Consider the following 115,343-nt stretch of genomic DNA (forward strand, 5'->3'; position numbering starts at 1 on the left):
GCCGGTAGAGCTCAGGTCCATATCCATCAGCGGCAGGCCAACCCGGAGATACTGCACGATCATGCTGATCAGCCGGCGTGGGTTTTCCTGGCCCAGCACGGCGAAGCCCAGCAGCCCATGAGCGGGAAGATCCAGTTGCTGGCCGAACTGAAATGCGGCCCGCTCATCACCCATTAACCATTCCGCTTTGCCCAGCAACTGGAGAACCTGGCCCATGGACAGGCAGGCATCCGGGTTCTCCAGCATCTCGCTGGTGACATTGGTGTCGCCCAGAATGGCGTGGCGCCTGACACCCCTGCGTTCCATAAAACGTATAAACTGCCGGGCATACCGCGCGGAGATAATGGGGACTTCAAGAGCCATTCGACTGGAAGTTTCCACCATTCGTTCCATGACAGGGAGCCTTCTGTTAATGGGATTGCCGCTTTCGGCGTACAGTGGTTCACTATGGTCAGGCCAGTATAGGCGGGGTTTCGGGCGCTGATTTTGCTCATCGTTCACGGTTCTGGTTTCATGGCCGGAAATGACAATGAAACATTGGTTAGGTTTTGCAGGAGATGCATCCATTGACAGCCCGTTGCCCGGTTTGCGAGACGCCCGCACTGGTGCCGTTCCAGACAATCAACGACATCCGCTATCACCGCTGTGAAACCTGTGAGGCAACGGTCATGGATGACTCTGGCTGGCTGGGCGAGCGCGAGGAGAAGGCAATCTATGATCTTCACGATAACGACCTGCAGGACGAAGGCTACCGAGGTTTCCTCTCGAAGCTGACCAACCCGCTACTTGAACGACTGGCACCCGGCGCCCGTGGCCTGGATTTCGGCTGCGGTCCCGGGCCGGCACTGGCGGCTATGCTGCGGGAGGCGGGGATGGAGATGACGGTCTATGATCCGTTTTTCTACCCGGAGAAGTCCGTGCTAAAGCAGCAGTACGATTTTATTACCTGCACAGAAGTGGTGGAGCATCTGCATCGTCCGGCTGAGGTCTTTCGTCAGCTGGACGGGCTGCTGGTCTCCGGTGGCTGGCTGGGTGTGATGACCTGTTTCCAGACCGATGATGAGCGCTTTGCCAACTGGCACTACCGGCGCGACCCGACGCATATTGTGTTTTACCGCCGGGCGACCATGGACTGGTTGGCCAGTGCTCAGGGCTGGGCGCTGGAGATTCCGGCCAAGGACGTGGCACTGTTCCAGAAGGGTTAGTCGGGGGAGGGACATTCCAGCACCGGGCATGTGCCGGGGCTGTCCTGATCCACTATCTCCGGGATTGCGCCGTCAAAGCGTTCCGGGTTGATCGTCGCAGCACAGCGGGCGGCAGTTTCAGCAGCGGTGGCGCAGCCCTGGGCTGCCAGTGAGTGGGCCAGGTTGTTCCAGCCCGCGGCCACCCCGGGGAATTTCCGGGTCAGGCGCAGGTAATGGTGCGTGGCCCGCTTTTGTTTTCCCTGCGCCCAGGCGATATTTCCCTGCCCCATAATGGCAGCGGGCTGATCGGGCCAGGCCTGTTCCGCGGTCTCATAGGCCGTTGTTGCAGCCAGGGTCCGGCCAGTGCTTTCCAGATCGTTGGCCGACATCAGGTAGCGCAACGGTTCGGCGGTTGCCGGCAGCTGGTGGGGTGGCAGCATGACCGCCGCCCAGTTTTCAGCGCGAGTCCAGGTGGCCATGAACACTTCCAGGGTTTCCTCGTGGTGCTCACGGGTATCGGTATGAAGAATGATGTTCCGTTCCTCGGCATCGAACCCCATTACCACGGCAAAATGCCACTGTGGCCACCAGCCAAACCTCAGGTTTTGCATCACCAGCACAGGATGACCTGCAGCCACTTCTTCCAGCAGGCTTTCCAGTGAGCCATCCAGTGGGTATACCAGCAGTCCATGGGCACGGGCGGCCGCTACCAGTTCCACTTTCAGGCTGCCCTGGCGTTCCGGTAGGTAGACCAGTTCCTTGAGCACGTCCGGATGGGTGTTCAGGCCCTGACTGTTCAGCATCATGGCGAGGGAAGCGGGGCCACATTGATAGCGTTCCTGGGCGTAGAAGGGAACATGTTCCAGCACTCGACGTTGATCCATGTCGGAGGCGATGGTGAGGGTGTCTGTTTCCGGCCACTGGGGGCGGCTGGCGCAGCCCGCCAGAATCATTACCAGAACAGTACTGGTAACGATTCGAAGCAGGTGCGAATGGGCGGCGATAGTCACGAAGTCAGCGCGCTACCGGATGCAGTTGATGAACGGGTAGATGTTGGTGGCACACAGCATGTCGGTGATGACAAACACCAACAGGAACAGAACGATGATGCCTACGACGTCTTCACCTACCGGCGCTTCTGCCAGCTGTTGCTCGAAGGCCGACAGCTCCGCCGGTGTCAGGTTCTGGATGCGTTCTTCAACCTGGTCCTGGCTGACACCCATTTGCGCGAGCTTGTCTTTCACTTCATCGCGCTCGAGCATGTCCAGCAGCGACTGGCGGTCAAGGTCGGCGCTTTGTTCAGTCAGCAGCTCGCCGGTGCCAACCATACCTGCCGTTGCAGACGTTGCCCAGACGGTGCTGAATGCCACCATGAGCGCCATGAAAAACGATACGTATCGCAGGTGCTTTCTTATAGTCTGCATTCCACTCTCCTTGCTTTCGTTTAAGAAACTCGATTCCCGGGTTCCGGCTCCGGTTTGGCAGGCTGTATTTCGAGGCGTCTTTCCGGCCAGTTCAGAATACCTGATCGGGTGACCATACGCTCTGCCAATTCGGGAAAATCCTGTTTAACAACATTGGCCGCAAATTCCGATAGAAAAGCGGACTTGAGAGTAGCACGTGCTTTCTGGGTTCCAGGTTCCAGATAAGGGGCGGACGAGAGCAAAAGAAATCCGTCGTCCGGTACCCGGCCGCTCTCCATATTGGCTCTGATGATACCGGCGGCCTGGCGGATGGGGTGCGACAGGTCCGGGCTGTAGGGGCCGATGATCAAAGCCACATTGGGCACATGCAGAAAATCGAATCCCCGTCCGATGCAAATAACCCACTCCCGGTGCTCAATGTTCAGTTCCCGGTCGCTTTTCCTGATTTCAGTAATGTGCTGAATGTTGCCGTGGACCAGCGGTAGCAGGTCCCGCTGGACCGGTATCGGCATATCGGGATACAGGGCTGCTATTCGTGAACCGACCTTGTCGGCCTCGGTGGGAGCAATGGTGGACAGGTCCAGGCTGAGGTCGTCGCGACCGTGCAGAACCAGGGCGTCCTCATCGGTTTCGAAGCCACAGACCAGGGGGTAGACCGTCTGGTGCCCGCTGCCAAACAACGCTTCAACCTGACGGCGGATACTGAAGGCATGTGCCCGGGCGGCATCACGGTCGCAGTTGAAGCCGGCGCATCCCCGTTCCGTGGCGCCTTTGGAATAGTGGTAGGTGATGACAATGAGCACCCGCCTGCCGGCGCTGACGGCCTCCTGCACTGTGTCGGCAAGCATGTCTCCGAGATACGGCCAGCCGAGGTCAAAAATACCGCCAAGGTTGCGAAAGGGGTGGATGATGCCCAGCGGTGTCTGGGTCACATAGGGCAGATGGATGCGGCCATCCATGCACTTCATGGCAATGATCAGCGTGTTGTGTTCCGCCAGGTAACGTTGGCGCGCCAGGTGGTTCTCGGGGCTGCAGAAGCTTGCCGAGTGCTTTCGGCTCAGCTCCATCAGCCAGTCAATCCGCTCGTTAATGGGCCGGGAATGGACGGGTGTGTTCATTGAAATCACCTCTTCAAATTTAAAACGTAGACAGTCCCGTCGCCTCCATCAACCTGTATTGCCAGTATCGTAACCTGGATTCGTCCGCCCAGGCTTCGTAAGGCAGGCTCATCACCGGTGTATCACCGGGACCAAGGTTCCACTGCTCGTCAAAGAAGCCTGACGCTTTGAGTACCATTACCGAATGCGTTGTCGACGTTAGGTGAACACTGGTCTCAAGATTCAGATCGTCCAGATTTCGGCGGGTGAAATTGGCAGAGCCTAACAGCAGTTGTGCGTTGCCATCATAATCGCGCCTCAGAAGAAGCTTGGTGTGGCATTGCTCACCCTCGGTGTGACACCAGCGTACTGTGACGCCGGCGTTGTTGAGTTCCATCGCGGTCTGGCGATTGGGGATGCCGCTCTTCTTGAGGCCGAAGGCGTCGTTATTGGCGTCCAGCAACACGCGCACCTGCACGCCTCGTTTATGGGCGTCTTTCAACGCCTCCACAAGGGCGCGATGGGACAGGTAGAAAATCGCCAGGTCCAGGCGGTCTCCGGGTGCCGCAGTGTCGATAATCTCCCTGGCGGACGCGAGGATGGCCGATTCGGTGACAATCCTGATGGTTTCCGGTGATTCAGGCTCAGTGGCGGGAAGGTTGCCCAGGGCAGTGTCCACAGCGGTTGTGTCCGCACCGGACAGGGCAAGAACAGCCCGCTCGGACCTGAGCAGGTCAGCAACCGCCGGGCCCTCGAATCGCAGGCCAATGTTGCTGTGGCGGCTACTGCCATCGTGGGGGTTGGCGGAGGTGACCAGCGCCGTGAAACCGTCAGCGCTGTCCACCACCAGTGTTTTGCGATGGTTGGCTTTGAAATTGGGTAGTGCCAGGTAGCTGCGAAGGGTGACCGGTTGTTCTCCCAGCGCATTGGGCAACCAGCCCCCAGAGGCAGAGTTGCCCATCCACTGACAGCAAATCCGCCATAATCCGGACCAGAGCGGATTGCTGTCACGCAGGGGTTCCAGGCGGGTTTCCACCACCGGTATGCCAGCCTGTCGGAGTTGCTCGAAGTGGGGGGAAGTTGTACCGCCATAGACCGTATTGATGGGATCGGAGATCACGATGATCTCCATATCGGGATGCGCCTGCTTGCGTGCAATCAGCGCATCGGTAAGCGTGCTGGCCAGCGGTATCTGGCGGCTGTCGTTGGCGCGGAAATCGTTAAACAGGAACATGTCCACCAACACAAACTGCTGTGCATCGGCAATCAGGCTGAAGATTTCTGTAAAGATCTCCTGATCCAGCCGTGGTTCTTCATTGCCGAAGTGCAGGGTTCTGTCGGTGAGCAGCCTGGGGTTGATAACCGGCTGTTCATCACCGTGGAAGCTGAGCCCCTGAGGGAGGGATTTGAATGAGTGGTAGAGGCTGGTTGTTGTGATGGCCAGAACAATCAGACCAATCAGTAACTTGAATGTCATTGTTATGCTTCCGGGCGGAGACGTCCATTTTGTGAACTATACGACAGAAGGGCGGTTGGCGTCCTTTAAACCCTCTTCATCACCGGTTAATTCCACTAGACGCGTGATGGTGCTCCCAGCTAAACAAACCTTTACAAAAAACAGCCCCTGGTAACCTATCGCTGCCCGCGTTCACTTTATAAACTTGATGAATCAACCATTTATAATAACGGTACCTGTGAACTCACTGGCTTTTGTTTTTTCCCGCATTTTCAGCCTGCGCCTGCTCATTATTGGTCTGGCGCTGGTCTTTGCCTTCACGGGTGAAGCACTCCCGATGCTGGGCTGGGCAGATCGTGTTCTGTTCGGTTCCCTTGGAAACCCTTCCGATATTGTTGACCCGGGCGCACTGGTGAGAATGTCGCCGGAGGTATTCAGTTCGGCCCTGGAAGCGAGAGGGCTTTACGAGCCTCCCTGGGCCGCAGTCGCCATTCGTACCGGGCTTATGGTATCCGCATTGTTTCTGGTGCTTGCGGTTCCCCGCATGGGTGCTGGTGTGGCCCTGCCTGTCATTCTGCTGGCGGCCGGATCACTGGTGGTATTGCAGGCTGCCTTCATGTTTTACGAGAATGCCTGGTTGCCACTCGGGGAAGTGGTCACCCTGTTGGTGACAGGGTACCTCATTATGCTTTTCTGGCTGCAACCCCGGCGGGATCTCGAGGCATTGTCCGAGAATGTGCAGGCGGCGCGGACCCGCCTGGGAAAGCTGTTACTGCAGCAGGGACAGCCGGACGAAGCGCTGGAAGTGTTGTCCGAGTGTCCACCCAGCGAGGACACTCTCGGCCTGCAGTACGATATCGCTATCCAGCAGGAGCGTAAACGCCAGTATGACAAGGCCCGCACCACCTATCGGCAGATTCTTGGTCAGAAGCGCAAGTACCGGGATGCCGACAAACGTCTGGCGGCCCTGGAAAACCTGAATGCGGAAGGTGCCACTACCGTGGCGGGAAGCTTCGACAGCACACGAACGCTGGTATTGCCGGAACAGAGCGTCAGCCGACCCACTCTGGGCCGTTATGAGATCGAACGGGAGATCGGGCGTGGCGCCATGGGCGTGGTCTATCTTGGCAAGGACCCTAAAATCGCCCGCACGGTGGCGATCAAGACGCTCAGTTACCAGGCCTTCGATGACAACGAATTGCGGGACCTGAAATCCCGGTTTTTCAGAGAAGCGGAAGCGGCAGGGCGCCTCAGTCACCCGGCCATTGTCACTGTCTATGATGTGGGCGAAGAGGCAGACCTGGCGTTTATTGCCATGGACTATGCCAGGGGGCGTCCGCTCAGCGAGTTCGGCAAGCCGGGCCGTCTGTTACCACTGGCAACGGTGCTCGATATTGTCGCCAGGGTGGCAGACGCACTGGATTACGCCCATCGCCAGAAGATCATTCACCGCGACATAAAGCCTGGCAACATTATTTTCAATCCGGACAGTGGTGAAATCAAAATCACCGACTTCGGGATTGCCAAGATCTCGGATGATTCCCGTACCCGCACAGGTAGCGTGATGGGAAGCCCGCTCTATATGTCGCCCGAGCAACTCAAGGGACAGAAGGTAACCGGTGCGTCAGACACCTATAGCCTGGGCATCACGCTGTACAAGCTGGTATCCGGAGAAACACCCTATCAGGGGGATACCCTGGCGAACCTGACCTACCAGATTCTGAACAAGCGTCCGAAGAGTGTCCGCGAGTTTAATCCGGAACTTCCCAATGGCGTGGTTCGTCTTATCAATAAAGCCATCCAGCGGGAGCCGGACAAGCGCTTCCTCAGTGCCGCCACCATGGCAGAAGCACTGCGGCGGCAGGCATCCCGCGAGGCGAAGGAGGAAGCATCGTGATGATTCCCCGGGTAGCCGGTCTCAGTGACGTCGGGGCTGTGCGCGCAACCAATCAGGACGCCATTGACTGGCGGGTCAGTGATGATAACCGGCAGGTGTTATTGGTCGTTGCTGATGGCATGGGGGGCTATCAGGGCGGAGAAATTGCCAGCCGGATTGCTGTAGATACGGTCATGGAGGCGCTGGGAGGGAACCTGGTGCCTGGAAAGGAGAGCGATTCAGAGGCACCCCCGGACGCCATGCAGGCGGCCATAAACCTTGCCAATGAACGCATACAGGAGCGCAGGGCAGAGGATGCGGACCTTGCCAGAATGGGCACGACCCTGGTGATCACCTGGATGATCGATGGTGAAGCTCACATTGCACATCTCGGAGATTCCCGCTGTTATCTTGTTCACGAAGGTAAACTGCGGTGTCTGACCCGGGACGATACCGTGGTTCAGAACATGCTGGAAGATGGCAGTATCCAGCCGGACGATGTGCCCCATGTACCCTTTCGAAACGTGCTGACCCGCGCTCTCGGCGCGTCATCTTCACTCGCCAGTTTCGGGAAGGTAGCGCTGCGCCCGGGCGATAGTCTGCTGCTGTGCTCCGATGGCCTCACCGGTGCCCTGCCGGAGGCTGACTGGTTACCCATACTGTCAGGCCAGGGATCTGTGGAAGACAAGGTCCGGGCACTGGTCGATACAAGCCTGGACAATGAAGCAGCGGATAACGTGTCCGTTGTTCTTTTGACAATCGATTAGCAAAGGAGCCCTGTATGGCGTCACTTTCACAACTGGTGGATAGCGTCGTGGTAACCACGTTTGAACTGGACCAGCCCGAGATTCGTGTCGGAAGGGGTGGAGACAACGATATCCGCATCGATGAAATTTCTGTCAGCGGTCATCATGCGGTCATTGAGGCGGTACCCAACGCCTACCTGGAAGGCACGATGGATTACTACATTACCGACAGCAACAGCACGAATGGCACGTTTGTGAACGACATCCGCATCAGCGGACGCCAGCGCCTGAACAGCAATGACCTGGTGCGGATTGGCTGGAATGAATTCCGGTTTGTGGACGAAGACGAGAATGCGATGGAAAAGACCGCCTACATTCTCGACTAGTGCCTACCGGTTCATGATTATCTTTGAGAAGCGGTCCAGCAGGGAGGAGGCTTCCGGCGCGTTGGTCACTTCTGCCAGCAGGGCTTCCGCATCAAGCCCTTCCTTCACAAGGTCAGGTGCCTGTACCTCAAGATAAGCCCGCATGACATCCGATGAAAATTCCGGATGGAACTGAACACCCCAGGCGCAGGGTCCCACCCGGAACGCCTGGTGGGCCTCGAACTCGTTGTGGCCCAGCAGAACAGCGTTGTCCGGCAGCCGCAGAACGGATTGTCGGTGAGTCAGCTGCGCCGGGAACTGGCGGGGAAGCCCCTTGAACAGGGGATCGTCCAGGGCCGTATCGAGCAGCGCCACCGGATGGGTGCCGGTTTCCCTGCCCCGGGGATGAAAGCCCACCTCGCCGCCCAGAGCGTGGGCCAGCAACTGATGGCCGTAGCAAACGCCCAGAACCGGGATTTCGGCCCTGACCGCGCCCGCAAGCCAGTGGCCGGTCTGTTCGCTCCAGGGTTCACGGTCGCTGACCATGGCCGGAGAGCCGGTGATGACGATGCCGTCCCAGTTTTCCGGTTGCCCCGGGAGGTCGTCTACCGTTACATCCACAACATGGATGTTGAGTTCCGGCGCCAGCCGGGCTGCAAACCAGCTGTCAAAATCCCCGAATGCCTCGCGTAAAGCAGGGTAGGTGTTGCCGGTTTTCAGTATGACGACCCTTGGCAAGTTACTGCTCCTGTTGGTCAGCGATTACGGCGTTATGGTAGACGTTCTGCACATCATCCAGATCGTTCAGCATGTCCATGAATTTTTCGAACAGCTCGATGTCGTCGCCTTCAATGGTTGTGGTAGTCTGCGGCAGGAACTGAATCTCGTCTACCTCGAATTCCAGGCCCTCGAACGCGTCCTGCAATGCCTGGCGGGCCTTGGCGTATTCTGTGTGGGGGGCAAACACGGTAATCATGCCGTCTTCATGTTCAATGTCGGTGACATCCACGTCGGCCATCATCAGTGCTTCCAGTGCGGCCTCTTCATCGTCGCCGCGGAATCCGAATATGGCGCAGTGGTCGAACATGTGGCTGACACTGCCCTGGGTTCCGATTTTGCACTTGGTTTTGGTAAAGGCCAGGCGAACGTCACCGAAGGTGCGGTTGGGGTTGTCAGTCAGGCAATCCACAATGGCCATGCAGTTACCCGGCCCGAAGCCCTCATAGCGGGCAGCGGAGAAGTCTTCACCGGTTCCCCCCTGGGCTTTCTCGATGGCCTTCTCGATAACGTGTGCCGGCACCTGGTCTTTCTTGGCGCGGTCGATCAGGCCACGCAGGGTCAGGTTGCTGTCCGGATCCGGGCCGCCGGACTTGGCGCACACGTAGATTTCTCGACCATATTTGCTGTAAACCTTGGTTTTGGCGGCGGCCGTTTTGGCCATGGAGTCTTTGCGGTTCTGATAGGCTCTGCCCATTACGCTGCCTCAATGTTGTCTCAAAAGTGCGGATTTTACTCGACAAAACAGACCGGTGACAGAGTTATTTCCCGGCCCTGTGCCCCACCCAAAGTTGTAAACCTTCGCCACTTTAGAGTCAAAGACGCTACTGATGGCGGGTGGTAGCGTGGAATCGTCCCTTGATCCCGGAGGTTTCCATGACACGCCGATACACCACCAGCCGGATAGCCATGGCCATGAGTTGTCTGATGTTGCTTTCGCCAGCGGTGCAGGGCGACGAGTCGGATCAGCAAATGGGCGTCGCCCGCGAGATGGTCAGGGTGCTTGAAGCCTATGCCGTTTACAAAATGGGCCAGTATGATCTGGCTTTCGAGCGTTACCAGGCGCTTGCCGAGGCGGGTAGCCATCAGGGGATGTACAACCTGGCGAATATGTACGCTGCTGGCCTTGGTGTGGAACAGAGTCACGCCAGAGCATTTGAGTGGTATCTGAAAGCGGCCGAAGCCGGCAATAAACTGAGCATGTCCGAAGTCGCAAGAGCTTATGCCGAAGGTATCGGTACCGAGGCAGACCCTGTTCAGGCTGACTACTGGCAAGCCATGGCTTCGGACTCATAACCCCCTGCGGAAAATGAATCCGGTAGCCGCTACGTTGAAAGGTAGTCGACCGGCCGCTGGTAATTTTCCTGGCTGACCAGATCGATCCCGCAGTCAACGCTGGATACCCAGTTCAGAAACTGACCCACCATGGCCGGGCCCTCAAAGCGCTTACCGTGTTGCGGCACGATGGCGCTGACCTCCATCTGCCGAACCATATTGGCCCACAGCTCACACACCTTCCTTGATGCAATGTAGCGCCGGTGGAAACCGATCATGTTGGGTATGTGCCTGTCGAAGTCTGTGACTGGCTTGTGGTCATCCTCACCACCCATGGACGCTCCCAGGTCCCCCGAGAACAGGATTCTGGATACCGGATCATAGAACTGCAGGTTGCCCACCGAGTGCATGAAGTGGGCGGGCAGGCACTGGATATAGGATTCCCCGAAAGGCACGTTAATGCCGCTGTCCGGCACACTGACAATGCGGTCGTAAACGCTTCCGCTGAGTTGCCCGGTTACATAGCCGGATACCAGGTGCGGCAGGAAACGGGCCCAGAGGCGGGAAGTGACAATTTTGGCACTGGTGTGAACAATCCAGCGGTCGATGGCGCCGATGATATCCGGGTCCTGGTGGGAGGCAAACACGTAGTCCATTTCGCGGATATTCAGGTATCGCGATGCCGCAACAGCCAGCGGGGTATAGGTCAGATCTCCGCCCGGATCAATCAGGGCCTCATGCTTGCCATCAACAATCAGGAACTGGTTGGACTGTACGCCCTCGCCAGTTACCAGTGAATCGAACATCAGGCATTTGTGTTGCCCGTTATCAAACAGAACGATGGGTTCCGCTGCCATTCTTGTCTCCCGGTAGGCTGACTATCCGGCCGGGATGGCCGGATACTGCAAAATTTCCGGGAGGGTACAAAATTGGTAAAAGCGACCTATTGCGTCAGGTCAATAAACTGATATCCATCAAGAAATGTTTTTCAATATCGCTCAGGCAAGCCTGGGAACGCGCCGAATACCCTTGCGTATGGCCTGGTCCAGTGCGGAGCTCACCAGTTTGCCGGTGTGGGGCACGATGTCTTCAAAGGATATGGTGTACTGGACACGAGTCCTGCCGTTAGCGGCATCCTCGAAGCGGATTCTGCCCAGATGGTTGCGGATAGGGCTCATGCTGGTAATGGTGTACTCGATCAGCGAGCCCGGCTCAAAGGTAATCACGGTTTCCTTGAGACCGATGGGGCCAATTCCGATTTTGCGGATGGACCCCACGCCATTGGGATCGGCCTGGTCGCTATCGCGAATTCGTTTTACTGGGGCACCCAGCAATTTGCCAAAACGTTCGTGGTCGGCAAACAGGGCGAACACCCGGTGCCGCGGAACCTCGAAGGTTTCATCAATTTCAATCGTGTAGGTAGCCATAACTGCACTCTTAAGAGACTGTTTCAGACAGAGTATCGGGTTATGTGCTACAACAAAAGTCGCAGAGCACCGATGACCGGGCTCTGGCCCGAAAGGGGCCATCACAAACCAATCCAGACAGCAAAGGCACTCTGATCTGCATGGACGACGAAAACCGGAAAAACCAACCAAATGACGAATCCGGCACCGAAACTCCGGTCCATTCCGACCTTGCGACGCCACTCAATGGCCTGTTTGCACTGGGCATACTCTATACCCTCTATCTTGCCCATCAGATTGTCCTGCCGATTGTACTGGCCGTGCTCACCAGCCTGTTGCTGTACCCGTTGGTCAGGAAAGCCTATGAAAAAGCCGGCATCCCGCGCGTGCTCAGTGCGCTGGTGCTGGTGCTTCTGGTGCTCGCCGGGCTTGTCGGTATTGGCGTTACCGTAGCTACGCCGGCCCTGGAGTGGGCACAACAGGCGCCGCAGGGCATCTCCCGCTTGCTGGTAGGGGAGAGCGGCATAAAGAGCCAGATAGACAAGGTCAACGAGTCCGCCAGGAAAGTGGAAGAGTCGATGGACGAACTTTCTGAAGATGAGGGGGAACAAGGCGCAACCAACACCGTCGTGCTGCAGACTGACTCCTGGCGCAACCAGTTAATGACCAAAGCCCGCAACGGCGCTGCCGGTCTGGCCCTGGCTTTGGCACTGACCTATTTTTTGCTGGTGGGTGGCGACCGCATTATCCAGAACTTCGTACGCCAGCTACCCCGGGGGCAGCGAAGGAACGTTCTCCATATCGCCCGTGATTCCCAGCACCAGATTGCCCAATACCTGGCCGTCCTCAGCCTCAGCAACCTGATTGTCGGCGTCACAACCGGTCTCATATGCTGGGCAGTCGGCTTGCCTGACCCTGCTGTCTGGGGCCTGGTCGCCGGGCTGGCCAGATTCATTCCCTATCTCGGCGTAATCCTCACCATTACGCTGCTGGCCGTGGTATCCGCCACCAGCCTGGACGTCCTCTGGATGATGGCCATCGCACCGGTTGGTTACCTCGCCCTGACATCCACCGTGGGCTTCTTCATCGAACCCTGGATTCACGGCTTCCGCATGGCCATCAACCCCGTCATTATCTTCGTATCCATTTTCTTCTGGGGCTGGCTATGGGGCCCCGTTGGCGTTCTGTTGGCCGTGCCGCTGATGACGGTTATCCAGGTTGTCCTCAAACAGATCCCGAAACTACGACCGATCTACAAGGTCATCGCGCGCTAGTGCTATCCTGATTCAATACCCAGCTAAAACAGGAGCAGAAAGCCCATGATCCCCAAGACCATGAAAGCCATGCTGCTCACCGGCCACGGTGGCATCGAAAAACTGGAATACACTGAAGACGTACCTACCCCCGAACCCGGCGCGGGGGAAGTGCTGGTCCAGGTTACCGCTACTGCCAAAAACAACACCGATCGCAAAGCCCGCGAAGGCCTTTACCCCACCAAGGAAAAGGGCGAAGTCACCTCTTTCCAGATGGGTGGCTCAGCGACACTGACGTTCCCCAGAATCCAGGGGGCGGACGTAGTAGGCCATGTGGTCGCCGTGGGTGAGGGAGTAGACGAGACACGGATAGGCCAGCGTGGCCTGCTGGATTTCAACCTGTACGCCGATGACCGCCGGGACATCAACCTCACCCCGGATTACTACGGTCATGGCGCCGATGGCGGTTTCGCCGAATACATTGCGGTGCCATCCGACCAGTTCCATCATGTCGAAAACACCGAACTGGCCGATGCCGAACTGGCATCCATGGGCATGTGTTCCTATCAGACAGCCCTGCACATGCTCACCTCGGCCAGGGTCAGGGCGGGCGAACACATACTCGTTACTGGTGCCAGCGGCGGTGTCGGCACCGCACTGATCCAGCTTTGCCGGATCATCGGTGCCATTCCCTATGCACTGAGCCAGCAGGACAAGGAAGAGGCACTGCTGAAACTGGGGGCAGCTGCAGTACTCGATCGCTCGGACATGGCCAACTTCACCGACAAGGTTCGTGCCGTGACCGGCGGCCGGCCTATCGATGCGGTGATGGACCTGGCCGGCGGCGAGATGACCTACCAGTTCATCGACACCATGATCTTCGACATGAACAGCCGCGACGACTACCCCCGCCTCAGCATTGCCGGCGCCAGCGCGGGCAATGTCAGCGAAATCATGTGGACCCGGATCTACCTCTACCAGGTACAGGTTTTCGGGGTGTCACACGGCACTCGTGAAGAAGCCGAGCAACTGGTGGCGTGGATCCGCAGCGGTCAGTTAAAGCCGGTGCTGCACGCTGCCTTCAAGCTTTCGGAACTGCACGAAGCCGAACGCTATTTCGTCAACCGTAACAGTAACTACCTTGGCAAAATCGTCATTGTTCCGGACGCCCAGTGGGCCGAACACGGCTCCCCTTTTGCCCTGGAGAAAAAATGATGCACCCTGAGCTTAACCTGCAATTGATGGATACCCACGCAGGCGGCGATGTGAGCCGGATTGTGACGGGCGGTATTATGCAGCTTCCGGGAGCAACCGTGCGTGCCCAGATGGAATACCTGCGGGACGAGGCAGACGGTTTGCGACGGCTTTTGCTTGAGGAACCCTATGGTATTCCCGAAATGTCCGTGGACCTGCTGGTGCCACCGACTGACCCGGAGGCGGCGGCTGGCTATATCATCATGGAGGTTATGGGGTACCCGATATATTCCGGTTCAAACACCATATGTACCGCAACGGCGGTACTTGAAGCGGGGATCGTGCCGAAGCGGGAGGGTTGGCAAAGCTTCGCGCTTGAAGCCCCTGCTGGGCTGGTTCATATTGACGCCCTTGTCCATGACGGTGTCGTGGAGGCCATTACCTGTGGGGGCCTGCCCAGTTATATTCATACCTACCGGACCAGCATCCATGTTCCTTCGATCGGTGATGTGACCTACAGCGTGGCCTATAGTGGCGGCTTCTATGCCCTCGTGGATGCGGCAAGCCTGGGGTTCTCCCTGCACCTGAATGAAGAGCGGAAGCTCGCCGAATGCGCCTACCATATTATTGAAGCGATTCAGGCGGAAAGAGGTTTCTCGCACTATACGCTGGGCGATGTGGGGCCGCTGCCCTTCCTCCATTTCATGGGGCCGCTGGAGCAGCTGTCTGATCACTTCTATCGCTCCCGGTCAGCCACCTACGTGCATCCAGGCGTGATCTGCCGTAGTACAACGGGCACCGGTACCTCGGCACGGCTTGCGCTGATGAACTACGAGGGCTTGATCAAGCCGGGGGACCGCCTGGAAACGGTTTCCCTCCGGGAAACCGGATTCATCGGCAAGTTTACCGGTGTGCGTCAGGAAGGGGATCACGAGGTGGTGGAAAATACCATCACCGGCAAGAGCTATGTGCTGAGCCGGGCCGACATCGTCGTGAACTGTGACGACCCAATGGTGGACTGCGGGGGGCTCACACACATTCTGACCAGTGCACATCCGGAATGACCGGAAAGCACGAATTCATTGAGGAATCCCGCAAATAGTGGAGTTCCGGGCCCGATGGCTAATGCTTTTCCGAAACATGGCATAGACCCTGCACCCAGAATCGGTGATTGGAATTGGCACTCGCCAACAGGCGCTAAGCGGCAACCGTGCGCCAAAAAGGTGCGACACGTACTGACTTTGGCCAATTTTGGGGAGAGCGAGTTTGTCACAAGAGGAAATGATCATGATGAACAAAGAACTGATGACCGCAAAAATCCTGGAAGCCAAAGTGGACAAAGGCATGACCTGGGAAGCCCTTGCCGAGTCCATCGGCATGTCGCCGGTGTTCACGACCTCCGTGTGTTTCGGTATGAACAGCTTTTCCGAAGACAAGGCCTTTGCCCTGTGTGAGACCCTCGGTCTCGACAAGGACGTAGCGCAGGCCCTGCAGGATTTCCCGAAGAAATCCTGGGATGGCGGCGTCCCCCAGGACCCGCTGATCTATCGTCTTTACGAGGTGGTCGGCGTATACGGCGACACCATGAAAGCGCTGATCCATGAAAAGTTCGGCGACGGCATCATGAGCGCCATAGACTTCACCATGGACATCGAAAAGGAAGAAAATCCCAAGGGCGACCGCGTCGTGGTAACCATGAACGGGAAGTTCCTGCCCTATAAGGCCTGGTGATCTTCGTTGGCTTGGGAGTTGCCTGCCTTCTGTAGCCTGCCGGTTGTGGGGCGGGCTTGCGGGGTGGCATCTGTATTTTTTTGGAAAAAGAACTCGCTTCGCTCAGACATCTTTTTCTGGCAAAAAATCCAGATACCACCCCGCGCCGAGCTGACCACGGCAGGATCGCGAGGAAAAGCCAAACGTTGTCGTGAAAGTCGTCCCAAATTGTCCGGCATTCGATGGCCCTGAAGGCCTACTCGACCCGGGTATCCCTGTGCTGCACGTCGATAGGGGGGTGGGGGTATTTTTTCTGGCAAGGAAAAAGATGTCTGAGCGCAGCGAGTTCTTTTTCCAGAAGAAAAAATACCCCCACCCCCCGTATCCGCCCGCAAACCCAACAGGCTACGAACAAGAGGGCAATTCCCAACGCATCAGGCAGTCTGAACCCGAACTCCAGAATCCTGACCAAGGGCGACCTCTGCCACAGTATGCAGCTTCTCCAGTTGGGACTGGAGCATGGTGATGGGGCGGGTGCCTTCCAGGGTCAGGGCGATATCCAGGTGTTCTCCGGCGGACTCCACCGCCATGGTGGCGATGCGGAAACCGCGGATGCGGACTACCTGGCACAGGCGCTCCAGGGCGGCGGCTTCCCGGGACATACGACAGTTGAGGGTGTAGCTCGGCATTGAGATGTCCGCTTGCGGGGTCATGCTGTTTGCTCCTTGTGGGCAGGGCTGGGGCGTCGGGTTTCGTCGATCATTTCGCGGTTGCTGGCGCCGGGTTTGACGATGGGCCAGACGTTTTCGCCACGGCTGATGGCTACGTGCAGCAGCATCGGGCCGTTGTAGGCCAGGATGGTTTCAATACCGCGACGGATCTGGTCGGTGCGTTCGATGTGCAGCGCCGGGATGTCGAAGGCGCGGGCCATAGCGACGAAATCCGGATTGTCGTCCAGGTTTATCTGGCTTTCCCGGTTGTTGTAGAACAGCTCCTGCTGTTGGCGCACCATGCCCAGGCATTGATTGTCCATCACGATCAGTTTCACCGGCAGGTTGTAGCGGCGGATGGTGGCCAGTTCCTGGGCGTTCATCATGAACGAGCCGTCACCGGTGACGTTGATCACCGTGCTGTTGCGGTCGGCAAACTGGGCGCCGATGGCGGCAGGCAGGCCGAAGCCCATGGTGCCCAGGCCGCCGCTGGTGAGGTGGTGGCGAGGATGATCGAATTCGTAGTGCTGGGCGACCCACATCTGGTGCTGGCCGACGTCACAGGCAATGATGGTGTCGTCCGAGGCAATAAGTGAGAGCTGGCGGATAAACGCCGGGCCGGTGATGGGGGCCAGGGGTTCTTCGTTGTCGGCCGCCTGAAAGCCGCCTGTGGTGTGCCAGGTGCGGCATTGTTTCTGCCATTCGGCAATAGACAGCGGCCTGTCCGCCATCGCCCCGCTCAGCGCCTCCAGAATGTCATTCAGCTCCCCGCGGATGGCCAGATCGGCCGGGCGCAGTTTGTTGATTTCGGCGGCGTCGGCATCGATCTGGATCGTCTTCGCCTTGGGGGCGAAGCCCTCCAGTTTGCCGGTGGCGCGGTCGTCCAGGCGGGCGCCGATGACCAGTAACAGATCGCACTCGTCCACCGCTCTGTTAGCGGCGCGGGAGCCGTGCATGCCCAGCATGCCCAGGTTCCAGGGGTTGTGCTTGCCGGGGTTGCCGATGCCCTTGAGGGTGACAACTGCGGGCAGGGCCGACTTCTCGGCGAACCTGCGGAAGCTTGTTTCGGCATGGGCCAGGCTGATGCCGCCGCCGCTGTAGAGCAGGGGCTTGCGGGCCGCTCGCAGCATCGCCAGGGCTTCGGTCAGATCCGGACAGCCAGTCTGCTGGCGCTCGTGCCGGGCGAAGGAGGCATCCGCAACGTCAGCGAGCAGCAGATCCTTGGGTATGTCTATCCACACGGGCCCCGGCCGGCCGCTTTGGGCCAGCTCCATGGCTTCTTCCATGATGGCCGGCAGGGTGTCGGCGTCGTCAACCAGGTAGCTGTGTTTGACGATGCCCAGGGTCATGCCCAATACGTCGGTTTCCTGGAAGGCATCGGTGCCGATCAGGCCGGAGGGCACCTGGCCGGTGATGACCAGCATGGGGATGGAATCCCTGTGGGCATTGGCAACGCCGGTGATCAGGTTGGTGGCGCCGGGGCCGGAGGTGGCAATGCACACTCCCAGTTTGCCGCTGGCGCGGGCATAACCGTCTGCAGCAAGTGCGCAGGCCTGCTCGTGGCGGCACAGCACGTGTTCCACGCCCACGTCATCCACCAGCGCGTCGTATAGCGGCATGATGCAGCCGCCCGGATACCCGAAAACCGTGCTGATGCTGTGGCGGTGGAACGCTTCAAGAATGTGCTGTGCGCCGTTCATGGTTGTTTTTCCCTTTTCCTTGCTGCAAAAAAAAGCCCCCGGGACCTTTCGGTGCCGGGGGCTTCTCGTGTCTTGTCAGGTTGTCGCTATCTCACCCGCTTGTCCACGCAAAAGCCCCCGGACGGTACCACGACCACCAGGACTAGCTTCACAAGGACAACCACTGCGTTGAGATTCATAAAATCAGTATTTACTCTGAATTTGTAAAAAATTTATGTGTAGAATTTACCCCACGAAAATAGCCGGGTGCAACCGTTTTCTATCGAAATCACCTGTTTCAACCTGTGAGCAATCAATGACGAAAGCAAAACTGGGATCCATCGGCCTGTCTTTTCTGGTACTGGCGCTACTGGTTGTCTGGATGGCAACGGGGAACGTCCGCGAGGCTCGCGATGAAGCGCCGGATGCGCAACCTGAGCAGGATAAAGGTGTACCGTCGGTACAGGTGGACATGCTGCGGGACCGGCCTTACCAGCCAGGGCTGATGGTGCAGGGACAACTGGCGCCGTGGCGAACGGTGATTATTGGTGCGCGGGTGGCCGGTACTGTGGATGAGCTTATGGTGGAGCAGGGCGCCCGGGTTGAGGAAGGGGATGTGCTGTTACGCCTGTCCGAGGATGGTCGTGGTGCAGCCGTCGTGCAGTGGCAGTCCCGCATCCGCAAGCTTGAGGCAGACCTCTCGGCCGCCCAGCAACTCCGTGCCCGTGATCTCACTTCCGAATCGGAAGTGCTGACACTGCAAAGTGAACTCTCGGCCGCAAAAGCTGAACTGGCCCGGGCGCGCCTTGTGATGGAAAACCTGACGCCCCGAGCGCCCTTCGACGGCACCGTCAATCGTCGCGACGTGGATCTGGGCGACCTGGTCCAGGTGGGCACGCCCTTGCTGGAACTGGTGCGGATCGACCGGTTGAAAGCCGCCGGCCAGATTCCACAGCAGTCCGTAGGCAGCGTGGAAGAAGGCCAGAAAGTGACGATCCGCACCCTGGACGGCGATACACTGGAAGGTCGTGTGAGCTTTGTGGCCAGTGCGGCAGACCGGGAAACCCGCAGCTTTGCTGTGGAAGTGACGGTGGAAAACCCGGAACGCAAGCGGGTTGCCGGTGGCAGCGCAACGCTGCGGATTGCATTGCCGGAGGTCAGGGCCATGTTTATTTCACCCGCCTACCTGAGTCTGGGCGACGATGGCCGACCTGGTGTCCGCTACGTGGGCGAGAACAATGAAGTGGTGTTTACCACCGTCAAACTGCTGAACGTTACAACGGATGGCGCCTGGGTAACCGGATTGCCGGAAGAGATCCGGTTGATCACCCGTGGTGCCGGGTTCGTGTCCATCGGGCAGCAGGTGCGCCCGGTGAACCGTGATTCGGACCGGGGCTGACCGGTATGCGAACCCTGATATTTGCGGCACTCGATCGCAGCCGTACAACACTTCTTACCCTGTTGTTCCTGATCCTGGGCGGCATTGCAGCCTTTCAGGCGATACCCAAGGAGGCGAATCCGGACGTCACCATTCCCATGATCTACGTGTCCATGACACTGGAAGGCATCAGCCCGGAAGACGCTGAACGGCTGCTTATCCGGCCCATGGAGCAGGAGGTGCGATCCCTTGAAGGGATCAAGGAAATGCGCGGCACCGCCTCGGAAGGCCACGCGTCGGTGATGCTGGAGTTTGATGCCGGCTTTGACCCGGATATGGCGCTTCAGGACGTGCGGGAGAAAGTGGACACCGCCCGTAGCAAGCTGCCCCAGGAAGCGGACGAGCCCAGAGTGAACGAGATCAATGTTGCACTCTTTCCGGTGATGTCTGTTGGTCTGTCCGGCCCGTTGTCCGAACGCGAACTGGTCACCATTGCCCGACGGTTACAGGACGCCATTGAAGGTATTCCGGAAGTACTGGAAGTCGATATCGGCGGTGACCGCGAGGATCTGCTGGAAATCGTCGTTGACCCCCAGGTGCTGGAAAGCTACGGCATCGACTTTGACCGGCTGGCATCACTGGTCACCCGCAACAACCAGCTGGTGGCCGCCGGCAGTCTGGATACCGGCGCCGGCCGCATGACCATGAAAGTGCCCGGTGTGATTGAATCGGTGGAGGACGTGATGTCCATGCCCATCAAGGTGGATGGCGACACCGTAGTCACCTTCGGCGACGTTGCCATGCTGCAGCGAACCTTCAAGGACCCCACCGGGTTTGCAAGGATCAATGGTGAGCCGGCGCTGGTGCTGGAAATTTCCAAACGCACCGGCGCCAACATTATCGAAACCGTTGGCCAGGTCAAAGCGTTGATCGAGGCGGCGGGGTCGGAATTACCGGAAGAGCTCGAAGTCCGTTACATCATGGATCAGTCCGGTGAAGTGCGGGACATCCTCAGTGACCTGCTCAACAACGTACTCACCGCCATTGTACTGGTGATTATCCTGATCATCGCCGCCATGGGCCCCCGCTCGGCCCTGTTAGTGGGCCTGACCATCCCCGGTGCCTTCCTCACCGGAATTCTGGTGATCTGGGGCATGGGTCTGACTCTCAATATTGTGGTTCTGTTCAGCCTGATTCTGGTGGCAGGCATGCTGGTGGACGGAGCAATCGTGGTGTCGGAACTGGCGGACAGAAATCTCTCAGAGGGGCAGAGTGTACGATCTGCATGGGGCGAGGCTGCCAGCCGCATGGCCTGGCCCATCATCGCCTCCACCGCGACCACGCTGGCCGTCTTTATCCCATTGCTGTTCTGGCCCGGTGTGGTGGGTGAATTCATGAAATTCCTGCCTATGACCGTCATCATCTGCCTGACCGCGTCCCTGGCAATGGCACTGGTGTTTCTGCCGGTTCTCGGCAGTATCAGCGGTGGCAGGCGCAAGCGCCAGGCACCGCCGGGCGGGCGAATGACGGGGTTGTACCGGAAGTTGCTTGGGCGCCTGTTGGCCGTGCCGGGGTTCACACTGTTGGGTGTGCTGGCGGTGGTTGTGGTGATCTACGTGGCGTACGGCAAATACAATTATGGCGTGGAATTTTTCCCCAGCGTTGAGCCTGACTCGGCCCAGGTGCAGGTGCGCGCGAGAGGCGATTTGTCGGTGGAAGAGCGGGATTCGATTGTGCGGGAGGTCGAGCAGAGGCTGCAGGGCATGCCGGAAGTGAAGGCACTGTATGCCCGCTCAATGGTCAGCCCCGGTAACCAGATGGCACCGGATGTTATCGGTGTGCTCCAGTTCCAGTTTACCGACTGGTTCGAGCGCCGATCCGCCACCAGGATTCTGGAGGATTTCCGCGAACGCACGGCAGACATTCCCGGCATAGAGCTGGAGTTTCGCAAACAGGAAGGCGGACCGGCAGGCGGCAAGCCTATCGAGCTGATGGTCAGCAGTCTCGACAGTCAGAAACTGGATCGGTACGTCGGTCTTATCCAGCAGCGTATGGGCGCCATTGACGGCTTTGTGGATATCGAGGACGACCGCAGCCTGCCGGGTATTGAGTGGCGCCTGAATGTGGACAGGGCATCGGCGGCCCGCTTTGGTTCCGACGTGCTGAGCGTGGGCAGCGCGGTGCGCCTGATCACCAACGGGCTGGTGCTGGCCACGTACCGCCCGGAGGATGTCCGTGATGAGGTGGATATCGCGGTGCGGGTGCCCAACAACTGGCGGGAGTTGGATCAGTTTCAGCGCCAGACCATTCATACCAATCGTGGGCAGGTACCGCTCTCCGAATTTGTCGAACTGGCGCCGGGGGACAAGACCGGAAGCATTGTGCGGGTGGATGGCCAGCGCACGGTGACGATCAAGTCCGACGTGAAGCCCGGGCGCAGGCCCGATGAGCTGTTGAAATCCCTGCAGGAGGAAATGCCTGAAACACCCGAAGGAGTGTCCGTCCGTTTCGCTGGTGAAAACGAAGATCAGCAGCAGGCGTCCAACTTTCTGGCCTCGGCCTTTATGGTGGCGATCGCCCTGATGCTGCTCATTCTGGTGACACAGTTCAATTCCCTGTACCAGACCCTGCTGATCCTGTCGGCCATTGTGCTTTCCACAGCAGGAGTGCTGCTCGGCCTGCTGCTTAATGGTCAGTCCTTCGGCATAGTGATGGTAGGAATGGGCATCATTGCCCTGGCAGGCATTGTGGTGAACAACAACATCATTCTGATCGACACCTACAACCTGATGCGGAAAAGCGGCAACGAAGCGTTTGAGGCGGCGCTGGAAACCGGGTGCCTGCGTCTTCGTCCGGTGCTGCTGACCGCCATTACCACCATTCTGGGGTTGATGCCGATGGTGCTGGGGGTGAATGTCGACCTGATAACACCGTCCCTGGGCCTTGGTGCACCCTCAACCCAGTGGTGGACTCAGCTGTCCAGCGCTATCGCCGGCGGGCTGGCGTTTGCGACCATACTGACCCTGTTACTGACACCTGCGCTGCTGGTTCTGGGGGACAAATCCGGACGAAAACTGAAGCAGGTATCCTATTTGTTGGCGAAAAAACGTTCGACCAGCTGATCGAAGGGTAGCGGTCTGCTGTATAGATAACCCTGAAGGTAGTCGCAACCCTGCTCACACAGCCACTCTTTGTGAGCTTCGGTTTCCACACCTTCGGCCACCACGGACAGCCCCAGGCCTTTCGCAAGTCCTAGAATGGACAGGATAATGGCGCAGTCATCCTCGTCATCGGGGATGTTGCTGATGAACGAGCGATCGATCTTGATGCGGGAAAACGGCAGGCCCTTGAGCCGTGACAGGGACGAATAACCGGTGCCGAAGTCGTCGATGGACAGTTGCGCACCGGCGGCAACCAGTTCTTCGAGAATGCGGGAAATGGTGCTGATATCACCCTGGAGGGCGTCCTCGGTGACTTCGAAATGCAGTGACTTGACGGGAACATCGTGTTCGGCACAGATCGTCCTTATCTGGCGGGGAAGCTCCGCAACCAGAACCTGCTCCGGAGCCAGGTTCACCGACACTTCCGGCAGCATGACCTGATGGTTCCTGGCCCATTGCCAGTGCTCACACACGCGGCGCAGCACGCACTCCCCAAGGGCATACATCAGGCCACCGCCCCTGGCGATGTCAAGAAACTCGATGGGGGATAGCCATCCCCGTTCAGGGTGCTGCCAACGCACCAGAGCTTCGACTGACTCCACTCTGGACCCGGCGGCGTTGGTTATCGGCTGATAGAACACATCGAGTTTCTGTTCGTTGATGGCAACGCGCAGGTCATTCTCCAGCTCAAAGCGGGAACGGGCGCTTACCTGGATACTGGAATCAAAGAAGCAGGACTGGCCCCGCCCTTGTTGCTTGGCGTTATACATGGCCGCTTCGGCCCCGCGAAGCAGACCTTCTGTGGTATTGCAGTCACCGGGCAGATGGCAGATGCCGAGACTGGCACCCACCGATATGATATGTCCGTTCAGACGGATTGGTTTACTGACTTCGTGCCGGATCTTTGAGGCGGTCTGCTCCAGGGTGTCCGGCTGGGTGCGATTGCGAATAATAAGGGCGTATTCATCGCCGCCAATCCGGGCGAGAAGGTCCTTGCCGGGAACGTTGACCTGCTTCAGTCGCTGCCCGATTTCTTCAATGACGCTGTCACCTACTTGTGAACCGAGCCCGTCATTGATGGACTTCAGCCTGTCCACATCCACCCATATCAACGCCAGGCTGCCGAGCCCCCGCCGTTCAAATTTATCCACCAGATAGCTGATGCGATCCCGCAGGGATTTGATGTTCAGAAGCCCTGTCAGAGAGTCATAGCGGGTGGCATATTCCAGAGCCTGTTTCGAATCGAGCCAGGCTTCATGGGTATTCATCAGGCTGATGGTATCGGCGATGGCAATGACGAAGGATATTTCCGGCAGGGTCCATTGGCGATACGTGGTCGATTCAAGGCATACCACGCCACTGAGCCGGGCACCGTCGAATACCGGTGCGTCCAGCATGGAACGTATCCCCTTGGGTGCCAGGTAGTCAGGGGTAAAATCACGGGTTCGCGGATCTTCCTGGGCGTGAGGGACGGACAGTACCCGCTCGCTTTCCAGCGCGGCGAAATAGGCCGGATTTCCTGACTGGTAGAGACTGATCGACTTTGCGGATGAACCATCCGGTGTGTGCAGCCATTCCGATTCAAGGTGCTCCCGCTGTTCCGGAAACTGCCAGACACTGACTCGTTCAACGTCGAGCATTTTTGCGCAAAGGGCGGTCAGTGCAGCGAGTTTATGTCTGCGTTCCCTGTTGATGAACGCCGGGCTGTGGCTCAGTTCCATCAGCGCCTTGTGAAAGTTCACAAAGGTATCCGTATCCTTCATAGGCTCTGGCTTTCAGTTGTGAGTGGTGGGTGCATTGTCCGGGTCTTCCGGACTCTATATTGGCATCGGCCAAAGGGCCTGTCCAACCGCAATCGGGCAGTGTCATTTGTGAACTTTTGTTGTCTGATTGCGTCATTTTATTGTGTTTACGAAGAAGTTCCCGTTTCTGATTCATAATGAAGTGACTCGATTGAAATCAGGTTTTATTCACGCCGGGGCCGCTCTTGAACAAAGCGATCATGCAGCTACTACTGATTCTGGTGACTGCGTTGCCTGTGCTGGCTTCAGCACAGTCGGCGGCCTGGGACAATCACGCCCGGCGTATGGAGCTATCACAGTTTGTGGATTATTGGGCGGAACCTGCCGGACCAGCCACCCTGGAGTCGGTGCGGAACCTTCCTGAAACCCGGTGGCAGCACAACGGCAAGGACAGCGTCAGCCTTGGATACGGTGATGATGTGTACTGGTTCCGGGTTAATATCGGCAATCAGGGTGAAGCCTCCGCCCCCCTGTTCCTGGAAATCGGTTACCCGGTTCTGGACCACATCGAGATCTACCTGGTTAATAATGGTGAAGTGACTGAGCGTCATGTGCTGGGTGATAAAAAGCCGTTTCACGATCGCCTTATTGATCACCGAAATTTTCTTGTTCCGCTTACGCTCCTGGCCGGCGAGGACCTTTCCGTTTACCTTCGCGTGGATACCAGCAGCTCAATGCAGGTGCCTCTCACGCTCTGGGATCAGGATGCCTATTACGTGGCTGAGCAATCCCGCAGCATGTTCGAAGGTATCTATTACGGCATCGTGCTGGTGATGATTCTCTATAACCTGTTTGTCTATATTGCCGTCGGTGAGCGAAGTTTCCTTTACTACGTGGGCTATATTTCAGCGATGCCGATGTTCCTGGCGAGCCTGCATGGCGTCAGCTTCCAGTACCTGTGGCCAGAGGCAACCCGCTGGAATGATCAGGCGATCATCGTCTTTCTCAACCTTGTGATCCTCTTCGGCGGCGCCTTCAGCATTCGTTTTCTCAGTGTGTCCCGCAGTAATCATCCGCTAATGAACCGGTTGACCTTGGGATTGATGATTGTTGCGGGCCTAATGGTAGTTCTCGGCGTCCTTGTTCCCTATCGGCTCATGGTTCTGCCAACTATTCTGGTGGCCTTTCTGGGTTGTACGGGCATGCTGATACTGAGCATTGTGCGCTGGCTGAAGAAAGACCCTGCCGCTCGGTATTACGCGCTGGCCTGGGTGTTCATGCTGTTTGGCGGGATTGTTCTCGCCCTCAGCAAATTCACCATGTTGCCCCGCAATCTGTTGACGGAAAATGCGACCCAGGTAGGGTCCGCGATTGGCGTTATTCTGCTGTCGGTCGCCCTGGCGGATCGACTCAACAAGGAGAAAAAACGCGCCTTTGAAGCACAGCAGCGGTTACTGCAGGAAGAGCGTAAAGCGAGAATGGCCCAGGACAGATCCCTTCGAATCCAGCAGGAGGCCAATGCCCTGTTGGAGCATCGGGTACAGGAACGAACCCGGGATCTGGAGTCCCTGAATGGCCAGTTGCGGGAACTCAGCTCTACCGATGCCCTGACCGGCCTCAAGAACCGGGGACATTTTGACCGGGCGTTTACCTCGGCTGTGGTGAAGGCGTACCGGTTTGGCCAGCCACTTTCACTGTTGCTGCTGGATATTGACCATTTCAAGAAGTTCAACGACACCTATGGCCACCTGGTAGGGGACGATTGCCTGCAGATGGTCGCCAACTGCATCCGCCAGTATGTCACTCGCCCGCAGGATCTGGCGGCCAGATACGGCGGCGAGGAATTTGTGGTGCTGTTGCCGGATACGCCGGAAGAGGGAGCCCTGCGGGTTGCTGAAAAAATTCGCCAGAAGATTGAGGAATCCGGATTCCGGATATCAGACGAAGTACTCCACCTGACGGTGAGCATTGGGGTATGCGCTGTCTGCCCCCATGAGGCCGATGCCACCAAGGCCATCTTCTGCTGGGCAGATGAGGCGCTCTATCAGGCCAAGGGACAAGGGCGGAACCAGGTCGTCGTCAGAGAGCCTCCGCCTGTTCAGGATGCGGAGGCTGTCATCCTCTGAAGGTTGTCGGCAATGTCGGGCCACTCCATTGCCTCCTCCAGGGCAAAAGCCAGTTCCAGCAGTGTCCGTTCCCCACCATGCCGCCCCATCAGCTGAATGGAAACGGGCAGGTTATGCTGGTCAAGAGTGGCCGGTAGCGACATCGCGGGGGCGCCACTGGCATTGGCCAATGGCGTAAAGCTGACATAGCGGGTCAGGCGGTCAAACAGGGTGTCAAAGTCCACTGTCGGGCTCAGGTAGCCGATTTCCGGTGTTGTATGGCCAAGCACCGGGGTGAGCACAGCATCGTAACCTGCCATGGCACGGGCGTAGTCATGATACGACCTGTGCAGGCGCCAGAGGGTGGCCGGCAGTTTGTAGAACTGTCTTCTGAAAGCCTTGTCCAGCCCCAGCGTCAGATCATCCAGCCGTGATTTATCAAAGCTTTTATGAATCAGCCGCTTGCCATTGGAGCGCACGCCAAAGGCCAGCATTCCCCAGTAGAGCGCAAAGTCTTCAGGAAAGGATGAGGCAACCGGAACGTCCATCGGCTCTATCCTGTGCCCGAGCTTTTCCAGGGCCCGTGCTGTGGCCTCGACCGCCTCGCGGGTAGTTGCGTCCGTCGGGTGGCCATTGATGGAGTCCATAACAAGGCCAATTCTGAGTGATCGGGTTGATGGTCCTCCCACGTTACCGATAGCTGGCAGTTTCGGGTTGCGGAAATAATGCTCCGCACCGGCATAGAAGTTTGCCGTGTCCCGGACGCTGCGGGTAACCACTCCGTCGCTGACAATATTGATGGGCAGCGATTTCGCGGCGTCGTTGTCGATCAGACGGCCCCGGCTGGGCTTCAGGCCCACCAGTCCACAGCAGGCGGCGGGTATGCGGATGGAACCACCGCCATCGTTTGCGTGGGCGATGGGGACAACGCCGGCGGCTACCAGGGCAGCGGAGCCACCCGAGGAGGCTCCGGTGGAGTAGTTCAGGTTCCAGGGGTTGCGGGTGGGCGTATCGTGGGCCGGTTCCGTGGTGGCGTTGAACCCGAACTCGGGCAGGGTGCTTTTGCCAATACAGACCAGCCCCTGCGCCAGCAATTGGCGGGCGAAAGGACTGGTTCTGTCCGCCGGTAGTGGGCGAATGGCAGCGGTGCCGTGGGTCGTGGGATACCGTTTCACATCGGTGTTGTCTTTGATCACCGTGGGGACACCGGTAAAAATGCCGGGACCTGCCTGCGCCGGAGGGACCTCCTTTACGGTGATACCGCCGGCCGGGTCCGGAATGGGCGTCACCAGGCCATGGATACAGGGCTCTGCCTGCCGCGCCCGGGCGAGGGTTGCCTGGAGCACCTCGTCTGCTGAGATCTCACCACTACGAATCAGGCTCGCCAGGGCTGTAGCGTCGTGTTTCCCGAGTAGATCGTCACTGAATGTATGCATCGATTGCGGACGTTGTTGTGCGGTCAAGGCAGATACTCCATGTCAATTCCGGGACTGCCTATACCTTAAAGGAGGTTTAAACGTGATGATATGTCATATCAGGAAATTGCATCGCCTGTCACAAAAAGTAAGAATCCGGTTTTCACCCGCCGTTGCAGGCTATAAGCTTGTTGTCAGGCACCGTCACCGCAAACAGTGAATTTAATGGTATTTCTCGATAGTTTCCACACAGTTGCCGAGCCACTGGTCCGTTATTTTCTCGGTATTTTCTTTCTGATGATCGGTCTTCAGTTCACCAGCCGCAGCCTGGGCCTTTACGCAAGGATGGGGTATTCGTTCATCAACTATGGCGCGCGAGCGTCTGCCGGCTGGTGGCACCGGAACATTTTCAATGTGTTCCGTGGCTTGATTCTGGCAGTGGTGGTGGCGCGTATTTTCGTGGATATCGACCCCTGGCTGGGGGTATTCGACTCGCTGTATTACGGACCGGTGCTGGTAACGGGGATGGTGTTCCTGATGATTTCTTTCAGCCTGGTCAACTATCTTCAGGCTTTCATGCATGACCAGTGGCGTTCGGGTGTGGACCCGAAACAGGATCGTCAATTGCTTACCGATGGGCCTTTCAGCCGCAGCCGCAACCCTGTGTTCATTACCGTGATGCTGGGCCAGTTGGGCTTTTTCCTGGCGTTACCTTCGGTGTTCTCCCTGGTGTGCCTGATTGCAGGCGTTACGGTACTGGTCCGGCAGGCGAGGGTGGAGGAGAGGGCGCTCTCGGAACTCTTCGGAGACACCTACGAGGCCTATCGCAGACGAGTGCCCCGCTGGTTCTGAACCACCCTTTTCTGCGCTCCGACTACTTACGTGCTTCCTTGATGACATCGTAGGCATGGCTGATCTCCCGGGTGCGCTCTTCCGCCATTTCCCGCATGCTCTCGGGCATGCCTCGGCCGGCCAGCTTGTCCGGATGGTTTTCACTCATCAGCTTGCGATAGGCCTTCTTGATTTCCGCATCACTGGCTGAGGGGGGCACCCCCAGCGCCTTGTAGGCATCGTCAATCTGGCTGGCGGATGAGGCCTGGCCCGTACCACCGGTCTGGCCGGCATGGGCTCCCCGCAACATGGCTTCCAGTTGGTCTACCTGGGCTTCGGGCAGCCCCAGGCCGCGTGCGATACGCACCAGCATTTCATGCTCGGCCGGATGTACCACGCCATCAGCGGCAACGGCAGATACCTGTACCTGCAGGAACATCTGTAGCAGCGAAGGCTGGCGGCCACTGACTCTCAGAAAATGCTGCAGTTCTGCGTCCAGATCAAAGTCATCCGCCTTGCCCCGGTTGAAGGCAGCTTTGGCGCGTTCCCGATGTTCGCCGGAGAGCCGGAAACGGTCGAACATGGCTTCTGCTACCCGGATTTCGTCGCGGGTAACCACGCCATCGGCCTTGCACAGGGCACCCATCACTGCAAACACCGACTCCAGAAAGTCCGTCTGCACATTGCGCAGTTTCTGAAACAGGCGGCTCTTGATATAACGTGTGAGGAGCGCACCCGCTACCGCACCAATCAGCATTCCGGGAAAGCGGCCAAACAGGTAGCCGATCAAACCGCCAATAAACAGGCCGAACATGACAGTGTCCTTTTCAAGTGTTTAAAACTGCGCAAAGTATACGGGGGTGAAAACGTCATGACCATGGACCTTTTCGAACACTCACCACCGGAACCCTGGGCCGAATCGCTCTGTGAGGGGGCGGTTGTCCTGCGTCGATTTGCCAGCGTCTCTGGCGCCGAACTGCTGGCGGGTATTGAGCGGGTGACAGCGCAGGCGCCGTTCCGGCAGATGCGGACGCCGGGCGGTCACATCATGTCTGTCGCCATGACCTGTTGCGGTGACTGGGGTTGGGTAACCGATGCGCGAGGGTATCGTTATCAACACCAGGACCCGGTTTCCGGGGACCCATGGCCAGCAATGCCGGAGGTGTTTCGTACCCTGGCGGTCGAAGCCGCCACGAAGGCAGGGTATGACGACTTTGAGCCCGACTCCTGCCTGATTAACCGTTATTCACCGGGCGCCAGAATGGGGCTTCACCAGGACAAGAACGAGGATGATTTTGGTCAGCCCATTGTCTCGGTGTCTCTGGGTGCACCGGCGATCTTTCAGTTCGGCGGCCTGCGACGCGGGGACCGGCCACAGCGCGTGCCTTTGGAGCACGGAGACGTCGTGGTCTGGGGCGGTCCGGCGCGGCTGCGGTATCACGGCGTATTAACCCTCAAAGTCGCTGACCACCCGTTAACGGGTGCCTGCCGTTACAACCTGACCTTCAGGCGCGCCCGGTAACGGGCCTTACTGCAGCCAGGCGACAGCGAGCCCCGCGACCAGAGACAGGATCATCGGGCCGGCAACCAGTGTTCCCAGCTCACGCCGGCCGATGGCACCGGCAATGCCCGATTTGACCAGGTTGTTGGTGGCCGCCGCAATCACAATGCCGATGACGGCCGTTTGCAGGGCGAGAGAGTCCTGGGACATTCGCGTCAGGGACAGGGTGATGGCGTCAACATCCGCAACGCCGGACGTAGCCGCCAGCACATAGATGCCCAGATCTCCCAGCCACTTCTGGAGAAATTCCCCAAGCAGCAGAATCGCCACCAGTAACAAGCCGAAGACCAGGGCGGACTTCAGGTCCAGAGGATTCTGGGTGAGTTCCGGGCGGCTTACCTCCAGGCGACCCTGATGCCGCTTCCAGATAATGAGCGCCGGCACATAAAGCAACAGGGTCATTACCACCACGGGCCACACCAGCCTTGGTAACAGTGCCGGGTTAATCAGGGCGCAATAGATCAGTATGCGGGGGAACATGGTGCCACAGGCAATCAGGATGCCGCTGGCAAATTGCGGGCTGACCTCCGGCGAGAAGTTGGACTGCCTCGCGTAGTGCAGGGTGAGTGCGGTTGAGGAGCTCAGCCCCGCAAACAGGCTGGTAAACAGGATGCCCTTGCCTGTGCCGGCCAACCGGATAGCAAAATATCCGACGAAGGAAACCGAGGCAATCAGCACCACCATCCACCAGATTTCCCGGGGATTGAGCACGCCGCCAGGGCCCAGGTCCTCGTTGGGCAGCAGGGGCAGCATAACCACTGAAATCACCAGCAGTTTCAGGGCCGCATCCAGTTCGTGCTCCTGCAGTTTGTCCACCAGCCCGTGGATTTCCTTTTTGTTGTCCAGAATCAGCGCAGTGACCACGGCAGCACCGGTGGCGATGGCAGGGTCCACAGCCACGGCTATGGCGCCGAAACAGAAGGTGAGCACCATGCCGATGGTGCCGGTGATGCTGAAGTTGCGGATATGGCTAAGGCGTTCTTTGAAGGCCACCAGGGCGATGGCCACCACGCTGATCAGTAGCACCGGAAATGCCCACTCAGAGACCTCTTGCGCCAGCAGCGCGGCCACGCCACCCAGCAGGCCGATCAGGGCAAAGGTACGGATGCCGGCGATGCGCTCGCCGGACGCCTGGGCCCTGGCGTCCCAACCACGCTCCAGACCGATGATGGCCCCCAGTAACAGGGCGATGGCCAGGTTCAGGGTGGTCTGGTTGTTGATGATAAACTGGTTGGTTACCTCATCCATGGAGTATTCCGTTGCCGGGTTTAATGGCCCCCTCAAGGGTTGTTGTCAGCCGTTGCAGCAGGGTTCCGCTGTGCCGCCAGAAATGCCAGTAGAGCGGAACCGACAGCTCATGGCCCGGCGCCAGGTTGATAAGGCTGCCATCCTCCAGCCATTTGCGGGCCTGGATACCGGGAATCATACCGTAGCCCATGCCGGCCCTGGCAAGCTGAACAAAGCCTTCAGAGGAAGGGCAGAGGTGATAGGGGAAACGGCCATGATAGCCGCAACCGGCCATGAACCGGTGCTGAAGCTGGTCATTGGGGCCGAACACAATGGCCGGTGAGGTGGCAAACGCAGCCGGTGTAATTCCGTCAGGGAAAAACCGGTGAACGTATTGCGGTGTCGCCAGCGGCATATAGATCATTTCCCCCAGTGCCACGCACCGTCCTCCGGCAACAGGCTGGCTGCTGCTGCACAGGCAGGCGGCAACGTCGCCATCACGCATGCGTTTCAGGCCCACATCCTGATCCTCAATCACCAGGTCCAGCAGCACACCTTCGCGGCTGCAGAAGTCGCCGACTACGGAAGCCCACCAGGTGGCGAGGCTGTCGGCGTTGACGGCAATCCGCAGGCGTGTGGTGTCCTCGGCCAGGGCGGGAATGGTTTTGCGGAGGTCCCTTTCCAGCAGCTGGACCTGCTGGAAGTGGTTGAGCAGCTTGTTGCCCGCCGGCGTTGCCCGGAGCTCCGGATGCCTGACCAGTACCGGCTGGCCCAGTCGCACCTCCAGCGACTTGATGCGTTGCGATACGGCGGATTGGGTAAGCCCGAGTATTTCGCCGGCACGTTCGAACCCACCGTTTTCGATAACAGCAGCCAGTGCCTGAAGCAGCTTGTAATCCAGCATAAGAATAATTCATGGGATATAAGGTTTATGATTTTTAAGTATAGCGTCGTCCCGGTAGGCTTCCAGCAAATCAGGAGGGAAGAATGCTGACCAGTTATCTGACAGGGCTGATCGTATGCGGTGGGATCATCATTGCCATCGGGGCGCAGAATGCCTATATCCTGGGCCAGGCGATCCGGCGGGAACACCACTGGTATTGCGCGGGCATCTGCATGACGGCCGATATACTGCTGTTCACCGCCGGAATGTTCGGGGTGAACGCGGCACTGATGGCAGTACCGGAGGCGCTGGATGTTCTGCGCTGGCTCGGGGTGGTGTTCCTGGGGTGGCTGGCGCTGGTGGCATTCTACAAAGTGGCAATGGGGCGGAAGGGCCTGGGTGCGGATGCGTCAGCGGCTACCAGTCTTCGGGTGGTGGTATTGACCACCCTGGCGGTCACGCTACTGAACCCGCAGGTCTATCTGGATACCCTGTTGCTGATTCCCGCCATTGGTGCCCAGCAGGAGAGCCCGGCCGTGTTTGTGGCCGGGGCCAGCAGCGCTTCGGTGCTGTGGTTCGGTTTGCTGGCGTTTGGCGGCGCGGCGTTGTCGCCCTGGCTGGCCAGCCCCATGGCCTGGCGGTTCATTGATGGGGCCATCGGTTCGATGATGGCGGTGATTGCTTTCCACCTTGCCAGTAACGGGTTGTCTGGCCCTGCCATGTAAAAGACCTGCGTCGGTTACTTTCCCGGCGCCGTTCTGGTAAGCTTCGCCGCCTTAATTTCACAGCCTACGAACTTACTCTGATGAACGTCTTCGCGACCTTCCCGACGATCACTCCACCATAGCGCTCTGCGTGCCCTCCAGGTTAATTCCTTGAGCCAATAGCCTGTATTCGCTTCCGGCGAGTACCAAGGACGTTATTGCCTCTGAGTTTTCGTCTCAAGTCGTTCGGTTCCCAATGCCCAAAACAGTGATTTCTGGTTTTACCCACAATTTTCTTGGCAACGCCCCTGTCTGGTACAAGCAGGTTATTCTCCTGTTTCTGATCGTCAATCCCCTGATCGTCTGGTTGCTTGGCCCGGCGACGGCTGGCTGGTTCCTGGTGGGGGAGTTCATCTTTACCCTGGCCATGGCGTTGAAATGCTACCCGCTGCTCCCGGGTGGCCTGTTGGCAGTAGAAGCATTGCTGATCGGGCTGGCGACGCCGGAGGCGGTCTACCACGAAGTACTGATCAACCTGCCGGTCATTTTGCTGCTGATGTTCATGGTCGCCGGTATCTACTTCATGAAGGAGCTGCTGCTGGTGACCTTCACCCAGATCCTGGTAGGGGTGCGATCAAAGTCGGCGCTTTCTCTGCTGTTCTGTGCCGCCGCCGCTCTGCTGTCAGCCTTTCTGGATGCATTAACCGTTACCGCCGTTATCATCAGCGTGGCGGTGGGCTTCTACTCGGTCTACCACAAAGTAGCTTCCGGCAAGGGGTATCAACACAGCGGTCATAATGCCAACAGTGACGAGCACGTAGTAGAACTGCACCGTGAAGACCTGGAGGAATTCCGCGCCTTTCTTCGCAGCCTGCTGATGCACGGTGCCATCGGCACTGCACTCGGTGGTGTTGCAACCATGGTGGGGGAGCCCCAGAACCTGCTGATCGCAAAGGTGGTGGGCTGGAACTTTGCCGAGTTTTTCCAGCGAATGGCGCCCATCAGCCTGCCGGTTCTGGGTGCGGGCCTGTTCACCTGCTGGTGCCTGGAGAAGTTGCGCTGGTTTGGCTACGGAGCTCGCCTGCCAAAACCCGTTCGCCAGGTGCTGGAAGACTTTGCGGACAACGAGCGCGAAAAGCGCACCAAGGCGGATCAGGCGGCCTTGTGGGTGCAGGCTATAGCGGCAGTGGTATTGGTCATCGGACTGGCGTTTCATATCGCTGAGGTGGGGCTGATCGGGCTGTTGGTTATCATCCTTATTACCTCATTCACCGGGGTGACTGATGAGCACCAGATTGGCAAGGCGTTCCAGGAATCCCTGCCTTTCACCTCGTTGCTGGTGGTTTTCTTCGCCGTGGTGGCGGTGATTCATGAGCAGCATCTGTTCAAGCCGGTGATCGATTTCGTGCTGGCCCAGCCGGAAGTGCACCAGCCGGCGTTGTTCTTCGTGGCAAACGGGCTGCTGTCGATGATCAGCGACAATGTCTTTGTCGCCACCGTTTACATCAGCGAAATCAAACAGGCACTGGATGCCGGCGTTATATCCCGGGAGCACTTCCAGGATCTCGCTGTTGCCATCAATACCGGCACCAACCTTCCCAGCGTTGCAACGCCCAACGGCCAGGCGGCATTCCTGTTCCTGCTGACATCCGCCATTGCGCCACTGGTTCGGCTGTCCTACGGCCGTATGGTGATTATGGCCTTCCCTTACACCGTCGTCCTCGGATCCGTTGGTCTGCTGGCGGTCATCAACTTTCTGTAGATTCTTTCCCTTGAATCAATTGACTGGACCTCAACTATGATTAACAAGCTCAAGGCGAACTGGCTCTCCAACATACGGGGCGATTTGCTCGCTGGTATTGTGGTGGCGCTGGCGCTGATTCCTGAAGCCATCGCCTTTTCCATTATTGCCGGCGTAGACCCGAAAGTGGGCCTTTACGCCTCTTTCTGTATTGCTGTTGTGATTGCCTTTGTGGGCGGTCGTCCCGGTATGATCTCTGCCGCCACCGGGGCCATGGCGCTACTGATGGTGACCCTGGTCAAGGAGCATGGTCTGGAATACCTGCTGGCGGCCACTCTGCTGACAGGCCTGTTGCAGATAGGCGCCGGCTATCTGAAGCTCGGTGGCCTGATGCGGTTTGTATCCCGATCGGTAGTGACCGGGTTTGTGAACGCCCTGGCGATCCTGATTTTCATGGCTCAGTTACCCGAACTGACCAATGTAACGTGGCATGTTTACGCCATGACCGCCGCAGGGCTGGGCATTATCTATCTGTTCCCGCTGATTCCGGTTGTCGGCCGCATCCTGCCGTCTCCGCTGATCTGCATCGTGGTACTGACGGCCATTGCGATGATCTACAACATCGACATCCGCACTGTTGGTGATATGGGGCAATTGCCGGATACGTTACCAATTTTCCTGTGGCCGGACGTGCCCCTGAACCTGGAAACACTAATGATTATCCTGCCCTATTCCGTGGGCCTCGCCATTGTTGGCTTACTGGAGTCGATGATGACAGCCACGATCGTCGATGATCTGACTGACACCACCAGTGACAGAAACCGGGAATGCAAGGGGCAGGGGATTGCCAACATCGGTTCCGGCCTGCTGGGTGGTATGGCGGGATGCGCGATGATTGGCCAGTCCATCATCAACATCAAGTCAGGAGGCCGGACCCGGCTGTCAACGCTGACGGCAGGTGTTTTCCTGTTGGTGCTCGTGCTGGTTCTGGATCAGTGGTTGGTGCAGATTCCCATGGCCGCGCTAGTGGCCGTGATGATCATGGTGTCTATTGGTACCTTCAGTTGGGCGTCTATCAAAAATCTCAAGGAGCATCCGTTGTCCACCAACATTGTGATGGTTGTGACCGTTGTTGTGGTTGTCGCAACCCACAACCTGGCGTTTGGTGTTCTGGCCGGTGTTCTGCTGGCAGCGCTGTTCTTCGCCAATAAGGTAGGCCATTACATGCTGGTGACCTCGGAGTTTGATGACGCAACCGACACCCGTACCTACAACGTGGTCGGGCAGGTGTTCTTCAGCTCTTCGGAAAAATTCACGGAATCCTTTGATTTCAAGGAAGCAGTGGATAATGTGGTCATTGATCTGACCCGGGCCCATTTCTGGGATATCACTGCGGTAGGTGCTCTGGACAAAGCAGTCATCAAGTTTCGCCGAGAGGGTGCCGAGGTCGAAATAATCGGATTGAACGAAGCCAGTGCCACCATCGTTGACCGTTTCGGCGTGCACGATAAACCTGACGCCGTTGACTCGCTGATGGGGCACTGATATGACACAAGCCAAGGAATTCAGCAACCATCCCGGTCACAATAACAACCATAACGATCACCAAGGCGAGGTTGAAATGCTACGAGTAGTTGCCTGTATCGACGGCTCCAGGGCTGCACCGGCGGTGTGTGATTACGCTGCCTGGGCCAGCAAGCATATGGAAACACCCATGACGCTGCTGCACGTGCTGGATGAAGAACGCTACCCGACGGAGCCGGACCTGGCCGGTAACATTGGACTGGGTAGCCGCGAACAGCTGATGGAAGAGTTGTCCGAGCTGGACCGGAGGCGCTCGAAGCTGGCCCTGGAGCACGGCCACCACATGCTGGATGAGGCTGAAGACCGTATCAAGGCCCTGGGTATCGATGACATTATCAAGCGTCAGCGCCATGGCGACTTCACCGAGTCCCTGCTGGCTCTGGAAAACCAGACCCGTTTGCTGGTAATGGGGCTTCACGGCGAGAGCAGCTCTGACCGGGACGTGCATGTAGGCAGCCAGCTGGAAACCGTGATCCGCAGCGTCCACCGCCCGATTCTCCTGGTGCCGGATGAATACCAGCAGCCAAAAAGCGCGATGCTGGCGTTTGATGGCAGTGCCACTGCCTTCAAGGGTGTGGAGTTGCTATCTGGAAGCCCGGTACTGAAAGGCATGCCGATTCATCTGGTGATGATCGGGGCTGACACCAGCGACCGCTGGGAGCAGCTCAAGAAAGCCGAGAAGATGCTTGGTGACCTTGGTTCCGAGGTTACACTGGCGATTCGTGCCGGTGATGTGGAGCCAACCCTCCACGCCTACCAAGAAGAACATGATATCGATATCCTGGTTATGGGGGCTTATGGGCATTCGCGGATTCGTCAGTTCCTGGTCGGAAGTACCACCACGACGATGCTCAAGACTGCCCGCAAACCCCTGGTGATTCTACGTTAATGCCCTCTACCCAGGGTTCTCTTGTCGCGTCGTTGGCGATGCCTGGTTGTTTCCTGGTGTTGATGACGTTGTTGACCGGTTGTGCCGGCGGCTTGCCGCCGGTAGCTCACTCCGGAGTTGAGGAAACCGTGCAGAACGAAGACAGCTTTCTGCTCACCCAGTCCCAACAGCGGTTGGCCGGTAACGACGGCCAATCGGGCTTTTACATGCTGGATTCCGGACAGGAAGCGTTTCTGTCCCGTGCCGCCCTGATTGCGGCGGCCGAACACAGCATCGACGCCCAGTATTACATCTGGAGCAATGATCCCTCCGGGCGCTACCTGGCCGGTCGGATGCTGCTGGCTGCGGATCGTGGTGTCCGGGTACGGCTGCTGCTGGATGACTTCAACGCCGGGGGCATTGGTGAACTCCTTGCGGCCCTGGATACCCACCCCGGTATTCAGGTCCGTATTTTCAATCCTGCCAGAAGCCGTGGTGGATGGGGTCGGTGGGTATCGTTCCTGATGGATTTCGACCGTATCAACCGGCGCATGCACAACAAGACCTTCGTGGTGGACGGTGCTGCCGGGATTGTCGGCGGACGCAATATTGGCGATGAGTATTTCGGGTTTGCCGCCGATCGCTATTTCCGGGACCGCGACGTACTTGCGCTGGGGCCCGTTGTTGATGGGATGACGGACAACTTCCACGTCTACTGGAATAACCGTTGGGCCTACCCGGTGTCAGCCCTGTACCCGGATGTTCCTGCAGAGGGGAATGTAGCTGCGACCCTTGACGGGCTTCGCCGCCAGGCCAGAACGCAAGCCGGTCTGCCGGTGCCTGCCCCGGCAGACACTGCACAAGGAAGGGCAGAGCTCACAGGGCTGTTGGACCAACTGACGGTTGCACCCGGCGAACTGGTGTTTGACTCCCCTTTCGAAACCATGGAAGAGCCGGCTGAGACACCCAAGCGAAGCGCTAAAGCGCTCCAGCAGTTGGCACAGTCCGCTACCCGGGAAATTCTGATCGAATCCGCTTACCTGATACTCACCGGGGAACAATTGACGCTATTGGACGTAGGGGATCGCCAGGGCCTGCAGGTTGCCGCATTGACCAATTCACTGGCGACCAATGACCTTGTCACCAACCACGCCGGTTACGCCCGCTGGCGCCCCTATATGCTGGGGCAGGGAATAGAGATCTATGAACTCAAACCCGATGCACAGGCCTGTCAGCAATGGCTGAACACAGATGGCTTCTGCTCGACAGGCCAGGTCAGCCTGCACTCCAAGTCCGTGGTGTTTGATCGCAGCGCCCTGGTGGTCGGTTCCTTCAACGTCAATCTTCGCTCCATTTACCTGAATGGCGAAACGGTGCTGATTATCCACAGTGCGGAGCTGGCCAAGGAGGTGGCGGAAGACATACGGTCAGTCATGCATCCCCGTAACAGCTGGGAAGTCTCCCTGGATGATAGCGGAGACCTGCAATGGCGCAGCGGCGAGGCATCCTATACCAGCGAGCCCACCGTTGGCTGGTGGCGCCGCGCCAAGTCCCGTTTCCTGTCATGGTTGCCCGTGGAGAAATACCTCTAGTTCTCTGCGTCGTCAGACATACTCTCCACTCCCTGCTTGAGGTTTTGCCAAGCGGAGGAGGTTGCCTGCTTGGTGTCCTCCCAGGCACTGCGGCTACTTTCCTTTGTGTTTTCCCAGGCTTGACTCAGAGAGTCACTGGTCTGGTTCCACCAGCTCTCATCGTATTCCGGCAACGCCTTGATCTCATCCTGGGTCGCTTCCATGTGGACCTCGTAATCCTGGTCATCAAACTCGTTGTCGCCCTCTTCTTCCAACCGCAGGGTAAAGGTGCCGCGCTCGGCTACGACATCACGGCCACCCATGCCCAGTACATCACCGGTCTTGATCACCAGCGAGTGGACCGACATGTTGTCGTCCATGAGGATGTTCGCCACCTCGCCGATCTCCTCACCGCTGCTGTCGTAGACGTCCGCATCCATCAAGTCGTCCGCTGAATAAAGTCCCTGGGCGGCATGGGCCGACAGGCTGAAAGCCATGGAGCCGGCCACCAGGGAAGTGCCCATTGCCCGAATCAAACGTGTGCGCATCATAGTGAACTCCTGTATTTGCTGAACTCCTGTTGGTTACCCCGCGCCTGGAACCCGGGGTATCTGTACGCGATGTAACAGCGATCACGTCACCAATAACGCTAGCAGGGCCTGGATAATTTATCGAATGACGGTATGGCAACAGGAAAAAGACACTCATCACGCGCTGCTGCCCGCTGCAACTCCTGATGCCCACGCCCACTGAAAGTTATGCCCACCGAGATGGCCCGTCACATCCACCACTTCGCCAATGAAATACAGGTCTGGTCGATCAAGAACGGCCATGGTTTTGGATGACAGCTGGCGGGTATCCACGCCTCCCAGGGTCACCTCAGCCGTCCGGTAGCCTTCGGTGCCGGCGGGTTTGATGGCCCATTGGCCCAGAGCTCGTGCCGCCTGTTCGATGTCACTGTTCTTGTACCCCTGCAGCGGTCCGGCCCAGCCGTGAAGGTCGTTCAGGGCCTGGGCGAAGCGTTTGGGCAGTTGCTGCATCAGATATTGGGCAACGGTGGATTGTGGTCTGGTTTCTCTTAGCTGGTACAGGTCCTGTTCAATGTTGGTCGCCGGGAGCATGTTGATGCTCAGACTGTCGCCTGGCTGCCAGAAACTGGAGATCTGCAGCATGGCCGGGCCGCTTAGCCCGCGATGGGTCACCAGCATGGGTTCGCGGAAGTGTTCGTTGTTGCAGTGGACGTCCACAGGGCAGCTTACGCCGGCCAGCGGGGCCAGTTGTGCCTTCAGTTCCGGATGCAGGGTAAAGGGCACCAGTCCTGCTCGGGTGGGTAGAACGGTAAGTCCGAACTGGCGCGCGATGTCGTAGCCGAACCCGGTGGCGCCCATGGTGGGGATGGACAGCCCGCCGCAGGCGATAACCAGGGATTCGCAGTCAAGGGTGCCGGCGCTGGTTTGCAGCTGGTAGCCGTTGTCGGTGCCGCTGATTGTTCTGGCGCTGGTATTCAGCCGCACTTCCGCGCCGGCCCATTCGCATTCGGTCAGCAGCATGTTGAGTATTTCTTTGCTGCTGTCTTTGCAAAAGAGTTGCCCGGCGGCTTTTTCTTCGTGCTCAATGCCGTGGCGCTCCACCAGGTCCAGAAAGTGCTGGGGGGTGTAGCGTTTCAGGGCGGAGATGCAGTAGTGGGGGTTGTCCGAGAGGAAGTTGGCCGGAGTGCTGTTCAGGTTGGTGAAGTTGCAGCGGCCGCCGCCGGACATGAGAATTTTCTTGCCGGGTTTGTTGGCGTGGTCGATCACCAGGACTTTGCGGCCACGGTAGCCGGCTGTTGCGGCGCACATCAGGCCTGCAGCGCCGGCGCCTATGATGATTACGTCGTAGTTCCGGGCGGTCATGGTCTGGAGGTCGCGCTTTCGGAGTTCCGGCACGGGTTGAGGGCAGTCAGGGATACGCGGTGAATACGTCCATGTACGCTCGACAAAAACATCCCTGTTTTTGACGATCCCTGACTGCCCTCAACCCATACCTTTCCAAACATCTGTGCTGCCCGCCGCTGCTCGTTAGTTGGGCGCAGTATACATTTTTGTTGAGGTTTCAGGGGAGCTGGACAGAGCCTTCCATATAGAACGCGGCCTGGCCGGCGATGGTTACGCGGTCGCCTTTCAGTTCGCAGCGAAGTACACCGCCCCTGGCGGACACTTGTTTTGCCAGCAGGGTATTCTTGCCGAGTTGTTCGGCCCAGTAGGGCACCAGAATACTGTGGATGGAGCCGGTGACAGGGTCTTCGTCGATGCCTCCGCCCGGGGCGAAGTAGCGGCTGACGAAGTCGCAGTCATTGCCCGGTGCAGTAATGATGACGCCCAGATTGCCCAGTTCCTTGAGTTTGCGGATGTCCGGTTGCGCGGCTTTTACCGCGGCTTCGTCTCTGAGGACGATGAGATAATTGGTGTCCTTGGGGACAAAAAACGACGTTTCGGGGGCGCCTTCCAGGGCTTCCAGGATCAGGCCGGGTGTCGGGCGTTCCTCGAAGCCGAGGTTGGGGAAGTCCAGCTCCAGCCAGCCATCGTCGGTCTGTTTCACTCCCAGGGGGCCGCTTTTGGATTGGAGCCTGATGTGCTGCTTTTCCCAGCCCAGTTTGTTGAACAGGACCCAGGCGCTGGCGAGGGTAGCGTGGCCGCAGAGCGGTACTTCTATGCCGGGTGTGAACCAGCGTATGTGAAAGTCTTGCTCTTCATCATCGGAAAGGGGAACCAGAAAGGCCGTTTCCGAGAGGTTATTCTCCAGTGCCAGTTTCTGCATGGTGTCGTCTGGCAGCCACTCTTCCAGTGGCATGACGGCAGCGGGGTTGCCGCCGAAAACCTGGCTGGTAAACGCGTCGACCTGGTAGATCGGTAATGTGTTCATGATTCCTCCCTTGTGAACGTGTCAGCGTAGCGGTGTGCCCGGTGGGCGGCAAATTGGCTCAGTTCCACGGCGCTGTAGAAGTGAAGCTCTGGCAGAGCTTTCGAGTGGGTAATGATCCAGTGTTCGGGTTTGACCAGGCGGATTTCAAAGCCGAGGTTCTCCAGCCACTTCCAGGCGGTGTGGATGGTCATCGGGGCCAGGTCGTGGTTGTGACCAACGCCCAGCAAGTCCTTGCGGCTGGCCGGTCGTGCGTCTGTCAGCGGGTGGGGCTGTAATCGGTTCAGTGCGGTCATGGTGAAACTCCTTCTTCTGGACGCTGATCACCATTCTCCGCCGGTGCAGACAACCATAACAGATTCAGATATTGTGGTTTTGAACCGGTACAGTTTCATCTATCCGACATCTGTGCTGGTCAGAATCTGGTTGATCTGTACTGCCTCTACTCTCGATTGATCTGGCAGGATTGGGCAATGGGCATTCTCTATAATCAGGTAGCAGACCAGTTGCACGCATTGATTCGTGATGGGGTATATCGCGAAGGAGAGCGGCTGCCTGGTGTTCGGGCGCTCAGTCGCCAGTTTGGCGTGAGCGTTTCGACGGTGCTTCAGGCCCACCAGACGCTGGAGGCCCGTGGCTATCTGGAGGCACGGGAGCGCAGAGGCTATTTTGTGCATTTGCCCCGGTGGGATACGCCCGAACCGGTGATGCAGAAGCATAGGGCCAGACCCGTGCCGGTCAGCGCCAGGGACATGGCCCTGGACCTGTGCGCCGACGAGCAAAAGCGCATGGTGCCATTGGCCGCTGCGGTGCCGCATCCGGATTTTCTGCCGGTTCGCCAGATTCAGCAGGCCACCTTATGGGCGGCGAGGCGCGGGCTTGAAACCCTGGATTACGCTTTCCCGGGAAAGATTGAGTACCGGCGCCAGCTGGCTCAGCGAATGGCTACGCTTGGCGTCATGGCGACGCCGGACGATATTATTGCCACCAACGGCGCCCAGGAGGCGATCATTCTCGCCCTGAAGGCAGTGACCCGGCCCGGTGATATCGTGGTGGTTGAGTCGCCTTCATTTCCTGGCATCCTGCAGGCCCTGGACGTTGTCGGGCTCCGAGTGATTGAAGTGCCGACGCACCCGTCCGAAGGAATGAGCCTGGAGGGGCTGGAACTGGCGCTGGGACAGTGGCCGGTGAAAGCGTGCGTGGTGGTCCCCAATCACAGCAACCCCATGGGTGCGCGGATGCCTGATGAGCGCAAGCAGCAGCTGGTGCAGATGCTTGAGCGGGCGGGCGTGCCGCTGATTGAGGACGATATCTACGGTGACCTGTTCCATAGCGGTGAACGCCCCAGGCCGGCCAAGGTGTTCGACCGCACTGGCAATGTTATCTATTGCAGCTCATTCTCCAAAACCATCTCGCCGGGGCTGCGCCTTGGCTGGATGATGCCCGGCAAATACCTGGCCGAGGCGCGTCAGCAGAAGTACTTCAGCAACCTGGGTACGGCAAGCGTGCCGCAGCTGGCGGTGGCTCATTTCCTGGAACAGGGGGGCTATGACCGCTACCTGCGGTCAGTGCGGCCGCGCTTTCGTGAGGTGACGGAGCGGATGCGGGCCGCCGTGGGGCGGTCGTTCCCGGAAGGCACCGCGGTCAGCCGGCCACAGGGTGGTTTCGTATTGTGGGTTCAGCTACCGGGTAATACCTCAGGCACCGAGGTCTACCGCCGGGCGCGGGAGGAAAATATCAATGTCGCTCCGGGGCTGATGTTCTCCACCACCGACAAATACGAAAACTGCCTGCGGCTCAATGGCGCCAACCCCTGGAGCGAACGGATTGAGCAGGCGATTGGTCGCCTGGGCGCCATCGCAACCGCAGTGGCCGCCGAATCCTGAGGTGGTTCGGGGTTATACCTCGGTTTCATGATGTTTTGACAATTTGTCATTTCGTGACAATTTGTCCAGTTTTTTCTGTTTCAGCCTTCCTTCGCAACCGAATTCAGGTTTAAACTGGCCCCTCTGATCAATTTTCGTACGTGGTTTCCCGCTGTACGGTGAATGCCGCTCCATAATCACAATAAACCGGAGGCAGTCATGACTATCAGTTCCACCCCTGAGGGTGTTTCCGTTTCCCCACGGCACCTGCGCTTCGATCTTGCCGAAGAACTCAAAACGCTCTGGCACGGTAACGACACCTTCCGCACCGCCTTCTTTAATGCACTTTCTCTTCAATTTCCGGAGGGAGAGCAGCAGTTCATCAATGCGGTCCGCCTGTATCGCGAGCAGGTGGATGATCCCAAGCTGAAAGAGGAAATACGCGGGTTTATCGGCCAGGAAGCGCTGCACAGCCGGGAGCACAAGCATTACAACGAAGCCCTGAAGGCGCGGGGCTATGATATCGATGCCATTGACCAGCGTTTTCGCAGGCACATGGAATGGGTGGGCAAGCTGCCACCCAGCCGTCAGCTTGCGGGAACCTGCGGTGCCGAGCATTATACGGCCGTGCTGGCCAATGCAATCCTCAGCCATCCGGAGTGGATGGAGGGTGCCACCCCCGGTATGGCCAGACTGTGGCGCTGGCATGCCATTGAAGAAACCGAGCACAAGTCCGTGGCTTTCGATGTCTACCGCCATTGCGTCGGCAACGAGCGGTTGCGGCGAATCGTGTTCCTGTTCGTGAGCTGGAATTTCTTCAAGTACACCTTCCTGAACACCTGCAGCCTGCTGAAAGCCGATGGCAAGTTATGGAGCCCGGGCACCTGGATTGGCGGGATCAACTTTCTGTGGGGAAAACCGGGCGTTTTACGTAAGTGTCTGCCGGACTTTCTGGCCTATTTCCGCGAGGGGTTTCACCCCTGGCAACAGGATAATCGTGAGCTGATCGATAAAAACCTCAACGAACTTGAGCTGGAGCAAACTGCTGGTTAGCAGGGTGCTGAAATTACCACGGCTTTGTGTAAGACTGGGCGCTGCTACGAACAACGACAATAAAGGGAAGTGTCCGGCAGGAACAACTTCCCGCAGCTGGAGGCCCCCATGCGCGTTGGTCTTATAGTGGATTCGGCTTGCGATTTACCCTACGAGTTCAGCCGAAAGCACGACCTGTTCGTTTTGCCCGTGACCGCCGTGATCGACGGCCAGACCTACATCGATGAGCACGATCCGGTGCGAACCCAGGAGTTCTATCAGGGCGGGTTGCTGCAAAAGGGCCACCATGCGGAGACACAGGCCTTCTCTCCCCAGCAGATCCATGACTTGTTCATGGAGAAGATTGTCACCCAGTTTGATGTGGCGATTTGCGAAACCGTTACCCGCTCCCGCAGCCTGATCTTCCAGAACGCCACCGAAGCCATGAATACGGTCATGTCGCACTACGAGGAGGCACGCAAAGCTGCCGGGCGTGATGGTAAGTTTTCCATGCGTGTCATCGACAGTAAGCAGATTTTTGCTGGCCAGGGCCTGTTGGCAGCTCATACGCTCAGGCTGATCGAGCAGAAACTGTCAAAGAATGCACTCCGTAATGAAGTCGAAACCTTCACTGACAAGATCTATACCTGCGTGATTCCCCGTGATCTGCATTACATTCGCGAGCGGGCCCGCAAGCGCGGTGACAAAAGCGTGTCGGCGCTGGTGGCTTTTCTGGGCAAGGCTCTGAACATCACCCCGGTGATATTCGGCCAGGGTGCCCAGGGCCAGCCTGCCGCCAAGACCCGAAGTTTTGACATGGCGGTTGAAAAGGTCATGAACTATGCCGCTGGCCGGGTGGAGGCGGGGTTGCTGACCCCCTATGTCAGCCTGTCCTGTGGGTTGACCTGGACCGAAATCGAGGACCTGCCGGGCCTGAACCGCCTGCGGGATGCGTGCGAGAGTAATGGTGTGGAGCTACTGCTTTCCCAGATGGGTATTACCAGCAGCATCTACGTTGGCCCGGGCAGCCTTTGCTTGGCCCTGGCAGCAGAGCCTCACGAATTTAGCGATTTCCAATAACCCTCATCTTATCCAGTCCCGGAGCGACATTGCCTCTTGGCCTGCCTGCACCCTACCGACTGTTTCTTCGGCAAACGCAGCTGACGTGGCTTCGTGTTAGCCTCTTCCTCTTCTGACTCTCGTCGCCCACTTTCAGACAGCACCGGACCGTGACTATGACCAAAGGCAAAACGGATCTCGCCAATGCCCTGCTTGAGCAGCATGTAAAACACGAACTCGCGTCCCTGAAAGGGGCAAAGCTGCGTCGGTTCCTGGCAACCGAGGTGGATGCCCTGTTCGATTACGCTGGCACCATCACGCTCAACCGTCTGATCTCGGTGGAGCAGGTGATGGGGGTGATCCAGCGCATAGTTATAGATATGGAGCTGGATGCCGGGATACCGGAGATGGCAGCTGAAATGGCCACCGAAGTACTGAATGCTCCGGTCCAGGGAACCTCACGGCTGCGGGACATCATCACCCGCGAGCAGGCGACAGGTTTCCTGGAAGAGGCACTTGAGCTTCGCCAGCAGCGTGAGAGGGTGATCAGCGAGATCATGGCGCACCCGGTTTACCAGGAACTGGTTTCAAACGTGGTCTACCAGGGTGTGGTGAATTACCTCTATGAAGACAACCTGATCACCAAGAGTGTTCCCGGTGTGGGCTCAATGATGAAGTTTGGCAAGCGCTGGGCCAACAAGGCTGTGCCCGGGCTGGATGAATCCTTCGAGCGCCGGTTCAAGACCTGGCTGTCGGACAGCCTGCCGGGACTGGTTGCCCGCAGCGAGCAATTCCTGCACCGGGCACTGACGGACGATGAACTGCGGGACAGCGTGATGGCGGCCTGGGTTGCGGTGGAAGACCGCACCATTGAAGAGCTCCACGAAGGCCTGGGCGACGTCCAGCTGCAGGAGTTTGTGGTGCTGGGGTACGAGTTCTGGCTGCAGTTCCGCAAGACCGCGTATTTCGAGGGCTGTACCAGGGCAGTGGTGGAGCGCCTTTTCGACATGTATGGCGACAGTCCGGTGATTGAGCTGCTGAGTGACGTAGGTGTTGACCATGATCTGGTGATGGCGGAAGTGGGTGCCCTGGCAGTTCCGCTGATAGACGTGCTGCGTGAGGAAGGGTATCTTGAAGCCCTGATTCGCCGTCGTCTCGAGCCCTTCTACAAGTCGGCGGCGACGAAAAAGCTTCTGCAGCAGGAGAGCTGATTACTCCTGCTTTCCGTGGGGGAATCTGGACGTGTGGATACCAACCGAGCTGTTCTGGGCCTATCTGGTGGCCATTTCACTGCTGACGGTGACACCAGGGGTGGATACCCTGCTGGTGATGCGAAATGCCGGGCGGGGTGGAGTGGAGCGTGGTTTGCAGGATGGTTGTGTGACCAGCGTGGGCATCTGTAGCGGACTGTTCATCCATGCCACCTTGTCAGCCCTGGGTATTTCCGTGTTGCTGGTGGAGACTGCCTGGGCATTTACCGCGCTCAAGTGGGCAGGTGCGTGTTATCTGATCTGGCTGGGGCTGAGCTCATTGCGACAGGCCCTGAGGCGTGCCCCTGAAGAGCGCTCAGAGCCGGAAGCCGCCGGTGTGAGGCCGTCACGGATGAAACCGCTAACGGCCTCAATGGCGTTCCGCGAGGGCCTGTTGTCCAACGTGCTGAACCCCAAAACCGCGCTGTTCTATATGGCGCTGTTGCCCCAGTTTATCGACCCGGCAGGAAATGCCTTCCAGCAATCGTTGTTCCTCGCGGGGGTTCACTTTGTGTTGGCGATGGTGTGGCAATGTGCGCTGGCAGTGCTGGTGGTCAAGTCGCGCCGGCTTGGGGTGGGGCAGGGCGTCAAGCGTACGCTCAACGCTCTGACCGGCGGCTTTTTTGTGGCTATCGGGGGAAAGCTGGCTACGCAGTAAGCGCCACCATTACTTTTCCAGGTACTGCAGCTTGTTCGGCTTGCCGTCCCACTCTTCAGCGTCCGGCAACGGATCTTTCTTTTCGGTGATATTCGGCCATTTGCCTGCCAGATCGGCATTGAGTTCAACAAACTGAACCTGATCTGCAGGCAGCTCGTCTTCCGAAAAGATGGCCTCTGCAGGACACTCCGGCTCACACAGCGCGCAATCGATGCACTCGTCCGGATCGATCACCAGAAAATTCGGGCCTTCGTAGAAGCAGTCAACCGGGCATACTTCCACGCAGTCCGTGTATTTGCACTTGATGCAGTTATCGGTAACGACAAACGTCATAGTCAGCTTCCTGGTCCAGTAGTCAATCTCATCGGTGTAATAATAATTGCGCGATATTGTATTGAGCGGCCTGCCCACTCGCAAGCGCCGAGGCGCACTATCGTTATTACATGGGTCAATTCTGCCGTATTTTCCAGTTATTTGTTCAGTAGTTCCTTCAATTCATACAAGCGGTTCAGCGCATCCCGCGGCGTCAGTCCGTCAACGTCCAGTTTTGCCAGGGTTTCTTCCACCTTGCTGGGTTCCAGGCTGGCGAACATATCTCCCTGCATCACCGGCTCGCTGATCCGGGCCGGGCGTGTCCGCTTGTCCGGTTCGCCCGGAGCCGTTGCGGCTTGAGCGGGCAGGGGGTTGGCCGGTGCTGCGCTCCCCTCAAGATGGGAGAGTTGCTCCCGCGCGTTACGGATAACCTCCTGGGGCACGCCCGCCAGTTTGGCTACCTGCAGCCCGTAACTCTGGCTGGCGGGGCCGTCGTGGACATTGTGCAGGAATACGATGGTGTCGTCGTGCTCCGTGGCTGTCAGATGAACGTTAACGGCGTGTTCCAGGTCATCGGCCAGTTGCGTGAGCTCGAAATAGTGAGTGGCAAACAGGGTGTAGCAACGAATATATCTGGCCAGGTGTTCCGCCGTCGCCCAGGCCAGTGAGAGGCCATCGAAGGTGCTGGTGCCGCGCCCGACTTCGTCCATCAGCACCAGGCTGTGTTCGGTGGCGTTATGGAGGATGTTGGCGGTTTCCGTCATCTCCACCATGAACGTGGAGCGCCCGCCGGCGATGTCATCGGAAGAGCCCATGCGGGTGAAAATACGGTCCACCGGGCCGATGACCACGCGGTTAGCCGGAACGAAGCTGCCGGTGTAGGCCAACAGGGCAATCAGGGCCGCCTGGCGCATGTAGGTGGACTTACCGCCCATGTTGGGACCAGTGATCACCAGCATGCGACGCTGCTGGTCCATCAGCAGGTCGTTGGGCACGTAGGGATCACTCAGCAGTTGTTCCACGACCGGGTGGCGGCCTTCTTCGATGTCGAAGCCAGGGGTGTTGCTGAATTCAGGCGCATTGAATCGCAGGCTGGTTGCCCGCTCGGCGAAGTTGCTAAGCACATCCAGCTCTGCCAGGGCCTGGGCGGCATCCTGCAAGGGTGCCAGTTCTGCGGCGACGGCTTCCAGGACTTCATCGTAGAGGGCCTTCTCCCGCGCCAGTGAACGGCTCTTGGCGCTGAGGGCCTTGTCTTCGAACTCTTTCAGCTCCGGGGTGATAAACCGCTCGGCGTTCTTCAGGGTCTGGCGGCGTATGTAATCCACTGGCGCTTGGCCGGACTGGGCGCGGGTGATCTCAATGTAATAACCATGCACCCGGTTATAGCCCACTTTCAGTGTGCTGATGCCGGTGCGTTCCCGTTCCCGTGTCTCCACGTCCAGCAGGAACTGGCCGGCGTTCTCGCTGATGTTGCGCAACTCGTCCAGCTCTTCGTCAAAGCCTTCCCGGATAACGCCGCCGTCGCGAATCACCACCGGCGGGTTATCGATGATGGCCCGCTCCAGCATGTCCGCCAGTTCCGGGTATTCGCTGATGATGGTGGCCAGTTTCACGATGTGGTGTGAGTTCACCGGTTTCAGAGCCTGCTGTAAATCCGGCAGGGCCTGGAAGGCATCCCGCAACCGCGCCAGATCCCTTGGGCGGGCCGAACGCAATGCCACCCGCGCCAGAACCCGCTCGATATCGCCAATGCTTTTGAGCAGGTCGTGGACCGGCTCGTAGTGAAACCCGTCCAGCAGCGCGGAAACCGCCTGCTGACGTTGCTCAACCACGGTAACGTCGCGCAGCGGCCGGTTGAGCCAGCGCCGCAGCTGGCGGCCACCCATGGCGGTCGCCGTGCGGTCCATCACCCAGGCCAGAGTGTGCTGGGTGCCGCCCATCAGGTTGGTGTCGATCTCCAGGTTGCGGCGGCTGGTGGCGTCCAGAATAACCGCCTCTTCGCGACGTTCCCGGCTTAGTTTGCGGATGTGGGGCAGGGCGGTGCGCTGGGTTTCCTTTGCGTATTGCAGCAGGCAGCCGGCAGCGCAGATCGCCAGGGTGAGATCTTCGCAGCCAAACCCGGTCAGATCACGTACCTGTAGTTGCTGGGTCAGCACCCGGCGGGCGGTGTCGGCTTCAAATAACCAGGGGCCCTGGCGGCGAATGCCGGTGTAGCCTTCCAGTACATCCTGATAGGGAAAATCTTCGCTGACAAGAATTTCCGCCGGCCTCAGGCGCTGAAGCTCCCCCTGCAGACCCTCAAGGTCATCCAGCTCGGACACCGTAAATCGCCCGCTGGAAATATCCAGGGAGGCAAACCCGAACTGCTCCCGGTGGCTATAGATGGCGACCAGCAGATTATCCCGACGATCCTCCAGAAAAGCATCATCGCTGAGAGTGCCTGGTGTCACAATGCGCACAACCTGGCGGTCTACCGGCCCCTTGCTGGTAGCGGGGTCGCCAATCTGCTCACAAATGGCAATGGATTGACCAGCCCGCACCAGACGTGCAATGTAACCTTCGGCAGAATGGTACGGAATGCCGGCCATGGGTATCGGGCTGCCACCGGACTGCCCGCGGGCGGTGAGGGTGATGTCCATCAGCTCGGCGGCCTTGCGGGCGTCTTCGTAAAACAGCTCGTAGAAGTCCCCCATGCGGTAGAACACCAGTTCATTCGGGTGTTCGCCCTTTATCCTGAGGTATTGCCTCATCATCGGAGTGTGCTGGGACAGATCGGTCTGGGCTGCTGACATGAACGGTTCCGGATCCATTGGCTTTATGTGAAGGCAGGGATTGTAAGAAAATAACCGCCATGATGAAACGAAGGAGATCATTATGCCACTGACTGACCAGGCATTGGCGGACGCAGGTAATCAACTGGCCGAATTGCTGGAGCGGCGCCAGCTTACCATTGCCACCGCCGAAAGCTGCACCGGCGGCTGGGTTGCCAAGGTGTTGACTGACCGCGCAGGTTCGTCGGCCTACGTGCTGGCAGGGCTGGTCACCTATAGCAATGACGCCAAAAGGGCATTGCTCGGGGTTACGGAGGCCTCCCTTAACGAGCAGGGCGCCGTCAGCGAACCGGTGGTGCGAGAGATGGTGGCCGGGGCACTGTCCACAACCGGTGCCAGTGTTGCGGTTGCTATCAGCGGCGTTGCAGGTCCCGGTGGCGGTAGCGACGACAAACCAGTGGGTACCGTGTGGTTTGCCTGGGGCCGTTCTCCGGCAGACACCGTAGCGGTGGTTGAAACCTTCCCGGGCGACCGTGATCAGGTGCGGCGCCAGGCTGTTCTGTATGCGTTACAGGGGGTTAGGAGCTTTCTGGAAAACTCCTGAAGCGGAGGGGTTGGTCTTGCCCTGATGTTATGTTTTAATACTGTTCAAATATACAGGGGTCCGGTTTTTCCGGGTTCCGGAGTTAACGATTTCGGCCGCCGGGCTCCCGTCCCGATAACGGCACAGGCGACAGAGGGTTTGCAACAATGGAAGACAACCGCAACAAAGCACTGAGCGCAGCGCTTAGCCAGATTGAACGCCAGTTCGGCAAGGGTGCCGTCATGAAAATGGGCGACCAGCCCCGGGAAGCCATTCCTGCAGTGTCCACCGGCTCTCTCGGCCTGGATGTCGCTCTGGGTATTGGTGGCCTGCCTTACGGACGCATCTGTGAAATCTATGGTCCGGAAAGCTCCGGTAAAACCACGCTGACCCTCCAGGTAATTGCCGAAGCCCAGAAAGCCGGTAAAACCTGCGCCTTTATCGACGCAGAGCACGCCCTTGACCCGATCTACGCCGAAAAGCTGGGCGTGAATGTGGACGACCTGCTGGTGTCCCAGCCGGATACCGGTGAGCAGGCGCTGGAAATCGCTGACATGCTGGTGCGCTCCAATGCGGTAGACGTCATCATTGTTGACTCGGTAGCGGCCCTGACCCCGAAAGCCGAAATTGAAGGCGAGATGGGCGACAGCCACGTCGGCCTGCAGGCCCGGCTGATGTCCCAGGCTCTGCGCAAACTGACCGGTAACATCAAACACGCCAACTGCCTGCTGATCTTCATCAACCAGATCCGCATGAAGATCGGCGTTATGTTCGGTTCACCGGAAACCACCACCGGCGGTAACGCCCTGAAATTCTACTCTTCCGTTCGCCTCGATATCCGCCGCATTGGCTCGGTGAAGGACGGCGACGAAGTGGTGGGTAACGAAACCCGCGTGAAAGTGGTCAAGAACAAGGTTGCCCCGCCGTTCAGGCAGGCCGAGTTCCAGATCATGTACGGCAAGGGCATCTACCACATGGCCGAAGTGCTCGATATGGGTGTGAAGGAAGGCTTTGTCGATAAGTCCGGTGCCTGGTACGCGTACAAGGGTGACAAGATCGGCCAGGGCAAGGCCAACGCCTGCAAGTTCCTGGAAGAGAACCTGGATATCGCTAACGAAATCGAAGCTGCTGTACGTGACAAGCTGATGCCCAAGCCGGCAAAAAAAGAGGCGGCTGAAGAGGCAACAGCAGACGCAAACGGAGAGCTTCTCTAAGCACGATCAGGTTGGATTCCGCACTATCGGGGAGGTGATATGGATGCAAAAAAAAGACTGCTGGTCGTTGCCCATGCGCCGTCCCCGAATACCCTCAAACTACGGGAAGCGGTAGAGCAGGGCGCAAGGCACGAAGACATCGAAAATGTTGAAGTGACCGTGCTTCCGCCACTGGAGGCCGGCCCGGACGACGTGCTGGCCTGTGATGCCATTATCCTCGGCACTACCGAAAACCTCGGCTATATGAGCGGCGCGTTAAAGGATTTCTTTGACCGCAGCTACTATCCCTGTCTTGAGAAAACCCAGGGGCTTCCCTTCACCTTTTATATCCGCGCAGGGCTCGACGGTACCGGAACCCACCGTGCTATCGAATCGATTACTACCGGCTTACGCTGGCGTCTGGTGCAGGAGCCACTGCTTTGCCATGGCGAGTATCGGGATGAATTCGAGGAACAGTGCCGTGAACTTGGGCTTTATATGGCGGCGAGCCTGGATGCGGGTTTGTTCTAAGTAGGGCTTAGCTGGCGTAATGGTTGTAGATGCCTTCAATGCGGGAAAGAGCGTTATCCACGGCCCTTGAATAACCCTTCTTGTCAAAACAGTAGCAGAACTGGAGGCTTACGCGGAAACCCGTCTGAAAGGGTTGGCAGCTGACCACCTGGGCGGCAACGCGGGACTCGCGGATGTACTTGCCGTCAAAATCCATATAAAGCCGTGCTCTTGGCTCTACCGGCCTTGGGCACAGGACTGCCATTCCGTAACGGTTCATATCCAGGCAGGTGACAGCGGTTGAATTCTTCCCTCGACCAAAAAAGCCCCGTTCCTGCAATTGTACCTTCAGGCACATGGCAGGGTAGCGGTCCTTGATTCTGCGGTCTGCGGAATCATTCGTCATAGGTTGGCATCCATTGCTGATCTTGTGTTTGTGATCGGCCCGCTTTTCCATCGGGACATGGAGTTTAGTTCCCGCAGGTGTGAGTGAAAAATGACCAAGCAAAGAACTGTGATCTGGTTATCAATTTCTACGCGCGGGTACTGACCAACCGGCCTCTCCGGTCTTCGGCAGGGGCTTCCTGCGCGGTCTTCGGGTTCAGCAGGCGTGGGCTGCGCCTGGAGCGCTTCTTGCGGCGATCCGGTCCTTCAAAAGCCACCTGCGCACGCCGCCGGTCGGGTTGTACTCGACGATCCCACTGGGGTTTTTCCGGAGACGGGGTCGGTTGCTGCGGTTCAGGTAGCGTAAAGGGTTTGCGCTTGCGCAATGACTCCATCACTGTCAGCGGTTGCGGTTGATTCCGGTAAATATCCATTTTGTGAGCGCCCTGCCTGTGCCTTTCTGCGGTGGCTAATTATGCCCGATTGATCAATTTATCGACAAGTTTGGCTAAAACTTTAGGCTGAGCGCGACAGGGCGGGCCCCAGATTCTACAATGACCGCCCATAACCAAATGCTTTCATACCGTTACAGGACCGAACCTTGAAGTCACTGTCCCTGAACCAGCTCTATAAAGCCTGTGTTTTAAAAGATTTACCGTTCAAGACCACCCGTCAACTCGAGCCCCTGGCAGAAATCGTCGGCCAGAATCGGGCCCAGGCAGCGGTACGTTTTGCCCTGTCCATGCCCCACGGTGGCTACAACGTTTATGCGGTGGGTCGCAACGGGCTCGGTAAGCGCACCATGATGCTGCGGTACCTGGAACACCATGTAGACACGGATAACCAGAGCCACGACTGGTGCTATGTGGCCAACTTCGAGGAGCCCCGTGTGCCCAGGATGCTCAGGCTGCCTGCCGGCAAGGGCACGGAGTTGAAGCAGGACATGGAAAAGCTGATGGGGCGTCTTATGAAAATGATCCCTCAGACGTTCGATAGTGATAGCTTTCTGGAGCGTGCTGAAAAGCTGAAGAACGACTACGTCAAGAAGCAGGAAGACGAACTGGAAAAGGTCGCAGACCAGGCCAAGCGAAAGAAAGTCAGCCTGAACATCACGACCCCGGGCGGCTATCGCCTGGTGGCAATGAATGGCGATGAAGCGCATACCGCCGAGTCGTTCCAGGCCCTGACTGAGGCACAACGGGACAAGTTCGAAAGCGATATTAACAAGCTGGAGAAAAAGCTCAGACAGGCGCTGCGGAAACTGGCGGACTGGGAGCAGGAATACGCGGAGAGCCAGCAAGCGCTTAATGAGGAGACCCTGGAGGGCATTTCAGGCCATCAGATTGATGAACTGATAGAAAAATATCGGGATCAGCCGGATGTGGTGGCTTACTTCGACGCCGTTCGCAAGGATCTGTCGGAAAGCCTGGAAATTTTCCTGGAAGACAATGAAGAGCAGGCGGCCATTGCCTATGCCTCTCTGGACAAGAAGATGCCCCGTCGCTACCTGGTGAATGTACTGGTCCACCAGAAAACCGACGAAGTGCCTGTGGTGGTGGAGGATAACCCCACTTACCACAATCTGTTCGGTTACGTGGAGAGCGTGACTTTCAAAGGCACGGTGTTTACTGACTTCTCCCTCATTCGCCCCGGCAGCCTTCACCGCGCCAATGGTGGCTATCTGCTGATGGATGCCATCAAGGTCCTGGAGCAGCCGTTTGTCTGGGATGGCCTCAAGCGGGCCCTGCGTTCAAAGACCATTCAGATCAATTCCCTGGAGCGGGAATTGACTCTGTCGGGCACTATCTCGCTGGAGCCTGAGGAAATCCCGCTGGACGTCAAAATCGTGCTGTTCGGCGACCGGGAAACCTGGATGTTGCTGCAGGAGTACGATCCGGAGTTCGCCGAGTTGTTCCGGGTGACGGCGGATTTTGAAAACGAGATGATGCGAACGGACGAAAGCCAGGTACTTTATGCCAAGTTCATCGCCAGCCTGGTGGATGAAAAGAAGCTGCTTCACTGCAGTAACAAGGCGGTCGCCCGTATCATTGAACACAGTGCACGCATGGCAGAGCATCAGGATCGCCTGTCTTTGCATGCAGCGGATATTGCCAACCTGTTGCGTGAGTCCGACTACTGGGCCCGGCAGGCCGGTGCCCGGCTGATCCAGAACTCCCATGTGGATCAGGCGCTGGAGAGTGCCCGTTATCGCAGTAGCCGGATTCGTGATCAGTTCTACGACTCCATTCGTGATGGTTCAACACTGGTGTCCACCACAGGTACCTGTGTGGGGCAGGTAAATGCGTTGTCGGTACTTTCGACCGGGGGCTTCGAGTTCGGTCTGTCCAACAGAATCACTGCCACCTGCTATTATGGTGATGGCGGCGTGATGGATATCGAACGTGACGTGAAGCTGGGGGGTAACATCCACTCCAAGGGTGTGATGATACTCAGCTCCTGGCTTTCTTCCCATTTTGCCGTCACCGACCCCATGCATCTGTCGGCGAGCCTGACGTTTGAGCAGAATTACGGCGAAGTCGACGGTGACAGTGCGTCCCTGGCAGAGATGTGCGCCCTGGTTTCGACGCTGTCGGGGCTGCCGGTGCGGCAGGACCTGGCAATCACCGGATCGGTCAACCAGTTCGGCGAGGTTCAGCCGATTGGTGGCGTCAATGAAAAGGTCGAGGGTTTTTACAGCACCTGCAAACTGGTCGGCGAGCTGACCGGAACCCAGGGCGTGATCGTACCTGCAACCAATGTGCAGAACCTGATGCTCGATCAGGAAGTCGTACAGGCAGTCCGCGACGGCAAGTTTCATGTTCACTCGGTGTCCCGGGCAGAAGAGGCCATCACGCTTTTGCTGGGCAAGCCGGCAGGCAGGGCAGACAAAAAAGGCAGGTATCCCAAACAGACTGTTTTTGGCATGATCCAGCAACGTCTGGAGAAGATGCGCGAACACGAGCGTCAGGAACATGCCCGGGATGACCACAAAGACCCGTCGATTCACTAAGGCGTATCGGCGGTAATTGAAAGGAGAGACAAGTCACATGACTGATTCCCAGCAAACGGTGTACGTAGTTGAAGATGACGAGGCGGTGCGTGACTCGCTGGAGTTGCTGCTGAAATCCGATGGCAAGCCCGTCAGCACTTACGAGAATGCCAATACCTTTTTAAAGGATTATTCCGAAAAGATGGCTGGCTGCATTGTGCTGGATATCCGTATGCCCGGCATGGACGGCATGGAACTTCAGAAAAAACTGAACGAAAAGCATTCCATTCTTCCGATCATCTTTGTGACCGGCCACGGTGATGTGCCGATGGCTGTAGATGCCATGAAAGAGGGCGCGGTGGACTTCATTCAGAAGCCCTACCGGGAAGAGGCCTTGTTGCAGAAAATTGAAGCTGCGCTTGAGCAGGACCGGGAACAGCGCAAAACCCTTGGTGAGAAGCAGGAAATCCTGCGCCGGGTGAAGAGCCTGACCCCCCGTGAACACGAGATAATGGACCGGATGATTGCAGGGCAGGCCAACAAGGTCATAGCGATCGAGCTTGAAATCAGCCAGCGAACCGTGGAAATACACCGTTCACGGGTCATGCACAAGATGGGTACCCATTCACTGGCACACCTGGTGCGTATGGTTCTGTCCGTAAAGGACCTTATCGACCCGCGCTGATTTGGCCGGCATTATGCAATCACTATCGTAACCGGCCGTATTCATATGACAGATGCTGTCCTGGAGACAACAGACGTAACGGTTCTGCTTGTTGACGACAACCCGCAAAACCTGAAAGTGCTCTATGAAACCCTGAAAGACAAGGGCTACCGCCTGTTGATTGCCAACGATGGTGAAAAGGCACTGGATCTCGCCCATCGTCACCAGCCTGAAGTTATCCTGCTGGACATCATGATGCCCGAACTGGACGGCTATCAGGTATGTGAGCGCCTGAAGGCCGACCCGGTTACCTCAGACAGTGCCGTTGTATTTCTCTCCGCCCTGGACGATCTCCAGGCCAAGGTACGTGGTTTTTCCCTCGGTGGCGCAGACTATATTTCCAAGCCTTTCCAGGCCCAGGAAGTGATTGCCAGGGTGAAGACCCATGCCCGGGTCATCCGCCTGGAGCGGGAGCTTCAGGCCCGCAATCGCCAGCTCGAGAACGACCAGGCTCGCATACTGAACTCCATCAGCGAAGGCATCTACGGCCTGGACGCTACCGGTGTCATCGTGTTCGCCAATCCCGCCGCTGCCGTGACCATGGGTAGCTCTGCTGAGGAATTGATTGGCCAGAATTTTTTTGATCTCCATTTCCGCACTGCCGGCCAGGGACGCGAGTCGCTCCCGGTTTATGCCACGTGCAGCCAGGGTATTGCGGAAAATCAGCGGGATATTGAAATGCTGCGGGCGGATGGCACTGCGTTTCCAGTGGAGTATCGCTCCACGCCCAAACTCGACGGGGAGGAACTGCACGGGGCCGTAGTGGTATTCCGGGACATCACCGCCGAGCTTGAGAGCGAGCAGGCGCTCGAGAACGCCCGTAACATGGTGCAGGAACAGCGGGAGCAGATCGCCCACTTTTCACGCCTGACCACCATGGGAGAAATGGCCGCGGGCGTGGCCCACGAAGTGAACCAGCCGCTGACCGCCATCACCAACTATGCCCGTGTTGCCCGGCGCGTGCTGGCTAAAGAAGAGCCGGATCACCAGTTGCTTGAAGAGACCCTGGAAAAGATTGAAGCCCAGTCACACCGCGCCAGTGAAGTGATTCGGCGGATTCGCCGGTTCATGAAGAAACCGGCGGCGGGAAAGGACGTGCTTTCCATCTCAGCGCTGCTTGAGGATACCCGCCAGTTCGCGGAAGTGGATATTCGTAACAATGAAGGCGGCGTCGAAATCTCGGTGGCGGATAATGTTCCCGAGGTGCTGGCGGACCCGGTTCAGGTTCAGCAGGTAGCACTGAATCTGATCCGCAACGCCCTGGAGTCAACCCGCAGTGCCGGTTTTTCGGCACCTGTGGAAGTGGCAGTGACCATGTCGGGCAGGCGCTGCGTGAGGGTCACAGTGACCGATCACGGCGTGGGTTTGCCGGATGATGCCGAAGAAAAACTGTTTCTGCCGTTCTACACCACCAAGGAGGAAGGCATGGGGATCGGCCTGCCTATGTGCCGCTCCCTGATCCAGGCCCAGGGTGGCGATATCGGATTTGAACGCCCGGAGCATGGCGGTGCCTGCTTCTATTTCACCCTGCCCGTGGCAGGTTCCGATGGCACCGCCTGTGCGCCTGACGCCGACTCTTCAGGGTCGGCGGTTTAACCCCTCAGCTTCCCCAACGAACCTCGCCGCTCAGGTGAGGGGCGGCTCCTGATGCGTTCAGCAACTGATAATCCCAGCCAGACTCTCCCGTCTGCCAGTTCAGCTGTGCCGTTCCTGGCAGAAACAGCGGCTTTTTGAACTGGCAGGATACCGATACCGCCTCCTGCCGCCAGCCACTCTGCTGTTCCAGCACTGCCAGTACCCGGGCCTTGCTCCACATTCCGTGGGCGATGGCCCGGGGGAAGCCGAACGCTTTCGCCGTCAGCGCATGCAGGTGTATCGGGTTCCTGTCCCCGGACACGCTGGCGTATTGCCGGCCAATGGATTCCGGGGCGCTGATCTCGGTTGTCTCCGGGTAGCGGGGTAATTCGGGTGGTTTGCCGCCCGATTTATTGCCGCCTTTGTCCGGTTGCCGGAACAGGTTGGTGCTGGTTTCTTCCCACACCAGACGGCCAACTGACCAGGCCTCGGTGACCAGGTCGAATTCCAGTCCCTTCTGGGTGTTGTTCTGGCCGTCAAGTCTCACGGTGATGTCCAGGCTTTCGCCGGCACCGACAGGGCGATGCTGGGTGATGTGGTTGCGCAGGTGGACAAGGCCCAGCAGTGGCAGGGGGAACGCTTTCTCCGTCAGCAGCATCAGGTGCAGCGGAAAAGCCAGGATGTGGGGCCAGGTGATGGGTACCGTTGTTTGTGTACCGAATCCGCATACTTTCTGGTAGCGTTTCAGGTTATCGTTGGCCGTACTGACGCCAATCAGCTTGGCGGACAATCCGGGAATACGGATGTCACCACCGGAGGGCTTCTCTTTCGGGAGCAGCGCTTTGCTGTAAAGCGACCATAGGCCGGGCGGGTGATTACGATAGATTACAGTATCTGTCATATTCTTAACTCTCCTGGCACACCTGTGCGTCTATGGCCTGATATGCTCTAATATAAGACTTAGGTTTCAGAGTCTTGCAAACCTGGGCAGTATGGGCATTGACCTTGCTCGCCGGCAAGGCTGTCCGGCCGGTCAAGCCAATTAATAAACAACTATAAAGCGGGACACTATGCAGGAACTTCGCGATGCGGGTGTGATGTTGCGTCTGATTTACCAGGCCATGAAACGCAAAGGGATTGATACCGATGCCATATTTGCCCGACTGGGGGTGGATGAAGCCTATGTCTACACCGAACAACTGAGAACGCCCCACAGCGCCCAGCTTTATTTCTGGCAGGTGGTTGAGGATGTCTCTGGCGATCCGGACGCCGGCCTTCACCTTGGCCCGCTTCTGCCGGCTTACAAAGGGCAGGTGCTGGAGTACCTGTTTCTCAGCAGCCCCACTTTTGGTGAGGGCCTGCGGCGGGCGCAGAACTACCAGCGGCTATTGAGCGATGCGGCCAATACCGATTTCTTTATTGAGGGGGATGAGGCCTGCATGGTGCTGGATGCAGCCTCAGATGAGGTCAGCCGCCTGCGGCATTTCAATGAGTGCTTTGTCCAGGGTCTGATTACCTTTTTCAAATCCATCACTGACGACCAGTTCTATCCTTCCCGGATTGAGTTCGAACATGAGCGCGACCACGGCAAAGCCCACGCGAGCGAGGTGCTGGGGTGCGATGTCGTGTTTGGCGCGGAGGAGAACCGGCTGTATTTTCCGGCGTCCCTGTTGTCCCACGCGTCACCCCATGCGGAACCGGAACTGCTGGATCTCCATGAGCGGTTTGCCAGCGAACAGGTCGCTCGCCTTGAGAAAAAGGACATTGTTGGCCAGGTGGAACGGATTGTGGCAGAGCTGCTGGACAGCGGGGAAGTCACCCTGGATGCGGTGGCCGAACGCCTGGCCATCAAGCCTCGGACCTTACGAACCCGCTTGACCGAAGCAGAAACCAGTTTCAACCAGGTGTTGGCGGATTTCCGTTATCGCCTGGCGCGACAGCTGTTGGCAACCACCGATGAGTCCATTGATGAGATCGTGTACCTCACGGGCTTCTCGGAACCCAGCACCTTTTACCGTGCGTTCAAGCGCTGGTCGGGAATGACCCCCATTGAATACCGCAAAACCGCACAGGGAAAGGACGTCATGGTTGATGCCATGTAATGGCGCCGACGTAATCCGATTTTTTTCATGAAAAACGTTGACATGCGGGGCCGCCTCTTTATAATGCGCCCTCGTTGTCACCGAGCAATCACACCCTTGATTGCGCCTGAGGTGGCGGCTCACGCGGAGCGGTAGTTCAGCTGGTTAGAATACCGGCCTGTCACGCCGGGGGTCGCGGGTTCGAGTCCCGTCCGCTCCGCCATTTTCCCCCTCCCTGCACTACATTTATCCATTGTCATTCCTGGTTCATCTCCACGTAACAGTTGCATGCTATCGTCTTCCTTATTGATTCAAAGGAGATGAACGATGTCCGATTACGAAGAAGAACTCATGGAGCGTCAGTTTGAAGATTATGATGACGAAGATTCCCTGGATGACGCCACCGAAATGTAGTCACGGCTGCAACGCCTAGCGGATTCCTTTCGCGGCCTGCTCCGCCAGGTATTTTTTTCTGTGTTCCCCCGGGCTGGTTTCGAACCAGCGACGCCAGGCCTTGTGAAAAGCCGCCGGATTGGAAAACCCCAATAGCCAGGCTATCTCCGATAGTGATGCCCGTGTTTCCCGGATGTACTCCAGCGCCAGTTCCCGGCGGGTTTCGTCCACCAGTTCCCGGAAACCTGTCTGTTCGTCTGCGAGTTGCCTCTGCAGCGTCCAGGGCGCCACGCCCAGCTTTTCCGCAACTGCTGGCAGGGTAGGGGTGTCTCCCTGCAGCAGGGGCGGTAGCAGGTCCTTCACGCGGTCCCCGGTACTCCAGCCGGCACGGATTCGCAAAAGGTCGCGGTAGCATTGTCCCGACAGTTTCTCATACATCGCCGCCTGCGCCTGCAACGAGGCCGCTTCCCTGATGCCCGGGGCCAGTCTCAGACTGTTGCCCTCCGCGCCAAACCTCACCGGGCATCCGAACCACCGCTCGAACACGTCGTCCTGGTCCTGGGAAGGGTATTCAATGGTCACCCGTTCTATGACCTTGTTCTGGCCGGTAATGATTCTCAGAAATTGCGTCCAGGCTGCCAGAACGGAGTCCACCACGAAAAAGTTGAAGACGTTGTAGGGCTTGATCGAGTAGAAGTGCGCTTCCCTCCCACCATCGGCTGTCCATGGGGTCCCCCGGCTATTGCGGCTGGTCAGCAGGGCGTAGTGAATCAGGGTGTTGATGGCTTCGCCGGCTGTCGGCGCACATTGGGCGGCCAGCCCGGCAACGCCAGCGTCGACTGGTCGTGACAGTTGCCCCATCGTCAGGCCCAGCGCCGGGTTGCCGGTGAGGCCAATGGCGGCCTGGCCCATTCGCATGAAGCGAGGAATGCTGATGCGGGCCTCCGGTTCCCTAAGGGCCTGTTTATCCAGCCCGAAACGACCGAGCAGGTCTGTGGGGTCTGCGCCCTCCGCACGGATGGCTCGCGCCATGACAGCAACATACAGCACGCTGATGTCACCGAGGGGATTCTTGTGTCTGGTGATGGTGGGCATGGTTTTCAGCATTGTCTTACAAGTTATCTCAGGATATCAGATTGTGCTTCAGGGATATTGTCTGCTTCAAGTGCGGAGACTACTTTAGAGCCCATGATTCGGCACCGCCGTTCCGATAACAGGAGAGAGACCATGACAGCATCATCATCACCAGGCGTTGCGCGCTACCCCAACCTGCTGGAGCCACTGGACCTGGGGTTTACCCGCCTTCGTAACCGTACCCTGATGGGCTCCATGCATACCGGCCTGGAAGAAGCAAAGAACGGCTTTGAGCGGCTTGCAGCCTTCTATGCCGAACGCGCCCGTGGCGGCGCCGGCCTGATTGTGACCGGTGGTATTTCTCCCAACCTGGAGGGCGCCGTATTTCAGCACGCGGCCAAGATGAGCACCCCGGAAGAAGCGGAAAGACATAAGGTGATCACCCATGCGGTGCATGAGGCCGAGGGAAAAATCTGTATGCAGATTCTTCATGCCGGCCGCTATGCCTATCATCCGGAACTGGTGGCACCCTCCGCTATACAGGCGCCCATCAACCCGTTGAAGCCGAAGGCACTGGACGAGGCGGGTATCGAGAAACAAATCGAGGACTACGTGAATTGTGCCGCTCTGGCCAGGGAAGCCGGGTACGACGGTGTGGAGATCATGGGCTCCGAAGGCTACTTCATCAACCAGTTCATTGTGGCTCACACCAACCACCGCACCGACCGGTGGGGCGGCAGTTACGAAAACCGTATTCGTCTGCCCATTGAGGTTGTTCGTCGGGTTCGTGAGCGTGTCGGCAGCGATTTCATCCTGATCTATCGCCTGTCGATGCTGGACCTCATCGAGGACGGCAGTACCTGGGAAGAGGTGGTGCAGCTGGCCAAGGAAATTGAAAAGGCCGGTGCTACCATCATCAATACCGGCATTGGCTGGCACGAAGCCCGGGTGCCGACCATCGCGACGTCGGTTCCCCGGGGCGCCTTCACCAAGGTCACGGCTCGCCTGAAAGATGAAGTCAGTATTCCCCTGGTGACCACCAACCGCATCAACATGCCGGAGGTGGCCGAGAAAATCCTCGCGGAAGGCGACGCCGACATGGTCTCCATGGCGAGGCCGTTCCTGGCGGATGCGGATCTGGTGCTCAAGGCAGCACAGGACCGTGCCGACGAGATCAATACCTGCATCGGCTGTAACCAGGCCTGTCTGGACCACACCTTCAGCGGCAAGCTGACCTCGTGCCTGGTTAACCCTCGTGCCTGCCATGAAACCGAGCTTACCTACGTTAAAACGGCGACGCCCAAAACCATCGCCGTTGTGGGTGCCGGCCCTGCCGGGCTGGCGTTTGCCACCGTAGCGGCAGAGCGCGGCCACAAGGTCACACTGTTTGATGCCGGCAGCGAAGTGGGTGGGCAGTTCAATGTGGCCAAGCTGATTCCGGGCAAGGAAGAGTTCTATGAAACCCTGCGTTATTACCGGGTGATGCTGGACAAGCACGGAGTGGATGTTCGCCTGAATACCCGTGTAGATGTGGAGGACCTGAAGGCTGGCGGATTTGATCACGTGGTCCTGGCCAGCGGTGTCAGTCCTCGCACGCCTGACATTGAGGGTGTGGATCACCCCAAGGTGATCGGTTACCTGGATGCCCTGTTGGGGCGGAAGCCGGTAGGTCAGAAGGTGGCGGTGATTGGCGCCGGCGGGATCGGCTTCGATGTCTCTGAGTTTATCGTTCACAAGGGGTCGTCCGCGGCGCTGGATCCGGAGCACTTCATGCGGGAATGGGGCGTGGACCTGAGCGTTGAGCATCGCGGGGGTATCCAGGGCATGGAGCCCGAGGTGCCGGAGCCGGCCCGTGAGGTGTATCTGCTGCAACGCAAGACCTCCAAGGTTGGCAAGAACCTGGGCAAGACCACCGGCTGGATCCACCGTACCTCCCTGAAAAATCGCCAGGTCCAGATGGTGCCGGGGGTCAGCTACCGCAAGATTGACGACGAGGGGCTGCATATCACCGTGACCCCGAAAGGGGCAGAGCAGGGCGAAGACCGGGTGTTACCAGTAGATACCATCGTGATCTGTGCCGGTCAGGAGCCGCTGCGTGAGTTGCAGGGCGGTCTGGAAGCGGCGGGCGTGCAGGTTCATTTGATCGGTGGCGCCGATGTGGCCGCGGAGCTGGACGCCAAGCGCGCTATTGACCAGGGTAGTCGCCTGGCAGCCGAGCTCTGACAGCCAGAACCGCGGTTCATGCCCCATGATCACAAAACGTTGCAGTTTTCCCCTGTCCAGCGGGTATTGAGCCGCTAGACTATTATCCGGAAGTCTGTCAGTTTGAAACCGGCCCCGTACTGACCGTGCGTGGCCGGTTTTTGGTATCTGATGGTAAAACGGAACGCCCTGGTGGCGTTCACCGTGTTGCTGTCAGGTTTTCGGAGAGCGGGGAGTCTGCAATGGGGTCTGCCGACCAGGCAAATGATGGTTATTCGGCGGTATTTTTCATGGATGGCAGCAATGTGTCGCGGCAGATGCGTGCGTCGGAGTTCGGTGCCTTTCTGGATGGCTACGTAGGGCTGTCTGACCTGGCGGATACCGACGTCAAGGCGGTGTACGTGCTCCTGGGCAAGGACCTTCTGGTGCGCTCTCTGGTGTTTTTCCGCATCTATTTCGATGAGGAGGGCCGGGCTGACAGCAACTGGAACCTGCCGGTAGAGAAGCTGGCGAAAAAGGGGGCCAAGGGTCCTGATATGGGTGCCGGCCCGATTCGCCTGGTATGCCGCAGTCAGTGCCCCAAGTCCGCTAATGCGGAGGAACTCTGGGATCCGGACATGACGCCGGGAAGTAACCATTTTCAGGCCATTCGCCGCGCCCTGGAAGCCAATAGCCTGAAGCTGCGGAAAGTGGAGCCAGCGGCCGAGGAAGACATTCCCGTGCTGGGTGAGGACGCCCGCTCCGCGGAAGACACGGAGGCGCTTAATGACCGCGCACGCCTGGCCCAGGTTATCCGTGAGCAACGGCTTCGCATCAAGACCCTGCAAAGCGTTCACCGGGATGCCCTGTCTGACATTCAGCGGGAAAATCGCCATGAGATGCAGGCATTACGTAACGAAATGGCTGAGCTTCAGCAGAAGTTCGAACGCCAGAAACTCAGCAGTGAGCAGCTGAAAAAGCGTCTGGCCGAGCGCAATGAACAGTATTTGTCGATGCAGGAGCAGATTGCTGGCGGTGATGAGCGCAAGCAGCGTGAGGATGCCACGTCCGATGCAGAGGTTGTGTTATTACGGGAGCAATTGGAACGTCGCCAGCGGGAACTGGAAATCCGGGACGAGAAAATTGTGGCGCTCGAGCAGGAAAATCACGACCTACGTCACCAGACACCCACCGAAAATTCGGTCATGGAGCACTTGCAGAACCAGTCGGTATTTCTGGTGGCCTACCACCCCGGGGTTGGGCATATCACTCTGCCGTATAATGATATCGAAACCTATTTCCGCAACCCGGTGGCCTATGCCGCGGAACGTTGTGGTCTGAATGAACCTGCCTACAAGCAGTGGCTGGAGCATTACGAAAAACCCGTCTGCCACCATCAGGATGATGACGGAACCCCCTGTGACGAACCGGTAATGAGGGTCAGCCAGCCCGCCGACTTCCGGGCGGGAATCGATGATCGCTGTGAAAAGCACCAGCCGCAGGCTGAGAATTAACGCCGCATTACCTGCCCTGAACGGGATCTTTTTTCAGAATCTGGCCGTATTTCGTTACTATGGTCTCCCAGACGTTTCCGGGAGACCAGCGAGATCAATCCCGGCCCATACAGATATCCACAGGAAGCTACATGGATCAATTCAGAAACATTGGCGTGATTGGCCGCATGGGCAGTGTCAAGGTGGTCGAGTCGCTGCGTCAGCTCAAACAGTACCTGACGAATAATCACTACCACGTGATCATCGAAGAAGACACGGCCAGTATGTTGCCGGGCCATGGCCTGCAGGTGGCAAGCAAAAAGCTCCTTGGGGAAATCTGTGATCTGGTGATTGTGGTTGGCGGCGACGGTAGCCTGCTCGGTGCAGCCCGGGAACTGGCAAAATCGAAGATTCCACTGTTGGGGGTGAACCGTGGCCGCCTCGGCTTTCTGACCGACATATCGCCGTCCGATCTGGAAGAGCGGCTGGGCAAGGTACTCCAGGGCGAGTACATCGAAGAGACGCGTTTTCTTCTGGACGGGCATGTCGAGCGTAATGGCCAGCCCCTCGGCTTTGGAACCGCCCTGAATGACGTGGTGCTCCATCCCGGCAAATCCACCCGGATGATCGGGTTCGATCTGTATATTGACGGACATTTCGTATACAGCCAGCGTTCGGACGGGCTTATTGTGTCCACTCCTACCGGCTCAACGGCGTATTCGTTGTCGGCGGGCGGGCCTATCATGCACCCCAAGCTGGATGCGGTTGTGCTGGTACCCATGTTTCCGCACACCCTGAGCAGTCGGCCTATCGTGGTAGACGGCAAGAGCGAGATCAAACTGGTGATTGGTGAGACCAACGAAACCTATCCGCAGATCAGTTTCGACGGGCAGATGAACATTGCCTGCGCACCGGGCGATATCATCCGTATCACCAAAAAGCCCTTCAAGATCCGCCTTATTCATCCCGCGGACCACAATTTTTACGCCACATGCCGGGACAAGCTGGGCTGGGCCAGTGAGATTTCAGCGAGTTAAAAACATGGTAGGACAGGCAAGATCCGCTAGCCGCGGCTACGACATTATCGGCGATATTCACGGATGCGCGCATACCCTGGAGCGACTGCTGAAGCAGATGGGTTATCGCAAGGTAAACGGTGTATACGAGCATCCGCGGCGGCAGGCCATTTTCATCGGCGATATTATTGACCGGGGGCCCCGCATTCGTGAGTCCCTGCACCTGGTGCGGGACATGGTAGAGCATGGCTCTGCCCGTATTGTGATGGGCAATCATGAGTACAATGCCCTCGGTTACTGTACCCGTGCCCGGCCAGGCAGCGGCAGAAAATTTCTTCGTGAGCATAACGCCCGTCACGACCGGCTGATCCGTGAAACCCTGGAGCAGTTCGAGCACCACCCCCACGAGTGGAACGAGTTTCTCGAATGGTTCTATACCATCCCGCTGTTTATCGACGAGCCGGACTTCCGCGCGGTGCATGCCTGCTGGGACAGCGAGCTGATCAACAAATTCAAGGAAAGTCAGGGTGGGGCCTGTATCGATGATGACTTCCTCCATGCCTCCGCTGCTATTGAGTCCTTCGCCGGCCAGGTGATGGACACTCTCCTGCGCGGCACTGACCTGCGGTTGCCGCCAGGGGTGAAAATCACCGGCAAGGATGGTTATGTCAGAGAGTTTTTCCGCACCAAGTTCTGGGCGGACAACCCGAGAACCTACGCCGATGTGGTGTTCCAGCCGGACCCTTTGCCGGAAGAGGTCGCCTGTCGTGAGCTGACGGATGCCGAGCGCCGTCAGTTGATCAGCTATCCGAGCTCAGCCCCTCCGGTCTTCGTAGGCCATTACTGGATGGAGGGCGAGCCGGCGCCGCTCAAGCACAACGTTGCCTGTATCGACTTCAGTGCCGTCAAGTACGGCAAACTGGTGGCCTATCGGCTGGATGGCGAACGTACACTCTCCCGTGACAAGTTTGTGTGGGTGGATGTGGAGCGCCCGGAGCAGCCGGAATATCCCACCAGTGAAGACAGCTTGGCGAGGTAGCCTGTGTACCGGATCAAACAGATTGATACGACAGTAGACCTGGCCGGGTTCAGTAATTGGCTGAAAGAACAGGGGGTTAGGCACCGGATTACCGAGGAGGGCGGCTACCAGGTGTTGTGGCTGGAGAACCCGGAGCATACAGAGCCGGTTCTGCAGGCCCTCGAGCGTTTTCTGAGTGACCCGGAGATTCAGCAGGCGGTGAATACCACCGCACGGTCGCCGGTGTTTGTGGGAGGGCGCTGGCAGCCATCGCCCCGCCACGCGCCGATTGTACTGGGGATGATTCTGCTGGCGCTGCTGGTAGCCTGGGTGACCGCCATGGGGCAGAATCAGCTCTCCACCCTACTGATGTTTGTGGACCCCCGGTTTTACGACTTCGGCTCCCTGGCTGAGCGCACTCAGGCACTGTCGTCGACATTGGCGAGTGGTCAGGTCTGGCGCCTGGTTACCCCGGATTTCCTGCATTTCAGCTGGTCCCACATCATCTTCAACTCCGTGATGTTGTGGTTCCTGGGTAGCCAGATCGAGTGGTTTGATGGTCGTGTCCGGTTACTGGTGCTGTTTTTGGTCACCAGTTTGCTGTCCAACGGGTTGCAGTACATTGTCTCCGGCCCGTTGTTCGGAGGGCTGTCTGGCGTGGTCTACGGCATTCTCGGCTATTGTTGGCTCAGTCAGCGGCGTGTGCCCAGGTTCCAGTTCCCTCCTGCGCTGGTGACATTTGCCGTTGTCTGGATGGTCATAGGGTTTACGCCCTTTCCGGAAATTCTTGGGTTGGGGCGCATGGCGAACGAGGCTCATCTGGGTGGTTTTGTGGCTGGCCTGGCGCTGGCGGTGGTTTTGCCGGCACCAAAAAAAGCCCCGCGAAATCGCGGGGCATAAAAAGAGCATTCAGCTCCTGATGAGAGAGACCAAATGAACACGACCTCGGTCATTTGGTGAGTTAATGATAATCATTATCGTTTATTATTGTCAACGGGTTTGCTCACATTTTTTTGCTGTAAAGCGATTGAATAGTGACTGGAGAGTGAAATGACATACGAAGAGCTGATCAAGCGGCTGGATCCGGCGGTCTACCAGAACCTCAAGCGCGCCCTGGAACTGGGCAAATGGCCAGACGGCCGCAAACTGAGCGACGAACAGCGCTCAATCTGCATGGAGGCAGTCATTTATTACGAAGATCACCACCAGGTCCCCAGGGAAGAGCGGGTAGGGTATCTTGATCGCGGTAAAAAGGCCGGGACTGCCTGTGATCCCAGCGTGGCACGCACGGCAGGAAGCTCTGCCAATGGCGCAGCAGACGCGGATCAGTTCTTCGAGGTGAAGTCTTGACGGCACTGGTTGATGTCACCGGCCGCCTCCGTAAAATGCCGGCAGAGCCGGGCAACCCCGTGCGTTATACCATCCGGGTGGGGGATACACTGGTTCCTCTGAACGAGATGGTAGGTTATCCGTTACAGCTGGATTTTGACGGCGTGATACGCTGTATCCACTGCGACCGTAAAACCAACAAGAGCTTCAGCCAGGGTTATTGTTATCCGTGCTTTCGTAAACTGGCTGCCTGTGACAGTTGCATCATGAGTCCGGAAAAGTGCCACTATCATGAAGGCACCTGCCGCGAGCCGGAGTGGGGCGAAACCCACTGCATGATCGAGCATGTGGTTTACCTGGCCAACTCGTCCGGCCTGAAAGTCGGTATTACCCGCGGTTCGCAAGTGCCCACGCGCTGGATTGATCAGGGGGCGGTCGATGCCATTCCCATGGTGAGGGTCGCCACCCGTCAACTGGCGGGATTTGTTGAGGTAGCCTGCAAGAAACATGTTGCAGATCGCACAAACTGGCAGGCGATGCTGAAGGGCCAGGTGCCAGAGCTGAATCTTGTGGAAGAACGCCGCCGCATACTGGGGCTGATAGCCGAGGATCTGGCCTCGCTGCGGGCCACCTATGGCGACAGCGCCATCCGGGCAGTCGAGGAGGACAGCCTTGCCTTGAGTTATCCGGTCCAGGTGTGGCCCCAGAAGGTGAAAACCCATAATCTGGACAAATCACCGACAGCGGAAGGCGTGCTGCAGGGGGTCAAGGGCCAGTACCTCATCCTCGACACCGGCGTGATCAACATCCGTAAGTATACCGGTTACGAAGTCCGCTTCCGGGTCTATCCGAATCACTGAAACAGACCCAACATATTCTGGAGATAGCGAATGCGTACCAGCCAGCCACAGACCATTTACCTGAAGGATTACCGCGTCCCCGTTTTTCTGGTGGACCACGTGGACCTTCGTTTTGAACTGTTTGAGGACGGGGCACGGGTACACAGTGTCCTGTCCATGCGCCGCAACCCCGACAGCGACAGCGCGGACAAAAGCCTGGAACTGAACGGCGACGCCCTGACCACCCTGGAGTCGCTGAGTCTTGACGGTCGTGCGTTGGCAGAAGATGCCTACGAGAATCGTGTCGACAGACTGGTGATCCACGACGTGCCCGACCGTTTCGAACTTGGTGTGGTCACCTGGCTCGAACCACAGAACAACACCCGCCTGGAAGGGCTCTACCAATCTTCCGGCATGTTCTGCACCCAGTGCGAGGCGGAAGGCTTCCGCTGCATTACCTACTTCCCGGATCGCCCGGATGTGATGGCCCGCTTCCGCACCCGCATTGAAGCGGACAAGGCCAGCTTTCCCATTCTGTTGTCCAACGGCAACGATGTGGATAAAGGCGATCTGGAAAACGGCAGGCACTTTGTGACCTGGGAAGATCCGTTTCCGAAACCCAGCTACCTGTTTGCCCTGGTGGCCGGTGACCTGGTGGAAAAACGGGACAGCTTTCACACCATGTCCGGTCGCGATATCGATCTGCGCATGTACGTGGAGCCGCGCAATGCCGAGAAGTGCGATCACGCCATGGATTCGCTGAAGCGCTCCATGCGCTGGGATGAAGAGGTGTATGGCCGCGAATACGATCTCGATATCTTCATGATCGTGGCGGTGGACGATTTCAACATGGGCGCCATGGAGAACAAGGGGCTGAATATTTTCAACTCCTCCTGTGTGCTTGCCAGCCAGGAAACTGCAACCGATCTGGCCTTCCAGCGTATCGAGTCCATCGTTGCCCATGAGTATTTCCACAACTGGTCCGGCAACCGGGTTACCTGTCGCGACTGGTTTCAGCTGAGCCTGAAAGAAGGTTTCACCGTATTTCGGGATTCCCAGTTCTCGGCCGATATGGGCTCGCCTACGGTCAAACGCATCGAAGATGCCACCATGCTGCGCACGGCCCAGTTTGCCGAGGATTCAGGCCCCATGGCCCATCCGGTACGCCCCGAGTCCTACATGGAGATCACCAACTTCTACACCCTGACCATCTATGAGAAGGGTTGCGAAGTGGTTGGCATGATCCATACGCTGCTTGGCCCCGACATGTTCCGCAAGGGCAGTGATCTTTACTTCGAGCGCCATGACGGCCAGGCGGTGACGACCGACGACTTTGTCCGGGCCATGGAAGATGCCAGTGGCCGTGACCTGTCACAGTTCCGCCTCTGGTATGAGCAGGCAGGTACGCCTGAGCTGACAGTTCAGGACGAATATGATCAGGCGGCCGGGATCTATCGCCTGACGATTGCTCAGGCCATTCCGGACACACCGGGCCAGACCAACAAAAAGCCGCAGCATATCCCGTTTGCTGTCGGGCTTCTTGGAACGGGCGGTGAGTCCCTGCCGCTGAAACTGAGCGCCAGTGACACCGATGCACCAACAGATCGGGTGCTTGAGCTGACAGAAGTCAGTCACACTTTTGAATTCCATGATGTGCCGGAGCGTCCGGTTCCGTCACTGCTGAGAAATTTCTCGGCCCCGGTCAGGGTTTACTACCCCTGGACACGCGATCAGTTGGTATTTCTCATGAGCCACGACCCGGACGGGTTCAATCGCTGGGATGCAGGCCAGCGGCTGGCGGTTGATGTGATCAACGCGCTTGTGGGAAATGCCGGTAGCGAAGCCGTTGACTCCGGATTGACGGACGCCTATCGCGGCCTGCTGACTGATGCTTCCCTGGATCAGGCACTGGTTGCGAAAATGCTACAGCTGCCCTCCGAAGCCTATCTGATCGAACTGGCAGACAAACCCAATGTGCCTGCCATCCACCAGGCCCGCGAAACGGTGCTTGGGCACCTTGCGACCGCTCTGCGGGATGATCTGCTTGCCTGTTACCAGCGCAACACCGTCGAGGGCCGCTACGAGGTAACGCCAGAGGCCGTTGCCCGCAGGAGCCTGCGGAATACCGCGCTTGCCTGGCTGCTTCACACAGACGATGAGGAAGGTCGGGCCCTGGCGGTAAGCCAGTTTGAAAGCGCAGATAACATGACCGACCGCATGGGTGCGTTGCGGGCACTGGTGAATTCCGGTTATGACCAGGAGCGTGAACGCACCCTGAAGGCTTTCTATGAACAGTGGAAAGACGACCCACAGGTGGTGGAGCAGTGGTTTGCCGTTCAGGCTGGCAGCAGCCGCACCGGCGGATTGCCCGCGATTCGCGAGCTGTTGGCTCACCCCGCCTTCGACTGGAAAAATCCCAACAAGATCCGCTCGGTGGTTGGCGTTTTTGCAGGCCAGAACCTGCCGGCATTCCACGCCGAGGATGGCTCAGGCTATCGGTTCCTGGAAGAGCAGGTGCGCCGTCTGGACGACAGCAATCCGCAAATTGCCGCCAGGCTGGTGTCTCCCCTGACTCGCTGGCGCAAATTTGCACCGGTGCATGGTGAGCAGATGAAGACGGCGCTGGAGTCCATCAGGGACAAAGCCGGCCTGTCACGGGATGTCTATGAGGTGGTCCACAAGAGCCTTGCAGGCCAGTAAAAGAAATCGAGGGGGCAGTATTCGTCTGGGCTTTTACAAAACCTGTCGCAGGCGGATACAAAATCGCACTTTCGGTCGATAGACAATATTGGCCAATCGGCTAATCTGTCAGAAGCCGATAATCCATGACAACACAATAAGAAAAGCCTTATACAAGGCTTTCAGACAGGTTTAAGGGTAAACAATGAAGTACAAAAACAATGTAATTCTGGGCAGTTTGTTTGCGTTTTCTGTCTTCGCCATGCCACTCAGTGCTGGTGTTTCCCCAAGTGAAGCCGCTCGCCTCGGACAGGACCTGACTCCGTTCGGCTCCGTAAAGGCCGGTAATGAGGCTGGAACCATCCCCCCTTGGACCGGCGGGCTGACTGAAGCACCTGCGGGTTACGAAGGCAGTGGACAGCACCACATCAACCCGTTCCCTGATGATGAAGTGCTGTTTACCATCAATGCGTCAAACATGGATCAGTACGACGAGTACCTGACGGACGGGCTTCGTGCCATGCTCGATACCTATCCCACCACGTTCCGTATTCCGATCTACAAGACCAGACGTACACACGCGGTGCCGGACTGGGTTGCTGAAAACACCAAAGAGAATGCTGTTGAGGCAGAGATTGTTGGTGAAGGTGAGGGCATTGACGGCGCCTTTGGCGGTTATCCGTTCCCGATTCTGCATGGCAACAACGAAGAAAAGGCGTGGCAGGTTATCTGGAACCATCTGACCCGCTGGCGCGGGGTTTCCATAACCCGTCGATCCAGTGAAGTCGCAGTGCAGACTGACGGGGATTATTCCCTGGTTACCTCCCAGCAGGAAGCCTTCTTCAATTACTACAACCCGGAAGGCAGCGAAGAAGAACTGGATAACGTCATTTTCTATTATCTGTCGTTCACCCAGTCTCCTCCGCGTCTTGCCGGTGGTGCCATTCTGATTCACGAAACCCTGAACCAGATCATCAATCCGCGTAACGGATGGGGTTACAACGCCGGCCAGCGTCGTGTTCGCCGCGCGCCAAACCTGGGCTATGATTCGCCGATCGCGGCGTCGGATAACCTTCGCACCGCTGATGACACCGACATCTTTAACGGTGCACTGGACCGATATAACTGGAACTACGAGGGAATGCGTGAAATCTACGTGCCCTACAACAACTACCGTATCGGTGAAGAAGGCACGCCTTACTCGGAAATTCTGGGTATCGCTCATCTCAACCCGGATCTGACGCGTTGGGAACTCCACAGGGTGCATGTCGTGGAAGCTACCCTGAAAGACGGCGAGCGCCACATTTACGGCAAGCGCAGGTTCTACGTGGATGCTGACAGCTGGAATACCCTCCTGCTGGACCAGTATGATGGTCGCGGCGAACTCTGGCGCGTGACTATGGGCCTGGCCAAGAACTATTATGAGCTGCCGGGCGTTTGGAGCGTTCTGGATGTGTATCATGACCTCCAGGCACGTCGTTATCACGTGCTGGGCCTCGATACTGAAGAGCCTTCCACCCGCAAGTTTACGAACGATGTGCCCAACCGCCGCTATTTCTCTCCGGCGTCCCTGCGTCGCAGGAGTGTGCGTTAACGCCCGCACTGGTTGGCAGGAAATGATTTTCGCCAGAGACGGATGGCGACGAATATACCGGTGGCCGCGAGGCCACCGGTATATTCATAGTATCGGCCGGTATTACCGGTGAAATCAGAGAGACACAGTTCAACACAACATATAGGCGATCTGAATGGCTACAAGGTTGATGTGCAAGACTCTGGGAACGGCCTGTCTTGGACTATCCATGGCAATGTCCGCGCCCACGGTGTTTGCGCTTGCAGATATCATCGAAACCCCTTCCCGGCCCACCACACTTGCGCCAGAGAATCTGCTCACCGATGCTGACCGGGCGGGAGAGCGTATCGTGGCGACTGGTGAGCGTGGTCATATCATTTTTTCCGACGATCAGGGTGAAAGCTGGGTGCAGGCAGAGGTTCCGGTCCGCGCGACCCTGACCGGCGTTGACTTTGGTACCGATACCCACGGCTGGGCAGTGGGGCACAGCGGTGTGGTTCTCCATTCTGACAATGCGGGTGAAAGCTGGGAGCTGCAGCTGACCGGTATTCGTGCTGCGGAGCTGGCCATCGAAAGCCGCCAGGAGCAAATCGAAGAGCTGGAGCAGAAAATCGAGGAAGCTCCGGAAGAGGAAAAGGCAGATCTCGAGTGGGCCCTGGATGATCTGTTTTTCTCGATGGAAAACCTGGAATCCGATCTCGAAATCGGTCCGGTAAACCCGTTTCTCGATGTCTGGTTTGAAAACGAAAATCACGGTTTTGTTGTAGGCGCCTATGGCATGATTTTGCGAACCACAGACGGCGGCGAAACCTGGCGCGACTGGTCACCCCGGATCGAAAATCCCACTGGATTTCACCTCAACAGCATTACTCAGATCACCGGAGGTGCGCTGGTAATTGTCGGCGAAGCCGGTCAGATCTTCGTCTCCGTTGATAGTGGCGACAGCTGGGAAAAACGTGAAAGCCCCTATGAAGGCTCACTGTTTGGCGTCATTGGTACGGGCCAGGTCAATGAGATTCTGGCGTTTGGCTTGCGCGGTAACATGTTCCTCTCCACCGATCTGGGCAAGAGCTGGAAAGTGGTTCCGAACGAAGCCGGTGCAACCCTCAATAACGGGGTGGTTGCGGACGATGGCAGGATCACCCTGGTTGGTAATGGCGGCACGGTACTGATGAGCACCAATGGTGGCGAATCCTTTCGGCCCTATTCCAGGGATGACCGGGAAGGCGTAATGGACGTTGTCCCGCTCTCCGGGACCAATCTTCTGATCGTGGGCGAGGGTGGCGTGAAGCATACCGACGCCCGCGGCAAAGATCTTCAATAACGCCCTGATGCGGCACCAACAGATTGAAAACGAGAGGGGCTTTTGAATGTCGAACCCGAAGCATGACAAGGGCGAGCATTACCTGACTACACCGAAGGCAGAACCGTTTCTGGAGCGGCTGATCTTCAACAATCGGGCCATTATCCTGATTGCATTTTTCTTCCTGACACTGTTTCTTGGCTACAACGCCGTAAAGATCCAGCCTGATGCCAGTTTCGAGCGGATGATTCCGCTTGAGCATCCATACATCGTCAACATGCTGGAGCACCGGAACGACCTGGAGAACCTGGGCAACTTTGTGCGTATCGCCGTGGAAGTGGAAGAGGGCGATATCTTCACCAAGGAATACATGGAGACCCTGAAGCAGATCACCGATGAGGTGTTCTACCTCAACGGCGTTGATCGTTCCGGGCTGAAATCACTTTGGACCTCAAACGTTCGCTGGGTGGAAGTCACTGAGCAGGGGTTCCAGGGTGGTACGGTTATTCCGGATAACTACGATGGTTCCCGTGCCAGCCTGGAGCAGCTGCGCCAGAACGTACTCAGGTCGAACGAAGTCGGCCGTCTGATTTCGGATAACTTCAAGTCCACAATCGTTTACGCACCGCTTTACGAAAATAACCCGGAAACCGGTGAGCCGCTGGACTACGGCGAGTTCTCGCGTCAGCTGGAAGAAAAGATCCGAAACAAGTACGAGGCCCAGAATCCGAACATTGATATTCACATTGTCGGTTTCGCCAAAAAAGTGGGCGACCTGATTGAGGGTATCGGCTCGATTGCATGGTTTGCCGGCATTACCATCATTCTGACCACGCTGCTGCTGTACGGTTATTCCCGCTGTATTACCGGAACACTGGTGCCGGTGTTTACCTCCATCATTGCTGTTTTCCTGCAGTTGGGAACCTTGCGCCTACTGGGATATGGGCTGGATCCGTACTCGGTACTGGTTCCGTTCCTGGTGTTTGCCATTGGTATCAGTCACGGCGTTCAGATCGTCAATGCCATGGCAGTGGAAGCAGCGAAAGGGTTTGATTCCGTCACCGCTGCCCGCCTGGCCTTCCGAGCCCTCTACATTCCGGGCATGCTGGCTCTGATTTCTGATGCTTTCGGCTTCCTGACGCTGATCTTCATTGAAATTGATGTGATCCGGGATCTTGCGGTTGCAGCCGGTATTGGTGTGGCATTCGTCATCCTGACCAACCTGGTGTTGCACGTACTGATCATGTCCTACCTGGGCATTTCCAAAGGCGGGGTTCGCCACGTACAGAACCACGGTGAAAAGCAGGATCGCAAATGGCGCATCATGTCGTACTTTGCGCATCCCGGTGTGGCACCGATCTCGCTGCTGATTGCCGTGATCGGCCTTGGGCTTGGTCTTTACTACAAGCAGGATCTGAAGGTAGGTGACCTGGATCAGGGCGCTCCGGAATTAAGGGCCGACTCCCGTTATAACAAGGACAACGCCTTCATCATCGACAACTACTCGACGAGTGCCGACGTCCTGGTGGTGATGGTGAAGACCGAGGAAGAGCAGTGTACCCAGTACAACACGCTCCGTGCCATGGATACGCTGCAGTGGGAGCTGCAGAACACCCCGGGTGTCCAGTCCTCCGCCTCGCTGGCGAATGTATCCAAGCTTGTTACAAAGGCGCTTAACGAAGGCAACTGGAAGTGGTATGAAATTTCCCGCAACCAGACCATTATCAATGCATCCATTCGTGAGGCCCCGGCAGGTCTGATTAACACCAACTGTGACCTGACACCAGTGCTTGTGTTCCTTGAGGATCACAAGGCGGAAACGCTGAAGACGGTGACGGAGCGCGTGGAGGAGTTTGCCAGCAACAACAATAACGATGAACACACCTTCCTGCTGGGTGCCGGTAACGCCGGCGTGGAAGCGGCAACGAACGACGTCATCTCAAGTGCCAAGAACATGATGCTGATGTTCGTCTACGGTGTGGTCGCGTTACTGTGCCTGCTGACTTTCCGGTCAATCCGGGCGGTACTGTGTATTCTGATTCCGCTGGGGCTCACATCCATTCTGGCTGAGGCCATCATGGCGGTGTCCGGTATCGGCATCAAGGTTGCGACCTTGCCCGTTATTGCGCTGGGTGTGGGTATTGGTGTCGACTATGGCATCTATATCTACAGCAAGCTCGAGAAGTTCCTGCTTGAGGGTAAGACGCTCCAGGAGGCCTATTTCGAGACCCTGAGGTCCACCGGTAAAGCCGTAATCTTTACAGGTATCACCCTGGGAATTGGTGTAGTGACCTGGATTTTCTCGCCCATCAAGTTCCAGGCGGATATGGGGCTGCTGTTGTTCTTCATGTTCATCTGGAACATGGTCGGTTCCATCTGGCTGCTTCCGGCTCTGGCGCGCTTCCTGCTGCGCCCGGACCGTATGGTTGCCAAGGCCCGCGCGAACAAATAAACTCGCAAACGCCTGATCAGAAAAGCCCGCACTGCGGGCTTTTTTGTTTTTCGCTCAAGTGGTTAGCGTGCTAATGCTGGCTTTATTTATGACCAGAATTGGTCTATGTTTTAAGGCGAACGTGGAAAGAGTCTGTGTGAATGCGCAGGCCAAAAAAAGCAATAACGAACACAAAAGGGAAAAGTCATGGCACTGAAACAGAAATTTTCCGCACTCGCGGTTGCAGCTGCAGTCAGCTTCGGAGCGACCTCTACAGCAGTAAGCGCCCAGGAGCAGCAATTCGTCACCATCGGTACAGGTGGTGTAACCGGGGTTTACTATCCGGCGGGTGGTGCGATTTGCCGGCTGGTCAATATGGACCGTAAAGAACACGGTATCCGTTGTTCGGTAGAGAGCACCGGTGGCTCGGTCTATAACCTGAACGCGATTCGACAGGGCGAGCTGGATCTGGCGGTTGCCCAGTCTGACTGGCAATACCATGCCTACAACGGCACCAGTGAGTTTGAAAAGGACGGCAAGAATGAGAAGCTCCGTGCCGTATTTTCGCTTCACCCTGAACCGTTTACCGTTGTAGCCAGCAAGGGCTCCGGCATCAAGACCTTTGAAGACCTCGAAGGTAAGCGGGTATCCGTTGGTAACCCGGGTTCTGGACAGCGTGCTACTGCCGAGGTTCTGATGGATGAAATGGGCTGGACCATGGACAAGTTCTCCCTGGCGGCCGAGTTGAAGGCAGCTGAGCAATCCCAGGCCCTGTGTGACGGCAACATCGACGCCTTCTTCTATACCGTTGGTCACCCTTCTGGTGCCATCAAGGAAGCAACAACTTCCTGCGACAGCGTGATCGTCACTGTGGACAACGAGGCGACCAAAAAACTAATCGACGAGAACCCGTATTATCGGGAGGCCATCATCCCTGGCGGCATGTATCGGGGAAGCGACGATGACACCACCACCTTCGGTGTTGCTGCCACATTCGTGTCCTCAACAGACGTTTCGGAGAAAGTGGTGTATGAAGTGGTCAGTGCAGTATTCGAAAACTTTGACAGCTTCAAGCGCCTGCATCCGGCGTTCGGCGTCCTGAAAAAGGAAGAAATGGCATCCGACGCCCTGAGTGCACCTCTGCATCCAGGCGCCGAGAAGTACTACAAGGAAGCCGGTCTAATCGAGTAACACGTGACCGAACAACCGGGGGCGGCCTGTGCCGCCCCGGTTGTTGTTTCCTTTCCTTCCTTCACAGGACATACCTATGACCGGTAAAGATCCCAAATCCGGGGATTCCGCAGATACATCAGCCGTTGATCAGTTCCTGCAGACAGAAACCGGCGGCCGAGCCGGTACCGGGTACGCGGCGGTGCTACTGTTTATTATTCCCGTGGTCTGGTCGTTGTTTCAATTGTGGATTGCTTCACCACTGCCCTACATTTTTGAGATTGGGGTGTTTAACTCAACAGAAGCACGCTCGATACACCTGGCATTCGCGACCTTCCTGGCTTTTGCTGCCTTCCCCATGTTCAAGGGGCGGCGCGAAAACTCCAACGCAGTGCCTTTTTATGACTGGATTCTTGCGATCCTGGCGGCGTTCTGCTCTGCCTATCTGTATTTATTTTATGACCAGTTATCGACAAGGCCTGGCGCACCGATTCTGCAGGACCTGATCATCGCAATGGCCGGTCTGGTGCTTCTGCTGGAAGCAACGCGCCGTGCCCTTGGTTTGCCACTTACTATTGTGGCTGGCGTGTTTATTTTCTATTCGCTCGCCGGCCCCTACATGCCAGATGTGATTTCCCATGCCGGTGCCAGTCTGGAAAAGCTTGCCTCTCACCAGTGGCTGGGGACCGAGGGTGTGTTTGGTGTGGCGCTCGGCGTCTCCACCAGCTTTGTGTTTCTGTTTGTGCTCTTTGGTGCCTTGCTTGAGAGGGCCGGGGCAGGCAACTACTTCATAAAGGTTGCCTATGCATCTCTGGGGCACATGAAGGGGGGGCCGGCTAAGGCAGCCGTGGTTTCCAGTGGTCTGAGCGGGATTATCTCCGGCTCTTCCATTGCTAATGTGGTGACCACCGGCACCTTTACCATTCCGCTGATGAAACGAGTCGGATTTCCTGCCACCAAGGCAGGTGCGGTAGAGGTGGCTGCGTCTACCAATGGTCAGCTGACGCCACCCGTAATGGGCGCTGCGGCATTCCTGATGGTGGAGTATGTTGGCATCTCTTACCTGGAGGTGATGAAGCACGCGATCCTTCCCGCGATGATTTCCTACATCGCCCTGGTCTATATCGTTCATCTTGAGGCCTGCAAACTGAACATGCAGGGCGTGGAGCAGCTGAACAAACCTACGCTTGCCCAGCGGATGCTGACCTGGGTGTTTTTGCTTCTGGGTCTGGCGGTGCTGACCCTGGCGGTGTATTACGGCATTGGTTGGACCAAAGAGGTATTCGGCGACGCGGCGGCATGGGTTCTGGGGCCCATTCTTCTGGCCATCTACATCGGGTTGGTAGGGTACGCAGCCCGATTCCCGGACTTGCAGGAAGATGATCCGGACGACTTGATGGACACGTTGCCACCACTCGGTCGCACTGTAAAAACCGGTCTGTACTACCTTTTGCCCGTGGTGGTCTTGATCTGGTGTCTCACGGTGGAACGTTTTTCACCGCAGCTTTCGGCTTACTGGGCGACCATGCTGATGATCTTCATCGTGGTGACCCAGGTTCCGCTCAAGAATCTGTTCCGCAAACAGGGGAATCTCGGAACAGCGTTCAAGCAGGGCGGAGTGGACGTCGTGCGCTCACTGGCAACCGGCGCCAGGAACATGATTGGCATTGGTGTGGCGACCGCTACTGCGGGTATCGTGGTGGGTACCGTTACGCTTACCGGTGTTGGCCTGGTTATGGCCCAGTTCGTAGAGTTTCTCTCGGGCGGCAACCTGATGCTGATGCTGATTTTTACCGCCATAATCAGTCTTATCCTGGGCATGGGGCTGCCAACCACAGCAAACTATATTGTGGTGTCGACCCTGATGGCGCCGGTTATTGTGACGCTGGGGGCTCAGAATGGGCTGATTGTGCCGCTTATCGCGGTGCACCTGTTTGTGTTCTACTTCGGGATATTGGCGGACGACACGCCGCCGGTGGGGTTGGCGGCCTACGCCGCCGCCGCGATTTCCGGGGCAGACCCGATTCGAACGGGTGTTCAGGGCTTCACCTACGATATCCGTACTGCCATCCTGCCGTTCATGTTCATTTTCAACACCCAGTTGTTATTGATCGGGCTGACCGGCTGGTTTGATCTGCTGGTCACGATATTCAGTGCCGTCACCGCCATGCTGGTGTTCTCCGCTGCGACACAGGGCTTCTGGTTCACCCGTACCAGGTGGTGGGAAACCCTGGGCCTGCTGCTGATTACCTTTACCCTGTTCCGGCCGGGCTACTGGTGGGATATGGTCTATCCCCCGGTTGAGAACCGTCCCGGAACCGAGATCATGGAGTACATCGAGACGGTTCCTGCAGGTGGGGATATTGTTCTCAAGGCCTCTGGTATGACCATGGATGGCGACGAGAAGTCGACATTCCTGCAGCTCCCACTGCCTGCGGGTGAAACCCCCGAAGCCCGACTTCAGGAATCCGGCCTGGGTCTGCGCCAGGAGGGTGACCAGATGGTCGTGGACGTTGTCGCCTACGACAGCGTGGCGCAAAAAGTCGGCCTGTATTTCGACTGGACGATCGACGTCGTTCAGGTGCCTCTGGAGAGGCCGCCGAAAGAGCTGATGTTCATCCCGGCCCTGATCCTGCTTGGCGTGGTGGCCTTTGGTCAGCTCCGGCGCAAGGCTCGCGAGGACCGTAGCGCCCAGCCCGCGTGATGACGTAACTGGAAAGACAAATGACCAACGCCCGGCATTAACCTGCCGGGCTTTTTTCTGTTAAACTCCTGCCCGCAACGGTCCGCGGTTTGTATCGCGGCCAACCGTCAACATGTGGTCTTTGGTACGGATCACCTCTGGAATTCCAGGAGCTAATTATGCCAGTTGTAACCCTGCCTGATGGCAGTCACCGCAGTTTTGCCGAATCTGTAACCGTTCACGATGTCGCAGCAGACATCGGGGCCGGTCTTGCCAAGGCCGCTATCGCCGGCCGTGTTAACGGCAAGCTGGTTGATACCAGCTATCCCATTGACGAAGACGCCGATCTCGCCATTGTTACCGAGCGGGATGACGACGGCGTGGATATTATCCGCCATTCCACTGCCCACTTGCTGGCGATGGCTGTGAAGGAACTGTTTCCCTCTGCCCAGGTCACCATTGGCCCGGTTGTGGATAACGGGTTCTACTACGATTTCAAGTTCGACCGGCCGTTTACCAATGAAGACCTGAGCCGGATCGAAAAGCGCATGGAAGAGCTGGCGAAGCAGGACATTCCCGTTTCCCGCTCGGTCATGTCCCGTGATGAAGCCGTGCGCCTGTTCGATGAAATGGGTGAGGAATACAAGGTTCGCATCATCGAAGACATTCCGGGTGATGAAGACCTGTCATTCTACCGCCAGGGTGACTTCATCGACTTGTGCCGCGGGCCCCACGTACCCAGCACCGGCAAGCTCAAGGCCTTCAAGCTGACCAAGGTAGCCGGTGCCTACTGGCGCGGCGACACCAGCAACGAGCAGTTGCAGCGCGTATACGGTACCGCCTGGGGCAACAAGAAAGACCTGAAAGCCTATCTCCACCGCCTGGAAGAGGCTGAGAAGCGGGATCACCGCAAGATCGGCAAGAAGCTGAGCCTGTTCCATATGCAGGAAGAAGCGCCGGGTATGGTGTTCTGGCATCCGGATGGCTGGTCCCTGTACCAGGAAATCGAACAGTACATGCGCCGCAAGCAGCATGACCACGGTTACCAGGAAATCAAGACGCCGCAGGTGGTGTCACGGTCACTGTGGGAAAAATCCGGGCACTGGGACAAGTTCAAGGACGACATGTTTACCACAGAGTCCGAGAAGCACGACTACGCCATCAAGCCTATGAACTGCCCATGCCATGTGCAGGTGTTCAATCAGGGCCTCAAGAGTTACAAGGATTTGCCCCTGCGCCTGGCGGAGTTTGGCTCCTGCCACCGCAACGAGGCGTCCGGTGCCTTGCACGGCCTGATGCGCGTGCGTGGATTCACCCAGGACGATGCGCACATTTTCTGCGAGGAAGACGCCATTCAGCAGGAGGTGTCGTCCTTTATCGAGATGCTTCACGAGATCTACAAGGACTTCGGATTTACTGAAATCCTGTACAAGCTCTCAACCCGGCCGGAAAAGCGAGTCGGCTCTGACGAAGTCTGGGACAAGGCGGAAGCGGCTCTGGAAGAGGCTCTGAATCGTGAAGGCGTAGATTGGGAGTTGTTGCCGGGCGAAGGTGCCTTTTATGGGCCGAAAATCGAATTTTCGCTGAAAGACTGCATCGGCCGGGTATGGCAGTGTGGTACCATTCAGGTCGATTTTTCCATGCCGGGCCGCCTGGGCGCGCAATATGTGGCAGATAACTCAGAGCGTAAGACGCCTGTTATGCTGCACAGGGCGGTTTTGGGTTCCTTCGAGCGCTTCATCGGCATTCTGATTGAAGAATACGAGGGTGCTTTCCCGACCTGGCTGGCCCCGACACAGATTGCGGTGCTGAATATTACCGACAATCAGCGTGATTATTGCCAGAATCTTGCAAAAAAATGGGATTCCCTTGGCTATAGGGTAAATGCCGACTTGAGAAACGAGAAGATCGGCTTTAAAATCCGCGAGCATACTATCAACAAAGTCCCTTTCCTTGTTGTTGTCGGCGACAAAGAAGTCGAGAACAACGCCGTTGCGGTGAGAACCCGCAAAGGCGAAGATTTGGGGACTTTATCGCTGGACGCGTTTGAGCAGCTAATGGCTGACGAAATCAATCGCAAAGGCAGAACCAAAACGGAGATCTGATTATTAAACAGCGAGCGAATCGGGGGCGTACACCAAAGGCGCCAATCAATGAGAATATTGACGCAACTGAAGTCCGTCTTATTGACGCAGAGGGCAACCAAGTCGGCGTAGTGTCGATCGAAGATGCAATCAAGCAGGCAGAAGAAGCGTCTCTTGACCTGGTTCAGGTTACGGATTCCGATCCGATCGTCTGTAAGATAATGGACTACGGCAAGAAAATCTTCGATGAGAAGAAGGCCAAGGCTGCTGCGAAGAAAAAGCAGAAGCAGACTCAGGTCAAAGAGCTTAAGTTCCGACCAGGAACTGAAGAAGGGGATTATCAGGTCAAACTACGCAACCTGGTACGTTTCCTTGAAAACGGGGACCGCGGCAAACTCACTATTCGCTTCCGTGGGCGTGAGATGGCACACCAGGAAATCGGTATGAAGCTCATGAACAGGATTGAAGAGGATATTGACGAAATTGCCCAGGTAGAACAGCGGCCGAAGATGGAAGGCCGCCAGATGACCATGGTTGTGGCTCCCCGCAAGAAGAAGTGAACCTGATCCGGTGAGATCCCCCGCGGTCGCGGGGGATTTGTCGTTCAGGAACACATTGATATCACTTAAAAACAGAATGCGGAGTTTTAAAAAATGTCCAAGATGAAAACCAAAAGCGGGGCCACCAAGCGGTTCAAGAAAACCGCCACTGGCTTCAAGCACAAGCAGTCCTTCACCAGTCATATCTTGACCAAGAAGAGCCCCAAGCGTAAGCGTCAGCTCCGTGGTACCAAGCTGATCGCCAAGGCCGACGTGGCTTCCATCAAGCGTATGACAGCGTGCTGATTCAGCCGCTAACCATTCCTGCAAAGGTTTAAAGGTAGAAGGATTAAAGTATGGCTCGTGTAAAACGTGGCGTGGTAGCACGTCGTCGTCACAAAAAGATTCTCAGTCAGGCCAAGGGTTATTACGGAGCGCGCAGCCGCGTCTATCGTGTAGCCAAACAGGCGGTTATCAAGGCCGGTCAGTATGCTTACCGTGACCGTCGTAACCGCAAGCGCTCATTCCGCGCACTGTGGATCGCCCGTATCAATGCTGGCGCCCGCGCCAACGGTCTGTCTTACAGCCGTCTGATTGCCGGTCTGAAAAAGGCCAATGTCGAGATTGATCGTAAAGTTCTGGCTGACCTGGCCATGAACGAGCAGCAGGCGTTTACTGCTGTTGTTGAGAAGGCAAAAGCGTCTCTGTGATCGCTTAGCTCTTTCATCGGTTACTGATCGATTCAGGCGTCCTCATGGGTTCATGACGACGCCTTCTGATAGGGGAAGGGCGCGCTCTTCCCCTATTTTTGTTTAGAGCGATTCCATTTCTGGATTGGAGCAGGGTCAATGGAAAACCTGGATCAACTCGTTCAGGACGGTCTGGCGGCAGTCGACAGCGCAGACAGCTTGCAGGCACTGGACCAGATTCGTGTTGAATACCTTGGCAAGAAGGGTGTGATTACCCAGCAGGCAAAAACACTGGGCAAACTGTCTGCGGAAGAGCGCCCGGCAGCCGGCCAGAAGATCAATGAAGCCAAGGGGCAGGTGGAGCAGGCAATTAACGCCCGCCGCACGGATCTCGAGCGAGCCGCCATAGAGCTGAAGCTGGCCAGCGAATCCATTGATGTGACTCTGCCTGGCCGCGGCCAGGACCTGGGTGGTCTGCACCCGGTTACCAGAACCCTGCAGCGTATCGAACAGTTTTTCTCCCGTGCCGGCTATACCGTGGAGCAGGGACCGGAAATCGAAGACGACTATCACAACTTCGAGGCCCTGAATATTCCCGGCCACCACCCGGCCCGTGCCATGCACGATACTTTCTATTTCAATCCGGGCACCTTGCTGCGCACTCACACGTCTCCGGTACAGATCCGTACCATGGAAGATGGTAAGCCGCCGTTCCGCATGATCTGCCCGGGCCGCGTGTATCGCTGTGACTCCGATATGACCCACACCCCGATGTTCCATCAGGTGGAAGGGTTGCTGGTCGAGAAGAACGTCAGCTTCGCCGATCTGAAGAGCACCGTGGAAGAGTTCTTGAGGGTGTTCTTCGAGCGGGACCTGGAAGTGCGTTTCCGCCCCTCTTATTTCCCGTTCACCGAGCCGTCCGCGGAAGTGGATATCGAGTGGGGGCGCGAAGAGGACGGCAGCATCAAATGGCTGGAAGTGATGGGCTGCGGCATGGTCCACCCCAAAGTATTCGAGCATTGCGGTATCGACGCCGAGGAATACCGTGGCTTTGCGTTTGGTCTCGGTGTCGAGCGCCTGGCCATGCTTCGCTACGGCGTGAACGACCTGCGTATGTTCTTCGAGAACGACCTCCGCTTTCTGCGGCAGTTCCGTTGAGCGCGTCATCAGGGCAATTGATTTAACAGGCAAAACCGCATCAGGACAAGGCAGATACCATGAAATTCAGTGAGCAGTGGCTACGGGAATGGGTCAATCCGGCGAACGACACCCAGGCATTGATGGACCAGATCACCATGGCGGGTCTGGAAGTTGACGGATTCGAGCCAGTAGCCGGCAAGTTCAGTGGCATTGTGGTGGGTGAAGTGGTTTCCGTAGCGCCTCATCCGGATGCGGACAAGCTCCGGGTCTGTCAGGTTAGTGATGGCACCCAGACTGTACAGGTGGTTTGTGGCGCACCCAATGTCCGTGATGGCCTCAAGGTGCCTTTTGCCGTTGTCGGTGCGGTCCTGCCGGGTGATTTCAAGATCAAGAAGGCAAAGCTTCGTGGGCAGCCGTCCGAAGGAATGCTGTGCTCGGAAGCCGAATTGGGTCTGTCTGAAAATCACGATGGCCTGATGGAATTGCCGGAAGATGCGCCGGTAGGCCAGGAACTGGCTGAATTTCTAAAACTGAATGACGTCACTATCGATGTGGACCTGACGCCGAACCGCAGTGACTGCCTCTCGATTAAAGGCATCGCCCGTGAAGTGGGGGTGCTGAACAGCCTGGTGGTTGAAGGCCCGGAGATCGGTCCGGTGGAAGCGGTACACCCTGAGGTGCCGGAGATTACGGTCAAGGCCCCAGAAGGCTGCCCCAGATACCTGGGCCGTATTCTGCGCAACGTGGACCTGAGCATTGAATCACCTCTGTGGATGCAGGAGAAGCTGCGTCGCTCCGGTATCCGCTCCATTGACGCGGCTGTGGATGTTACCAACTACGTCATGCTTGAGCTGGGCCAGCCCCTGCATGCGTTTGATCGCGACGAAATCGAAGGTGGCATCGTTGTTCGCATGGCAAAGCCAGGCGAAAAACTGGTACTGCTTGACGGGCAGGAAGTGGAGCTGACTGTTGATACTCTGGTTATTGCCGATCACGCCAAACCCATTGCCATTGCAGGTGTGATGGGCGGAGAGCATTCGGGCGTGAGTGAGAAAACCCGGGACCTGATTCTGGAAGCGGCGTATTTCGATCCAATCACCCTGGCCGGCAAGGCCCGCCATTATGGCCTCCATACCGACGCCTCTCATCGCTTTGAACGGGGTGTGGACTATGAGCTTGCCCGTGACGCCATGGAGCGGGCCACGGCATTGTTGATGTCGATCGTCGGCGGTGAGCCCGGCGACATTGTGGAAGTGGCGAGCAAGCAGGACCTTCCGGAAGACCGCACGGTGGATCTTCGCGAGCAGCGTGTAACGGATGTTCTTGGACTGGCAATTGACCGGACCACGGTTGAGGAAATCCTGACGCGGCTTGGCCTGCATATCGATAAGCTGCTAAAGAACGGCTGGCGCGTGCATATACCCAGCTTCCGCCCGGATATCAGTATCGAAGAAGACCTGATTGAAGAGATTGGCCGAATCTACGGCTACAACAATCTGCCTGTGACAGAGCCGATCGGGTCCCTCGGCCTGCGACCTCAGGAAGAAGCCATTCGCCCGGTTTCCGCCATCCAGGATTACTTTGTCTCCTGTGGTTATCAGGAAGCGATTACCTACAGCTTCGTTGACCCGAAAGTCCAGGCTCTGGTTGATCCGGAGCGGGAAGGTATCGCTCTGGCGAACCCGATTTCTTCCGATCTGTCGGTCATGCGCACAACCCTGTGGAGTGGGTTGCTGAAAACGGTGGCGCACAACCAGAATCGACAGCAGCCACGCATTCGACTGTTCGAGACCGGCCTGAGGTTTGTAAAGGATGGCGACCAGATCGATCAGCAGCCAATGCTCGCTGGTGTGGTTGTTGGCAGTCAGCTACCCGAAAACTGGGCGAACGGTCGCAGAAATGCCGATTTCTTTGATGTAAAAGGAGAAATGGAAAGCCTTTTCCGACTTCTTGGGATCGAAGTGCAGTTTCTTGCCAGCCAGCACCCGGCTTTGCATCCAGGCCAGACGGCTGAATTGCTGCGGGATGGCGAACATGTAGGCTGGCTGGGCACGTTGCACCCACAAGTTCAGAAAAAACTGGAACTTAATGGCACGATTCTGATGTTTGAGCTATTCTTGAATTCGATCGTTTCTGGATATGTGCCTAATTTCAAAGATGTTTCAAAATTCCCTGAAGTTCGGCGTGATTTGGCTATTATTATCGGAAGCGATGTGGGGTTTGCAGATGTTGAGCGTGTGGCGAAAAAGCACGCTGGCGAGCACCTCACGGCTTTGCGTGCGTTTGATGTCTATGAAGGTGAAAGCCTGGGTGAAGGTAATCGCAGCCTTGCCCTCAGCCTGTTCTGGCAGCATCCTGAGCGCACACTAAATGAAGAAGAGGTGCATTCGCTCTTCAACGGTGTCATAGAGGCATTGCAGGAAGAGCTGGGGGCAACACTGAGGAGTTAACAGATGGCGGCTTTGACGAAAGCGGAAATGGCGGAGCGCTTGTACGAAGAATTGGGACTTAACAAACGCGAAGCCAAGGAGATGGTAGAAGCTTTCTTCGACGAAATCAGGGGCGCTCTCAGCCATAACGAACAGGTCAAACTGTCAGGATTCGGCAACTTTGATCTGCGCGACAAGAAGCAGAGGCCGGGACGGAACCCGAAGACTGGTGAGGAAATCCCGATCAGTGCACGGCGAGTTGTTACGTTTCGACCGGGACAAAAACTTAAACAGAAAGTAGAAGCGTATGCTGGAACCCAGTCATAACAACGAGCTACCGACAATACCGGGTAAACGTTACTTTACCATTGGTGAAGTCGCCGAACTCTGCGCGGTAAAAGCGCACGTTCTCAGGTATTGGGAGCAGGAGTTTCCTCAACTGTCGCCGGTCAAGCGTCGTGGTAATCGCCGCTATTACCAGCGTGCGGATGTGATCACCATTCGCCAGATCCGAAGCCTGCTCTACGATCAGGGCTATACCATTGGCGGGGCGAAACAGAAGCTCAGCAGCCACGAGGTAAAAGACGACACTTCCCAGTACAAGCAACTGATACGGCAGATGATCACCGAGCTTGAGGAAGTTCTGGATGTGCTCAACACTCCGGTGAAGTGAACGCCCGCCCAGGTCAGATATCAAAAACCGAAGGTTCGCCTTCGGTTTTTTTGTTCTCAGTGGCTATTTTCATGCAATGGCTCGTATAGCTATCTGCATCTATTATCAAACAGGAGACAAGCAGCATGATCGGATACGTCACCATTGGTGTTAAGGACATGGCGAGAGCCAAGAAGTTTTACCTGGACCTGCTGGGTGATCTTGGCGCCAAAGAACTGCTGGATCTTGGTCGAATCGCATTTATCGGTAAGGACATGAAGTCACCGATGTTGGCGGTTTGCACGCCGGCGGATGGCCAGGATGCGAACTGTGGTAACGGAAATATGTTCGCGATCTCGCCGGGTTCGAAAGAGGCGGTCGATGCCCATTACCACCGCGCGATTGAGCTGGGGGGAACCAGTGACGGAGAGCCGGGCCAGCGTATCCCTAATCAGTTCTACGGCGCCTACGTTCGCGACCCGGATGGGAACAAGCTGGCCTTCTTCCATTTCGGCTAGTCGCTCGTGAAACAGGGCGGGCAAGCAGATGACTCACAAGTACACCTTTACACTGGGAGCACGAACCTGGCACTTCAGGACCCTTGCAGACCTGTTGGCAAAGGCATCGCCGGCACGATCAGGTGACCGGCTCGCCGGTATCATGGCCGAGTCCGCGGAAGAGCGTGTGGTTGCCCAGATGCGCCTGGCAGAGCTGCCGCTCAGGGAGTTTCTCTCCGAGGCGCTGGTGCCTTATGAGCAGGATGAGGTCACGCGTCTGATACTGGATTCCCACGATCCAGTCGCATTCGCACCGGTAGCACACCTCACCGTGGGGGACTTTCGCAACTGGTTGCTGAGCGATCACGCAACGCCGGACTCTCTGGAAAAACTGCGCCCCGGGCTGACTCCGGAAATGGTCGCGGCCGTCAGCAAGTTGATGCGGAACCAGGATCTCATCCTGGTAGCGAAGAAATGCCAGGTGACAACGGCCTTCCGGAACACCATCGGCCTGCCCGGCCATCTCTCAACCCGCCTGCAGCCGAATCATCCGACTGACGACGTTTCCGGCATTGCCGCCAGCATCCTGGACGGTCTGCTTTACGGGAATGGCGATGCGGTCATCGGCATCAACCCGGCCACAGACAACGTCAGCCAGGCCATCAAACTGATGGGGCTGGTGGATGATGTTATCCGGAAATACGACATTCCCACCCAGTCCTGTGTGCTTACCCATGTCACCAACACCCTTGAAGCAATTGAGCAGGGCGCACCGGTGGACCTGGTGTTCCAGTCCATCGGGGGCACGGAGGCCACCAACCGCAGCTTTGGCTTCAATCTCTCGACACTGCAGGAGGCGCAGGAGGCGGCCCTGTCCCTGAAGCGGGGTACGGTCGGCAACAACGTGATGTACTTCGAGACGGGGCAGGGCAGCGCCTTGTCTGCAAACGCCCACAACGGCATCGACCAGCAGACCTGTGAGGCAAGGGCCTACGCCGTGGCACGGCGCTTCGATCCGCTGCTGGTCAATACGGTTGTTGGTTTTATCGGCCCGGAATACCTGTTTGACGGGAAGGAAATCATCCGCGCTGGCCTGGAGGATCACTTTTGCGGGAAGCTGCTCGGCCTGCCCATGGGGTGCGATATCTGTTACACCAACCATGCGGAAGCCGACCAGAACGATATGGACAACCTGCTTACCCTGCTGGGGGTCGCAGGCTGCACCTTCATAATGGGTATTCCCGGTTCCGACGACATCATGCTGAACTACCAGACCACCTCCTTCCACGACGCTCTTTACGCTCGCCGAGTCCTTGACCTGAAGGCTGCTCCCGAGTTCGAGGACTGGCTCGTTCGAATGCAGATTTTCGAGAACGCCTCACGGTACGAACCGAGCCGGCAGTTACCGGACCCGTTCAGGGCGCCATTGAAAGCGTTGACCCGGGAGGTAGGCGATGAGTGAAGAGAGGCCGCTTGTTACCGGAAATGTCTGGCGGGTACTGCGCCAGTTTACCGATGCCCGGATTGGCCTGGGCAGGGCTGGCATCAGCCTGCCTACGCACGAGCTCCTCAAGTTTCAGCTCGCCCATGCCCGGGCTAGGGATGCGGTTCACTTTCCACTGGATGTGAAGCGTCTGGTGGAAAACCTGAACGCATCACCAGCAGCCTTGCCGGGCGAATCCCCGCTGTTGCTGAAAAGCCAGGCGCAAGACAGGCTGACCTACCTTCAGCGGCCGGATCTGGGGCGGGAGTTGTCGCAAGAGTCGGTACAACAGCTTGCCAGACACCGGGTCCGCGATCAGAGCGAGCCCGTCGTGGCTATTGTGATTGTCGATGGACTGTCATCCTCCGCGATCCAGAACAGCGCGGAGCCCATGGTCACGCAGCTTCTCAGGGATCTGGGTGAAGACCCCGGGGATTGGCGACTGGCGCCCTTGAGCATTGTGGAGCAGGGGCGGGTGGCCATAGGTGACGAGATTGGCGAATGCCTGGGAGCCAGCGTGGTGGTTGTCCTGATCGGTGAGCGCCCGGGTCTCAGCTCACCCGATAGTCTGGGGATGTATCTTACCTGGGGGCCGGAGAGGGGTTTGAGCGACGCGCGCCGCAACTGCATCTCGAATGTGCGGCCAGGCGGCTTGAGTTTTGAGCAAGCAAGCCAACGACTTCGCCACCTGATGGAAGAGGCAAGACGACTCAGGATATCCGGAATCAGTCTCAAAGATCGAACGGATGAGGTTGTGATCGAGACAACGGCTAACAGCACGACTTTCCTGACCGACTGAAAACAGCAAAGCCCGGACCTTCCGGCCCGGGCTTTGTGTAGGGAATTCTGGTCGGGACGGTAGGATTTGAACCTACGACCCCTTGCACCCCATGCAAGTGCGCTACCAAGCTGCGCTACGCCCCGAAATGCTATTAGCCAAAGAAACTTGAGATGAATCTCAGTGGCTTAGCGGGAGCGAAGTCTACACCAGCGCCCGCAAAAAATAAACATCCTTTCTGCATTTCCCGGGGTATTTCTACTGCAGCTTGGTTTTCCGAAGTTCACGGATAAATTCCGGAGGATCAAAGCTGTATGCCGTGGCATCTGGCCAGTAAATGTCGAATACCCGCTCACCGGTCTTGCCTTTCAGAAGAGCGCCTGGTTCGAGGAACGGGTAGAGGTCCATGTAGGAGTGGATTTCCGTTCTGGAAGTGCGGCGGATGATGTGCTCCGGGCCCAGTTCTGATGGGTGCCTGAGGCCTGAGGCCGCGAGCAGGTTCATTAACGCGTCGAGGGTATTTCTGTGGTAGTTGTAAACCCGTTGGCTTTTGTTCCGAACATCGAGTTTTTCACTGCGTCTGGGATCCTGGGTGGCAACCCCGCTGGGACATTTTCCGGTGTGGCAGTTCAGAGCCTGGATGCAGCCCAATGAAAACATATATCCACGGGCCGCGTTGCACCAGTCGGCACCCATTGCCAGGGTTCTGGCGACGTTGAAGGCCGAGGTGATCTTGCCGGCTGCGCCTATGGCGATGTCCTCTCGCAGGTTAGTCCCAACCAGGGTGTTATGAACCAGCAGTAAGGCCTCTTTCATGGGGGTTCCCAGCCGGTTGATAAACTCAAGGGGAGCCGCCCCCGTGCCTCCTTCGCCGCCATCGACAACTATGAAGTCAGGTTTCTTCCCTGTTTCAAGCATTGCCTTGACGATGGCAAACCATTCCCAGGGGTGGCCTATGGCCAGTTTGAAACCCACTGGCTTGCCGCCTGACAGTTCACGTAGTCGTTCCAGGAACTCCAGTAGTTCAATGGGAGTCGAGAACGCTGAATGACTGGCGGGGGAGACCACATCTTCGCCGGGTTTGACGCCCCGTGCCTCGGCAATTTCAGTTGTGACTTTCTCTCCGGGAAGAATGCCGCCGTGGCCGGGTTTCGCACCTTGAGATAGTTTGACCTCTATCATTTTTACCTGGTCCGTTGTGGCATTCTGGGCAAACATGTCCTCATTGAACGTTCCATCTTTGTGGCGACACCCGAAGTAGCCGGAACCAATCTCCCACACCAGATCTCCTCCTGGTTCGCGGTGATAACGGGAGATGGAGCCTTCACCTGTATCGTGATAGAAACCGCCCATTTTCGCGCCGGTATTCAGGCTCAGAATGGCATTGGCGGAGAGCGAGCCGAAGCTCATGGCCGATATGTTGAACACGCTGGCGTTGTAAGGCTTGGCGCAGTGTTTTCCGATCACGATGCGAAAGTCCGAATCTGTAAGCGCTACTGGCATCAGCGAGTGATTAATCCACTCGAACTTCTCGTCATACATACTTAACTGGGAGCCGAAAGGGCGTTTGTCGAGAATGTTCTTGGCCCGTTGGTAGACGATGGTGCGCTGTTCCCGTGAAAAGGGACGTTCCTCGGTGTCTGACTGAATAAAGTATTGCCGTATTTCGGGGCCGATGGATTCGAGAAAGTACCGAAAGTGGGCAAGAATCGGATAATTGCGACTGACCGTGTGTTTGCGCTGAAACAGATCCCAGGTGCCAAGTGCGGTCAGCCCGCCGAATAAAAGAGGCAGCGCTATTGCCCAACCCTCCAGCAGAAAGCCAGCCAGCAAGGAAATCAGTAGACCTGCCACGCTCAGTATATAGACAGTGTAGCGAAAGGGGACGGTTCGAGTTTTTGCCATTGGATCCTCTGAGCGTTGAGCGACACTGTGGTGAAGTGCTAGCAGCATTTAACCGGGTCTTACGTGGTTCGGGGTGAAGTCGGTTCAGCTGACTTTCTCCGAATACCGGAATAGTGGTCTAAGATTGTTTTAAGGGCGTAGATATGCGCATCATAGGTGTTTTGAGTTCAAAGCAATAGTATGGCGAACTTGTAACGTTTGCATCCGAACAAAGCCAACTTACCTGGACAGGAGGCTCAAACGTGGGCGACGTTATAAAAGACGAATACTCAACGGATTACGTCGCAGGCCAGGATAATATTCAAAAGTATGGTCTTGACCTGCATGCGCCAGTTTTTCCTATTACGGCCGTACTGGTCCTAACTTTCGTTATAGGTACCCTGATCTTTCCATCGGAAGCCAAAGAAATTCTTGACGGCGCAAAATGGTGGATACTTGGTCAGTTTGATTGGTTTTTTCTGCTTAGCGCAAACATCATGGTGATTGTTGCTCTAGCGCTGATTTTTCTGCCAATAGGCAACATCCGCATTGGCGGTGTAGACGCCTCACCGGATTTTTCTACATTTTCATGGTTCGCAATGCTGTTTGCAGCCGGTATGGGTATCGGCCTGATGTTTTGGGCGGTGGCGGAACCGGTGGCCTATTACACCGGTTGGTACGAAACGCCTCTGGGGGTTGAGGCCAACACCCCAGAGGCTGCAAGGCTGGCCATGGGCGCCACCATGTACCACTGGGGTCTGCATCCTTGGGCAGTCTACTCGCTGGTCGCCCTTTCACTGGCATTTTTCGCCTACAACAAGGGTATGCCGCTGACCATTCGCTCCGCCTTCTTTCCCTTGCTTAAAGATCGGGTTTGGGGCTGGCCGGGCCACGTCATTGATACGATGGCTGTATTTGCAACGATTTTCGGGCTTGCCGCCTCGTTGGGTTTCGGCGCTCAGCAGGCCGCATCAGGGCTGGACTATCTGTTTGGGATCTCTGCCACTGTCAACATACAGATGGCCATTATCACCGGTGTGACGGCAGCAGCTCTGATCTCGGTTTTGCGGGGCCTTGATGGCGGCGTGAAAGTCCTCAGCAACATCAACATGGCATTGGCAGGCATTCTGATGTTCTTCATCATTTTTGCCGGCCCAACCATGACCATCATTGAGACGATCTGGGTTACGTCGTCCAGTTATGTGTCTAATAGCCTGGCATTAAGCAACCCGTTTGGGCGCGAGGACGAGACCTGGTTCCACGGCTGGACCGTCTTCTATTGGGCCTGGTGGATTTCCTGGTCGCCGTTCGTCGGTATGTTTATCGCTCGTGTGTCCCGCGGCCGCACGGTTCGTGAGTTTGTCACGGCGGTGTTGCTCGTTCCGACCATTATTACCGTGGTCTGGATGAGTGCATTCGGTGGCGCTGCCTTGGAGCAGGTGCAGGAGGGCATTGGCGCCCTGGCCGAGGATGGCCTGACCGACGTTTCTCTGGCTTCGTTCCAGATGCTCGCCAACCTGCCGCTCGTCGGGGCTACGTCGTTCGTTGGTATCATACTGGTATTGGTTTTCTTCATAACGTCGTCCGACTCCGGCTCGCTGGTTGTCGATAGCATTACCGCCGGTGGTAAAACCGATGCGCCGACTGCACAGCGCGTATTCTGGGTGGTAATGGAAGGTGCGATCGCCGCTGCGATGATATTTGGCGGTGGCGAGGACGCGCTCGGTGCGATTCAGGCGGTTGCGATATCGGCTGGTCTGCCATTCACTGCGATCTTGTTGGTGATGACCTGGGGGCTGCTGAAAGGCCTTACGCATGAGCGCAAACTGCTCCTGGCGGAGGGCAAGCTCTAAAAGCTTGAACTTGAAGAAGCAAAACTGGGTTTCACCCTGGAAGGCGCTATACTGCTGTATGTCCATGCAGTACGGTGTCTTCTTTCATGGAGAAACATTTTGTCAGAAGGATTGACCTGAAGGTTCCGGGGAAGTCGAGGGTAGCCAGTCTTTGATGTTTTGAACTCAAAGCAATAAGATGGCGAACTTTTAATATTCGTACCCGAATACTAAAAAGTTTTACTCAAACAGGAGGCTCAACACGTGGGCGACGCGGTAAAAGACGAATACTCAACGGATTACGTCGCAGGCCAGGATAATGTAACTCCTTTTGGCCTCGACCTGCATGCGCCGGTATTTCCGATAACGGCGGTACTGGTAGTAGCGTTCGTTATAGGTACGCTGATGTTCCCGGGAGAAGCGAAAGAGCTTCTTGATGGTGCGAAATGGTGGACAATTGCCCAATTTGACTGGTTCTTTCTGCTCAGTGCCAATATTTTTGTGGTGGTTTCTCTTGCTCTGATTTTTTTGCCAATGGGCAAAATCCGCATTGGCGGCATGGACGCCAAACCGGACTTCTCGACGATGTCCTGGTTTGCGATGCTGTTCGCGGCAGGCATGGGTATCGGCCTCATGTTCTGGGCCGTTGCGGAACCGGTAGCCTATTATACCGGTTGGTATGAAACGCCGTTGGGCGTTGAGGCCAATACCCCAGAGGCTGCAAGGCTGGCCATGGGCGCCACGATGTATCACTGGGGTCTGCATCCCTGGGCCATCTACGCAATTGTGGCATTGTCACTGGCATTCTTCGCTTACAACAAGAATATGCCTCTGACCATTCGCTCGGCCTTCTTCCCGTTGCTGAAAGACCGTGTGTGGGGCTGGCCCGGGCACATCATCGATACCCTGGCGGTGGTGGCGACGATTTTCGGTCTTGCCACCTCTCTCGGTTTTGGTGCCCAGCAGGCCGCAGCCGGGCTGGATTACCTGTTCGGAATTTCGTCCGGCATAAACGTACAGATGGCAATTATTACCGGCGTGACGGCCGCTGCCCTGATATCAGTACTGCGTGGCCTGGATGGCGGTGTGAAGCTTCTGAGTAACATCAACATGTCGCTGGCGGGAATCCTGCTGTTCTTCATCATTTTTGCCGGCCCAACCATGACCATCGTTGAAACGCTCTGGGTCACATCGTCCAGCTATGTGGGTAATGTGCTGCAGTTGAGCAATCCCTTCGGGCGTGAGGACGAAGCCTGGTTCCACGGATGGACGGTCTTCTACTGGGCCTGGTGGATCTCCTGGTCACCGTTCGTCGGCATGTTCATCGCACGGGTTTCCCGGGGCCGTACAGTTCGTGAGTTTGTCACCGCGGTACTGATTGTTCCGACCGTTATTACCGTCGTCTGGATGAGTGCGTTTGGTGGCTCTGCACTGGAGCAAATCCAGCAAGGCATTGGCGCACTGGCTGAAAACGGTCTGACAGAGGTTCCCCTGGCCTCGTTCCAGATGCTGGCCAACCTGCCATTCGTTGCGATCAGCTCCTTCGTGGGTATCGTGTTGGTGCTGGTCTTCTTCGTGACCTCTTCAGATTCCGGCTCGCTGGTTGTTGACAGCATTACCGCCGGTGGCAAAACCGATGCGCCGACCGCGCAGCGCGTGTTCTGGGTAGTTATGGAAGGTGCGATTGCCGCGGCCCTGATCTTCGGTGGCGGTGAGGATGCCCTGGGTGCCATTCAGGCAGTTGCGATAACCGCAGGTTTGCCCTTTACAGCGGTGCTGCTGGTGATGACCTGGGGTCTGCTCAAAGGCCTTAGCCATGAGCGTAAGTTGTTGCTTGCGGAAGGCAAGCTCTGATCATGGCGCAATAAAAAAACCGGGGTGAATCACCCCGGTTTTTTTATGCCTGAATTTCGCGGTTCAGATTTTCGCGGTGAAGGTTTCCATGGCGAAGGCAGCCCGGTCTTCCGGTGTGAAGTGAGGCTTGCGCAGGGCTTCAATCTGCCTGAGGCGTGGCAGAAGACCACGGCCATTGGCCATCTGGATAGCCAGTCCAGGGCGGGCATTCAACTCAAGTAGCAGTGGGCCTTCGTTCACATCAACCACCAGATCAACCCCCATATAGCCCAGTCCGGTTGCTTCATAGCACCTTGAGGCCATTACCAGCATTTCCTGCCAGCCATCGATGGCGATGTTGTCCAGTGCCAGGCCCGTATCCGGGTGTAAAGTGATAGGACGGTTGAATTGCACCGCATTCAGGCTGCGGCCATTGGCAATGTTCAGCCCAACCCCGACAGCCCCCTGATGCAGGTTGGCCTTGCCATCAGAGGCCGTGGTGGCCAGCCTTAGCATCGCCATTACCGGATAACCCTGAAATATCACAATACGGATATCCGGTACGCCCTGGAAAGAGTATCTGGCCAGTTCCGGAATGGATTCCACCAGATTTTCAACGATTGCAACGTCCGGCGTCCCGGCCAGTGAATAGAGGCCCGCAAGAATGTTGGAGAGGTGCCGCTCGAGGTAGGCCACCGATACCCGGGCACCGGAGGCTTTGACGTATTCGTCGCCATCGCGCCCGGTTATTACGGTAATGCCCTTGCCACCGGAACCCTTGGCGGGCTTTATGGCGAACCCCTCGAGATCTTCCGCCATTTGTCGGAAACGGGAAATTTCGTGCTGCTGGCGTACAACCTGAAGCAGCCTGGGTGTGCGGACATCATACTCGGCCACCACCAGCTTGGTTTTAAGCTTGTTATCCACCAGCGGATAGGACATGCGGCTGTTGTACCGGGAAATGTAGTCCACATTGCGCCGGTTCATGTTCAGCATTCCCAGCTGATTGAGCTTGAAGGGCGAAATCCAGCCCATCAGTCGTAGGCCTTCATGGGGTGAAATCGACGGAGCTCAGACAACTTGTAACCTGTGTATTGTCCCATCAGCAGGATCAGCCCCAGCACCACAAGGTGCAATTCCGGGAAATTAAACGTCAGATGTTCTGCCAGGGGAGCACTCATCAACAGGAAAGCGCACACCGCCACAAACAGGCTGCCTGCACCCTGCACAAAGACCTCGCGGCCGCCTTCTTCCTCCCAGAGTATGGACATGCGCTCGATGGTCCAGGCAATAATCACCATGGGAAAGAAGGTCACTGTCATGCCGGTATTAAAGCCCATCTGGTAGCCGACAATACTGAGTCCGGCGGTGATGAAAATCACCAGAATAATGAGTGCTGATATTCGGGACACCAGCAGCAGGTTCAGGCTGGAGAGATAGCCGCGCATCAGCAGGCCGATGGCCACCACAGATAAAAAAGCAATTAGCCCGGGGATCAGCGTCGTCTGCACGAATGCGACGGCGATCAGGATCGGCATGAAGGTGCCGGAGGTCTTTATGCCCACCACAATGCGCATGAAGGCAACAACAAGGGCCCCCAGCGGGAGCAGCAGAAGCATCCTGAACATACCCTGCTCTTCAATCGGGAGTTGGTACAGGCTGAGGAAGCCCAGGCCATTCTCGGCAGACTGGGACTGGGCCAGCTGCAATGCCGGTACCGTTTGCCGCAGCATGGAAAAACTCACTTCTGAGTCATCCCCGCCCACCAGGTCAAGCAGGGAGGTCGCAGCCTGTCGCCACAGCAGTACGTTTTCCGGCAGCCCCTGCTCGGCGGTGCGGGGATCGAAGGTCAGCCAGCTGCTGCCGTCGTAGATCTGCAGGAACGGGCGAAGTTGTTGCCTGCGCCGTGCGTCTTCGAGGGCAAGCCCGTCAGCAATGCGTGCGGGAATGCCGGCGTGGTTGAGCATCCGGTTAAGCAGGTCAATGTAGTTGTCGTTGGAAACCAGCAAGGTTGTATTCTGTGCACTGCTGTCCGGCTGGAGCAGCTTGATCAGTTCCCGGGTCATACTCTCCGGTGTGCTGGAGCGGGCAGCAGCCTGTTGAAGCAGCTCTTCCACAGCGGTTGCCTGGGGCTCTTCCCAGAAGACCGCTTCCGGTTTGGGCCGCCGCCTGGGGTTGCCCGTTCGAACTCGTTCGTCCGGTACCAATTGTACCTTGAAATACAGAGTCTGAGGCCCGTTGATGTCGCGCTTGGACCACTCTGCCCGGCGTTCACCGGAATCTTCCACAATGGAAAAGCCATAGCCCGGTGAGGCAGCCTGTTCGGAAATAATACGAAAGCCGGGGGGTTGATCCGGGATATTCATACTCGCAAGCACCGGATCACCGGTACCTGTAAAATCAATTCTCGCTTCTACCATCCACACCGGTTTTTGCTCGCCGGTAAACCAGGGAATGCCCAGCTCCACATGGCGCCAGACAGCGATCGAAATACCTGCCGCAATGAGCAGGAGAATGGCAAAATAAAAGGGCAAACGGGAGCGGGAAGTCAAGATTCATCCCCATTGGCTTCTGCGGGCACGGATTCCGGCAGTTCAGTGGCGAATTCCTTGCCGACATCAATCAGCATCACGTCTCTCAGAATATTGCGCCCGACCAGCACAGAATGGGACAGGTGTTCCCGGTTGGTCAGGGTGAACTCAGCCTGTTGCCGATGATTACCAATCATGAATTGTAATTCCACCACCACGCGTCTTTCTGACTCGTCTGTACTGGACTGTATGATTCTGACACGGCGGGAAATCTCCCGCTCAATAGTGACAAAATCATCGGTGTCCGGCACTGGCACGTCGAACCGAACCCAGTTATTACCGTCCCGTTCAAAACGGGTTATGTTCCTGGCATCCATTGACGAGGTTTCGGCGCCGCTGTCGATGCGGGCATCGTAAATCAGGCCGGGGCCGGCCAGGTAGAATTTTTCCACTTCGCCAACGATCACTTTGCCCTTGAGCCTGTCAGCGCGGCCATCATCGCTTTTATTCACTTCGCATGCGGGGACTTTGGGTGCCGGGGGACAGGCAGGCTTTTCCACCTGCTCTGTGATCGCTTGAAGAATGTTCTGGGTGGATTCCTCGTTAAGGCGGGTCAATGCCTGAAAGCGCTCGCTGGTGCGGTCCTCAAGGGTGATCAGGTGCTCGCTCTGGTTGACCACCGATGAGTTCAGGGCGTCGAGGTCTTCCTTTTCCACCATAAGGTAGCGATTCGCGGTACAACCGGAAACAAAAATAAGAAAAACCACGGCCGCCGCCCGCTTTCCATAATCTGAACGCATAAAAAACATCCGAAACCTCTGAACCCGCGGCTTGAATTCTCGAATTCCGGAATGCCGCAATGGAAGTCGTTGCCCTTAAGGGCAAGCTATCTTATTCACAGGACGGAAGTATACAACAACATGACAGTTGTGATGGTTTACAGATCATTAACGGCGGAATTATCTGTTTCAGGATGTCCGGGACAGGAAGTGGCTTTCGGCGAGCACTTCATCTGAACGGAGGTATTCCTGAACAATGGGGGAACAGTTGAGGTAAAAGAGCAGTAGCTCTCTTTGAACATCCTGATCCTGAATGCGGGAGGCAAAATGGATCAGGTCGCGAATGGACTCATTGCCGCGGTTCTGAAAGCTCTTGCCATAACGTCCCTTCAGGATGCTGGTCAGTCGCTCCAGATGAAACTCCCCGGTGTGGGTCATGTGAGGCAGTATACGGAACTCGCCACGATTGCTTTGCGACCTGCAGTTATCGTGCAGTTCCGGCCAACCGGCAGGGGACAATTCAGATCCCAGTTTTCTCCAGAGCTCTTTAAGCATGATGAATTCCTGTCCTTTATACTGCCCTGAGACCGCGGCGCCGGATGTAACCTATCCACTTTGACGGCAGACAACATCTGTCCTCCGTTTTAGATGATATTACGCACCGAGTCCAGAGGCGGATGCATCAGGTTGAAATTTTTGCCAAGCAGTCGATGACCGAATGTGTAACAACAAGTATCCGACGGGGTGACGCGTCAAAAGGTTCCGCTAATACGGTAAACTGTTGCTGCATTGTCATTGTCGAGTAACCAGTCAAGGAGATCAGGGTGCCTGAGGCCGTTGTAGCTGTTATGGAAGACCAGCCGGAAATCATGGTATTTGCGGCAGTGCTGGCCCTGGTTCTGTGTCTGTTGGCATTCCTTGTCGTAAAGGGGAACCGCGCTACCGAAAGCTGGCGCCAACGCGCCGCCTTACTGGATAACCAGGTTGCCGGGCTGGAGTCTGAAAGCCGGTCACGGTTGTCGCGCATTGAACAGCTGGAAGCTGAAAGAGCATCGCAACAACAGCGTGCCGATGAGCTTTCCAGGGATCTCAGTGATGCAAAGGTTGCCCTGAGAGAGCAGGAAGTCACGCTGGCTAAGGAGCGCCGTGCAACCACGGAAAAACTGGAGCTGCTGGAGCGCAATCGTGATTCCCTGAAACAGGAGTTCGAGAACCTTGCCAATCGAATCTTCGAACAGAAAAGCGAACGTTTCAGCCAGCAGACCCGCACCAGCATCGATACCCTGCTGAACCCGTTCCGGGATCAACTGCAGGATTTCCGCAAGCGGGTCGAAGATGTCTACACCAGCGAAACCCGTGATCGCCAGGCCCTGAGAAGCGAGATCAAGTCTCTACAGGAGCTGAATCGCCAGATCACCGAAGAGGCCTCCAATCTCACAAAGGCGCTCAAGGGCGACAAGAAAATCCAGGGCAACTGGGGCGAACTGATTCTTGAGCGGGTGCTGGAACGCTCCGGTTTGCGCAAGGGCATCGAGTACGAAACCCAGGGCAGTTACCGCGACAGCGACAACCAGCTGTTACGGCCGGATGTGATCGTTCATCTGCCGGACCAGCGCAACCTGGTGGTGGACTCCAAGGTATCCCTGCTGGCCTATCAGCAATGGGCAACCGAGGAAGATGAAGCCGCCAGGGACGAAGCGCTGAAGCAGCACGTTGAAGCCGTGCGCAACCACATTCGCACATTGAGCGAGAAGGACTACAGCCAGCTTCACGGCTTGCACTCGCCGGACTTCGTGTTCCTGTTCATGCCCATAGAGCCGGCCTTTGTGGCCGCTTTTCAGCAGGACGAGAACCTATTCGCAGAAGCATTTGAGCGAAAGATTATTGTGGTTACACCAACCACCTTATTAGCCACATTGCGCACCATCGAGAACATCTGGCGATACGAACGCCAGAGCCAGAACGCGCGGCGCATCGCAGACCGGGCCAGCGCGGTTTACGACAAGCTTCGGATATTTGTGGAGGCCATGGAAAAGCTCGGCAGCCAGTTGCACACTGCCCAGGGCACCTATGACTCGGCGATGAACACCCTGACCCGTGGCCGGGGGAATCTGATCTCCCAGGCCAATCGCTTTGTTGAGCTGGGCGTTCGTGTTAAAAAAGAACTTCCGAAAGCGATTATGGACCAGGCAGAAGTGGATGCCGAAGAAGATGCCGCCCGAGAAAACGAACAGGAGTAGATAAAATGGTGAAGATAACCCGAATCGGGCGCAGTTCAGTTTGCGGCCTTGTGTTGGCATCGCTGCTGATGACCACCGGACAGGCATACGCGCTGGAACCAGAACACGAAATCCGCCGCTTGATGTTGGCCACCGAAGAGGCTGTCACCGGTGAAAACTGGGGCGAAGCCGGGGAATACCTGAACCGTCTTCAACAACTGGAAGGTGAGAAACCTGCAGACTATTTCTATTTTCGTGGCCGGGTGATGATGGAGTCCGGCCATTTCAATGAGTCGCGAGCGGCATTGGAAAAATACGTCAGCCAGGCTGGTGCCGAAGGCGAGCACTACAACGACGCACTCAAACTGATCACCAGCGTTGAGAAAGCCCGCAAGAAAGAGGGCGCCCTGGCCAGTAAGAACAGTCAGAGCCAGAATGAACCCGTTGCGATTATCGAGCCGGCGGGCGATGAATCGCTGGCGAAACTGAAGCAGCTGTATCTGGCGGAATCGGACGCGCAGGCCCTGGTTATTCACGCCAACACCCTTCTCGAAGGCGCTGGATGGCGGTCAGACCAGCGCATCGTAAGGCTCGATCAGCCGGCGGACATTTCCTACAAGGTCGACCGGCAAAACGACGAGATCAGTATTCAGGAGTCCCGTCGCGAGGACAACGGCCGGGTGGTGAAATCCACCGAGTCTCTGGGTGTATTCGGCGTTAATCCTCAGATCGAGTGGAATTGCGAAAGCGCCACCGCCAGTTGCTGGATCTACGACCCGCGGGATGGTTCCCGGTTGATGAAATTGAGCCAGAATCGCGAACGGGCAGAAGAAATCGCCCGCACGCTTGGGCGCCTCATAAAGACCATGCAGGGCGTTGGTCAGCCCCGCAGCTGACCCCGTTCGCCCTCGCGGTAAGCCCCGGGGGTGACGCCTGTCCATTTCTTGAAGGCCCTATGGAAAGTGGAAGGTTCGGTAAAGCCTACGCGGAATGCGATGTCGTTGATGGGCAAATCCGGCCGTGACAGGTAGTAGATCGCCATATCCCGCCTGAGCAGATCCTTGATCTCCTGAAACGACGTGTTTTCCTGCTTCAGCCGCCGCCTCAGGGTCTGGGGGCTGGTATGGAGCTCGGCGGCAATCCACTCGAAATCCGGCAGGGAACGGGTAAAATCCCTACCGATAAGCGCGCGGATGCGGCCAGAGAAGGTGTTGCTCTCATCCGGGCGCGACAGCAGATCCGCCGGTGAGGTTTTCAGGAACTGGCGCATTTCAGGTTTGTCGCGAATCACCGGCGCCTGCAGAAAACGCTTGTCGAAGGTCAGCGCGGTCTCGTTGGCCCCAAACGACAGCGGGCAATGAAAGATGTGCCGGTACTCGTCGCCATGGGGCGGTCGGGGGTAGCTGAACTCTGCCTTGAGCAACTCCACCGGCTGCCCGATCAGCCAACTGCCAAGCCGATGCCAGATCACCAGAATGCTTTCCCGCAAAAAGTACATCGGGTCGTCTATATCACCTTCTATCACCGTTACCAGCCGCGCAGCATTGTCATCAACTTCCAGCCTCATGGCCACCATGGGCTCGAAAAGCCGGGAGAACTCGAACGCCTGGCGATAAACCGCATCAAGGTTGGGGCAGTCGATCACCAGGGCACACATGGTGGCAAAAGTGCCGGTACGGCAGCGCCTCGGGCCCAGCCCCATGAACTCATCTTCCATCACGTTCCACGTGGCCTGCATCAGCCGGCTGTACTGGGTACTGCTGACCCTGGCCATTTCGATCTTCAGCAAATCCGGTGAAATACCGGCTTCTTTGAGTATCTCGCGAGTATCCAGGCCGGCCTTCTCGGCGCCAGTCAGAGCGGCCTCTACGAAGTGCCTGGAAACAGTGAGTTCCGACATGTCATCCTTTATCCTTATTTGAATGAAGCCCATCATAAAACCCCCCGGGTACAATGCAACCATTGCGCCGGGTTCAACAAGAAAGGAGTAATACATGCCAGGCCCACTTACCCAACTCAAAGTTCTGGATTTCAGCACGCTGCTGCCTGGCCCCTACGCCACCATGCTGCTGGCGGATATGGGCGCCGATGTATTACGGGTGGAAGCCCCGGGCCGCCTGGACCTGACCCGCGTGATGCCCCCGCTGGAAGACGGCGTTAGTACGGCCCACACCTTCCTCAACCGTGGCAAGCGTTCTCTGGGGCTGGACCTGAAGAAAGAGGGCAGTGCGGACGTAATCAAGCGCCTGGTCAAGGACTACGACGTTGTAATCGAACAGTTCCGCCCGGGCGTGATGGACAGGCTGGGCATCGGTTACGACACCCTGAAAGCTATCAATCCCAACCTTATCTACTGTGCCATCACCGGCTATGGCCAGACCGGCCCGTATAAAGACCGTGCCGGACACGACATCAACTACCTGTCCCTGGCCGGTGTGTCCAGCCACTGTGGCCGCAAGGAGACCGGGCCGCCACCATTGGGTATCCAAGTGGCGGATGTGGCGGGCGGCTCCCACCACGCGGTGATGGGCATCCTGGCGGCGGTGATTCACCGGCAGCAAACCGGGGAAGGGCAGTACATTGACATCAGCATGACCGATGCCGCATTTGCACTGAATGCCATGGCCGGGGCTGCCTGCCTGGCTGGAGGACAGGAACAGAAGCCCGAGAGCTCTTTGCTCAATGGCGGTGCTTTTTACGATTACTACCGGACCAGCGATGGCAGGTGGCTTTCTGTTGGGAGCCTGGAGCCCCAGTTTTCCAGCCGTCTTTGCGAAGCTCTCGGGCTGACTGAACTGAAGAGCCTTGCTGTCAGCCAGAACCCAGACCAACAGAAAACCCTTAAGGCAGCTCTGAGTGAAAGGATCGCAGAGGAGTCACTGTCACACTGGCAGGCGGTGTTTGCCAACGCTGATGCGTGCGTGGAGCCTGTTCTCACGATTTCCGAGGCGGCCGAACATCCCCAATTACAGGCAAGGAATATGGTTGTCGGGGTGGACCGTGGTGACGGCACCCTGCAAAAACAGATCGGGTTTCCGATCAAATTCGAGAAAACGAAGCCTGAGGCAGGCTGGATTGGCAAGAAACTGGGTGCAGATAACGACGACTATCTCTAATGCCTCTTGCGCCAAAGCTGTTCAGAATTTCTGGTCTAACGTGGGGGCTCTGCTACCATTTATTAATGTGACTGATAATGGTACAGCCGTAAAAAGTATAAGGATGACGCTATGAAGATCAGGAAGATGTCTGAACGAGCTGGCTTTGGCCGGTCCTTTGGTCTTGTATTGTTGCTGGCCGGAAGTACAGGGCTGACAGGGTGCTTCGAGCCCAAGCTTTTTCCGGTAGACGGAGAGCTTGAGGCCAACATACGCCGCACTACCGGCGGGGTTCCCCACATCACTGCGGATAACCTGGCATCTGCTGCCTACGGGCATGGCTATGCCCAGGCGCAGGATAATGTGTGCCTGTTGGCCGAAGCCATTGTCAAAGCAAGAAGTGAACGCGCCAAGTATTTTGGTCCGGGGCCCAGCACCCAGATTGGAGTAGGGCTGAACATCATCAATGACTTCAGCTATAAGGCTCAGGACATATACAGTGGTGCCGAACAGGAATATGGGGCGCTCAGCGCCGAAAGCCGGGCGTTAACCTACGGTTTTACAGAGGGCTACAACCGATACGTGAGAGAAACCGATCCCGGCGACCTCCCGGTTGAATGCCGGGACCAACCGTGGGTTACCGAGATTACACCCGTGGATTTGCTGGCGCACTATCGTTTAGTTGGGCAATACGCTAGCGGAGCCCAGTTCGCGACGGGTGCTGTCTTTCTTGCGGTGCCTCCGGGCGTGAGTCCGGCCCCTGAGGTTGCTACCTCCGTGACGGATTCAGAAGCCATCGAAAAACTGAGACACCGCGTGGTGGCAACAGCTCAGGCTGGCGCCCGCTCGATTGAAAACCTCGGCGATATGGGGCTTGCCAGCAACGCCTGGGGCATCGGCAAGGCCATGACGGAACAGGGGCGAGGTGCGCTTTTGGCCAATCCGCATTTCCCTTACACGGGCCACCGGCGGCTGTATGAAGTCCAGATGACGGTCCCCGGCTACGTGAATGTCCATGGGGCAGGCCTTCTTGGCACTGCCATCCCACTGATCAGCTTCAACAAGAATCTTGCCTGGTCACACACCGTTACTACGAGCCGTCGTTTCACCTGGTATGAGCTTGAGTTGAAATCAGGGGATAACCTGACATACGTAAAGGACGGGGTGGAAAAGAATGTACGTGTGGAAACCCTTCAGGTAGAAGTGGATATGGGCATGAGTGAGCCTGTTATTCTCGAACGGGATTTCTACTTCTCCGAGTACGGTCCTATGATTGCCGCCAACGCTGTGGACAGCAATCTACCTGCATGGGGCGGGGCTGGCGTTCTGAATCAGGGTAGTCCCGTCGCGATAACATACAGGGACGCAAACGCCAACACTGGTGATCTGCTGGATACCTGGCTGAACATGAGTCGGGCCAAGAATCTCAAAAAATTCCAGAATGCGTTCCGGAATTGCGGCACCACCCTCTGGACCAATACTACTTACGCAGACGATAAGGGTAACGCCTTCTATATAGACAGCAGTTCGGTGCCGAATCTGTCTGAAGAGGCCATTGCGCTTGTGAATTTGCGAAGGGCCGGCAGCCCGGCTTATGCCGCCTTGTTTGATGGAGGTGTCACCTTGCTGGATGGCAGCAGTTCGACTGAGGACTGGATCGAAAGCGAATGTGGGCCGCTGGTTCCGTACGATCAGAAACCCAAGCTGGTGCGTTCGGACTGGGTCCAGAACTCCAACAGCAGTTACTGGTCCACTAACCCCTCCGAGTTCCTGACCGGTTTTTCCCCGCTTTTCGGTGGCGAGGAAGCGCCGATCAACGCCCGTACCCGCTTGGGTATCAAAATGCTTCAGAACCCGATGGAACCAGGCTTTCCAAGCGCCCCCCTGCCGGCCGGCCAGGACGGAAAGTTCAGCGCTCAAGAACTGATTGGCGTCATCTGGAACAATCGCGCCTGGTACGCAGAGCAGTTTCTGCCAGAGTTGCTGGAGCGGTGTGACGCTATTGGCTCCACAACCGTTAATGGCCTTGATCTGTCGCCCTGGTGCCAGGCTTTAGGCAACTGGGATGGGCTATACAACCTCGACAGTGTTGGCGCTCACGTTTTTCGGGTCTTCATGGCCAACTACATAAACGATCTGGGCACCGACCTGACAACGCCTTTCAGTCCGGAAGATCCCGTGGGCACGCCGGCTGATCCTTCCGAGGATAATGCAGGTACAACCAGCGATACGATGCTGCAGGCCCTTGCCAGTGGCGTAGGCGCTCTGCAATCGCAGGGTATCGCTCCCACAGACGCGTTGGGTGATCTTCAATACTACCGGCCATCCGGTGGGGTGGTACCTGGAACTGGCGGAATGCCGGTCTTTCAGACCCAGCCAATTCCCTGGCATGGTGGTGATGGTGGTATCGATGGTGCTTTCAACGCAGTCGGGGTCGCTACTGACGAGTTTGCCGAGGATACCCTCTTCCCGCGGATTGCGCCGGAGGTGATTGATAACACTGCGGGTTTGTCTGATGGGTCCGGGGGCGTAAACGGGTGGTTAATGGCGCGGGGCACCAGTTGGCACTTCGGGTTGGAGTTTACCAACAACGGCCCGGAAGCCTATGGGCTTGTCAGCTACTCCCAGTCAACGGATGCCATGTCACCCTTTTTCAGTGACCAGAGCATCCAGTACTCCAATAAGGAATACCGTCAGATCCTGTTTTCGGAGCGGGATATAGAGGCAAACCTGTTACCCCAGGGCGAGACGGTTATTTCGCAGTAGTCTGCAGAAGGAGGGTAGATAGTCCGGTGCCATCTTCGGGTAAAAGGCCGGCGATCCAGAGGGTCGCCGGCCTTTTCTGTGTTTGGGTACTGGCGGCCTTCGCCATGAATGCAATGGCCGGTGGCAGGAGACCAGGCACAGTAACCGGAAAGCTCCATGCTTAATGGCTTGACCTTCCACGATTACTACAGACCAGCGACGGCCGCTGGATCTCCGTTGGCAGTTTCGAGCCATAGTGCCCAGCCCGGTTGTGCGATGGCCTGGATATCCCCGAGATGAAAAGCTTTGCGCCTAGCCAGAACCCGGAACATCAGCAAACCATTCGTGAAGCCCTGAAAGCCGCCTTTGCCCAGAAACCCTTGGCAGAGTGGGAAGACGTATTTGCGGGTCAGGATGCTTGCGTTGAACCGGTGCTGACGATCACCGAAGCCACGGATCACCCCCCAGATGAAAGCACGCAACATGGTCATCGACGTGGCCAAAGGGGATGGCGGTTCCCAGAGGCAGATCGGCCATCTCATCAAGTTCAGCGCAACACCCTGTGAGACCGGTCATACCGGCCGCACGTTGGGTGCGGATAACGACGACGTTTGAACTAATTGGCCGTAGGTATCGTTCACCTCCGTGAAGGGATCAATATCCACAGGAACCCGGCAGTGACGCCAAAAGAAATCAGCCCTTGCAGTCAGCAGTACATAACGATGCTGAAAGTGACCAGGTAGGAGTCGAAGGACATAGTGAGGCGTCGCATGCGAAGTTTTTGATCGCGTGCAATAGCTTCTGCCGGGGAACAGCCTGTATTGGCGGTGGCCGGTCGTTTCATAGTGTGCTTGTTTTTATGTTTTTTAGTCGGATGTAGCAAGGCATGTTAATTAATGACGTGTCGTCAGATAAAGATATTCATGACAAAGCATAATGCATATAGACAAGAAATGGATCCACCGTCAGCTCTTTGTGGTGTTTCGATCTTTCTGATTGCCGAAGCTAAAAGAAAGGCCGGGACGATTAAAATGCATAGGCTGAAAATGGTGAATCCAGAACGGAACAGGTCAGTAGGAACATATTTGCTAGTAACAGTAAACCATCCGTGAGGCATTGACGGCTACTTTTCGAGCTGTCGCGGGTTGGGGAAATGCTTGGAGGTAATAACGAGAAATATCTTTAAGTTTAATTCTTCGAGTAAACGCGCAGTGTTTTTCAGGTGTACAAATCAAAGCAGGCCTTAATAATTCAAGTAGCTGAAAATAAAAACCCCGCTCGATAAGCGGGGTTTTTATTAAAGCTGCTCCGGATCAGGGTGTGTATATTGTTTGAATGGTAGCACCAATCATACCGGAAAACGTTGCTTGTGCTTCCGGTTGCGTAGTAATCACCTCACCGCCTGTGGCGAGCGTACGATCTTTAAGGAAGTCGAACTCGAACTTCGCAAAGTCCGGCGCCTCAGCCTTAACTTCTATCGGCAACACTGGAGTTCCGTGAGAGCCACCAGGATAGTCCGCAAAGAAAGCCGTTCCACTTATACCAAGTTGCTCAGCAAGCGGAAGAGAACCGGAAAGCGGAGCCTGGGACGAATTGATTGGGAAGCTGCCGCCGATGTTAACAGAGAATGGTACTTCCCAAGGTTCAGTTCCGAATCCGTCGTACGCAGCTGCAATAGTGAACCTGTCTCCACTAATCTGTGAAAGAAGTACTGTCGCAACACTATCAACCAGGTTGTCCGCAAAGTTGATCGGGTCTGTGGAGTCGATCGCAGCCTGAAAAACGTTGAAGTAGGTTTCCAGGTTAGCATCTCCCTGCGTCAGACCAGCACCCAGAGGCGCTGGCTGGGCAAGCCCACCGAGGATTGCTGGAGCGAAACCCGGAGAGTTCTCAGCCATCCGTATAAAACCCGAGGCCGGTGCGAGCAAGTGCGTGGCAGCAATATTCAGCGTGGCATCGCCACTGTCTTCAGTTGCCGCCAGGAAGCTCGTTCCGTTCACGGTGCCAAGGGAATGGCCAACTAGATAAACCTCGTTCTGGTTCACGCCTCCCCAGCTCGAAATGGTTTTGCGCAGGTTCAAGAGATCCACCGCACCTTGGCGCATGTTGTCCCGGGTGTTCAGGAAGCCAGACAGGTTAAGAAAAAGATCACCGGATTCACCTACGGCATTCTCCGGGTCAAAATTCATGCCTACGACCTCGTTCACCTGGTTAGTGGCGAGGTTGAAGTGGCGCTCCGGGATATCGTCGAGGCTATCAAGGCCGGGGACGGTGCTTCCTGCACGTGCAACTGTGCCCTGGATTGCAAGAATTGATCCGATTGCTTGCTGGACGGTTGGCTCAACTGCTAGTGCCAAAACGTCGCCGTCTGTGCTCGATCCTTGACCGGTTATAACTGCGATGAGCTCTTGAGCCTGACTGGATGTGAAGTTCGTATAGCCAAACGCAATCGCCAGCTCTCGGGTGAAGCTGACAACAAAGGTTCCATCAATCACACCAGCGATACGATCGTCGGTTGGGGTAGCCAGCGATCCCAGAGATCCAAGGCTACTTTCTGCAGCGGTCAGCAAGGTGTCTGCGAGTTCCTGCTGATCTTCTGTGCTGAATGGAGCAATGCCATGAAGTGGTTGATCTATCGCCACGACAATCAAATCCTCTGCTAGTGCCTTATTTATCAAGGCACTACCGAAACCTAATGCAGCACTGCGATCTGTCGTTATCCCGTGCTGGAAAATTACAACTCTTAAGTCGCTAGAGTTATCTTCCAGCATCTCTAGGGTTACATTCTTAGGTGTCATGATAATAACCGGCGCAGTCTGAACAGTCGTTTCGGCCGGGAATGGGAAGATACTGTTTACAACCGTTGAGTTTGAAGCGTCGGCCTGGGCAAGATTGAAACCAAACTCATCCTTCAGGAGTTTGGCTAGGCCATTATCGGCTTTCCAGAAGCTGTTTCTGACAGGGGAGTTGTCGCCACCTACAGGGGTGCCAAGATAATACGGGAGGGTTATTGACCCCTCGTGAATTGTTACGCCAAATCCATTCTCTTCATCGATAACGCTAGCCAATACCGCTGAACGCTGTTGTGCGGGTGTTGAGCTGGCAATATCCACTTCCTGAACTGCTGGTGCCGGGAATTCCGCGCCAAAAACAGACTGCGCAGCACCGGCTACTACAGTGCCTGTACAGGCGAATTTATTTGGTGCGGCATCACATCCCGCTTGATAGAGCGCCCCACTGAGCGCTTCAAGTCCTTCGGCTTTAGACGGGACGAAGCTGGCGACAGCGCCCTGCACAGCAAGGCTCACATCGGCATAACCGAAATTCGCCGGATTGGGATCTCCCGCGAGCATAAAGCTCTCTGGAGGATTTGAAGAGAAAGGTTCGAAGTCTGCAGCCGTAACCGCTCCATCTTCGTTTAAATCCCATGTCTGAACCGGCTGCGCAGGAACGCCTTCAACACCAAGCTGGTTGAGGAAGTGCAACTGGGCTCCACGGACCTTTTTCGCAGCAGTCGTTGTGACGAGTGCTTTGATCTGGTCTTCAAACCAACGAGCCGGGTTCGCGATGTAAGTAAGCACCTTTTCATCGTTGGATGTGGTGAAACTGTAGGCAAGGGCGATTGAAGAACGAACGCCCTCAACTTGCTCTGGCGTCGGGGAAGCTACATTTTGAGACGCCAAGAGTGCTTTGGCTGCGACAGGTTCCCATAGGTTGTTAATTAGCGAAACAATCGGGTCCAGACCTGGACCGACGACCGTGTTGTCGTCATTCACTTCCGGGTAGTTAGGGTCCTGGATGCTGTCTTTCAGCACTGTGTATTGGGGAGAACTTACAATCGGCTTGCCATCAGCGGTAATACCCTTTCTCAACGCGACAATGTAGCGGGTGTTAGGCTTCAGCGGTTCTGTAGGAAGGATCCGCACAAAGTCTGTCAGAGTACCGTCTTCCGTCCGCAGTCTTTTGATTTCCAGTTCGACAGGAACTGAGCCGGCTACGGTGGGGGGTTCTGCTGCTGCTAAGCCACGTACCGGTTCACCGCTGGCGTAGACTGTCTCCAACAGAAACACATTCTGCGCGAGAGTGGTTGGATCAAGATCATCTAACTGGCCGCTCATCTGAATGTCAATCGGGGCAGTTGTTGACGCGCCGCTGAGCCCGTTCAGAGCTGCAATAACAGGATTGTTGTCCGGGTTCGCAATCGTGAAGGATCCGTCTCCAACCGAGCCGAAGATCAGGTCGTTTGGAATGGGCAACGCCGAAATGGCCGGGCGTGGGTCGAATACCGGCCAAACCTTACCATTGAATCGAGCAAGGTATTCTGCACTGTTGGAGTCCTGGCTGATCTTATAATCAGGATTTGCATTACTGGACCCGGAACCGGCGCTGTCAAAGCACCCTGTAAGTCCAAGGGAGGACGCCACAGCAAGACTTATTAGAGTTTTCTTGAACATGGGTGTGGAACCTTTTCCTGTTGTTGTGTCGTTATTTTCGGCAGCTGACGGGGCCGGTCTGGTCCGGTAAATCCGATGTCAGTGGCCTGTTCTGCTTATCTGTTGTCTGAAATTCTGGCCAGCGCTCTGTGCCAATTTTCTGTATCTCTGACTATAGCGACAGAAAGGCAACAGTTGATCCCTCTAAAGTGTGATTCTGGCCATTGGGAGCCCACCCGCACAGTCGGAGTTCGGCTTCATTGAAAAATAGTTGGCCCTGAGACGTTTGTCGAGTCCTTGGGGGCGCCTGTAACCGCCTAACTGAAGTTCGAGAAGTCCGGCTTCCTCTTTTCCGTGAAGGCCTTGATGGCTTCAGCGTTCTCCGGGGATTTCAGGCGTTCGCCGAACAGTTTGCCCTCGGCCAGCATGGTGGTTTCCAGTGCCTCACCGATTGCCCTGTTCAGTAATTCCCGGGTGGCGCGGATGGCGGCTGGGGGTTGGGCCGCAAGCCGGGCGCAGGCTTCAAGGGCCGTGGTTTCCGTCTGCGCGGGTTCGCACACCCTGTTGATCAGGCTCATGCGCAGGGCGTCATCGGCGGTGAAGGCGTCGCCGAGCATCAGCAGTTCAGCCGCGCGCACCCGGCCAAGCCATGAGGGCAGCAGCAGGCTGGAGCCACCTTCCGGGCACAGGCCCAGAGTGGCAAAGGGCATCTGGAAGCGGGTGTTGTTACCGGCGAATACCAAATCGCAATGCAGCAGCATGGTAGTGCCGATGCCCACGGCCGGGCCGTTCACTGCGGCCACGATGGGTTTATTGGTGGTGGCCAGCAGCAACAGGAAACGGCCTACGGGGGTGTCTTCAAAGTCGCCTGGCAGGCCGGCAGCGAAATCACCCAGGTCATTACCGGCGGTGAAGCAGTCTTCGCTACCCGTATAAAGGATGCAGCGAATGTCGTTGTCATCCCGGGCCTGTTCGATGGCATCGCCGAGGGCGGTGTACATAGCGTGGGTGAGGGCATTCTTACGGTCCAGGCGGTTAATGCGGACCGTTAAAATGTGATTTTTCTTTTCGGTGAGGACGAGGTCGGTCACGGTGTCTCCTGCGATAATCGACGATAGCGACGATGTTACATTTTTTCGTGGCTGTTTAGCCAAGGTTCCCGTTAAATACCTTCGCCGTCTGTCCGATCCCTCGTTTTCGGATTTTCTGGTAAACTTCGCGCTCCTTATTTTAACAACCCGATCTATAAACCAGACCTGATGAGACGCCTATGACCACCGTAATCCGCCAGGACGACCTGATTGAGAGCGTAGCGGACGCGCTGCAGTTCATTTCCTACTACCACCCGAAGGATTTTATTCAGGCAGTGTACGAGGCCTATCAGAGGGAAGAGTCCCAGGCGGCCAAGGATGCCATGGCGCAAATCCTGATCAACTCCCGCATGTGTGCCCAGGGCAAGCGGCCACTGTGTCAGGACACCGGCATCGTAACGGTGTTCGTCAGTGTCGGTATGGATGTGCAGTGGGATGCTGACATGGCGCTGGACGATATTATCAATGAAGGCGTCCGCCGGGCCTATATGCAACCGGATAATGTGCTGCGCGCCTCTATCCTGGCTGACCCGGACGGCAAACGCATCAATACCAAAGACAACACGCCTGCGATTATCCACTACAAGATTGTGCCGGGTAACACGGTCGATGTGCATGTCG

The 115,343-nt window shown here is 57.0% G+C and carries 96 protein-coding genes, 2 tRNA genes and 2 pseudogenes (2 of these 100 running past the window's edge); 65 read left to right on the plus strand and 35 right to left on the minus strand.

Annotated features, from left to right (window positions below; genetic code table 11):
• On the minus strand, positions 1-363 hold the beginning of the coding sequence (locus FDP08_RS18180) for a helix-turn-helix domain-containing protein (RefSeq protein ID WP_228263380.1). It extends 642 nt beyond the left edge of the window; only the first 363 of its 1,005 coding nucleotides appear in the window; its start codon is at positions 361-363; its stop codon lies beyond the left edge, outside the window.
• 194 nt (positions 364-557) lie between these two features.
• Here FDP08_RS18180 and FDP08_RS18185 point away from each other — a divergent pair, with 194 nt between their 5' ends.
• Positions 558-1,205: a class I SAM-dependent methyltransferase gene (locus tag FDP08_RS18185; RefSeq protein ID WP_137437704.1), complete on the plus strand. Its 648-nt coding sequence runs from the start codon at positions 558-560 to the stop codon at positions 1,203-1,205.
• On the opposite strand, the gene FDP08_RS18190 is transcribed toward FDP08_RS18185, so the two are convergent.
• The 4 genes from FDP08_RS18190 to FDP08_RS18205 are packed head-to-tail and all read right to left on the minus strand — an operon-like array spanning position 1,202 to position 5,182.
• The gene (locus FDP08_RS18190) at positions 1,202-2,194 is read right to left on the minus strand and encodes a PA2778 family cysteine peptidase (protein WP_228263382.1); all 993 of its coding nucleotides are present in this window, start codon (positions 2,192-2,194) and stop codon (positions 1,202-1,204) included. The genes FDP08_RS18185 and FDP08_RS18190 overlap by 4 nt on opposite strands.
• A gap of 12 nt (positions 2,195-2,206) precedes the next feature.
• Positions 2,207-2,608 (minus strand): PA2779 family protein, encoded by a 402-nt coding sequence (locus FDP08_RS18195; protein WP_137437705.1) that lies wholly within the window; start codon positions 2,606-2,608, stop codon positions 2,207-2,209.
• A gap of 20 nt (positions 2,609-2,628) precedes the next feature.
• A complete protein-coding gene (locus FDP08_RS18200; protein ID WP_137437706.1) occupies positions 2,629-3,726 on the minus strand; it encodes a carboxysome shell carbonic anhydrase domain-containg protein in 1,098 nt (365 codons plus the stop codon).
• A gap of 19 nt (positions 3,727-3,745) precedes the next feature.
• Positions 3,746-5,182: a phospholipase D-like domain-containing protein gene (locus FDP08_RS18205; RefSeq protein WP_137437707.1), complete on the minus strand. Its 1,437-nt coding sequence runs from the start codon at positions 5,180-5,182 to the stop codon at positions 3,746-3,748.
• Positions 5,183-5,399: 217 nt separating this feature from the next.
• Here FDP08_RS18205 and FDP08_RS18210 point away from each other — a divergent pair, with 217 nt between their 5' ends.
• From FDP08_RS18210 to FDP08_RS18220, 3 genes are read left to right on the plus strand one after another with little or no spacing between them, the layout of a single operon-like run.
• Positions 5,400-7,058 carry a serine/threonine-protein kinase gene (locus FDP08_RS18210; RefSeq protein WP_228263383.1) on the plus strand — a complete coding sequence of 553 codons (1,659 nt, stop codon included), beginning with the start codon at positions 5,400-5,402 and terminating at the stop codon, positions 7,056-7,058.
• Positions 7,058-7,804 (plus strand): PP2C family protein-serine/threonine phosphatase, encoded by a 747-nt coding sequence (locus FDP08_RS18215; RefSeq protein ID WP_137437915.1) that lies wholly within the window; start codon positions 7,058-7,060, stop codon positions 7,802-7,804. The genes FDP08_RS18210 and FDP08_RS18215 overlap by 1 nt, the downstream gene beginning before the upstream one ends.
• Positions 7,805-7,818: 14 nt before the next feature.
• Positions 7,819-8,169, plus strand: a complete 351-nt coding sequence (locus tag FDP08_RS18220; protein WP_137437709.1) for an FHA domain-containing protein — start codon at positions 7,819-7,821, stop codon at positions 8,167-8,169.
• Between the two features lie 3 nt (positions 8,170-8,172).
• On the opposite strand, the gene FDP08_RS18225 is transcribed toward FDP08_RS18220, so the two are convergent.
• Positions 8,173-8,886, minus strand: a complete 714-nt coding sequence (locus FDP08_RS18225) for a glutamine amidotransferase (protein WP_137437710.1) — start codon at positions 8,884-8,886, stop codon at positions 8,173-8,175.
• 1 nt (position 8,887) lies between these two features.
• On the minus strand, positions 8,888-9,622 hold the full coding sequence (locus tag FDP08_RS18230) for a YebC/PmpR family DNA-binding transcriptional regulator (protein ID WP_137437711.1): 735 nt from the start codon (positions 9,620-9,622) through the stop codon (positions 8,888-8,890).
• A gap of 179 nt (positions 9,623-9,801) precedes the next feature.
• Here FDP08_RS18230 and FDP08_RS18235 point away from each other — a divergent pair, with 179 nt between their 5' ends.
• A complete protein-coding gene (locus tag FDP08_RS18235; RefSeq protein ID WP_137437712.1) occupies positions 9,802-10,221 on the plus strand; it encodes a tetratricopeptide repeat protein in 420 nt (139 codons plus the stop codon).
• A 29-nt stretch (positions 10,222-10,250) separates the two neighbouring features.
• On the opposite strand, the gene FDP08_RS18240 is transcribed toward FDP08_RS18235, so the two are convergent.
• Together FDP08_RS18240 and FDP08_RS18245 are read right to left on the minus strand one after the other, a co-directional pair.
• On the minus strand, positions 10,251-11,057 hold the full coding sequence (locus tag FDP08_RS18240; RefSeq protein WP_137437713.1) for an oxygen-binding di-iron domain-containing protein: 807 nt from the start codon (positions 11,055-11,057) through the stop codon (positions 10,251-10,253).
• A 141-nt stretch (positions 11,058-11,198) separates the two neighbouring features.
• Positions 11,199-11,627: an SRPBCC family protein gene (locus tag FDP08_RS18245; RefSeq protein ID WP_137437714.1), complete on the minus strand. Its 429-nt coding sequence runs from the start codon at positions 11,625-11,627 to the stop codon at positions 11,199-11,201.
• Positions 11,628-11,767: 140 nt separating this feature from the next.
• On the opposite strand from FDP08_RS18245, the gene FDP08_RS18250 reads away from it, so the two are divergent.
• From FDP08_RS18250 to cynS, 4 genes are all read left to right on the plus strand, one after another.
• Positions 11,768-12,880 carry an AI-2E family transporter gene (locus FDP08_RS18250; protein ID WP_137437916.1) on the plus strand — a complete coding sequence of 371 codons (1,113 nt, stop codon included), beginning with the start codon at positions 11,768-11,770 and terminating at the stop codon, positions 12,878-12,880.
• A gap of 45 nt (positions 12,881-12,925) precedes the next feature.
• Positions 12,926-14,074: an alcohol dehydrogenase catalytic domain-containing protein gene (locus FDP08_RS18255; protein WP_137437715.1), complete on the plus strand. Its 1,149-nt coding sequence runs from the start codon at positions 12,926-12,928 to the stop codon at positions 14,072-14,074.
• Positions 14,074-15,117, plus strand: coding sequence for a proline racemase family protein (locus FDP08_RS18260; RefSeq protein ID WP_137437917.1), 1,044 nt, complete (start codon positions 14,074-14,076; stop codon positions 15,115-15,117). Before FDP08_RS18255 ends, FDP08_RS18260 begins: the two co-directional genes overlap by 1 nt.
• 223 nt (positions 15,118-15,340) lie before the next feature.
• A complete protein-coding gene (gene cynS / locus FDP08_RS18265; protein ID WP_137437716.1) occupies positions 15,341-15,784 on the plus strand; it encodes a cyanase in 444 nt (147 codons plus the stop codon).
• Between the two features lie 413 nt (positions 15,785-16,197).
• Here the strand turns inward: cynS and FDP08_RS18270 are convergent, their stop codons facing one another.
• Together FDP08_RS18270 and ilvG are read right to left on the minus strand one after the other, a co-directional pair.
• Positions 16,198-16,476, minus strand: a complete 279-nt coding sequence (locus tag FDP08_RS18270; protein WP_137437717.1) for an ACT domain-containing protein — start codon at positions 16,474-16,476, stop codon at positions 16,198-16,200.
• A complete protein-coding gene (ilvG, locus tag FDP08_RS18275) occupies positions 16,473-18,173 on the minus strand; it encodes an acetolactate synthase 2 catalytic subunit (RefSeq protein WP_137437718.1) in 1,701 nt (566 codons plus the stop codon). Before ilvG ends, FDP08_RS18270 begins: the two co-directional genes overlap by 4 nt.
• Before the next feature lie 295 nt (positions 18,174-18,468).
• Here ilvG and FDP08_RS18280 point away from each other — a divergent pair, with 295 nt between their 5' ends.
• The gene (locus FDP08_RS18280) at positions 18,469-19,551 is read left to right on the plus strand and encodes an efflux RND transporter periplasmic adaptor subunit (protein ID WP_137437719.1); all 1,083 of its coding nucleotides are present in this window, start codon (positions 18,469-18,471) and stop codon (positions 19,549-19,551) included.
• A gap of 5 nt (positions 19,552-19,556) precedes the next feature.
• Positions 19,557-22,535 (plus strand): annotated as a pseudogene (locus tag FDP08_RS18285) (efflux RND transporter permease subunit); the annotation flags it as partial.
• A gap of 83 nt (positions 22,536-22,618) precedes the next feature.
• Here FDP08_RS18285 and FDP08_RS18290 read toward each other — a convergent pair.
• Positions 22,619-24,454: a putative bifunctional diguanylate cyclase/phosphodiesterase gene (locus FDP08_RS18290; RefSeq protein ID WP_137437721.1), complete on the minus strand. Its 1,836-nt coding sequence runs from the start codon at positions 24,452-24,454 to the stop codon at positions 22,619-22,621.
• A 224-nt stretch (positions 24,455-24,678) separates the two neighbouring features.
• Between FDP08_RS18290 and FDP08_RS18295 the strand changes: the two genes are divergently transcribed.
• Positions 24,679-26,559: a sensor domain-containing diguanylate cyclase gene (locus FDP08_RS18295; protein WP_228263384.1), complete on the plus strand. Its 1,881-nt coding sequence runs from the start codon at positions 24,679-24,681 to the stop codon at positions 26,557-26,559.
• On the opposite strand, the gene FDP08_RS18300 is transcribed toward FDP08_RS18295, so the two are convergent.
• The gene (locus tag FDP08_RS18300; RefSeq protein ID WP_345789452.1) at positions 26,532-28,001 is read right to left on the minus strand and encodes an amidase; all 1,470 of its coding nucleotides are present in this window, start codon (positions 27,999-28,001) and stop codon (positions 26,532-26,534) included. The two genes, FDP08_RS18295 and FDP08_RS18300, sit on opposite strands and share 28 nt — an antisense overlap.
• A gap of 177 nt (positions 28,002-28,178) precedes the next feature.
• On the opposite strand from FDP08_RS18300, the gene FDP08_RS18305 reads away from it, so the two are divergent.
• Positions 28,179-28,805 carry a methyltransferase family protein gene (locus FDP08_RS18305; protein ID WP_137437722.1) on the plus strand — a complete coding sequence of 209 codons (627 nt, stop codon included), beginning with the start codon at positions 28,179-28,181 and terminating at the stop codon, positions 28,803-28,805.
• Between the two features lie 22 nt (positions 28,806-28,827).
• Here FDP08_RS18305 and djlA read toward each other — a convergent pair whose 3' ends face one another.
• On the minus strand, positions 28,828-29,598 hold the full coding sequence (gene djlA, locus FDP08_RS18310) for a co-chaperone DjlA (RefSeq protein ID WP_137437723.1): 771 nt from the start codon (positions 29,596-29,598) through the stop codon (positions 28,828-28,830).
• Positions 29,599-29,655: 57 nt separating this feature from the next.
• On the opposite strand from djlA, the gene alkB reads away from it, so the two are divergent.
• Entirely contained in the window at positions 29,656-30,306 is a 651-nt protein-coding gene (gene alkB, locus FDP08_RS18315; protein WP_137437724.1) for a DNA oxidative demethylase AlkB, read from the plus strand.
• Between the two features lie 6 nt (positions 30,307-30,312).
• Here the strand turns inward: alkB and FDP08_RS18320 are convergent, their stop codons facing one another.
• Both FDP08_RS18320 and FDP08_RS18325 read right to left on the minus strand, forming a co-directional pair.
• Positions 30,313-31,593, minus strand: coding sequence for an MgtC/SapB family protein (locus tag FDP08_RS18320; protein WP_137437725.1), 1,281 nt, complete (start codon positions 31,591-31,593; stop codon positions 30,313-30,315).
• Positions 31,586-32,476 carry a LysR family transcriptional regulator ArgP gene (locus FDP08_RS18325; protein WP_137437726.1) on the minus strand — a complete coding sequence of 297 codons (891 nt, stop codon included), beginning with the start codon at positions 32,474-32,476 and terminating at the stop codon, positions 31,586-31,588. The genes FDP08_RS18320 and FDP08_RS18325 overlap by 8 nt, the downstream gene beginning before the upstream one ends.
• Positions 32,477-32,559: 83 nt before the next feature.
• Here FDP08_RS18325 and FDP08_RS18330 point away from each other — a divergent pair, with 83 nt between their 5' ends.
• From FDP08_RS18330 to FDP08_RS18350, 5 genes are all read left to right on the plus strand, one after another.
• Complete coding sequence (locus FDP08_RS18330; RefSeq protein WP_137437727.1) at positions 32,560-33,180, plus strand: LysE/ArgO family amino acid transporter; 621 nt, start codon at positions 32,560-32,562, stop codon at positions 33,178-33,180.
• A 235-nt stretch (positions 33,181-33,415) separates the two neighbouring features.
• A complete protein-coding gene (gene nhaB / locus FDP08_RS18335; RefSeq protein ID WP_137437728.1) occupies positions 33,416-34,921 on the plus strand; it encodes a sodium/proton antiporter NhaB in 1,506 nt (501 codons plus the stop codon).
• Positions 34,922-34,957: 36 nt separating this feature from the next.
• Entirely contained in the window at positions 34,958-36,445 is a 1,488-nt protein-coding gene (locus tag FDP08_RS18340; RefSeq protein WP_137437729.1) for a SulP family inorganic anion transporter, read from the plus strand.
• A 1-nt stretch (position 36,446) separates the two neighbouring features.
• Positions 36,447-37,373, plus strand: a complete 927-nt coding sequence (locus FDP08_RS18345; protein ID WP_137437730.1) for a universal stress protein — start codon at positions 36,447-36,449, stop codon at positions 37,371-37,373.
• Complete coding sequence (locus FDP08_RS18350) at positions 37,373-38,944, plus strand: phospholipase D family protein (RefSeq protein WP_228263385.1); 1,572 nt, start codon at positions 37,373-37,375, stop codon at positions 38,942-38,944. The genes FDP08_RS18345 and FDP08_RS18350 overlap by 1 nt, the downstream gene beginning before the upstream one ends.
• Here FDP08_RS18350 and FDP08_RS18355 read toward each other — a convergent pair.
• The 4 genes from FDP08_RS18355 to FDP08_RS18370 form a co-directional block, all read right to left on the minus strand.
• Positions 38,941-39,474 (minus strand): PRC-barrel domain-containing protein, encoded by a 534-nt coding sequence (locus tag FDP08_RS18355; protein WP_137437731.1) that lies wholly within the window; start codon positions 39,472-39,474, stop codon positions 38,941-38,943. The genes FDP08_RS18350 and FDP08_RS18355 overlap by 4 nt on opposite strands.
• Positions 39,475-39,630: 156 nt before the next feature.
• Positions 39,631-40,815 (minus strand): BaiN/RdsA family NAD(P)/FAD-dependent oxidoreductase, encoded by a 1,185-nt coding sequence (locus FDP08_RS18360; protein WP_137437921.1) that lies wholly within the window; start codon positions 40,813-40,815, stop codon positions 39,631-39,633.
• Positions 40,816-41,014: 199 nt separating this feature from the next.
• Positions 41,015-41,824, minus strand: a complete 810-nt coding sequence (locus FDP08_RS18365; RefSeq protein WP_137437732.1) for a PhzF family phenazine biosynthesis protein — start codon at positions 41,822-41,824, stop codon at positions 41,015-41,017.
• The gene (locus tag FDP08_RS18370) at positions 41,821-42,117 is read right to left on the minus strand and encodes a hypothetical protein (RefSeq protein ID WP_137437733.1); all 297 of its coding nucleotides are present in this window, start codon (positions 42,115-42,117) and stop codon (positions 41,821-41,823) included. Before FDP08_RS18370 ends, FDP08_RS18365 begins: the two co-directional genes overlap by 4 nt.
• 177 nt (positions 42,118-42,294) lie before the next feature.
• Between FDP08_RS18370 and FDP08_RS18375 the strand changes: the two genes are divergently transcribed.
• From FDP08_RS18375 to FDP08_RS18395, 5 genes are all read left to right on the plus strand, one after another.
• Positions 42,295-43,707 carry an aminotransferase-like domain-containing protein gene (locus FDP08_RS18375; protein WP_137437734.1) on the plus strand — a complete coding sequence of 471 codons (1,413 nt, stop codon included), beginning with the start codon at positions 42,295-42,297 and terminating at the stop codon, positions 43,705-43,707.
• 198 nt (positions 43,708-43,905) lie between these two features.
• A complete protein-coding gene (locus tag FDP08_RS18380; protein WP_137437735.1) occupies positions 43,906-44,739 on the plus strand; it encodes a metal-dependent hydrolase in 834 nt (277 codons plus the stop codon).
• A gap of 108 nt (positions 44,740-44,847) precedes the next feature.
• Complete coding sequence (locus tag FDP08_RS18385) at positions 44,848-45,798, plus strand: DegV family protein (protein WP_137437736.1); 951 nt, start codon at positions 44,848-44,850, stop codon at positions 45,796-45,798.
• Positions 45,799-45,953: 155 nt separating this feature from the next.
• Positions 45,954-46,988 (plus strand): hypothetical protein, encoded by a 1,035-nt coding sequence (locus tag FDP08_RS18390; protein WP_137437737.1) that lies wholly within the window; start codon positions 45,954-45,956, stop codon positions 46,986-46,988.
• A gap of 31 nt (positions 46,989-47,019) precedes the next feature.
• Positions 47,020-47,685, plus strand: coding sequence for a LysE family translocator (locus FDP08_RS18395; RefSeq protein WP_137437738.1), 666 nt, complete (start codon positions 47,020-47,022; stop codon positions 47,683-47,685).
• A 9-nt stretch (positions 47,686-47,694) separates the two neighbouring features.
• Here FDP08_RS18395 and fdxA read toward each other — a convergent pair whose 3' ends face one another.
• Positions 47,695-48,018: a ferredoxin FdxA gene (fdxA, locus tag FDP08_RS18400; protein ID WP_137437739.1), complete on the minus strand. Its 324-nt coding sequence runs from the start codon at positions 48,016-48,018 to the stop codon at positions 47,695-47,697.
• A 137-nt stretch (positions 48,019-48,155) separates the two neighbouring features.
• Positions 48,156-50,789 (minus strand): DNA mismatch repair protein MutS, encoded by a 2,634-nt coding sequence (mutS, locus tag FDP08_RS18405; protein WP_137437740.1) that lies wholly within the window; start codon positions 50,787-50,789, stop codon positions 48,156-48,158.
• 82 nt (positions 50,790-50,871) lie between these two features.
• Between mutS and FDP08_RS18410 the strand changes: the two genes are divergently transcribed.
• The 3 genes from FDP08_RS18410 (at position 50,872) to FDP08_RS18420 (ending at position 53,075) form a co-directional block, all read left to right on the plus strand.
• Complete coding sequence (locus FDP08_RS18410; protein WP_137437741.1) at positions 50,872-51,372, plus strand: CinA family protein; 501 nt, start codon at positions 50,872-50,874, stop codon at positions 51,370-51,372.
• 146 nt (positions 51,373-51,518) lie between these two features.
• The gene (gene recA / locus FDP08_RS18415) at positions 51,519-52,565 is read left to right on the plus strand and encodes a recombinase RecA (protein WP_137437742.1); all 1,047 of its coding nucleotides are present in this window, start codon (positions 51,519-51,521) and stop codon (positions 52,563-52,565) included.
• A 39-nt stretch (positions 52,566-52,604) separates the two neighbouring features.
• Entirely contained in the window at positions 52,605-53,075 is a 471-nt protein-coding gene (locus tag FDP08_RS18420) for a flavodoxin family protein (RefSeq protein ID WP_137437743.1), read from the plus strand.
• Positions 53,076-53,082: 7 nt separating this feature from the next.
• Here FDP08_RS18420 and FDP08_RS18425 read toward each other — a convergent pair whose 3' ends face one another.
• Together FDP08_RS18425 and FDP08_RS18430 are read right to left on the minus strand one after the other, a co-directional pair.
• Positions 53,083-53,460, minus strand: a complete 378-nt coding sequence (locus tag FDP08_RS18425; protein WP_137437744.1) for a PilZ domain-containing protein — start codon at positions 53,458-53,460, stop codon at positions 53,083-53,085.
• A gap of 127 nt (positions 53,461-53,587) precedes the next feature.
• Positions 53,588-53,872, minus strand: a complete 285-nt coding sequence (locus FDP08_RS18430; protein WP_137437745.1) for a hypothetical protein — start codon at positions 53,870-53,872, stop codon at positions 53,588-53,590.
• A 167-nt stretch (positions 53,873-54,039) separates the two neighbouring features.
• Between FDP08_RS18430 and FDP08_RS18435 the strand changes: the two genes are divergently transcribed.
• Genes FDP08_RS18435 through FDP08_RS18445 form a run of 3 tightly spaced genes read left to right on the plus strand, consistent with a single transcriptional unit; the run spans position 54,040 to position 58,747 of the window.
• On the plus strand, positions 54,040-56,448 hold the full coding sequence (locus FDP08_RS18435; RefSeq protein ID WP_137437746.1) for a Lon protease family protein: 2,409 nt from the start codon (positions 54,040-54,042) through the stop codon (positions 56,446-56,448).
• A gap of 37 nt (positions 56,449-56,485) precedes the next feature.
• The gene (gene fixJ, locus FDP08_RS18440; RefSeq protein WP_137437747.1) at positions 56,486-57,112 is read left to right on the plus strand and encodes a response regulator FixJ; all 627 of its coding nucleotides are present in this window, start codon (positions 56,486-56,488) and stop codon (positions 57,110-57,112) included.
• A gap of 45 nt (positions 57,113-57,157) precedes the next feature.
• Positions 57,158-58,747 carry an ATP-binding response regulator gene (locus FDP08_RS18445; RefSeq protein ID WP_137437748.1) on the plus strand — a complete coding sequence of 530 codons (1,590 nt, stop codon included), beginning with the start codon at positions 57,158-57,160 and terminating at the stop codon, positions 58,745-58,747.
• A 4-nt stretch (positions 58,748-58,751) separates the two neighbouring features.
• Here FDP08_RS18445 and FDP08_RS18450 read toward each other — a convergent pair whose 3' ends face one another.
• Positions 58,752-59,627 (minus strand): MaoC/PaaZ C-terminal domain-containing protein, encoded by an 876-nt coding sequence (locus FDP08_RS18450; RefSeq protein WP_137437749.1) that lies wholly within the window; start codon positions 59,625-59,627, stop codon positions 58,752-58,754.
• A 169-nt stretch (positions 59,628-59,796) separates the two neighbouring features.
• Here FDP08_RS18450 and FDP08_RS18455 point away from each other — a divergent pair, with 169 nt between their 5' ends.
• Positions 59,797-60,828 (plus strand): AraC family transcriptional regulator, encoded by a 1,032-nt coding sequence (locus tag FDP08_RS18455; protein WP_137437750.1) that lies wholly within the window; start codon positions 59,797-59,799, stop codon positions 60,826-60,828.
• A 125-nt stretch (positions 60,829-60,953) separates the two neighbouring features.
• Positions 60,954-61,030, plus strand: a tRNA-Asp gene (locus tag FDP08_RS18460).
• A 206-nt stretch (positions 61,031-61,236) separates the two neighbouring features.
• Here the strand turns inward: FDP08_RS18460 and FDP08_RS18465 are convergent.
• Complete coding sequence (locus FDP08_RS18465; RefSeq protein ID WP_137437751.1) at positions 61,237-62,307, minus strand: AraC family transcriptional regulator; 1,071 nt, start codon at positions 62,305-62,307, stop codon at positions 61,237-61,239.
• Positions 62,308-62,427: 120 nt separating this feature from the next.
• Here FDP08_RS18465 and FDP08_RS18470 point away from each other — a divergent pair, with 120 nt between their 5' ends.
• From FDP08_RS18470 to eutC, 24 genes are all read left to right on the plus strand, one after another.
• Positions 62,428-64,497 (plus strand): NADPH-dependent 2,4-dienoyl-CoA reductase, encoded by a 2,070-nt coding sequence (locus tag FDP08_RS18470; RefSeq protein ID WP_137437752.1) that lies wholly within the window; start codon positions 62,428-62,430, stop codon positions 64,495-64,497.
• Between the two features lie 221 nt (positions 64,498-64,718).
• Positions 64,719-65,969: a DNA repair protein gene (locus tag FDP08_RS18475; RefSeq protein ID WP_137437753.1), complete on the plus strand. Its 1,251-nt coding sequence runs from the start codon at positions 64,719-64,721 to the stop codon at positions 65,967-65,969.
• Positions 65,970-66,100: 131 nt separating this feature from the next.
• The gene (locus FDP08_RS18480) at positions 66,101-66,985 is read left to right on the plus strand and encodes an NAD(+) kinase (protein ID WP_137437754.1); all 885 of its coding nucleotides are present in this window, start codon (positions 66,101-66,103) and stop codon (positions 66,983-66,985) included.
• A gap of 4 nt (positions 66,986-66,989) precedes the next feature.
• Positions 66,990-68,003, plus strand: a complete 1,014-nt coding sequence (locus FDP08_RS18485) for a metallophosphoesterase (protein WP_137437755.1) — start codon at positions 66,990-66,992, stop codon at positions 68,001-68,003.
• A 3-nt stretch (positions 68,004-68,006) separates the two neighbouring features.
• Complete coding sequence (locus FDP08_RS18490; RefSeq protein WP_137437756.1) at positions 68,007-68,882, plus strand: rhomboid family intramembrane serine protease; 876 nt, start codon at positions 68,007-68,009, stop codon at positions 68,880-68,882.
• Positions 68,883-69,032: 150 nt separating this feature from the next.
• Complete coding sequence (locus FDP08_RS18495) at positions 69,033-69,332, plus strand: YeaC family protein (RefSeq protein WP_137437757.1); 300 nt, start codon at positions 69,033-69,035, stop codon at positions 69,330-69,332.
• Positions 69,329-70,171 carry a DUF2797 domain-containing protein gene (locus tag FDP08_RS18500; RefSeq protein ID WP_137437758.1) on the plus strand — a complete coding sequence of 281 codons (843 nt, stop codon included), beginning with the start codon at positions 69,329-69,331 and terminating at the stop codon, positions 70,169-70,171. Before FDP08_RS18495 ends, FDP08_RS18500 begins: the two co-directional genes overlap by 4 nt.
• A gap of 30 nt (positions 70,172-70,201) precedes the next feature.
• On the plus strand, positions 70,202-72,850 hold the full coding sequence (gene pepN, locus FDP08_RS18505; RefSeq protein ID WP_137437759.1) for an aminopeptidase N: 2,649 nt from the start codon (positions 70,202-70,204) through the stop codon (positions 72,848-72,850).
• Between the two features lie 184 nt (positions 72,851-73,034).
• The gene (locus FDP08_RS18510) at positions 73,035-74,423 is read left to right on the plus strand and encodes a DUF1329 domain-containing protein (RefSeq protein WP_137437760.1); all 1,389 of its coding nucleotides are present in this window, start codon (positions 73,035-73,037) and stop codon (positions 74,421-74,423) included.
• 154 nt (positions 74,424-74,577) lie between these two features.
• On the plus strand, positions 74,578-75,726 hold the full coding sequence (locus FDP08_RS18515; RefSeq protein ID WP_228263386.1) for a YCF48-related protein: 1,149 nt from the start codon (positions 74,578-74,580) through the stop codon (positions 75,724-75,726).
• Positions 75,727-75,772: 46 nt separating this feature from the next.
• A complete protein-coding gene (locus FDP08_RS18520; RefSeq protein WP_137437761.1) occupies positions 75,773-78,157 on the plus strand; it encodes an efflux RND transporter permease subunit in 2,385 nt (794 codons plus the stop codon).
• Between the two features lie 186 nt (positions 78,158-78,343).
• Positions 78,344-79,327 carry a TAXI family TRAP transporter solute-binding subunit gene (locus FDP08_RS18525; protein WP_137437762.1) on the plus strand — a complete coding sequence of 328 codons (984 nt, stop codon included), beginning with the start codon at positions 78,344-78,346 and terminating at the stop codon, positions 79,325-79,327.
• Between the two features lie 76 nt (positions 79,328-79,403).
• A complete protein-coding gene (locus FDP08_RS18530) occupies positions 79,404-82,010 on the plus strand; it encodes a TRAP transporter permease (RefSeq protein ID WP_137437763.1) in 2,607 nt (868 codons plus the stop codon).
• 158 nt (positions 82,011-82,168) lie between these two features.
• The gene (gene thrS / locus FDP08_RS18535; RefSeq protein WP_137437764.1) at positions 82,169-84,094 is read left to right on the plus strand and encodes a threonine--tRNA ligase; all 1,926 of its coding nucleotides are present in this window, start codon (positions 82,169-82,171) and stop codon (positions 84,092-84,094) included.
• Complete coding sequence (gene infC, locus FDP08_RS18540) at positions 84,091-84,633, plus strand: translation initiation factor IF-3 (protein WP_137437765.1); 543 nt, start codon at positions 84,091-84,093, stop codon at positions 84,631-84,633. Before thrS ends, infC begins: the two co-directional genes overlap by 4 nt.
• A gap of 93 nt (positions 84,634-84,726) precedes the next feature.
• The gene (rpmI, locus tag FDP08_RS18545) at positions 84,727-84,918 is read left to right on the plus strand and encodes a 50S ribosomal protein L35 (protein WP_114613684.1); all 192 of its coding nucleotides are present in this window, start codon (positions 84,727-84,729) and stop codon (positions 84,916-84,918) included.
• Positions 84,919-84,968: 50 nt separating this feature from the next.
• Positions 84,969-85,322 carry a 50S ribosomal protein L20 gene (rplT, locus tag FDP08_RS18550; protein ID WP_135955804.1) on the plus strand — a complete coding sequence of 118 codons (354 nt, stop codon included), beginning with the start codon at positions 84,969-84,971 and terminating at the stop codon, positions 85,320-85,322.
• 138 nt (positions 85,323-85,460) lie between these two features.
• Positions 85,461-86,459: a phenylalanine--tRNA ligase subunit alpha gene (pheS, locus tag FDP08_RS18555; RefSeq protein ID WP_137437766.1), complete on the plus strand. Its 999-nt coding sequence runs from the start codon at positions 85,461-85,463 to the stop codon at positions 86,457-86,459.
• A gap of 59 nt (positions 86,460-86,518) precedes the next feature.
• Positions 86,519-88,891, plus strand: a complete 2,373-nt coding sequence (gene pheT / locus FDP08_RS18560) for a phenylalanine--tRNA ligase subunit beta (protein WP_137437767.1) — start codon at positions 86,519-86,521, stop codon at positions 88,889-88,891.
• 3 nt (positions 88,892-88,894) lie between these two features.
• A complete protein-coding gene (gene ihfA / locus FDP08_RS18565; protein WP_007151838.1) occupies positions 88,895-89,197 on the plus strand; it encodes an integration host factor subunit alpha in 303 nt (100 codons plus the stop codon).
• The gene (locus tag FDP08_RS18570) at positions 89,178-89,543 is read left to right on the plus strand and encodes a MerR family transcriptional regulator (protein ID WP_027831420.1); all 366 of its coding nucleotides are present in this window, start codon (positions 89,178-89,180) and stop codon (positions 89,541-89,543) included. Before ihfA ends, FDP08_RS18570 begins: the two co-directional genes overlap by 20 nt.
• Positions 89,544-89,668: 125 nt before the next feature.
• Entirely contained in the window at positions 89,669-90,040 is a 372-nt protein-coding gene (locus tag FDP08_RS18575) for a VOC family protein (RefSeq protein WP_137437768.1), read from the plus strand.
• Positions 90,041-90,068: 28 nt separating this feature from the next.
• Positions 90,069-91,481 carry an ethanolamine ammonia-lyase subunit EutB gene (locus tag FDP08_RS18580; protein WP_137437769.1) on the plus strand — a complete coding sequence of 471 codons (1,413 nt, stop codon included), beginning with the start codon at positions 90,069-90,071 and terminating at the stop codon, positions 91,479-91,481.
• Entirely contained in the window at positions 91,474-92,301 is an 828-nt protein-coding gene (gene eutC / locus FDP08_RS18585) for an ethanolamine ammonia-lyase subunit EutC (RefSeq protein WP_137437770.1), read from the plus strand. Before FDP08_RS18580 ends, eutC begins: the two co-directional genes overlap by 8 nt.
• 48 nt (positions 92,302-92,349) lie before the next feature.
• Here the strand turns inward: eutC and FDP08_RS18590 are convergent.
• Positions 92,350-92,426, minus strand: a tRNA-Pro gene (locus tag FDP08_RS18590).
• A 112-nt stretch (positions 92,427-92,538) separates the two neighbouring features.
• On the minus strand, positions 92,539-94,185 hold the full coding sequence (locus FDP08_RS18595; RefSeq protein ID WP_137437771.1) for an FMN-binding glutamate synthase family protein: 1,647 nt from the start codon (positions 94,183-94,185) through the stop codon (positions 92,539-92,541).
• 242 nt (positions 94,186-94,427) lie between these two features.
• Here FDP08_RS18595 and FDP08_RS18600 point away from each other — a divergent pair, with 242 nt between their 5' ends.
• Together FDP08_RS18600 and FDP08_RS18605 are read left to right on the plus strand one after the other, a co-directional pair.
• Entirely contained in the window at positions 94,428-96,017 is a 1,590-nt protein-coding gene (locus FDP08_RS18600) for a BCCT family transporter (RefSeq protein WP_137437772.1), read from the plus strand.
• Between the two features lie 243 nt (positions 96,018-96,260).
• Entirely contained in the window at positions 96,261-97,850 is a 1,590-nt protein-coding gene (locus tag FDP08_RS18605; protein WP_137437773.1) for a BCCT family transporter, read from the plus strand.
• Positions 97,851-97,913: 63 nt separating this feature from the next.
• On the opposite strand, the gene FDP08_RS18610 is transcribed toward FDP08_RS18605, so the two are convergent.
• The 4 genes from FDP08_RS18610 to FDP08_RS18625 all read right to left on the minus strand — a co-directional run bounded on the left by FDP08_RS18610 (position 97,914) and on the right by FDP08_RS18625 (position 101,694).
• Complete coding sequence (locus FDP08_RS18610) at positions 97,914-98,864, minus strand: alpha-L-glutamate ligase-like protein (protein ID WP_137437774.1); 951 nt, start codon at positions 98,862-98,864, stop codon at positions 97,914-97,916.
• Entirely contained in the window at positions 98,864-100,381 is a 1,518-nt protein-coding gene (locus FDP08_RS18615; protein WP_137437775.1) for an inactive transglutaminase family protein, read from the minus strand. The genes FDP08_RS18610 and FDP08_RS18615 overlap by 1 nt, the downstream gene beginning before the upstream one ends.
• Positions 100,378-101,160, minus strand: a complete 783-nt coding sequence (locus FDP08_RS18620; RefSeq protein ID WP_228263387.1) for an ATP-dependent zinc protease family protein — start codon at positions 101,158-101,160, stop codon at positions 100,378-100,380. The genes FDP08_RS18615 and FDP08_RS18620 overlap by 4 nt, the downstream gene beginning before the upstream one ends.
• Before the next feature lie 168 nt (positions 101,161-101,328).
• Positions 101,329-101,694, minus strand: coding sequence for a hypothetical protein (locus FDP08_RS18625; RefSeq protein ID WP_137437777.1), 366 nt, complete (start codon positions 101,692-101,694; stop codon positions 101,329-101,331).
• A gap of 269 nt (positions 101,695-101,963) precedes the next feature.
• On the opposite strand from FDP08_RS18625, the gene FDP08_RS18630 reads away from it, so the two are divergent.
• Together FDP08_RS18630 and FDP08_RS18635 are read left to right on the plus strand one after the other, a co-directional pair.
• A complete protein-coding gene (locus FDP08_RS18630) occupies positions 101,964-103,379 on the plus strand; it encodes a DNA recombination protein RmuC (RefSeq protein ID WP_228263388.1) in 1,416 nt (471 codons plus the stop codon).
• 5 nt (positions 103,380-103,384) lie between these two features.
• Positions 103,385-104,254 (plus strand): hypothetical protein, encoded by an 870-nt coding sequence (locus tag FDP08_RS18635; protein ID WP_137437778.1) that lies wholly within the window; start codon positions 103,385-103,387, stop codon positions 104,252-104,254.
• Here the strand turns inward: FDP08_RS18635 and FDP08_RS18640 are convergent.
• On the minus strand, positions 104,239-105,258 hold the full coding sequence (locus FDP08_RS18640; RefSeq protein ID WP_137437779.1) for an AraC family transcriptional regulator: 1,020 nt from the start codon (positions 105,256-105,258) through the stop codon (positions 104,239-104,241). The two genes, FDP08_RS18635 and FDP08_RS18640, sit on opposite strands and share 16 nt — an antisense overlap.
• Positions 105,259-105,352: 94 nt before the next feature.
• On the opposite strand from FDP08_RS18640, the gene FDP08_RS18645 reads away from it, so the two are divergent.
• The 4 genes and pseudogenes from FDP08_RS18645 (at position 105,353) to FDP08_RS20535 (ending at position 109,813) form a co-directional block, all read left to right on the plus strand.
• Positions 105,353-106,474 (plus strand): CaiB/BaiF CoA transferase family protein, encoded by a 1,122-nt coding sequence (locus tag FDP08_RS18645; RefSeq protein ID WP_137437780.1) that lies wholly within the window; start codon positions 105,353-105,355, stop codon positions 106,472-106,474.
• A gap of 111 nt (positions 106,475-106,585) precedes the next feature.
• Positions 106,586-109,219, plus strand: coding sequence for a penicillin acylase family protein (locus tag FDP08_RS18650; RefSeq protein ID WP_228263389.1), 2,634 nt, complete (start codon positions 106,586-106,588; stop codon positions 109,217-109,219).
• Between the two features lie 275 nt (positions 109,220-109,494).
• A pseudogene (locus FDP08_RS20530) lies at positions 109,495-109,602 on the plus strand (CoA transferase); the annotation flags it as partial.
• Between the two features lie 64 nt (positions 109,603-109,666).
• Positions 109,667-109,813 (plus strand): hypothetical protein, encoded by a 147-nt coding sequence (locus FDP08_RS20535; RefSeq protein ID WP_228263401.1) that lies wholly within the window; start codon positions 109,667-109,669, stop codon positions 109,811-109,813.
• Between the two features lie 698 nt (positions 109,814-110,511).
• Here FDP08_RS20535 and FDP08_RS18660 read toward each other — a convergent pair.
• Complete coding sequence (locus FDP08_RS18660; RefSeq protein WP_137437782.1) at positions 110,512-113,652, minus strand: hypothetical protein; 3,141 nt, start codon at positions 113,650-113,652, stop codon at positions 110,512-110,514.
• Positions 113,653-113,948: 296 nt separating this feature from the next.
• The gene (locus FDP08_RS18665; RefSeq protein ID WP_137437783.1) at positions 113,949-114,722 is read right to left on the minus strand and encodes an enoyl-CoA hydratase; all 774 of its coding nucleotides are present in this window, start codon (positions 114,720-114,722) and stop codon (positions 113,949-113,951) included.
• Positions 114,723-114,901: 179 nt separating this feature from the next.
• Here FDP08_RS18665 and FDP08_RS18670 point away from each other — a divergent pair, with 179 nt between their 5' ends.
• On the plus strand, positions 114,902-115,343 hold the start of the coding sequence (locus tag FDP08_RS18670; protein ID WP_137437784.1) for a fumarate hydratase. Its footprint extends 1,073 nt past the window's final position; the window shows 442 of its 1,515 coding nt (coding positions 1-442); the start codon lies at positions 114,902-114,904; its stop codon lies beyond the right edge, outside the window.

It is taken from the genome of Marinobacter panjinensis (genome assembly GCF_005298175.1).
GTDB lineage: Bacteria > Pseudomonadota > Gammaproteobacteria > Pseudomonadales > Oleiphilaceae > Marinobacter > Marinobacter panjinensis.

Excerpts from the sequence above, each read along its gene's own strand:
- FDP08_RS18455 (WP_137437750.1), top strand. The coding sequence starts at position 59,797 with ATGCAGGAACTTCGCGATGCGGGTGTGATGTTGCGTCTGATTTACCAG.
- FDP08_RS18200 (WP_137437706.1), bottom strand. The coding sequence starts at position 3,726 with ATGAACACACCCGTCCATTCCCGGCCCATTAACGAGCGGATTGACTGG.
- eutC (WP_137437770.1), top strand. The coding sequence starts at position 91,474 with ATGAGTGAAGAGAGGCCGCTTGTTACCGGAAATGTCTGGCGGGTACTG.
- FDP08_RS18270 (WP_137437717.1), bottom strand. The coding sequence starts at position 16,476 with ATGACCCCGCAAGCGGACATCTCAATGCCGAGCTACACCCTCAACTGT.
- FDP08_RS18290 (WP_137437721.1), bottom strand. The coding sequence starts at position 24,454 with ATGAAGGATACGGATACCTTTGTGAACTTTCACAAGGCGCTGATGGAA.
- alkB (WP_137437724.1), top strand. The coding sequence starts at position 29,656 with ATGACCATGGACCTTTTCGAACACTCACCACCGGAACCCTGGGCCGAA.
- FDP08_RS18220 (WP_137437709.1), top strand. The coding sequence starts at position 7,819 with ATGGCGTCACTTTCACAACTGGTGGATAGCGTCGTGGTAACCACGTTT.
- FDP08_RS18480 (WP_137437754.1), top strand. The coding sequence starts at position 66,101 with ATGGATCAATTCAGAAACATTGGCGTGATTGGCCGCATGGGCAGTGTC.
- FDP08_RS18325 (WP_137437726.1), bottom strand. The coding sequence starts at position 32,476 with ATGCTGGATTACAAGCTGCTTCAGGCACTGGCTGCTGTTATCGAAAAC.
- FDP08_RS18340 (WP_137437729.1), top strand. The coding sequence starts at position 34,958 with ATGATTAACAAGCTCAAGGCGAACTGGCTCTCCAACATACGGGGCGAT.
- FDP08_RS18635 (WP_137437778.1), top strand. The coding sequence starts at position 103,385 with ATGGTGAAGATAACCCGAATCGGGCGCAGTTCAGTTTGCGGCCTTGTG.
- FDP08_RS18530 (WP_137437763.1), top strand. The coding sequence starts at position 79,404 with ATGACCGGTAAAGATCCCAAATCCGGGGATTCCGCAGATACATCAGCC.
- FDP08_RS18280 (WP_137437719.1), top strand. The coding sequence starts at position 18,469 with ATGACGAAAGCAAAACTGGGATCCATCGGCCTGTCTTTTCTGGTACTG.
- FDP08_RS18345 (WP_137437730.1), top strand. The coding sequence starts at position 36,447 with ATGACACAAGCCAAGGAATTCAGCAACCATCCCGGTCACAATAACAAC.
- FDP08_RS18420 (WP_137437743.1), top strand. The coding sequence starts at position 52,605 with ATGGATGCAAAAAAAAGACTGCTGGTCGTTGCCCATGCGCCGTCCCCG.
- djlA (WP_137437723.1), bottom strand. The coding sequence starts at position 29,598 with ATGTTCGGCCTGTTTATTGGCGGTTTGATCGGCTACCTGTTTGGCCGC.
- FDP08_RS18230 (WP_137437711.1), bottom strand. The coding sequence starts at position 9,622 with ATGGGCAGAGCCTATCAGAACCGCAAAGACTCCATGGCCAAAACGGCC.
- FDP08_RS18470 (WP_137437752.1), top strand. The coding sequence starts at position 62,428 with ATGACAGCATCATCATCACCAGGCGTTGCGCGCTACCCCAACCTGCTG.
- FDP08_RS18570 (WP_027831420.1), top strand. The coding sequence starts at position 89,178 with ATGCTGGAACCCAGTCATAACAACGAGCTACCGACAATACCGGGTAAA.
- FDP08_RS18370 (WP_137437733.1), bottom strand. The coding sequence starts at position 42,117 with ATGACCGCACTGAACCGATTACAGCCCCACCCGCTGACAGACGCACGA.
- fixJ (WP_137437747.1), top strand. The coding sequence starts at position 56,486 with ATGACTGATTCCCAGCAAACGGTGTACGTAGTTGAAGATGACGAGGCG.
- FDP08_RS18580 (WP_137437769.1), top strand. The coding sequence starts at position 90,069 with ATGACTCACAAGTACACCTTTACACTGGGAGCACGAACCTGGCACTTC.
- FDP08_RS18385 (WP_137437736.1), top strand. The coding sequence starts at position 44,848 with ATGCGCGTTGGTCTTATAGTGGATTCGGCTTGCGATTTACCCTACGAG.
- FDP08_RS18240 (WP_137437713.1), bottom strand. The coding sequence starts at position 11,057 with ATGGCAGCGGAACCCATCGTTCTGTTTGATAACGGGCAACACAAATGC.
- FDP08_RS18430 (WP_137437745.1), bottom strand. The coding sequence starts at position 53,872 with ATGGATATTTACCGGAATCAACCGCAACCGCTGACAGTGATGGAGTCA.
- FDP08_RS18510 (WP_137437760.1), top strand. The coding sequence starts at position 73,035 with ATGAAGTACAAAAACAATGTAATTCTGGGCAGTTTGTTTGCGTTTTCT.
- FDP08_RS18465 (WP_137437751.1), bottom strand. The coding sequence starts at position 62,307 with ATGCTGAAAACCATGCCCACCATCACCAGACACAAGAATCCCCTCGGT.
- fdxA (WP_137437739.1), bottom strand. The coding sequence starts at position 48,018 with ATGACGTTTGTCGTTACCGATAACTGCATCAAGTGCAAATACACGGAC.
- rpmI (WP_114613684.1), top strand. The coding sequence starts at position 84,727 with ATGTCCAAGATGAAAACCAAAAGCGGGGCCACCAAGCGGTTCAAGAAA.
- rplT (WP_135955804.1), top strand. The coding sequence starts at position 84,969 with ATGGCTCGTGTAAAACGTGGCGTGGTAGCACGTCGTCGTCACAAAAAG.
- FDP08_RS18485 (WP_137437755.1), top strand. The coding sequence starts at position 66,990 with ATGGTAGGACAGGCAAGATCCGCTAGCCGCGGCTACGACATTATCGGC.
- FDP08_RS18410 (WP_137437741.1), top strand. The coding sequence starts at position 50,872 with ATGCCACTGACTGACCAGGCATTGGCGGACGCAGGTAATCAACTGGCC.
- cynS (WP_137437716.1), top strand. The coding sequence starts at position 15,341 with ATGATGAACAAAGAACTGATGACCGCAAAAATCCTGGAAGCCAAAGTG.
- pheS (WP_137437766.1), top strand. The coding sequence starts at position 85,461 with ATGGAAAACCTGGATCAACTCGTTCAGGACGGTCTGGCGGCAGTCGAC.
- FDP08_RS18260 (WP_137437917.1), top strand. The coding sequence starts at position 14,074 with ATGCACCCTGAGCTTAACCTGCAATTGATGGATACCCACGCAGGCGGC.
- FDP08_RS18595 (WP_137437771.1), bottom strand. The coding sequence starts at position 94,185 with ATGGCAAAAACTCGAACCGTCCCCTTTCGCTACACTGTCTATATACTG.
- FDP08_RS18380 (WP_137437735.1), top strand. The coding sequence starts at position 43,906 with ATGACTATCAGTTCCACCCCTGAGGGTGTTTCCGTTTCCCCACGGCAC.
- FDP08_RS18205 (WP_137437707.1), bottom strand. The coding sequence starts at position 5,182 with ATGACATTCAAGTTACTGATTGGTCTGATTGTTCTGGCCATCACAACA.
- FDP08_RS18250 (WP_137437916.1), top strand. The coding sequence starts at position 11,768 with ATGGACGACGAAAACCGGAAAAACCAACCAAATGACGAATCCGGCACC.
- pepN (WP_137437759.1), top strand. The coding sequence starts at position 70,202 with ATGCGTACCAGCCAGCCACAGACCATTTACCTGAAGGATTACCGCGTC.
- FDP08_RS18195 (WP_137437705.1), bottom strand. The coding sequence starts at position 2,608 with ATGCAGACTATAAGAAAGCACCTGCGATACGTATCGTTTTTCATGGCG.
- FDP08_RS18350 (WP_228263385.1), top strand. The coding sequence starts at position 37,373 with ATGCCCTCTACCCAGGGTTCTCTTGTCGCGTCGTTGGCGATGCCTGGT.
- FDP08_RS18640 (WP_137437779.1), bottom strand. The coding sequence starts at position 105,258 with ATGTCGGAACTCACTGTTTCCAGGCACTTCGTAGAGGCCGCTCTGACT.
- FDP08_RS18355 (WP_137437731.1), bottom strand. The coding sequence starts at position 39,474 with ATGATGCGCACACGTTTGATTCGGGCAATGGGCACTTCCCTGGTGGCC.
- FDP08_RS18610 (WP_137437774.1), bottom strand. The coding sequence starts at position 98,864 with ATGGGCTGGATTTCGCCCTTCAAGCTCAATCAGCTGGGAATGCTGAAC.
- FDP08_RS18475 (WP_137437753.1), top strand. The coding sequence starts at position 64,719 with ATGGGGTCTGCCGACCAGGCAAATGATGGTTATTCGGCGGTATTTTTC.
- FDP08_RS18375 (WP_137437734.1), top strand. The coding sequence starts at position 42,295 with ATGGGCATTCTCTATAATCAGGTAGCAGACCAGTTGCACGCATTGATT.
- nhaB (WP_137437728.1), top strand. The coding sequence starts at position 33,416 with ATGCCCAAAACAGTGATTTCTGGTTTTACCCACAATTTTCTTGGCAAC.
- FDP08_RS18215 (WP_137437915.1), top strand. The coding sequence starts at position 7,058 with ATGATTCCCCGGGTAGCCGGTCTCAGTGACGTCGGGGCTGTGCGCGCA.
- FDP08_RS18575 (WP_137437768.1), top strand. The coding sequence starts at position 89,669 with ATGATCGGATACGTCACCATTGGTGTTAAGGACATGGCGAGAGCCAAG.
- FDP08_RS18330 (WP_137437727.1), top strand. The coding sequence starts at position 32,560 with ATGCTGACCAGTTATCTGACAGGGCTGATCGTATGCGGTGGGATCATC.
- FDP08_RS18520 (WP_137437761.1), top strand. The coding sequence starts at position 75,773 with ATGTCGAACCCGAAGCATGACAAGGGCGAGCATTACCTGACTACACCG.
- FDP08_RS18450 (WP_137437749.1), bottom strand. The coding sequence starts at position 59,627 with ATGACAGATACTGTAATCTATCGTAATCACCCGCCCGGCCTATGGTCG.
- thrS (WP_137437764.1), top strand. The coding sequence starts at position 82,169 with ATGCCAGTTGTAACCCTGCCTGATGGCAGTCACCGCAGTTTTGCCGAA.
- FDP08_RS18360 (WP_137437921.1), bottom strand. The coding sequence starts at position 40,815 with ATGACCGCCCGGAACTACGACGTAATCATCATAGGCGCCGGCGCTGCA.
- FDP08_RS18305 (WP_137437722.1), top strand. The coding sequence starts at position 28,179 with ATGGTATTTCTCGATAGTTTCCACACAGTTGCCGAGCCACTGGTCCGT.
- FDP08_RS18235 (WP_137437712.1), top strand. The coding sequence starts at position 9,802 with ATGACACGCCGATACACCACCAGCCGGATAGCCATGGCCATGAGTTGT.
- FDP08_RS18425 (WP_137437744.1), bottom strand. The coding sequence starts at position 53,460 with ATGACGAATGATTCCGCAGACCGCAGAATCAAGGACCGCTACCCTGCC.
- FDP08_RS18185 (WP_137437704.1), top strand. The coding sequence starts at position 558 with ATGCATCCATTGACAGCCCGTTGCCCGGTTTGCGAGACGCCCGCACTG.
- FDP08_RS18495 (WP_137437757.1), top strand. The coding sequence starts at position 69,033 with ATGACATACGAAGAGCTGATCAAGCGGCTGGATCCGGCGGTCTACCAG.
- FDP08_RS18255 (WP_137437715.1), top strand. The coding sequence starts at position 12,926 with ATGATCCCCAAGACCATGAAAGCCATGCTGCTCACCGGCCACGGTGGC.
- FDP08_RS18445 (WP_137437748.1), top strand. The coding sequence starts at position 57,158 with ATGACAGATGCTGTCCTGGAGACAACAGACGTAACGGTTCTGCTTGTT.
- FDP08_RS18650 (WP_228263389.1), top strand. The coding sequence starts at position 106,586 with ATGAAGATCAGGAAGATGTCTGAACGAGCTGGCTTTGGCCGGTCCTTT.
- FDP08_RS18245 (WP_137437714.1), bottom strand. The coding sequence starts at position 11,627 with ATGGCTACCTACACGATTGAAATTGATGAAACCTTCGAGGTTCCGCGG.
- FDP08_RS18390 (WP_137437737.1), top strand. The coding sequence starts at position 45,954 with ATGACCAAAGGCAAAACGGATCTCGCCAATGCCCTGCTTGAGCAGCAT.
- pheT (WP_137437767.1), top strand. The coding sequence starts at position 86,519 with ATGAAATTCAGTGAGCAGTGGCTACGGGAATGGGTCAATCCGGCGAAC.
- FDP08_RS18320 (WP_137437725.1), bottom strand. The coding sequence starts at position 31,593 with ATGGATGAGGTAACCAACCAGTTTATCATCAACAACCAGACCACCCTG.
- FDP08_RS20535 (WP_228263401.1), top strand. The coding sequence starts at position 109,667 with ATGAAAGCACGCAACATGGTCATCGACGTGGCCAAAGGGGATGGCGGT.
- FDP08_RS18515 (WP_228263386.1), top strand. The coding sequence starts at position 74,578 with ATGGCTACAAGGTTGATGTGCAAGACTCTGGGAACGGCCTGTCTTGGA.
- FDP08_RS18660 (WP_137437782.1), bottom strand. The coding sequence starts at position 113,652 with ATGTTCAAGAAAACTCTAATAAGTCTTGCTGTGGCGTCCTCCCTTGGA.
- recA (WP_137437742.1), top strand. The coding sequence starts at position 51,519 with ATGGAAGACAACCGCAACAAAGCACTGAGCGCAGCGCTTAGCCAGATT.
- FDP08_RS18645 (WP_137437780.1), top strand. The coding sequence starts at position 105,353 with ATGCCAGGCCCACTTACCCAACTCAAAGTTCTGGATTTCAGCACGCTG.
- FDP08_RS18525 (WP_137437762.1), top strand. The coding sequence starts at position 78,344 with ATGGCACTGAAACAGAAATTTTCCGCACTCGCGGTTGCAGCTGCAGTC.
- FDP08_RS18620 (WP_228263387.1), bottom strand. The coding sequence starts at position 101,160 with ATGCGTTCAGATTATGGAAAGCGGGCGGCGGCCGTGGTTTTTCTTATT.
- ihfA (WP_007151838.1), top strand. The coding sequence starts at position 88,895 with ATGGCGGCTTTGACGAAAGCGGAAATGGCGGAGCGCTTGTACGAAGAA.
- ilvG (WP_137437718.1), bottom strand. The coding sequence starts at position 18,173 with ATGAACGGCGCACAGCACATTCTTGAAGCGTTCCACCGCCACAGCATC.
- FDP08_RS18365 (WP_137437732.1), bottom strand. The coding sequence starts at position 41,824 with ATGAACACATTACCGATCTACCAGGTCGACGCGTTTACCAGCCAGGTT.
- FDP08_RS18625 (WP_137437777.1), bottom strand. The coding sequence starts at position 101,694 with ATGCTTAAAGAGCTCTGGAGAAAACTGGGATCTGAATTGTCCCCTGCC.
- mutS (WP_137437740.1), bottom strand. The coding sequence starts at position 50,789 with ATGTCAGCAGCCCAGACCGATCTGTCCCAGCACACTCCGATGATGAGG.